106 protein-coding genes, 1 tRNA gene and 1 other RNA gene (2 of these 108 running past the window's edge) are annotated in these 113,314 nt (G+C 63.9%); 54 read left to right on the top strand and 54 right to left on the bottom strand.

The annotated features are described in order from the left end of the window. Positions 1-215: the start of a LysR substrate-binding domain-containing protein gene (locus KK137_RS01390; protein WP_214534221.1), read on the bottom strand. It extends 691 nt beyond the left edge of the window; the window shows 215 of its 906 coding nt (coding positions 1-215); its start codon is at positions 213-215; its stop codon lies off the left edge, out of view. Between the two features lie 84 nt (positions 216-299). On the opposite strand from KK137_RS01390, the gene KK137_RS01385 reads away from it, so the two are divergent. After that, positions 300-1,334 carry an aldo/keto reductase gene (locus KK137_RS01385; RefSeq protein WP_214534220.1) on the top strand — a complete coding sequence of 345 codons (1,035 nt, stop codon included), beginning with the start codon at positions 300-302 and terminating at the stop codon, positions 1,332-1,334. Between the two features lie 13 nt (positions 1,335-1,347). Next, the gene (locus KK137_RS01380; protein WP_214534212.1) at positions 1,348-2,529 is read left to right on the top strand and encodes an MFS transporter; all 1,182 of its coding nucleotides are present in this window, start codon (positions 1,348-1,350) and stop codon (positions 2,527-2,529) included. 46 nt (positions 2,530-2,575) lie between these two features. On the opposite strand, the gene msrB is transcribed toward KK137_RS01380, so the two are convergent. The 3 genes from msrB to KK137_RS01365 all read right to left on the bottom strand — a co-directional run bounded on the left by msrB (position 2,576) and on the right by KK137_RS01365 (position 4,885). Beyond that, positions 2,576-3,061, bottom strand: a complete 486-nt coding sequence (gene msrB / locus KK137_RS01375) for a peptide-methionine (R)-S-oxide reductase MsrB (RefSeq protein ID WP_214534210.1) — start codon at positions 3,059-3,061, stop codon at positions 2,576-2,578. Between the two features lie 22 nt (positions 3,062-3,083). Further along, positions 3,084-3,482, bottom strand: a complete 399-nt coding sequence (locus KK137_RS01370; protein ID WP_338027912.1) for a cupin domain-containing protein — start codon at positions 3,480-3,482, stop codon at positions 3,084-3,086. A 71-nt stretch (positions 3,483-3,553) separates the two neighbouring features. Then, positions 3,554-4,885 (bottom strand): epoxide hydrolase family protein, encoded by a 1,332-nt coding sequence (locus KK137_RS01365; RefSeq protein WP_214534208.1) that lies wholly within the window; start codon positions 4,883-4,885, stop codon positions 3,554-3,556. 428 nt (positions 4,886-5,313) lie between these two features. On the opposite strand from KK137_RS01365, the gene KK137_RS01360 reads away from it, so the two are divergent. The 3 genes from KK137_RS01360 to KK137_RS01350 are packed head-to-tail and all read left to right on the top strand — an operon-like array spanning position 5,314 to position 9,349. Then, positions 5,314-7,458 (top strand): TonB-dependent siderophore receptor, encoded by a 2,145-nt coding sequence (locus tag KK137_RS01360; RefSeq protein WP_214534206.1) that lies wholly within the window; start codon positions 5,314-5,316, stop codon positions 7,456-7,458. Between the two features lie 17 nt (positions 7,459-7,475). Continuing rightward, positions 7,476-8,039: a hypothetical protein gene (locus tag KK137_RS01355; RefSeq protein ID WP_214534199.1), complete on the top strand. Its 564-nt coding sequence runs from the start codon at positions 7,476-7,478 to the stop codon at positions 8,037-8,039. Further along, on the top strand, positions 8,036-9,349 hold the full coding sequence (locus tag KK137_RS01350; RefSeq protein ID WP_214534198.1) for a PepSY-associated TM helix domain-containing protein: 1,314 nt from the start codon (positions 8,036-8,038) through the stop codon (positions 9,347-9,349). The genes KK137_RS01355 and KK137_RS01350 overlap by 4 nt, the downstream gene beginning before the upstream one ends. Here KK137_RS01350 and KK137_RS01345 read toward each other — a convergent pair. From KK137_RS01345 to KK137_RS01320, 6 genes are all read right to left on the bottom strand, one after another. Beyond that, a complete protein-coding gene (locus tag KK137_RS01345; protein ID WP_214534197.1) occupies positions 9,306-10,859 on the bottom strand; it encodes a peptidase in 1,554 nt (517 codons plus the stop codon). The two genes, KK137_RS01350 and KK137_RS01345, sit on opposite strands and share 44 nt — an antisense overlap. Beyond that, positions 10,834-12,771: a TonB-dependent receptor plug domain-containing protein gene (locus KK137_RS01340; RefSeq protein WP_214534196.1), complete on the bottom strand. Its 1,938-nt coding sequence runs from the start codon at positions 12,769-12,771 to the stop codon at positions 10,834-10,836. The genes KK137_RS01345 and KK137_RS01340 overlap by 26 nt, the downstream gene beginning before the upstream one ends. 332 nt (positions 12,772-13,103) lie before the next feature. Further along, a complete protein-coding gene (locus KK137_RS01335) occupies positions 13,104-13,679 on the bottom strand; it encodes a cytochrome c (RefSeq protein ID WP_214534195.1) in 576 nt (191 codons plus the stop codon). 111 nt (positions 13,680-13,790) lie between these two features. Then, a complete protein-coding gene (locus KK137_RS01330; RefSeq protein WP_214534194.1) occupies positions 13,791-14,879 on the bottom strand; it encodes a PepSY-associated TM helix domain-containing protein in 1,089 nt (362 codons plus the stop codon). Next, positions 14,879-17,038 carry a TonB-dependent receptor gene (locus tag KK137_RS01325; RefSeq protein ID WP_214534192.1) on the bottom strand — a complete coding sequence of 720 codons (2,160 nt, stop codon included), beginning with the start codon at positions 17,036-17,038 and terminating at the stop codon, positions 14,879-14,881. The genes KK137_RS01330 and KK137_RS01325 overlap by 1 nt, the downstream gene beginning before the upstream one ends. Positions 17,039-17,100: 62 nt before the next feature. Next, positions 17,101-19,293 (bottom strand): glycoside hydrolase family 3 N-terminal domain-containing protein, encoded by a 2,193-nt coding sequence (locus tag KK137_RS01320; RefSeq protein ID WP_250893540.1) that lies wholly within the window; start codon positions 19,291-19,293, stop codon positions 17,101-17,103. A 391-nt stretch (positions 19,294-19,684) separates the two neighbouring features. On the opposite strand from KK137_RS01320, the gene KK137_RS01315 reads away from it, so the two are divergent. The 8 genes from KK137_RS01315 to KK137_RS01280 all read left to right on the top strand — a co-directional run bounded on the left by KK137_RS01315 (position 19,685) and on the right by KK137_RS01280 (position 29,342). Continuing rightward, positions 19,685-20,101, top strand: coding sequence for a secondary thiamine-phosphate synthase enzyme YjbQ (locus KK137_RS01315; protein WP_214534188.1), 417 nt, complete (start codon positions 19,685-19,687; stop codon positions 20,099-20,101). A gap of 36 nt (positions 20,102-20,137) precedes the next feature. Further along, positions 20,138-20,938: a transglutaminase-like domain-containing protein gene (locus KK137_RS01310; protein WP_214534186.1), complete on the top strand. Its 801-nt coding sequence runs from the start codon at positions 20,138-20,140 to the stop codon at positions 20,936-20,938. A 72-nt stretch (positions 20,939-21,010) separates the two neighbouring features. After that, positions 21,011-22,444 (top strand): glucose-6-phosphate dehydrogenase, encoded by a 1,434-nt coding sequence (gene zwf / locus KK137_RS01305; RefSeq protein WP_214534184.1) that lies wholly within the window; start codon positions 21,011-21,013, stop codon positions 22,442-22,444. After that, entirely contained in the window at positions 22,437-24,251 is a 1,815-nt protein-coding gene (edd, locus tag KK137_RS01300) for a phosphogluconate dehydratase (protein ID WP_214534183.1), read from the top strand. Before zwf ends, edd begins: the two co-directional genes overlap by 8 nt. Further along, on the top strand, positions 24,248-25,219 hold the full coding sequence (gene glk / locus KK137_RS01295) for a glucokinase (RefSeq protein WP_214534181.1): 972 nt from the start codon (positions 24,248-24,250) through the stop codon (positions 25,217-25,219). Before edd ends, glk begins: the two co-directional genes overlap by 4 nt. Next, entirely contained in the window at positions 25,216-25,827 is a 612-nt protein-coding gene (gene eda, locus KK137_RS01290; RefSeq protein WP_214534180.1) for a bifunctional 4-hydroxy-2-oxoglutarate aldolase/2-dehydro-3-deoxy-phosphogluconate aldolase, read from the top strand. The genes glk and eda overlap by 4 nt, the downstream gene beginning before the upstream one ends. Further along, positions 25,824-28,601 (top strand): phosphoenolpyruvate carboxylase, encoded by a 2,778-nt coding sequence (locus tag KK137_RS01285; RefSeq protein ID WP_214534179.1) that lies wholly within the window; start codon positions 25,824-25,826, stop codon positions 28,599-28,601. Before eda ends, KK137_RS01285 begins: the two co-directional genes overlap by 4 nt. A 102-nt stretch (positions 28,602-28,703) precedes the next feature. After that, positions 28,704-29,342, top strand: coding sequence for a L,D-transpeptidase family protein (locus tag KK137_RS01280; protein ID WP_214534178.1), 639 nt, complete (start codon positions 28,704-28,706; stop codon positions 29,340-29,342). Here the strand turns inward: KK137_RS01280 and tilS are convergent. The 5 genes from tilS to KK137_RS01255 all read right to left on the bottom strand — a co-directional run bounded on the left by tilS (position 29,339) and on the right by KK137_RS01255 (position 34,978). Beyond that, positions 29,339-30,319 carry a tRNA lysidine(34) synthetase TilS gene (gene tilS / locus KK137_RS01275; protein WP_214534177.1) on the bottom strand — a complete coding sequence of 327 codons (981 nt, stop codon included), beginning with the start codon at positions 30,317-30,319 and terminating at the stop codon, positions 29,339-29,341. The genes KK137_RS01280 and tilS overlap by 4 nt on opposite strands. Continuing rightward, positions 30,285-31,355 (bottom strand): hypothetical protein, encoded by a 1,071-nt coding sequence (locus KK137_RS01270; RefSeq protein WP_214534176.1) that lies wholly within the window; start codon positions 31,353-31,355, stop codon positions 30,285-30,287. Before KK137_RS01270 ends, tilS begins: the two co-directional genes overlap by 35 nt. 117 nt (positions 31,356-31,472) lie before the next feature. After that, positions 31,473-32,363: a helix-turn-helix domain-containing protein gene (locus tag KK137_RS01265; protein ID WP_214534175.1), complete on the bottom strand. Its 891-nt coding sequence runs from the start codon at positions 32,361-32,363 to the stop codon at positions 31,473-31,475. Positions 32,364-32,455: 92 nt separating this feature from the next. Continuing rightward, positions 32,456-34,726 carry a phosphoenolpyruvate--protein phosphotransferase gene (gene ptsP, locus KK137_RS01260; protein ID WP_214534174.1) on the bottom strand — a complete coding sequence of 757 codons (2,271 nt, stop codon included), beginning with the start codon at positions 34,724-34,726 and terminating at the stop codon, positions 32,456-32,458. Positions 34,727-34,822: 96 nt separating this feature from the next. After that, entirely contained in the window at positions 34,823-34,978 is a 156-nt protein-coding gene (locus KK137_RS01255) for a YdcH family protein (RefSeq protein ID WP_214534172.1), read from the bottom strand. A gap of 184 nt (positions 34,979-35,162) precedes the next feature. Between KK137_RS01255 and KK137_RS01250 the strand changes: the two genes are divergently transcribed. The 6 genes from KK137_RS01250 to nadA all read left to right on the top strand — a co-directional run bounded on the left by KK137_RS01250 (position 35,163) and on the right by nadA (position 39,395). Further along, positions 35,163-35,360, top strand: a complete 198-nt coding sequence (locus tag KK137_RS01250; protein ID WP_214534165.1) for a YdcH family protein — start codon at positions 35,163-35,165, stop codon at positions 35,358-35,360. Between the two features lie 110 nt (positions 35,361-35,470). Then, positions 35,471-35,929 (top strand): DUF1465 family protein, encoded by a 459-nt coding sequence (locus tag KK137_RS01245; protein ID WP_214534164.1) that lies wholly within the window; start codon positions 35,471-35,473, stop codon positions 35,927-35,929. 56 nt (positions 35,930-35,985) lie between these two features. Then, positions 35,986-36,858, top strand: coding sequence for an MBL fold metallo-hydrolase (locus KK137_RS01240; protein ID WP_214534162.1), 873 nt, complete (start codon positions 35,986-35,988; stop codon positions 36,856-36,858). After that, complete coding sequence (locus KK137_RS01235) at positions 36,840-37,532, top strand: DUF4230 domain-containing protein (RefSeq protein ID WP_214534160.1); 693 nt, start codon at positions 36,840-36,842, stop codon at positions 37,530-37,532. The genes KK137_RS01240 and KK137_RS01235 overlap by 19 nt, the downstream gene beginning before the upstream one ends. A gap of 65 nt (positions 37,533-37,597) precedes the next feature. Continuing rightward, on the top strand, positions 37,598-38,362 hold the full coding sequence (locus KK137_RS01230) for a hypothetical protein (RefSeq protein ID WP_250893539.1): 765 nt from the start codon (positions 37,598-37,600) through the stop codon (positions 38,360-38,362). A 46-nt stretch (positions 38,363-38,408) separates the two neighbouring features. Next, positions 38,409-39,395 (top strand): quinolinate synthase NadA, encoded by a 987-nt coding sequence (gene nadA, locus KK137_RS01225; protein ID WP_214534158.1) that lies wholly within the window; start codon positions 38,409-38,411, stop codon positions 39,393-39,395. 59 nt (positions 39,396-39,454) lie between these two features. On the opposite strand, the gene KK137_RS01220 is transcribed toward nadA, so the two are convergent. Beyond that, a complete protein-coding gene (locus tag KK137_RS01220; RefSeq protein ID WP_214534156.1) occupies positions 39,455-40,339 on the bottom strand; it encodes a DMT family transporter in 885 nt (294 codons plus the stop codon). 73 nt (positions 40,340-40,412) lie between these two features. Between KK137_RS01220 and KK137_RS01215 the strand changes: the two genes are divergently transcribed. Next, complete coding sequence (locus KK137_RS01215) at positions 40,413-41,291, top strand: HpcH/HpaI aldolase/citrate lyase family protein (protein ID WP_214534154.1); 879 nt, start codon at positions 40,413-40,415, stop codon at positions 41,289-41,291. A gap of 23 nt (positions 41,292-41,314) precedes the next feature. Here the strand turns inward: KK137_RS01215 and KK137_RS01210 are convergent, their stop codons facing one another. Together KK137_RS01210 and lipB are read right to left on the bottom strand one after the other, a co-directional pair. Next, positions 41,315-41,635 (bottom strand): hypothetical protein, encoded by a 321-nt coding sequence (locus tag KK137_RS01210; protein ID WP_214534152.1) that lies wholly within the window; start codon positions 41,633-41,635, stop codon positions 41,315-41,317. Positions 41,636-41,637: 2 nt separating this feature from the next. After that, positions 41,638-42,300 carry a lipoyl(octanoyl) transferase LipB gene (gene lipB / locus KK137_RS01205; RefSeq protein WP_420829308.1) on the bottom strand — a complete coding sequence of 221 codons (663 nt, stop codon included), beginning with the start codon at positions 42,298-42,300 and terminating at the stop codon, positions 41,638-41,640. A gap of 71 nt (positions 42,301-42,371) precedes the next feature. Here lipB and KK137_RS01200 point away from each other — a divergent pair, with 71 nt between their 5' ends. After that, complete coding sequence (locus KK137_RS01200; protein ID WP_214534148.1) at positions 42,372-43,214, top strand: glycerophosphoryl diester phosphodiesterase membrane domain-containing protein; 843 nt, start codon at positions 42,372-42,374, stop codon at positions 43,212-43,214. 37 nt (positions 43,215-43,251) lie between these two features. Here KK137_RS01200 and KK137_RS01195 read toward each other — a convergent pair whose 3' ends face one another. The 4 genes from KK137_RS01195 to KK137_RS01180 form a co-directional block, all read right to left on the bottom strand. After that, on the bottom strand, positions 43,252-43,878 hold the full coding sequence (locus tag KK137_RS01195; RefSeq protein WP_214534147.1) for a class I SAM-dependent methyltransferase: 627 nt from the start codon (positions 43,876-43,878) through the stop codon (positions 43,252-43,254). 113 nt (positions 43,879-43,991) lie between these two features. Further along, a complete protein-coding gene (locus KK137_RS01190; RefSeq protein WP_214534145.1) occupies positions 43,992-44,336 on the bottom strand; it encodes an arsenate reductase family protein in 345 nt (114 codons plus the stop codon). Positions 44,337-44,352: 16 nt separating this feature from the next. Next, on the bottom strand, positions 44,353-44,889 hold the full coding sequence (locus KK137_RS01185) for a (2Fe-2S)-binding protein (protein WP_214534143.1): 537 nt from the start codon (positions 44,887-44,889) through the stop codon (positions 44,353-44,355). A 48-nt stretch (positions 44,890-44,937) separates the two neighbouring features. Then, entirely contained in the window at positions 44,938-45,693 is a 756-nt protein-coding gene (locus tag KK137_RS01180) for a class II aldolase/adducin family protein (protein ID WP_214534141.1), read from the bottom strand. A gap of 214 nt (positions 45,694-45,907) precedes the next feature. Here KK137_RS01180 and KK137_RS01175 point away from each other — a divergent pair, with 214 nt between their 5' ends. The 6 genes from KK137_RS01175 to KK137_RS01150 all read left to right on the top strand — a co-directional run bounded on the left by KK137_RS01175 (position 45,908) and on the right by KK137_RS01150 (position 50,820). Next, complete coding sequence (locus KK137_RS01175) at positions 45,908-46,453, top strand: VOC family protein (protein WP_214534139.1); 546 nt, start codon at positions 45,908-45,910, stop codon at positions 46,451-46,453. A 91-nt stretch (positions 46,454-46,544) separates the two neighbouring features. Beyond that, a complete protein-coding gene (locus tag KK137_RS01170; RefSeq protein WP_338027908.1) occupies positions 46,545-47,771 on the top strand; it encodes an MFS transporter in 1,227 nt (408 codons plus the stop codon). A gap of 10 nt (positions 47,772-47,781) precedes the next feature. Further along, entirely contained in the window at positions 47,782-48,327 is a 546-nt protein-coding gene (locus KK137_RS01165; protein WP_214534135.1) for a 2,4'-dihydroxyacetophenone dioxygenase family protein, read from the top strand. Between the two features lie 13 nt (positions 48,328-48,340). Further along, positions 48,341-48,880, top strand: a complete 540-nt coding sequence (locus KK137_RS01160; protein WP_214534133.1) for a 2,4'-dihydroxyacetophenone dioxygenase family protein — start codon at positions 48,341-48,343, stop codon at positions 48,878-48,880. Positions 48,881-48,974: 94 nt separating this feature from the next. Beyond that, positions 48,975-49,817 (top strand): SDR family NAD(P)-dependent oxidoreductase, encoded by an 843-nt coding sequence (locus KK137_RS01155; protein WP_214534132.1) that lies wholly within the window; start codon positions 48,975-48,977, stop codon positions 49,815-49,817. A 1-nt stretch (position 49,818) separates the two neighbouring features. After that, positions 49,819-50,820 carry an alcohol dehydrogenase catalytic domain-containing protein gene (locus KK137_RS01150; RefSeq protein ID WP_214534130.1) on the top strand — a complete coding sequence of 334 codons (1,002 nt, stop codon included), beginning with the start codon at positions 49,819-49,821 and terminating at the stop codon, positions 50,818-50,820. Here the strand turns inward: KK137_RS01150 and KK137_RS01145 are convergent, their stop codons facing one another. The 4 genes from KK137_RS01145 to KK137_RS01130 all read right to left on the bottom strand — a co-directional run bounded on the left by KK137_RS01145 (position 50,821) and on the right by KK137_RS01130 (position 54,124). Further along, positions 50,821-51,186 carry a winged helix-turn-helix domain-containing protein gene (locus tag KK137_RS01145; protein WP_214534127.1) on the bottom strand — a complete coding sequence of 122 codons (366 nt, stop codon included), beginning with the start codon at positions 51,184-51,186 and terminating at the stop codon, positions 50,821-50,823. Positions 51,187-51,200: 14 nt separating this feature from the next. Beyond that, positions 51,201-51,995, bottom strand: a complete 795-nt coding sequence (locus tag KK137_RS01140) for a response regulator (protein WP_214534126.1) — start codon at positions 51,993-51,995, stop codon at positions 51,201-51,203. A gap of 444 nt (positions 51,996-52,439) precedes the next feature. Further along, positions 52,440-52,814 (bottom strand): DNA-binding transcriptional response regulator, encoded by a 375-nt coding sequence (locus KK137_RS01135; protein WP_338027907.1) that lies wholly within the window; start codon positions 52,812-52,814, stop codon positions 52,440-52,442. 152 nt (positions 52,815-52,966) lie between these two features. Further along, positions 52,967-54,124, bottom strand: coding sequence for an N-acetyltransferase (locus KK137_RS01130; RefSeq protein ID WP_214534123.1), 1,158 nt, complete (start codon positions 54,122-54,124; stop codon positions 52,967-52,969). Between the two features lie 140 nt (positions 54,125-54,264). Between KK137_RS01130 and KK137_RS01125 the strand changes: the two genes are divergently transcribed. Beyond that, positions 54,265-55,392: a fatty acid desaturase family protein gene (locus tag KK137_RS01125; protein WP_214534122.1), complete on the top strand. Its 1,128-nt coding sequence runs from the start codon at positions 54,265-54,267 to the stop codon at positions 55,390-55,392. Between the two features lie 119 nt (positions 55,393-55,511). Here KK137_RS01125 and KK137_RS01120 read toward each other — a convergent pair whose 3' ends face one another. The 6 genes from KK137_RS01120 to KK137_RS01095 all read right to left on the bottom strand — a co-directional run bounded on the left by KK137_RS01120 (position 55,512) and on the right by KK137_RS01095 (position 61,778). Continuing rightward, positions 55,512-55,772: a hypothetical protein gene (locus tag KK137_RS01120; RefSeq protein WP_214534120.1), complete on the bottom strand. Its 261-nt coding sequence runs from the start codon at positions 55,770-55,772 to the stop codon at positions 55,512-55,514. A 113-nt stretch (positions 55,773-55,885) separates the two neighbouring features. Beyond that, positions 55,886-56,986, bottom strand: a complete 1,101-nt coding sequence (gene lptG / locus KK137_RS01115; protein WP_214534119.1) for an LPS export ABC transporter permease LptG — start codon at positions 56,984-56,986, stop codon at positions 55,886-55,888. Continuing rightward, a complete protein-coding gene (locus tag KK137_RS01110; RefSeq protein WP_214534117.1) occupies positions 56,976-58,226 on the bottom strand; it encodes an LptF/LptG family permease in 1,251 nt (416 codons plus the stop codon). The genes lptG and KK137_RS01110 overlap by 11 nt, the downstream gene beginning before the upstream one ends. A 107-nt stretch (positions 58,227-58,333) precedes the next feature. Next, positions 58,334-58,729: an ATP-dependent Clp protease adapter ClpS gene (gene clpS, locus KK137_RS01105; protein WP_250893537.1), complete on the bottom strand. Its 396-nt coding sequence runs from the start codon at positions 58,727-58,729 to the stop codon at positions 58,334-58,336. Positions 58,730-58,914: 185 nt separating this feature from the next. Further along, positions 58,915-59,718 carry a phasin family protein gene (locus tag KK137_RS01100; protein WP_214534115.1) on the bottom strand — a complete coding sequence of 268 codons (804 nt, stop codon included), beginning with the start codon at positions 59,716-59,718 and terminating at the stop codon, positions 58,915-58,917. Between the two features lie 167 nt (positions 59,719-59,885). Next, positions 59,886-61,778 carry a PHA/PHB synthase family protein gene (locus tag KK137_RS01095; RefSeq protein ID WP_214534113.1) on the bottom strand — a complete coding sequence of 631 codons (1,893 nt, stop codon included), beginning with the start codon at positions 61,776-61,778 and terminating at the stop codon, positions 59,886-59,888. A gap of 177 nt (positions 61,779-61,955) precedes the next feature. Between KK137_RS01095 and KK137_RS01090 the strand changes: the two genes are divergently transcribed. From KK137_RS01090 to KK137_RS01080, 3 genes are all read left to right on the top strand, one after another. Beyond that, the gene (locus KK137_RS01090) at positions 61,956-63,155 is read left to right on the top strand and encodes an LL-diaminopimelate aminotransferase (protein ID WP_214534111.1); all 1,200 of its coding nucleotides are present in this window, start codon (positions 61,956-61,958) and stop codon (positions 63,153-63,155) included. 181 nt (positions 63,156-63,336) lie between these two features. Beyond that, the gene (locus KK137_RS01085) at positions 63,337-64,776 is read left to right on the top strand and encodes an MFS transporter (protein ID WP_214534109.1); all 1,440 of its coding nucleotides are present in this window, start codon (positions 63,337-63,339) and stop codon (positions 64,774-64,776) included. A 1-nt stretch (position 64,777) separates the two neighbouring features. After that, positions 64,778-66,451 carry a dihydroxy-acid dehydratase gene (locus tag KK137_RS01080; protein WP_214534108.1) on the top strand — a complete coding sequence of 558 codons (1,674 nt, stop codon included), beginning with the start codon at positions 64,778-64,780 and terminating at the stop codon, positions 66,449-66,451. A 545-nt stretch (positions 66,452-66,996) separates the two neighbouring features. Here the strand turns inward: KK137_RS01080 and KK137_RS01075 are convergent. From KK137_RS01075 to KK137_RS01055, 5 genes are all read right to left on the bottom strand, one after another. After that, positions 66,997-68,700, bottom strand: coding sequence for an ATP-binding protein (locus tag KK137_RS01075; protein WP_250893536.1), 1,704 nt, complete (start codon positions 68,698-68,700; stop codon positions 66,997-66,999). Positions 68,701-68,775: 75 nt separating this feature from the next. Further along, a complete protein-coding gene (locus KK137_RS01070; protein ID WP_214534106.1) occupies positions 68,776-69,534 on the bottom strand; it encodes a TIGR02186 family protein in 759 nt (252 codons plus the stop codon). Then, a complete protein-coding gene (locus tag KK137_RS01065) occupies positions 69,531-70,442 on the bottom strand; it encodes a sulfite exporter TauE/SafE family protein (protein ID WP_214534104.1) in 912 nt (303 codons plus the stop codon). The genes KK137_RS01070 and KK137_RS01065 overlap by 4 nt, the downstream gene beginning before the upstream one ends. Before the next feature lie 45 nt (positions 70,443-70,487). Then, complete coding sequence (locus KK137_RS01060) at positions 70,488-71,570, bottom strand: hypothetical protein (RefSeq protein ID WP_214534102.1); 1,083 nt, start codon at positions 71,568-71,570, stop codon at positions 70,488-70,490. Then, positions 71,567-72,961, bottom strand: a complete 1,395-nt coding sequence (locus tag KK137_RS01055) for a glycosyl transferase family protein (RefSeq protein ID WP_214534101.1) — start codon at positions 72,959-72,961, stop codon at positions 71,567-71,569. The genes KK137_RS01060 and KK137_RS01055 overlap by 4 nt, the downstream gene beginning before the upstream one ends. A 132-nt stretch (positions 72,962-73,093) precedes the next feature. Between KK137_RS01055 and nhaA the strand changes: the two genes are divergently transcribed. After that, positions 73,094-74,290, top strand: coding sequence for a Na+/H+ antiporter NhaA (gene nhaA / locus KK137_RS01050; RefSeq protein WP_214534100.1), 1,197 nt, complete (start codon positions 73,094-73,096; stop codon positions 74,288-74,290). On the opposite strand, the gene KK137_RS01045 is transcribed toward nhaA, so the two are convergent. Both KK137_RS01045 and KK137_RS01040 read right to left on the bottom strand, forming a co-directional pair. Then, complete coding sequence (locus tag KK137_RS01045; RefSeq protein WP_214534099.1) at positions 74,287-74,601, bottom strand: DUF3297 family protein; 315 nt, start codon at positions 74,599-74,601, stop codon at positions 74,287-74,289. The genes nhaA and KK137_RS01045 overlap by 4 nt on opposite strands. Before the next feature lie 30 nt (positions 74,602-74,631). Next, entirely contained in the window at positions 74,632-74,940 is a 309-nt protein-coding gene (locus KK137_RS01040) for a hypothetical protein (RefSeq protein ID WP_214534097.1), read from the bottom strand. 153 nt (positions 74,941-75,093) lie between these two features. Here KK137_RS01040 and KK137_RS01035 point away from each other — a divergent pair. Next, positions 75,094-75,178: transfer RNA gene (locus tag KK137_RS01035), tRNA-Leu, on the top strand. 57 nt (positions 75,179-75,235) lie between these two features. After that, positions 75,236-76,810: a trigger factor gene (gene tig / locus KK137_RS01030; RefSeq protein WP_214534096.1), complete on the top strand. Its 1,575-nt coding sequence runs from the start codon at positions 75,236-75,238 to the stop codon at positions 76,808-76,810. A 53-nt stretch (positions 76,811-76,863) separates the two neighbouring features. Here the strand turns inward: tig and KK137_RS01025 are convergent, their stop codons facing one another. Beyond that, positions 76,864-78,987: a TonB-dependent receptor plug domain-containing protein gene (locus tag KK137_RS01025; protein ID WP_214534094.1), complete on the bottom strand. Its 2,124-nt coding sequence runs from the start codon at positions 78,985-78,987 to the stop codon at positions 76,864-76,866. Between the two features lie 198 nt (positions 78,988-79,185). On the opposite strand from KK137_RS01025, the gene KK137_RS01020 reads away from it, so the two are divergent. Both KK137_RS01020 and clpX read left to right on the top strand, forming a co-directional pair. Continuing rightward, positions 79,186-79,887, top strand: a complete 702-nt coding sequence (locus KK137_RS01020; protein ID WP_214534092.1) for an ATP-dependent Clp protease proteolytic subunit — start codon at positions 79,186-79,188, stop codon at positions 79,885-79,887. A 195-nt stretch (positions 79,888-80,082) separates the two neighbouring features. Beyond that, positions 80,083-81,351 carry an ATP-dependent Clp protease ATP-binding subunit ClpX gene (gene clpX, locus KK137_RS01015; protein ID WP_214534091.1) on the top strand — a complete coding sequence of 423 codons (1,269 nt, stop codon included), beginning with the start codon at positions 80,083-80,085 and terminating at the stop codon, positions 81,349-81,351. Between the two features lie 66 nt (positions 81,352-81,417). Here clpX and KK137_RS01010 read toward each other — a convergent pair whose 3' ends face one another. The 8 genes from KK137_RS01010 to KK137_RS00975 form a co-directional block, all read right to left on the bottom strand. Beyond that, positions 81,418-81,933: a GFA family protein gene (locus KK137_RS01010; RefSeq protein ID WP_250893535.1), complete on the bottom strand. Its 516-nt coding sequence runs from the start codon at positions 81,931-81,933 to the stop codon at positions 81,418-81,420. After that, on the bottom strand, positions 81,905-82,852 hold the full coding sequence (locus tag KK137_RS01005) for a cation diffusion facilitator family transporter (RefSeq protein WP_214535868.1): 948 nt from the start codon (positions 82,850-82,852) through the stop codon (positions 81,905-81,907). The genes KK137_RS01010 and KK137_RS01005 overlap by 29 nt, the downstream gene beginning before the upstream one ends. 5 nt (positions 82,853-82,857) lie before the next feature. Continuing rightward, the gene (mtgA, locus tag KK137_RS01000; protein WP_214534089.1) at positions 82,858-83,526 is read right to left on the bottom strand and encodes a monofunctional biosynthetic peptidoglycan transglycosylase; all 669 of its coding nucleotides are present in this window, start codon (positions 83,524-83,526) and stop codon (positions 82,858-82,860) included. Between the two features lie 147 nt (positions 83,527-83,673). Further along, positions 83,674-84,108, bottom strand: a complete 435-nt coding sequence (locus KK137_RS00995; protein ID WP_214534087.1) for a hypothetical protein — start codon at positions 84,106-84,108, stop codon at positions 83,674-83,676. A gap of 55 nt (positions 84,109-84,163) precedes the next feature. Next, the gene (locus KK137_RS00990; protein WP_214534085.1) at positions 84,164-84,625 is read right to left on the bottom strand and encodes a hypothetical protein; all 462 of its coding nucleotides are present in this window, start codon (positions 84,623-84,625) and stop codon (positions 84,164-84,166) included. A 116-nt stretch (positions 84,626-84,741) separates the two neighbouring features. Beyond that, positions 84,742-85,500 (bottom strand): hypothetical protein, encoded by a 759-nt coding sequence (locus tag KK137_RS00985; protein WP_214534083.1) that lies wholly within the window; start codon positions 85,498-85,500, stop codon positions 84,742-84,744. Between the two features lie 742 nt (positions 85,501-86,242). Further along, complete coding sequence (locus tag KK137_RS00980) at positions 86,243-86,383, bottom strand: MerR family transcriptional regulator (protein WP_250893534.1); 141 nt, start codon at positions 86,381-86,383, stop codon at positions 86,243-86,245. 145 nt (positions 86,384-86,528) lie between these two features. Beyond that, entirely contained in the window at positions 86,529-87,020 is a 492-nt protein-coding gene (locus KK137_RS00975) for a hypothetical protein (protein ID WP_214534082.1), read from the bottom strand. Between the two features lie 178 nt (positions 87,021-87,198). Here KK137_RS00975 and KK137_RS00970 point away from each other — a divergent pair, with 178 nt between their 5' ends. Next, positions 87,199-87,471, top strand: a complete 273-nt coding sequence (locus KK137_RS00970; RefSeq protein ID WP_214534080.1) for a DUF4242 domain-containing protein — start codon at positions 87,199-87,201, stop codon at positions 87,469-87,471. Between the two features lie 68 nt (positions 87,472-87,539). Here the strand turns inward: KK137_RS00970 and rpoH are convergent, their stop codons facing one another. Both rpoH and KK137_RS00960 read right to left on the bottom strand, forming a co-directional pair. Further along, complete coding sequence (gene rpoH / locus KK137_RS00965) at positions 87,540-88,505, bottom strand: RNA polymerase sigma factor RpoH (protein WP_275950685.1); 966 nt, start codon at positions 88,503-88,505, stop codon at positions 87,540-87,542. 75 nt (positions 88,506-88,580) lie between these two features. After that, on the bottom strand, positions 88,581-89,525 hold the full coding sequence (locus tag KK137_RS00960) for an RluA family pseudouridine synthase (RefSeq protein ID WP_214534076.1): 945 nt from the start codon (positions 89,523-89,525) through the stop codon (positions 88,581-88,583). Positions 89,526-89,540: 15 nt separating this feature from the next. On the opposite strand from KK137_RS00960, the gene KK137_RS00955 reads away from it, so the two are divergent. From KK137_RS00955 to rnpB, 4 genes are all read left to right on the top strand, one after another. Further along, a complete protein-coding gene (locus KK137_RS00955) occupies positions 89,541-89,969 on the top strand; it encodes a M67 family metallopeptidase (RefSeq protein WP_214534074.1) in 429 nt (142 codons plus the stop codon). An 11-nt stretch (positions 89,970-89,980) separates the two neighbouring features. Then, positions 89,981-90,625, top strand: coding sequence for a histidine phosphotransferase family protein (locus KK137_RS00950; RefSeq protein ID WP_214534071.1), 645 nt, complete (start codon positions 89,981-89,983; stop codon positions 90,623-90,625). Positions 90,626-90,641: 16 nt separating this feature from the next. Next, positions 90,642-91,349, top strand: coding sequence for an N-acetylmuramoyl-L-alanine amidase (locus KK137_RS00945; RefSeq protein ID WP_338027901.1), 708 nt, complete (start codon positions 90,642-90,644; stop codon positions 91,347-91,349). A 6-nt stretch (positions 91,350-91,355) separates the two neighbouring features. Further along, an RNA gene (gene rnpB / locus KK137_RS00940) (RNase P RNA component class A) lies at positions 91,356-91,772 on the top strand. Between the two features lie 123 nt (positions 91,773-91,895). On the opposite strand, the gene KK137_RS00935 is transcribed toward rnpB, so the two are convergent. Continuing rightward, a complete protein-coding gene (locus KK137_RS00935) occupies positions 91,896-92,678 on the bottom strand; it encodes a metallophosphoesterase family protein (RefSeq protein ID WP_250893533.1) in 783 nt (260 codons plus the stop codon). 280 nt (positions 92,679-92,958) lie between these two features. Here KK137_RS00935 and KK137_RS00930 point away from each other — a divergent pair, with 280 nt between their 5' ends. Continuing rightward, a complete protein-coding gene (locus KK137_RS00930; protein WP_214534067.1) occupies positions 92,959-93,714 on the top strand; it encodes a TorF family putative porin in 756 nt (251 codons plus the stop codon). 60 nt (positions 93,715-93,774) lie between these two features. On the opposite strand, the gene KK137_RS00925 is transcribed toward KK137_RS00930, so the two are convergent. Continuing rightward, positions 93,775-94,527: an SIMPL domain-containing protein gene (locus tag KK137_RS00925; RefSeq protein WP_214534065.1), complete on the bottom strand. Its 753-nt coding sequence runs from the start codon at positions 94,525-94,527 to the stop codon at positions 93,775-93,777. Positions 94,528-94,621: 94 nt separating this feature from the next. Here KK137_RS00925 and KK137_RS00920 point away from each other — a divergent pair, with 94 nt between their 5' ends. Beyond that, positions 94,622-95,059, top strand: coding sequence for a VOC family protein (locus KK137_RS00920; RefSeq protein WP_214534063.1), 438 nt, complete (start codon positions 94,622-94,624; stop codon positions 95,057-95,059). Between the two features lie 209 nt (positions 95,060-95,268). Further along, positions 95,269-96,660 carry a ribosome biogenesis GTPase Der gene (der, locus tag KK137_RS00915; RefSeq protein WP_214534061.1) on the top strand — a complete coding sequence of 464 codons (1,392 nt, stop codon included), beginning with the start codon at positions 95,269-95,271 and terminating at the stop codon, positions 96,658-96,660. A gap of 73 nt (positions 96,661-96,733) precedes the next feature. Here der and KK137_RS00910 read toward each other — a convergent pair whose 3' ends face one another. Continuing rightward, positions 96,734-98,671, bottom strand: a complete 1,938-nt coding sequence (locus KK137_RS00910; protein ID WP_214534059.1) for a response regulator — start codon at positions 98,669-98,671, stop codon at positions 96,734-96,736. A gap of 50 nt (positions 98,672-98,721) precedes the next feature. Further along, positions 98,722-104,082 carry a HAMP domain-containing protein gene (locus KK137_RS00905; RefSeq protein ID WP_214534057.1) on the bottom strand — a complete coding sequence of 1,787 codons (5,361 nt, stop codon included), beginning with the start codon at positions 104,080-104,082 and terminating at the stop codon, positions 98,722-98,724. A gap of 243 nt (positions 104,083-104,325) precedes the next feature. Between KK137_RS00905 and KK137_RS00900 the strand changes: the two genes are divergently transcribed. The 10 genes from KK137_RS00900 to KK137_RS00855 all read left to right on the top strand — a co-directional run. Continuing rightward, on the top strand, positions 104,326-104,511 hold the full coding sequence (locus KK137_RS00900; protein ID WP_214534051.1) for a hypothetical protein: 186 nt from the start codon (positions 104,326-104,328) through the stop codon (positions 104,509-104,511). Positions 104,512-104,609: 98 nt separating this feature from the next. Beyond that, positions 104,610-104,981, top strand: a complete 372-nt coding sequence (locus KK137_RS16715) for a response regulator (protein WP_214534049.1) — start codon at positions 104,610-104,612, stop codon at positions 104,979-104,981. Next, positions 104,978-105,700, top strand: coding sequence for a Crp/Fnr family transcriptional regulator (locus KK137_RS00890; RefSeq protein WP_214534047.1), 723 nt, complete (start codon positions 104,978-104,980; stop codon positions 105,698-105,700). The genes KK137_RS16715 and KK137_RS00890 overlap by 4 nt, the downstream gene beginning before the upstream one ends. A gap of 123 nt (positions 105,701-105,823) precedes the next feature. Then, entirely contained in the window at positions 105,824-106,462 is a 639-nt protein-coding gene (locus tag KK137_RS00885) for a DUF6644 family protein (protein WP_214534045.1), read from the top strand. Then, positions 106,459-107,292: a DUF6644 family protein gene (locus KK137_RS00880; protein ID WP_214534043.1), complete on the top strand. Its 834-nt coding sequence runs from the start codon at positions 106,459-106,461 to the stop codon at positions 107,290-107,292. Before KK137_RS00885 ends, KK137_RS00880 begins: the two co-directional genes overlap by 4 nt. 179 nt (positions 107,293-107,471) lie before the next feature. Further along, positions 107,472-108,743, top strand: coding sequence for an SMP-30/gluconolactonase/LRE family protein (locus KK137_RS00875; protein ID WP_214534042.1), 1,272 nt, complete (start codon positions 107,472-107,474; stop codon positions 108,741-108,743). A 44-nt stretch (positions 108,744-108,787) separates the two neighbouring features. After that, a complete protein-coding gene (locus tag KK137_RS00870) occupies positions 108,788-111,253 on the top strand; it encodes a TonB-dependent receptor (protein ID WP_214534040.1) in 2,466 nt (821 codons plus the stop codon). 11 nt (positions 111,254-111,264) lie between these two features. Continuing rightward, positions 111,265-111,684, top strand: a complete 420-nt coding sequence (locus KK137_RS00865; RefSeq protein ID WP_214534038.1) for a DUF6152 family protein — start codon at positions 111,265-111,267, stop codon at positions 111,682-111,684. 1 nt (position 111,685) lies between these two features. Further along, a complete protein-coding gene (locus KK137_RS00860) occupies positions 111,686-112,480 on the top strand; it encodes a hypothetical protein (RefSeq protein WP_214534036.1) in 795 nt (264 codons plus the stop codon). After that, a protein-coding gene (locus KK137_RS00855) for a hypothetical protein (RefSeq protein ID WP_214534034.1) crosses the window boundary here: on the top strand, positions 112,480-113,314 show its 5' portion. The gene runs 146 nt beyond the window's last position; only the first 835 of its 981 coding nucleotides appear in the window; its start codon is at positions 112,480-112,482; its stop codon lies off the right edge, out of view. The genes KK137_RS00860 and KK137_RS00855 overlap by 1 nt, the downstream gene beginning before the upstream one ends.

Here is a 113,314-nt window from a genome sequence, read left to right as displayed (position 1 = left end):
GTCAGCCCTTCTGAAGTGAGGGACAGCGCTCTTGTCGAGCGGAGCAACAGGCGAACCCCCAATCGCGCCTCGATCCGATCGATGGCCCGACTGACGGCCGATGGGCTCATCTCGAACAAGCGGCCGGCGCCCGAAAAGCTGCCCTGTTCCACCACGGCCGCGAACAGCGCCAGAGCTCGCGCCCTGTCCGATCCACCTGCCAGCTTTGCATCCATCGCAAAAACCCTTCGCGTTCGGCGTCGCTAGTCTGCCGTCTACGTCGTGTCCATCTATGCACCGAAGTTAGCAAAAGGTGATCTATGGACTATCGTCAACTTGGGGCCTCCGGCCTGCGTGTTCCGGCTTTGAGCTTCGGCACCGGCACTTTCGGTGGCAAGGGACCGCTATTCAGCGCCTGGGGCCAAAGCGACGCGGCAGAGGCTCGGCGCCTGATCGACATCTGCCTGGATGCCGGGGTCACCTTGTTCGACACGGCCGACGTCTATTCGAACGGCGCTTCCGAGGAGGTGCTGGGGCAAGCCATCCGCGGGCGGCGTGATGCAGTGCTGATCTCCACCAAGACCGGCCTGCCGATGGGCGACGGACCGCAGGATTGGGGCGTCTCGCGCGCGCGTCTTTTCCGGGCGGTCGAGGATTCGCTGCGGCGGTTGGGGACGGATTACATCGACCTGTTACAGCTCCATGCTTTCGACGCGTCCACACCCGTCGAGGAACTGATGGGCACGCTCGACCTGCTGATCACCGCGGGGAAGGTCCGCTACGCGGGCGTTTCGAACTACCCTGGCTGGCAATTGATGAAGGCGCAGGCCGCGGCGGAACGCCACGGTTGGCAGCGCCTGGTAGCTCATCAAGTCTACTATTCCTTGATCGGCAGGGCGTACGAGGCAGACCTGATGCCGTTGGCAGCCGATCAGGGAATTGGCGCACTCGTGTGGAGTCCCCTCGGCTGGGGTCGCCTCACGGGGAAGATCGGCCGCGATCGTCCGATTCCGGAAGGCAGCCGGTTGCACGAGACCGAACAGTTCGCGCCGCCGGTCGAGGCTGAGTTGCTCTACCGGGTAGTGGATGCCTTGGAGTGGGTCGCGGCGGAAACCGGCAAGTCCGTGCCCCAGATCGCGATCAACTGGCTGCTTCAGCGCCCCACTGTGTCCTCCGTCATCATCGGCGCTCGCAACGAGGCGCAGCTTCGGCAGAACCTCGGCGCGGTAGGCTGGTCGCTAACGTCTGAGCAGATCACAGCACTCGACGCGGCCAGCGACGTGCTGCCTCCCTATCCCCACACGCCGTACCGCCAACAAGAGGGCTTTGCCCGCCTGAACCCCCCGCTGGTCTGAGAGGAGGGTAAAGATGAAACTCAACTCTGGGCTTATCGCCCTGGCGGTAGGCGCCTTCAGCATCGGGGTGACGGAGTTCGCGCCGATGGGATTACTGCCGGTGATCGCGAACGACCTCGGCGTTTCGATCCCGGCGGCTGGGTTACTGATCAGCGCTTATGCCCTGGGCGTGATGCTCGGTGCGCCGCTCATGACACTCACCACTGGGCGAGTGCCGCGCCGGACACTGCTGATCGGCCTCGCCGCGATATTCACGCTCGGCAATGCTTTGGCGGCCGTATCACACAGTTATGGCCTGCTATTGGCAGCGCGTGTCCTGGCCTCGCTCAACCATGGCGCATTCTTCGGCGTCGGCTCGATCGTAGCGGCAAGCCTGGTCCCGCCTCAGCGCCAGGCGGCAGCCGTCGCCGCGATGTTCATGGGGCTGACGATTGCCAATGTCGTAGGTGTGCCGCTGGCGACCTGGGCCGGCGAGCACCTCGGCTGGCGAGCGTCCTTCTGGGGGATCGCCGCTCTGGGCGTAGTGACCATGGCATCGCTGAGGCTGACCTTGCCGGATCTGCCCGCACCCAAGGGGGCGAACGTCAGGGCAGAGTTGCTCGTACTGACCCGCGGTAAAGTGTTGGGCGCCCTCGCCCTGACCGTCGTGGGTTCGAGTGCCATGTTCACCGTCTTCACATACATCGTGCCGATCCTGCGCGACGAGACCCAGGCTTCGCTGGGGTTCGTGACATCCATGCTCGTCACCTATGGCGTGGGTCTCACGGTCGGCAATTGGTTGGGCGGCAAGTTCGCCGATCGTTCGGTGGATCGTACGCTCATCGTCACGCTGGGATGTCTCTCGGCGATCCTGATAGCCTTTGCGCTACTCATGCCTCAGGCTGGTCCGGCGGCCGTGCTGATCTTTCTGTGGGGAGTGGCGAGCTTCGCCCTGGTGCCACCGTTGCAAGTGCAGGTGATGACCGCCGCCGCAGACGCGCCGACCCTTGCCTCATCGGTCAATATCGGTGCCTTCAATCTCGGCAATGCCCTCGGCGCCGCGCTGGGCGGTGGAGTGATTGCCGCGGGGCTCGGTTATCCCATGGTCGCGCTCGCGGGCGCGATAACCTCAGCGCTGGGACTTGCTGGCGTGCTGATCGCAAGCAGGCGACCATCGGCGCGCCGGAGACAGGAACTCTGCGTGGCGGAAGGCTAGGCCAGGCTCGTCAATCCGCCTTTCGCCCCCGCCTCGCGTGGGACCTCTAGCCGCTCAAGGCTTCACCCTCAGGCGCCCCTCGGCCGAGCTTGTCCGGCAAAGGGTCGCCGTTGGGCGTGAATTCGAGCGATACCGAGTTGATGCAGTAGCGCTCGCCCGTCGGCGGGGGGCCGTCGGGGAAGACATGGCCTTGATGCGAACCGCAACGGGCGCAGACGATCTCGGTGCGAACCATCCCGTAGCTCGTGTCACGGATGTATTCGAGGTGATCCGGATCGTAGGGCTGAGTGAAGCTGGGCCAGCCGGTGCCGCTTTCGAACTTGGTTCCTCCGTGGAACAGGGGCAACCCGCAGAGCCGGCAGGTGTAGACACCCGGACGCTTCTCGGTGAGGAACACGCCGCAGAAGGGCGCTTCGGTCCCATGTTCGAGCAGGACCTCGCGCTCATCCTCTCCAAGGTCGGCGGCGAGGCGGGCGAACTCTTCCTCGGTGGGCGGGGTCAGATCGAACTGAAGTGTCGCGGAATCGGTCATGCACGGGTCCTTGTCATGGGGCTCATTCAGCGAATTCGGTCAGCGGTTTACCCTTCTCTACCACGTAAGTCGCCAGTTCGCTGCCCTGCGTGGTGCCGACGTTCCGCGCCGAATGAATCACCCGCGCAGGTACGTAGAGGACGTCGCCGGCCATCAAAGTCTTGGGCGGCTGCCCTTCGAGTTGGTATTCGAGGATACCTTCGAGCACGTAGATGATTTCCTCGCCCGGATGGCGATGCGCAGGGAAGTTGGCTCCAGGCGCGAAATCGACGCGCGCTTGGATGGTCTCCCAACCCGGTATGCTGAGATCATGACGCTGAAGATCGGTGCGCGTGCTGCCAGGGGGCCGAGGGGCTTGTGCGGCGAGCATCGCCGAGCTTCCGAGGATAAGGGCGATAGCCATGAACGGGATGCGGCGCACGGCAGGTCTCCCTCGTGGATGGTGGAAGTGCGGGCACCGCGACTCCGCGCTGCCCGCACCGTTGGTTGCCCTCAGCGGACCGACCGGAAGCCGGCGCGCATTTCCTCCACCAGATACCCCGGCTGCTCGAACGCTGCGAAGTGCCCGCCCTTTGGCAGCCGGTTGTAGTGGATGAGCTTGGGATAGGCCCGCTCCGCCCAACTCCTGGGAGCCTGGTTGAGCTCGTCGGGGAAGGCACTCACCGCGATCGGCGCCTTGACCCCGATCGGCTCGAAGAAGCGAACATTGTTATGTTCGACGCCAAACCCCGGAGAGGTGCGCGGCAAGGCCTCCCAATAGAGTCTTGCGCCCGAGATGGCCGTATTGGTGAGCCAGGCGATAGTGATGTTGTCGAGAACGTCATCGCGCGACAGCCCTTCCGCCACACCGTCGAACGCGCGGGCAATCATCCGATAGCTCGAAATGTCATGATCGAGGAACCACGCGGCGAGGCCGACGGGGGAGTCGGCGATGCCGTACAGTGTCTGGGGGCGTTGCCCCATCTGCTGCGCGTAGGCGAGGCCATGGGTGAAGAAGAGATCGAGCCGCTCATAGGCCCAACGCTCGTCGTCGGTAAGACCGGCCGGCGGTCCCTCTCCTGCACGCAGCGCATCGAACACCTCCGGCGGTGCCGTCGATGCCATATTGGTGTGAACCGCGATCAGCTCCGGCGGGGCCATCGCACCCAGGGTCTCGGTGATCAGAGCGCCCCAGTCGCCACCCTGCGCCACGAACTGTGTATAGCCGAGCCTTTGCATCAGGGTGAGCCACGCATTCGCGATTCGGGGAGGATTCCAGCCGGCTTCGGTCGGCCTGCCGGAGAATCCATATCCGGGAATCGAGGGGATCACGACGTCGAACGCGTCCGCTTCGGTACCGCCGTGAGCTGTCGGGTCGGTCAGCGGCTCGATGATCTTGAGCTGCTCCACGATCGAGCCCGGCCAGCCGTGGGTCACGATGACAGGGAGCGCATTGGAGTGCTTCGACTTCACGTGGATGAAATGGATGTCGAGCCCGTCGATCGAGGTGATGAAATTGGTCAGCGCGTTGAGCCGCGCCTCGCATTTACGCCAGTCGTAGTCGTTCGCCCAATAGTCGGCGAGTTTCTTCATCGTGGCCAGCTGCACACCTTGGCTGTCGTCTGGAACGGTTTCCCTGTCGGGCCACCGGGTCGCCAGAATGCGGTGCTTTAGGTCAGCGAGGTCTTCGTCGGAAGCGCGGTACTGAAACGGCCGGATTGTCGCGCCGTCCTGGGGATCGACGATCAGCGCTTCGGTGAATCCCGCTGTCTTGGCCGACTGCGCGAGTGGGGTCGCTGGCTTAAGTTCAGTCTCGGGACGAGCCGTAGTTCCAGTTTCAGACATAAACGTCCTCCTGGTCCGGGGCAAAGGCATGAGGCAGCCTGCCGTCGGACGACAAACTATACCGGCCGTCAGGACCGGCGCCGTTGTGAACGGATCGAAATGCGAGCCGGACTTCGTTGCCGAATGATCTCGACTCGGTCGCAATGACAGGCGAGCGGTACAAAGGTTGAAAATGCTCGTCACGATGATTGCGTGACGATGCCCCAACCCTGCGCTGGACTGCGCAGGCCATAGCGGCAGCGGCATTCGCGGGCCTGAATCTTCACGGCAGGCTAAACTCAACGCAACGAGAGCAGGTGCAAGAAAGTCACAGAATTCTCACGCTCGTTATAATCCCTCGATTCCATGATTGCTAATGCGATTAGTTCTCATTAGTGGCGCCTCTCAAGGGGCCTTGCACGAAGCAGGGCTGGGTCAATGAGGTCTCCATGCGTATCGCCCGAGTTCTGCTGCTTTCTGCCACCATGCTGTCCGCCGTTCCGGCATTCGCCCAGGACAGCTCCGCGGCCACCGACGATGGGGACCGCATCCTCGTCACTGCCGACTATCTGCGCAGCGGGTCTTCGACCAAGACCGACACCCCGGCGATCCAGGTGCCGCAGCCGGTCACGATCATCTCGGACGACTTGTTCAACGCCCAGGGCGCCATTTCCGTTAGCGACACACTGAATTACGTCGCCGGGGTTCAGGCCAACCCCTACGGACCTGACAGCCGTGTCGACGGTGCCATCATCCGCGGCGTTAACGCGCTGCAGTTCCGCGACGGCATGCGCGACATCTTCAGCTACTACGCAAGCATCCGCTCGGACCCGTACAACTTCGACAGCGTACAGGTCCTGCGCGGCCCCTCCTCCGTGCTGTTCGGCGCCGGTTCGACGGGCGGCATCATCAACATGAACTCGAAACTCCCGCAGTTCACCGAGTCCGGCGAAGTCCTGCTCCGTTACGGCTCGTTCAACCGCTTCGAGGCAATGGCCGACTACACCGGTCCGATCAGCGACGACGTGGCCTTCCGCGTTGTGGCCCGCGCCCGCGACGCCGACACGCAGACCGACCACGTGCCTGACGACCGCGTGCTGTTTGCGCCCTCGCTCACCTGGGCGCCGGACATGGACACCTCGATCACCTTCCTTGGCATGTATCAGGAGGACGACGGCGGCTCGACCGCGCAGTTTCTGCCCTTGGTCGGGACGATCCTGCCCAACCCGAACGGCCAGCTGCCAAACAACCTGTTCATCGGCAAGCCCGGCTGGGACCGCTACGATGGCCGGCTGCTCGAAGGCACGATCCTCGTAGAGCATCGCGTCTCCGACGCGTTCAAGATCAACTCGCGCGCCCGCTACATCGACAGCGACCTGACCTACTTTACGCACTATCCGGACAGCTATTCGAACCCGGCCAATCCGTTCGTGCAGCTCGATGCCAACGGCGCCCCCGTGTTCGACGTCAACGGCGTGCCTGTGCCCGACCCAGAACAACGTACGATCGGCCTCTATTCCGACGGCAGCGTCGCGCGCATGGAAATTTTCACTTCCGACAACAACGCGCAGTTCAACTTCAACACCGGTGCCCAGGTCGAGCACCTCGTCCTCGCCGGTGTCGACTTCAGCTGGAACCACGTCCGCAAGGTCGGCGGTTACGGTTACGAATACATCGACATCTATGACATCGACTACGACGCCATCTCCGATCACAATGGGGGCCTGCCGCAGCCTTCGGGTCCGGCAGAGGACGTGGAGCAGCAGCAGATCGGCTTCTACCTGCAGGACCAGGTCCGCATGTGGGATCGCGTCTCGCTCGTGCTCGGCGCGCGTTATGACGATGTCTGGAGCACGACCTTCAGCGGGCCGCGGGTGAAGGACAACGCACTCACGTTGCGTGCCGGGATCATCGGTGACGTGATCAAGGGTGTGTCTCCCTTCTTCAGCTACACCGAGAGCTTCGAGCCGATCGCGGGCACTGCCAGCAACGGCGAAGCGTTCATCCCGCAGCGCGGAAAGCAGTTCGAGCTTGGCGTGAAGCTGCAGCCGAACGAAGCCAGCATGATCACGCTGACCGCGTACCACATCAAGGAAACCAACCGCCCGATCTCGGACGACAGCACCGCCGATCCGTTCGACCAGATCCAGGCCGGCGAGATGACCTCGAAGGGGTTCGAATTCGAAGCCTCGACGGTCCTGCCGGGCAATTTCCAGGTGATCGCCAACTATAGCTACAACGACGCCACGCTCGACGGCAGCGACGTTCAGCTCGACGACGTGCCGAAGCACAACGCGTCGCTGTGGCTGTCGCGTCCGTTCAACCTGACCCACGACGCGACGCTGACTTTGGGGGGCGGCGCGCGTTACCAGGGTGCTCACACCTCCTACGGGTTTGCCTTCCCGGACGGGATTCGTACGCCGGACAACCTGCTGTTCGACGCTTACGCCTCGATCGACTGGCTCAAGTGGAGCTTCTCGCTCAACGCCACGAACCTGACGGGCAAGGACTACTACTCCGCCTGTCTGGCACGCGGTGACTGCTTCGTGGGAGCCGCGCGCAACGTGTTCGCGACCGTGGGCTACCACTTCTGATGGGGGGAGCCTCGCCGATGTTGTGGCTTGCAGTCACGCTCGGCGTGGCCGGCGTCGGGGCGCTCCGCTACGCGTGGTCGCTGCCCCGACGCTCTCCCGTCGCAAATGGGACGGGATGGGCCCTGCTGGGGCTCGCAACGATCCTCGCGGCCGTGACCGACGGTGCATGGGGAGTGTCGGTCGCCGCTCTGGGCGCGATGCTCACCGCCTTTGCCATCCTCGCCGTCGCCGGCATTCGCTCGCCTGAAAAGAGCGCCAAGGCCTCGAACCGGCGTGTAGGTATGCTGCCCGAGCAGGGTGAGCCGAAGCGGATCGGCCGGCGTGTCGTCACTTTTCTCCTGCTCATCGTGGCAGGTTTCGCCGTGTCGGTCGGCCTCGGACTCGCCATGCGCGGCCTTGGCAGCTTGCTCGGCTGGAGCGAATCCAACGCCAATGTCCTTGCGCTTTACTCGGTGCCTTTGACTTGGTCGGTATTGGTCACGGCGATGCTGATGCAGCAAACCCGCCGAAGCCAGGTGCTGCTTTTGCTGGCATGCTGCATCCCTGTCCTGCCCGTGCTCGTTAGCGGAGTTGTCCAATGACCGTGGCGCCCGAAACTTCGACCGTTAAGCGTGCGCTCTCCGCACACGCCGCGATTGGCCTTCTCGCCGGGGCGCTGCTTTATCTCGTCAGTCTCAGCGGCACCCTGCTGGTCTTCTATGAAGAATGGCAACGCGTTGAGCAGCCGAGCCCGCCGCAAATGACCGCAATCTCGCCCGAGGCCGTGCAACGCGGGATGGAGGCTATGCTGGCGCGGGAAACCGGCAAGACCCCGACGACCCATTTCTACGTCGACATGCCGCTGCAAGAATTGCCCACGACGCGCGTCATTACCGACACCGAGTCTTTCCACATCGATTCCGCGGGCCGACTTTCCGGTACCGAGGATATCGAATGGTCGAACTTCCTCTACGCCCTGCACTACACGCTCAACATCACCGCCGGTAATGGGCTGATCGGCATCACGCTGGTCGGTATCCTCGGCATGCTGATGCTGGCGCTCGCGATCACCGGCGTAGTAGCCCATCCTAAGATCTTTCGCGATGCCTTCCGTCTCCGCACCCGCCACACGGGGGGCGTCGCGATGGCCGATTGGCACAACCGCCTGAGTGTCTGGACACTCCCGTTCGGAATTGCGCTGTCGCTGACCGGCGCCGTCATCGGGCTCAGCTCGGTCAGCGCCTATGCCGCCGCCGCGCTGTTCTACAAGGGCGATGTCGAAGCCCTCTACGCCACGATCTTTGGCGAGGAAGGCGAACCCAACGAGGCGAAGGCGGCTTTGCCCGATGTCGCCGCCCCGCTGCGCTACATGGCGGCAAACTACCCAGACGTACGCGTGACCTACGTGACCGTTCACGAGCCCGGCACGGCAGGCCAGCAGGTGCAGATCGTCGCCGAGCATCCCCGGCGGCTGATCTTTGGCGAGTATTACATGTTCGACGCCAACGGCAATTTCACTGGCACCGCGGGCCTTTCCGACGGTGAGCTCGGCAGCCAGGCGGCGGCATCGAACTATAGCCTGCATTTCGGAAACTACGGCGGCCTGACGGTCAAGATCATCTATGCCTTGTTCGGTCTGGCGCTGACCGCGGTCGTGGCGACCGGCAGCTACATCTGGCTCGGCAAGCGCCGCCGCCGCGGGATCGTCGAACCGCGCCTTCATGCCGCCTGGAGCGCCGTGGTCTGGGGTTCGCCGCTGATGCTCGCGCTGACGCTGGTAGCCCGCTTCGCCATCGGCCACCAGGCGCCCTTCGCCGCGATCTTCTGGATCGGTCTCGCGATCCTGATCGTCGCCGCGCTGGTCGCGCCTAGTCGGATGCCCCGCGCTTTACGCCTGCAGCCGGCCGCCTGAGCCGGCGAACGCCCATCCACGCACCGAGTACACAGAGCAACGAGACGCCGACCAGCAGCGGCAAGGTGACCACATCCCAGATCGGTCGCGAGCGAAGGACGGGGAAGTCGAGGCGATGCAGGCCGTAGTGTAGCCAGCGGTAAGCACGGCCCGAAGCGTCAACGAAGTTGACCAGTTCCCCGGTGCGCGGATCGAAGTAGAGCCGCGTCGCGTCCGCGTTGGCGTAGATCACCCGATAGGCCGGCAAGACCACGCGCTCTTCCTTGTGGGCGTAATGGTAATTGTCGGGGGTGGTGATCAATTCCGCCGACGCGATCCGGCTGGCGGGCTTGGCGGTCCGCGCCTTGGCTGTGAGTTCGTTATTGTCCAACGGGGCAGGCGCCAGGCCGGGAAGCGAGAACCGCTCACGTGAACCATCCTGGCGCACCAGGATCGCCCATGGTCGACCTCCTTGCACCGACACTTCGGCCGAAACTGCTCCGGTCTGAGGGTTCGCAGCGAGAGCTCGATAGAGCGCCTCGACGTCGCCGGCCTCGAGCGGGCGACCTGCGAGGTTCGGGATTACCTCACCTGGCCCGTCGCTCTCAAACCAGCCCCAGGGATTCATCGAGAACAATCCGCTGGCGACCCAAGTCAGTGTCACCACGCCAAAGACGAGGCCCGTCCAGTGATGCCACAGCGCAATCCCTCGGAACGGAGACCAGCGCTTACCCTTGCGCCACATGATCAAACCGACATAGATGCCAGAGACCGAGAGGAACACGCCCAATGCCGAGGCGTAGACGACGAGGTTGTACCAGAGCGGCTGTATCTCGCGCAGAGCGGTGAAATAGAGCCAGTGCGGCACCGCGCCAATCCAGTTCCAGAAGCGCTCGTGAGCGCTCGTGTCCTGGATGATCTGGCCCGTCAGACCCGAGACGTAGAGCACGGTCCCTCGCTCGTCGGCAAAGCTTGCCTTGTAGAGCGGCTGGTGTTGGCGGAAGCGGCCGTAGACCGTCCATTGGTCGCGGTCGATTTCCTCCACTGTCGGCCGCCCCGACGGAACGAACGCACGGCTCATGTGCTCGGCGGCGATCCTTCCTGCAGTGGCCGCGTCGATCGGCGGTAGCGCGGTCTCGCCCAGGCTGGCCAGCCCTGCGCTTTCCGAGCCCTGCCAGCGGAGCGCGGGATGGCCGTCGACCATCTCAACCGTGGCCGCCTCGATCGCCACACCGCCTGGCAGCACGACATGATCGCAGCAGCCCGATAGGTCGAGCGGCTCCAGCCCGGCGGCCTTCTCCTCGGCCGTCGTGTCGGGAAACGCGACATACATCATGGTTATGCCGCTGATCGCCCAGATCGCCATCAGCAGCGCGAGCACGATGCCGAGCCAGCGGTGCGTGAGGAACATCATGCGCCGCGCCCAGCGTGCCAGTCGCGTGAAGCTGGACATGCGGGGCGCGGCGCGCGGCGCGGGAGAGAGGCCCGCGCCGGGGGCGATGGAGTTAGAGGGAGACGGCGTAAGTGACATGCAGAGTGCGCGGAGTGCCACGGAAGCCCGCAGCGTAAGAGGCGTTGGTCACGTCGTCGCGCACGCGGGTCATCTGCGTGTTGTAGTCAGCGTCAAGCAGGTTCTCCAGCCGCAGGCCGATCCGATGACGCTGATCCCGGTCGATGAAGGCATAGGCCGCCACGTCAACCACCGCGTAGTTGCCGTAGTTCACCCGGCCTACCGCTGCGACATTGGCGAAGATGTCCCCGACGTAATTGACCGAAGCCGTACCGCCGAAGCGGCCGTCATCGGTCTGCGCATTGAAGATCGCCTTGACCAGGTCGCGCGGGATGTTGACCAACTGGAGGTCGTCCCCGGCCGCGGTGGCCTCGGTGTGAGTCCAGTCGAGCGTGCCGCTGAAGTTCTTGTTGATCTGCGCCGTCACGACCGCTTCCCCGCCCCACATGGTCACCTTGTCGGGCGTGTTGATGATGAAGCCGTCGGGATAGGCCGGCAGGTCATAGGTGATTCCGATGAGGTTATCGACCTTGCGATAGAAGCCCATCAGCTCGGCGTTGAGGGTATCGTTGGTGTAGCCGAAGCCGCCCTCGACGTTGAAGCTCTCCTCGCCGACGAGGTCCGGGTTCCCCCGCTCGCAGCACGGATCAATGACGTAGAGCTCGTAGGCGGTGGGCAGGCGGAAAGACGTGCCCACCTGGCCGCGGCCGTAGAAGCCGTCATCGCCGCCGTAACGGCCCGAGACGTTCCACACGGTCGCTTCCTGCCCGTCGCTTGGCATGTTGTGCCGCACGCCCGCAGCGAGACTCAGGTCGCCGGAATCGAACTTCACCTGCGCGAACGGGGCGTGGACGCTCTCGCTCGACGGCGCGATCAGGAAGACGTCGTCGAAGCCGCTGTAGGTCTGGAAGTCGTACCCGCCGACCAGGGTGAACTGGTCGTTGGCGTGGAATTCCCCGAGGACGTTGATGCCCTTGTCGTCGAAGCCCCACTGCTCGCCGTCGTTGATGGTGATGATGTTGCCCGTGAGCGCTCCACCGACCACCTCGGGCCGCAGGTCGAGGTAGGTGGAATCCCAATCGTGCCAGTAGCCCTTGACGTAAACGTCGAACTGTTCGCTTGGCGACCAGTCGATCTTGAGCGAGGCGATGTCCTCGTTCCGCTTGTTCCAGTTGCGGTAGATGTCCTCTGCCTTGGCAAAGTCGAGCCGCCCCTCAATGTGCTGGTAGGAGGTGCTGAGGCGGAAGTTGTCCGACGGCTCGAAGGCGTACTTGCCGCCGATCGAGGCGACCTTGTAACCGCGCTTGCGGTCGAGCGCACTCGGCTGCGTATCTTCGTCGCGGAACGGTTGGAAGCCCTTGGCCTCATCGTAGGAGCCGAAGCCGACAAAGTAGTGATCTCCGATGCCGCCGCGGATGTAGCCGTTGCCGTGATAGCCGTCGTTCGTGTCATAGCCCACTTCGAGGCGCCCGTCCGTCTCCCGGGTGAAGGACTTGGTGACGACGTTGACGATGCCGCCCACCGCCTGAGTACCGTAGTAAAGGCTCTGCCCGCCCTTGAGGACTTCGATGCGCTCGATCATGCCCGCCGGGATCGTGTCGAGCGGCGTAGTCGAGGCGTAAAGCCGATTGTTGATCCGCACGCCGTCGACCAGGAACAGCACTTCGCTCGTCCGCGCGCCGGTCAGCGAGGCCTGGACGTAGTCGAACGCGCCACTCTTCTGGCCGATGTAAAGGCCAGGAACGAGATTGCGCAGCGCGCTTGAGGTGTCGACGTAACCGGCCTTGTCGATCGCCTCGCCTTCGACGATCTCCAGCCGCGAGCCATACTTCTCCAGCGTCTCCGGAGTGGATTCCTCAAGCCTCTGCCCAAGGACCAAAATGGCCTCGGCGTCGTTCTGATCGTTATTGGCAGAGGTTGTGTCCTGCGCCATCGCCGGCGCCGCCACTGCTATCGCCAGCGAGGCTACCCCTGCAAGGTACGAAACTTTTCCCAACATTCTCATGACCCCGACTTTCCCCATCTGTGTCCGTCTTGTTGAGGGCGGACCTATGGAGCGGCGCCAGGGTACGTCAGTTATTTACGGTAAAGCGCCCGTTACAGCGGCGTTACACTGCCAATCCTCCCTGTGAGGTGCAGCCCCATGGGAGGGGGACGGTCCGCGAAGCGGATGGTGGAGGGGCTGGCGTTGCGCCCTAGCCCCTCCCGTCACGCACCCGCGTTGCGCGCCACCTCCCCTTCGCTGCGCGACAGGCAGGATTTAGATCAGGTATGCTGGCCAAGGATCCGGTCGACCTCTTCCTTCTGGTCGGGATACCAGAACTCGAGATGGCAGCTCTCGCACACGCCATCGAGCTGGTCGACAAGCGGGCCGACGGCCGCGGCATCGTGCTTACGAGCACCGGTGGCGATGTCGCCCATGTGGCGGGCGAGCGTGTGAGCCAGGTCGCGCAGCTTTTCCGGGTCTTCATTGATCTTCGCCTGGACTTCGGCGGCCGTGTGGCCCCCGATAAGCCCTTCGTCACCGATCTTTACGCCAGGCTTGGCCACGACCACCGGATCCATCGTCGCGATCTCCAGCGCGGCGTGCTGTACCGCCTCCGCCTTCTCGGCGAGCTGCTCCCAGCTCGCGTCGGTCATCTTTGCAGGATCGATGCCTGCCATGTCGGCGATCGCCGCGTTCGAGACATCCCACAGTTCGTCGGCATTCTTGTCGACCTGATCCTTCATCACTTCATGGAAGGTCAGTTGCACGGGCTGGGCCGGCTTCTCCTCCTCTTGCGACGAACATCCGGCCACGAGCGCCAGGGCCGGCAGCAGCCACAATCCCGTTGTCTTCATATTGCTTGCTCCACGCGAGAATCCCCTACGGATCTCCGGGCGCTATGTGGACCTGCAGGGGCGCGTGGTCAGGTTAATTACCGTTTCGCCGGACGTTACATCCGGTCCGGATCACTCCGCGGGCTCAGCCACGGCCTTTTGGGTCACCGGTCTCGCCAGTGGCTTTGCAGGCTTGGCGAACCAGAAGCTCCAGGTCGCGAGCGTGCCGAGCAGCACCAGCACGAGACCGCCGAACGTGAGCGCGAGCCGCCAAAGCACTCCCCCGACCTTGCCGGCGTGAAGCGGATAGTACTTCTCCGAAATCGCGGAGACCGTGTCGCCGCTCGCCGAATCCTCGACCGAGAGCACCTGCGCCGTCGCCGCGTCGAGGTAGACATAAGTCCGACCGTTCGGCGTCCACTCGAAGTCTTGCCGTAGCCGCAGCGTCACCGGCCTGCCGGGCTCCTTCGGCAGCATCAGCCGCCGGGGTGCGGCATCGGGAAAAGCCGCCTGCGCGTTCGTCATGAGAAGCGGCCAGTCTGTGTCCGGGCCCGGGTCGCCACTCGCCTGAGGCGGCTCAGCTTCCTCTAACGCGGGATTGGCCCAAGGCGAGAGCAAGGCATCCGATAGCGCCGGGAAGATCATGAACGACCCGGTGAGCGAAGCGAGGAGCAGCAAGGGGCTCGCCACCACGCCAATGTCGCGGTGCTGGCGCACGATCGCGCTCTTGGTCATCCGCGCCGGCCAGAGGCGGAATTTGAAGGTCTTGCGCGTGCGCCACCACAGGATCACCCCGGTCAGGGTAAAGGCGAACAGCAACAAGCCGAGGACGCCGGTGATGGATTTCCCGGTGTCGCCCAGGAACAGGTAGTGATGCAGGTCGAACAGCCAGAGCTCTGGCCGGCCCCACAGCGAATCCCACCGGTCAACGACCTGGCCAGCCTGGGTCAGATAGGCCCCGCCACCGTCGGCAAAGACCGCCTGGTGCAGGCCCATCCGTTCGTCGGCGAATGTGATCCGCGTCAACGAGGGATCGACCGCGATGGCCGCCTCCACCGCCCTGCCAATCTCGGCCGGATCAGGGCGGAGCGGATCGTCCGCCCCAGGCAAGGCGATCCACGCTTCCTCCCACACCAGCACCGTACCCGACAGTCCCAAGACCGCGAGCAGCAGACCGGCGATGCCGCCGGTCCACCGGTGCAGGAGCGCGAGGACATTCATCAGAATGCGCCGCGCCAGCTCAGTGTGAAGGTACGGCCACGACCAGCATAGAAGCGGGTGTCGCTGGCCACCTGGACGGTGTCGCTGTCATAGGTGACGAAGAACTTGTCAGTCAGGTTCTGCACCGCCAGCGCGAACTCGCCGAATTCGGTGTCGTAGGCAACATAGGCGTCGATCAGCTCATAGCCTTCGAAGTCGGTCGCAGTGGCGGCGTCGTTGAAGGTGCGCGAGAGGTAGAACCGGGTCTGCAGACGGGCAGAGAACGGACCGCTGCGATAGTCGGCGGCCAAGTTCAACCGGTCGGGCGCGATGTTGGCGCCATCGAGATCGTTGTTGACCAGATCGTCCGCATCGTTGCTGTCGGTCTGACCCTTGAGGTTGGCATAGGCCGCGCTCAACAGCAGGCCCGGGAGCGGCGTCTTCCATGATACGCTGGCTTCAAGTCCCTCGATCTGGATCGGCTGGCGCGAGACGTTGAAGATGCCGTCAGGGTTGGCCACGAGGATCGAGCCGAGCTTGCTCGACGACCAGAAGTAGCTGACCGCCGCCTCGATCGGCCCCTGCTTCACTTCCAGCCCCAGCTCGCGGTTATTTGAAATGACCGGTTCGAGCGCGAGGTAATTGTCGATGTCGACCCCCGGCTCGTCTACCGCGCGCAAGATGCGGCCCACGTCTGCGATGGTGTAGCCTTCCGCGTAGCTGCCATAGGCGCGCACGCCCTGCACCGGCTCCAGGATGACACCGCCGTTGAACAGCACGTCGCTAAAGGACGGGTTGCCACCCGAGACTTGCACCCGCTGGTAGGTCGAAAGGTCTGCAAGGTCGGTCGCGCCGTTGGAAGCCAGCGTCTCGTAATCGTCCACCTTGAGTTCGACGTTTTCCCAACGGCCACCGCCAGCAAAGCGCAGCACGCCGTCGAACAGCGCCAGATTGGCCTGGACGAACGGGGCAAGGCTGCGGAAATCGGTCTGCGGCACCCAAGCACGATCGGTTTGGACGAGGTACTGCTCTGTCCTGTCGAACAGCGCGTCGAAGCCGCCAGTCAGGACCAGATCCTCGAAGCCCGGCACTTCGCGCTCGTAAGTGATTTTCCCGCCAAGCTTGCGCGACTTGTTGGCCGACTGGTCGAACAACTGCCCCGTCGGATCGATCGCCGGATCCTGGAAGGTGCTGGTGACGAGACCGCCGAAAATGTCGCGGGTCCGGCTGTAGAAGGCCTGCACCGAGAAGGTGCCACCGCCGAGGTTGTCGTCGGTCAGCGCGGCCGAGAGCAAGTCGGCGCGGTTGGACGGTGGCTCTCCCTGGATATCTCCGCGCGTGCTGCTGGCGGGGATGCCTTGGGCGCGGCTGCCCGGGACCAGAACGTAGTTGCCGTTGCCCTCAAGCTCAAAATGGTTGGCGACAATTTCGAAGCGGGCGCTGTCGGTCAGCTGGTAGCCGAAGCGGCCGAACAGCGACCAGGAATCGCTGTCCTGTACCTCGCCCTGGGTGCCATCGATGCCGATGTTGTTGCCGTGGCCGTCCTGATAGACCCCGCGGCGTTCGAAGGCGAAACCGCCGGTCGCGTCGACGGCGCCCGAACGATAGCCGGCCAGCGCGGCCACCTTCCCACCCATGGCCGAACCATCGAAGCTGGTCGGGATCGTGCCTTGCAGCAGCGTACGCACGGCCAGTCCGTCATCCTTAGGAGCGCCGACGGTGACTTGATTCACCACACCGCCCGTGGCGCCGATGCCCTGCAGCGCGTTCGAACCGTAGATCACCTCGACCCGGTCGATGAAGAACGGATCGATAGTGTAGCCGTCGCGCGAGCCGTCGCGGACCGGCGTCGACTGCGGGATGCCGTTGATGGCGTAGAGCGGCGAGCGTCCGCGCAGGCTCTCGCCCGAACCGGAGAGCTTTTCGCGCGTCGGCGAGAATGAGGGCGACAGGGCCGAAACCGCATCAACAGTCGAGCCCGAAATCTGCACCTGCTGCTGCAGCGTTTCGGCATCGATCACGTCGATCGTCATCGGCAGCGCGCTCGCGGGAAGTTGCGTGCGAGCGGCGGTTACGATGATGCTGGAACCGGTCTCGACGTCCTGGGCGGTTGACTGGGCAAGCGCGGGGAGCGGCAGGGCGAAACAAGCGACACCGGCCAGACAACGTGTACGAAGCAAGGGACCCTCCTGGAAGATGGAGGGCCGCTAGAGTGATTGCGAATTATTATCAATAGGAAATGCTAGGTCGGGTTGAGATTTCCCCGGATCTGACGATCGGAGCTCAAAACCGGTATCGATGCCGGTGAGGAGGTTCCATGGCTTTGGCCAGTCAGGGTAACTTCTGCATGGCCATGAATAGAATCCGAGGCGCTGCCAACGGACAGTAGGATAAGCCCCGGCTCGATGACCCATCCGCCACTCTGCCCCCAGAACGCGAAGTGCGCCGCGTCGAGCGTGAAGCTCACCATGCGAGTTTCGCCCGGCGCCAACGCCACACGACGGAAACCCCGCAGCTGCTGGATCGGCCGGGACACGGACGCGACAGGATCGCGCATATAGAGCTGCACGACCTCGTCGCCTGCTCGGAGTCCGCTATTGGTCACCGCCACGGACACCGTCACCCTTCCTCCTTCAGCTGGAATGCTGGCGCGGTCCACGGCAACGGGACCATAGTCGAAAGTGGTGTAGCTGAGGCCGTAACCGAACGCGTAAAGCGGCGTGATCGGCAGATCCATGTAGCGCGCCGTATCCTTGGCCAAGTCCGGGTCCGCCGGCCGACCACTCGGCAGGTGGTCGTATGCGAACGGCACTTGCCCGGTTGTCCTTGGGAAGCTGGCGGGCAATCGGCCCGCAGGATTCTCGTCGCCGAACAAAGTACGCACGATCGCCGGTCCGGCCTCATCACCCAGCAGCCAGGTTACGAGGATGGCGTCGGCTTTTTCAGCGACCTCGGGGATTGCCAACGGACGGCCACCCATCAGAACCACGACAACCGGTTTGCCCGTCGAAGCCACAGCCTCGAACAGTTCCTCCTGCGCCCCGGGCAGTTCCAGGCTGGAGCGGCTGCGAGCTTCTCCCGACCAATCGAAATCCTCCCCTAGCGCCATGACGACCACGTCCGAGGCCCGCGCTGCAGAAACGGCCTCGGCAATTCCAGCGGCCTCGCTGCTGCGGCTGTCGGCGCCGCGAACGTAGGTCACGCCGGCATGGACCGCCTCGAGCGCCGCTCGCAGGGTTACCACGTCCTCTTCCACTCCGCGCGCCCGCCACGAACCGAGCTGCGAGCGCGCATCGTCAGCCAAAGCTCCGATCAAGGCGATGCGTCCGGCTCCCTTCGCCAGCGGCAGGACATTGCCCTCGTTCTTGAGAAGCACGATCGACCGCTCGGCGATGCGACGGGCCTCGGCGCGATGCTCGGGGCTGAGCATGACCGCGGCCTCTCGGGCCGCATCGTGGTATTTGTAGGGATCGACGAAAAGGCCCAGGTCGCGCTTCACCTTGAGGATGCGCATCACCGCCTCATCCAGCCGGGCCTTGAGTTCGGGGTCGGCCTCGACTGAGGCGATCAGGTCCTGACCGTAGATATCGCTGACCATATCCATGTCGACGCCCGCCTCCAACGCCAGCCGAGCGGCCGCGGCCCGGTCGCCGGCCACGCCGTGCGCCATGAGCTCCTCGATTGCGTGCCAGTCGGACAGCAACACGCCGTCATAGCCCCACTCGCCTCGCAAGATGCCACGCAACAGCGTGGCGTTGCCGGTGGTCGGTACGCCGCCAAGTGCGTTGAACGCAGTCATGAAGCTCGCCGTCCCGGCCTTTGCGGCCGCTTCGAAGGGCGGGAGGTAGGTCTCGCGCAAGGTCCGTTCGGACAAGTCCGCGCCCGCATAGTCGCGCCCGCCTTCCGCCGCGCCGTAAGCTCCGAAGTGCTTCGTCCCGGCCATGATCGTGTCGGCGGCTGACAAATCGGACCCCTGGAATCCGCGTACTTGAGCGGCCGCCATGGCAGCGCCGAGGAAAGGGTCTTCCCCTGCCCCCTCGACAATACGCCCCCAGCGTGGATCGCGAGCCACGTCGACCATCGGGGCAAAGGTCCAATGCAGTCCCGCCGCGCTCGCTTCCTGCGCGGCAATGCGGGCGTGACTTTCGGCGGCGGAAGGATCCCAGGTCGCGGCCATCGCCAGCGGTACGGGGAAGATCGTGCGATAGCCGTGCACCACATCCATCGCGAACAGCAAGGGGATGCCGAGCCGGCTTTCCTCCACGGCCACACGCTGCAATTCCCGCAGCGGCTCAGCGCCAGCGACGTGGAGATAAGACCCCACTTCCCCTCGCCGCACCTTCTCGAGCTCTTCGGGACCGAGCCGCGAATTAAGCGCCCGCTGCCTGCCGCCCATGCGCTGCACCAGTTGCCCGATCTTCTCGGCAGTCGTCATCCTGGCGAGGAGCGCCTCGAGATCGCTTGCGCTCGCAGTCGCAGCGGAAGGAGATTCGCGCTGTTGAGCCCACAAGGACACGGGGGACACTACAAAAATTGATAACGCTACCAATCGAACCCATCTGGACTTCACGGCACTCTCCCTCCCCGATGCGCCGTTCAAGGCCGTAGCACGATGAACGCTCCGAAGGCCTCCTGACCGGTTGGCGCCAACAAGGCCTGGGGCCGGGCCCATCCCGCCTTGACTGAAAGTGCGCCCGTAACCGCACTCCGGCGCGAGAAACCCATCAGCACCCCCAGTGGCCGACGACCTCGGTCCATCTACCGTTTCGCCGGCAACCGTGCAAACCCGTTCGCCCCCTGTCGCGGGTTCGCTTATAGGGCTTCCCATGGATCAGTCGCTCACCAGTCTTTCGTTCGATACCCACGGCACCGGCCTCTACGAAATCACCGACGAGATAGCCGATTGGCTGAGCCATGCGGGCATCGAGACGGGTCTTCTCACCGTGTTCTGCCAGCATACCAGCGCCGGACTGCTGATCACCGAGAACGCTTCCCCGGCGGTCCATCGCGACGTCGTCCGCTGGCTGTCGAAGTTGGCGCCGGAAGGTGACGGCTACGAACATTCCGACGAAGGGCCAGACGACATGCCCGCCCACCTCAAGGCCCTGCTCACCGGCAACAGCCTGACCGTTCCGGTCGCGCAAGGACGCATGCTGCTCGGTACGTGGCAGGGGATATTCCTCGCCGAACACCGGCGCAGGCCTCATCGCCGCAAGATCGTGGTGCATGTTTCGGGTGAGTAGGCGAAACATCCGGGCACGGCGAGCGTTGCCCTGATCATGCCAATCGAAATCCTGTCTCGTTTTTCCTTCACCGCGAGGCAGCCGGCTGACGTGCTGCTGCAGTTCGCCGCCGCGCAAATTCCGGAGCAGCGGGTACTCGACAGCCGCACCCACCTGAGCCAGGCCCATCACGTGGCCAACATTCCCGCGCAGGACGACATCGGGGAACGCGTCTGGCTTCACTTGAGCGGGCGTTTCGAAGTGTCATACTCCGCCACGGTTGAAGTCAACCGCCTCCTCGCCGACATACCCACCCTAGCCAAGCTGGAGCCGCATGAGCTCCCGGCGGAAGCGGTGCAGTACCTTTTCGACTCCCGCTATTGCCCTGCCGAACGATTCCAACCGTTCGTCGAAGGGGAATTCGGCAACCTCTCCGGCGGCTCGCGGATTTGGGCCATGCACGACTGGATTGCCGAGCATCTCAGCTATTCACCGGGGTCGAGTAATCCCAAGACGACGGCGCTCGACACTTTCGTGGAGCGGCGGGGGATCTGCCGGGATTATACCCACTTGCTGGTTACATTGGCGCGCGCTTCCGCCATTCCCGCGCGCTACTGCAGCGTCTACGCTCCGGGTGTCGAGCCGCCCGATTTCCACGCCGTCGCCGAAGTCTTTCTCGCCGATCCGACGACGCCGGGGGGCGGCGCCTGGCACATCGTGGATGCGACGGGCATGGCCGACCCGGCAAGCGCCGTGAAGATCGGCGTTGGCCGTGACGCGGCTGACGTGAGTTTCATGACGGCCTTCGGGGAGGTAGATTTCGACGATAAAATGGTAGCGGTATCAAAGGTCCCTTGACCTTTCGCCCAATCCATCTGCTATCGCAATGCAGCGAAGGTCTCGCGCATGTTGGGGGAAGGTTGTGAGTCAATGAGGTCCAGGGCCGATACATTATTGCTTTTCGGTGCCACTGGCGACCTGGCCCAGAGGATGCTGCTACCCTCGCTCTGCGCGCTCAACGCTGGCGGGTTGCTTGATCCGAACTTGAAGATCATCGGCACCGCCCGCACCGCGATGGATGACGCGGAGTTCCGCAATTTCGCCCGCGCGGCGCTGGAAAAGTTCCTCCCTGCGGAGCGCCGAGGTCCCATCGCGGAATTTCTCAACCGCCTGCATTACCAGCCGCTCGATGTGACCAATCCGGACAGCTTCACGGAGCTAGCGGCCAAGGTCGGGCCAGAGGGCAAGCGCGTCGCTATTTTCCTGTCGACCGCGCCGAGCCTTTTTGAACCGACGATCCGTGGCCTCGAGGCGGCCGGTCTCGCTGGGGATGGCTCGCGCATTGGCCTGGAGAAGCCGCTCGGCCTCGATCTCGCTTCGAGCCGGGAGATCAACGATGCGGTGGCGAGTGCCTTTCCGGAAAGGCGCATTTTCCGCATCGATCACTACCTGGGCAAGGAAACCGTCCAGAACCTGCTCGCCCTGCGATTCGCCAACATCCTGTTCGAGCCGCTGTGGAACGCCCAGCACATCGAACATGTCCAGATCACTGTCGGGGAGACGGTGGGATTGGAAAAGCGGGCCGACTTCTACGACCAGACCGGCGCGCTGCGAGACATGGTGCAGAACCACATGCTCCAGCTGCTCTCGCTAGTAGCGATGGAGCCGCCGAGCAGCTTCGAGTCCGAAGCCGTGCGCGACGAGAAGGTGAAAGTTCTTCGCGCGCTCCGCCCCGTCGGCCGGGGCGAGAGCGTGACCGGCCAATACCGCGGCGGCGCCGTCGGGGGGCAGATCGTGCCGGGCTATGACGAGGAGCTTGGCCGCGAGAGCGAGACCGAGACCTTCGTCGCCATCAAGGCCCACGTCGACAACTGGCGTTGGAAGGGCGTGCCGTTTTACCTCCGCACCGGCAAGCGCATGCCCAAGCGCGTGACCGAGATCCTGGTCCAGTTCCGCGACGTTCCGCACTCCATCTTCAAAGGCGTGCAGACCAAGCCGAACAAGCTGTTGATCGGTATCCAGCCGGAAGAAAACATCACGCTCTCGCTGATGGCCAAGGTGCCGGGTCTGGACCGCGACGGCATCGCCCTGCGCGAAGTGCCGCTCGATATCGCCATGCCCGACGCCTTCTCAGGCAAGGAGCGCCGCATCGCCTACGAGCGGCTCCTGCTGGACCTGATCGACATGGACCAGACGCTGTTTGTCCGTCGCGACGAAGTGGAGGCGCAGTGGGCCTGGGTCGACAAGATCCGCGAGCTGTGGGGCGAGGAGCGCCTGACGCCCAAGACATACGCCGCGGGGAGCTGGGGTCCCAGTGCAGGTATCGCCCTGGCAGAACGCGATGGGGTGACATGGCATGAGTAACCTCCACCCGACCGTCTCGCGCGTTACCGACCGCATTATCGAGCGTTCGCGCGACAGCCGCCGGCGTTACCTCGAACTGATGGATGCCGAAGGCGAGCGACACGCCGATCGCAATGTCGCCCTCCCCTGCTCCAACCTCGCGCACGGCTTTGCCGCGATGGAGCAAGACAAGGCCTCGATCGCGACGAGGCGAGGCCCCAACATTGGCGTGATCACAGCCTACAACGACACAATCTCCGCGCATCAGCCCTACGGCGCGTATCCGCCGCAGATGAAGGTCTGGGCGCGCGAGGTGGGAGCCACCTGCCAGGTCGCCGGGTCCACACCGGCTATGTGCGATGGCGTGACCCAGGGCACTGACGGCATGGAGCTGTCGCTGTTCAGCCGTGACGTGATCGCCTTGTCGACCACAGTCGGTCTGAGCCACGCGATGTACGACAGCGTCGCGATGCTGGGCATCTGCGACAAGATCGTGCCAGGCCTCCTGATCGGCGGCCTGCGCTTCGGCTGGCTGCCGACGGTGTTCATCCCTTCCGGCCCGATGCCGAGCGGGATCGCCAACAAGGAAAAGCAGCGCGTCCGACAGCTCTATGCCGAGGGTAAGGCGAGCCGCGCGGAACTGCTCGACAGCGAGGCAAAGTCCTATCACTCGCCCGGCACATGCACCTTTTATGGCACGGCCAACTCCAACCAGATGATGATGGAGCTGATGGGCCTGCACATGCCCGGTGCCGCCTTCGTCAATCCCGGCACGCCCCTGCGCCAGGCGCTGACCCGCGCCGCCGTTCATCGGCTCGCGGCGATCACCCGCGATGGCAATGACTACCGCCCGCTCTCGCGCTGCGTCGATGAGAAGGCCGTGGTCAACGCCGCGGTCGGCCTGCTCGCGACGGGCGGCTCGACAAACCACGCGATCCACATTCCCGCCTTCGCCCGCGCGGCGGGAGTCATCATCGACTGGAACGATCTCGACGAACTGAGCCAGGCCGTTCCTCTCCTCGCCCGGGTCTATCCAAACGGCGCGGGCGACGTGAACCACTTCCACGCCGCTGGCGGCATCGGCTTCGTCATCGGCGAGTTGCTCGACGCCGGCCTCGCCCATCGCGACATCGTGACGGTCGGCGGCGATGATCTTGGCGCCTATGCCCAGGAGCCTTGGCTCGACGGAGAGGCCCTCGCCTGGCGCGATGCCGGTCCTTCTGGCGACGAAGAGATGCTCCGCCCCGTGGCAAATCCGTTCATGGCCGATGGGGGCATGCGGCTGGTCGAAGGAAATCTCGGGCGTGCGACGTTCAAGACCAGCGCCGTCGATCCGGACCGGTGGACGATCGAGGCCCCTTGTCGGATCTTCGAGCGGCAGGAGGACGTCGCCCACGCCTTCACCGCCGGAGAACTCGATCGGGACGTCGTGGTCGTGATGCGCTTCCAAGGTCCTCGCGCCAACGGCATGCCCGAGCTGCACAAGCTAACGCCGGTACTCGGCGTCCTGCAGGATCGCGGCTACCGCGTGGCACTTGTCACCGACGGGCGGATGTCGGGAGCGAGCGGCAAAGTGCCCGCGGCGATCCACGTCAGTCCGGAAGCGCTTGGCGGTGGACCGCTGGCCTACTTGAGAGACGGTGACGTGGTTCGCCTGTGTGCCACTCGCGGCGAAGTTTCCACCACCGCTGATTTCACCGGTCGCGAGCCCGCGTCTATGCGCGAGGTCGAGTTGGGAACCGGGCGGGAATTGTACGGCATGTTCCGTGTGGGAGCCGACGAAGCGGAAAAGGGCGGAAGCGCCATGCTTGCCTTGGGGGGTCTGTGAAGGAAATTGTCGCGCTCGACGTGGGCGGCACGCACGCGCGCTTCGCTCTGGCTGCCATCGCCGACGATGGTGCGATCTCGGTTGGTGAACCCGTCACGCTCAAGACCGGAGATTACGCCAGTCTCCAGACGGCGTGGGAGGAATTCGAACGCCGCTGCGGCGCCCCGCTGCCTCGAGCCGCCGCGATCGCCATTGCCGCGCCGATCGTCGGTGACACGATCAGGATGACCAACAATAGCTGGATCTTCCACACCCGCGGTCTTGTCGACCAACTAGGCATCGACGCAGTGACGCTAATCAACGACTTCGGCGCTGTCGCCCATGCCGTGGCGAGCGTTCCCGAAGACCAGCTGGTCCATATTACCGGTCCGGAAGGCCCGTTGCCGGCGGCCGGGACCATTAGCGTGATAGGGCCTGGCACGGGCCTCGGCGTGGCGCACTTCTTCCGCCATTCCGGAGGCTACCACGTGCAGTCGACTGAAGGCGGCCACATGGAGTTCGCCCCGCTCGATTCCATCGACGACCGAATTCTCGCCAAGTTGCGGGCCCAGCATCAGCGCGTTTCTACCGAACGGGTCCATGCCGGCCCCGGCATCATGGAAATCTACCGCTGCCTCGCCGAGCTCGAAGGTCGCGCGCCCGACCTTACCGATAATACCACGGTCTGGCAGAAGGGCATCGCGCGCGAAGACAGCCTGGCCGCGGCCGCGGTCGACCGGTTCTGCTCTTCGCTCGGCAGCGTCGCGGGCGACTACGCCCTGGCCCAGGGGGCGAGCGCCGTCGTCCTCGCCGGTGGTCTCGGGTTGCGGTTGCGCGACTTGCTGCCCACGTCGGGCTTCGGCGAACGCTTCCGCTTCAAGGGCCGGTACACACAGATGATGTCGGGAATTCCCGTGAAGCTTATCATCCACCCCCAGCCGGGCCTTTATGGCGCGGTCGCTGCTTTCATGACGGAGCACCCCCAATGAGTTCGATCGGCCAGATCATGCGGACATCGCCGGTCATTCCGGTGCTGGTGATCGAAGAGGGTACCGACGCACGAGCATTGGCAGAAGCGCTGGTCGCTGGCGGACTAAGGGTGCTCGAAGTAACCTTGCGCACGCCGGCGGGGCTGCAGGCGATCCGCGCCATGCGCGAAGTGCCCGGCGCCATCGTCGGGGCCGGCACGGTTACCAATGTGGGAGAACTCGACAGCGCGCTCGAGGCGGGGTCGGAATTCATCGTCTCGCCCGGCCTCACCGACCGCCTGGCCAGCGCCGCGATCGAACGGCAGGTGCCGTTCCTCCCGGGCATCGCCTCGGCCAGCGACATCATGCGAGGGCTCGATCATGGGCTCGACCATTTCAAGTTCTTCCCCGCCATGGCCGCGGGCGGAACTCCCGCGCTGAAGGCGCTGTCCGCGCCTTTCTCGCAGTGCCGCTTCTGCCCGACCGGCGGCATCACCCTTGAGACCGCGCCCGACTGGTTGGCGATAAGCTCCGTCCTTTGCGTCGGAGGCAGCTGGATCGTGAAACCGGGGGCCAGCTTCGTACAAATCGAGGCGCTGGCCCGGCAAGCGGCGGCGCTGTCTCGATGAAGACCGTCGGTGAACTGGTCGAGCGGATCCAATCGCTCCATCGGCGCACCGAAGAAACACCTCTATTCAATCCTGTCTTCCAGCTTTCGCTGGACTTGTCCCGCCTGCTGGAAAGCGGCGACCTGACTCTCGATGACTGCGACCGCCTGATTGCCGAGCTCGAATGCGATGCGCTGAAAAGCCGCGCCGAGCGGCTGCACCGCCTCATCGCACCGTCCAGCCCCGAAGCCAACGCTGACGAGCTGGCGACGGCGCTCTCCGCCGGAGACTTCACCACCTTCCGCGACCGCTGGGAACGGCCGCAGCTTCACGCCGTGTTCACCGCACACCCCACGTTCTTGCTGAGCCCGGCTCAATCGGCTGCCGTCGCCGAGGCCGCGAGCATCGACGAGCCGGTCGATTCCGCCGTTTGCGCCGTCCCCGCCGCGCGCCCGCCAATCACCCTCGCCTATGAGCACGAGCAGGCGATGCGGGCGATCGCTCACGCCCAGGACGCGCGTGACCGGATCGTCGCTCAATTGCTGACCCATGCCCGCCAGCACTGGCCGGACGAGTGGACAGCCTTCGCTCCGCTGCCATTCCGGTTCGCCAGCTGGGTCGGTTACGACATGGACGGTCGTACCGACATCGGCTGGGCGCAATCGATCGGGTTTCGCCTGGCCGAAAAGGCGGAGCGGCTGGCCCGCTATGTCGTGTCGCTCGACGCAATCGATCCAGCGCACGCCTTGCTCCGTGAGCTGCGCCCTGCAGCGGACTATGCCGCCGACCGCGCACGCGACTTTTCCGCCGACCTTTCCGATCCTGCGGCGCTGTCGGTCGCCGCCAACCGCCTGACGGCGAACGATCCCCGAAAGCTCCTCACTCTCGCGCGTTATATCGAAGCGCTGGAAAGCGAGGCCCGAAGCGCCCAGGACGAGCGAGCCGTCGGTCTCAAGACCCTCGCCGCCGCGATGCGTGCCGACGGGCTCGGTATGGGCTGGATCCATTTCCGGGTGAACGCCAAGCAGCTTCACAACGCGATCCGCCGGCGGCTCGACCCGGACGGGGCGCTCGACCTCTCGAGCAAGAGCGCCGTCGTCCACCTTCGCCGCGTGATCTCCGAAGCCAAGCCGCTGCGGTCCAACTTCGCTGCGCTCGCGATCGAGAGCTCCACCGCGATCCGCCAGTTCCTGGCAATGGCGCAGATCCTCCAGCACGTTGACGCCGACGCCCCGATCCGCATGCTGATTGCGGAGTGCGAAGAGCCAGCCACGCTCCTCGCCGGGCTCTATTTTGCGCGTCTGTTCGGGATTGCGGACAAGGTGGACCTGTCACCCCTGTTCGAAACCGAAACGGCACTCGAACATGGCGGTCGATTTCTCGACTCCCTTCTCGCGGAAGAGGAATACCGAACTTACGCCAGGGAACGCGGACGGGTCTCGATCCAGACCGGCTTTTCGGACGCCGGGCGCTTCGTCGGCCAGATCCCGGCGAGCCTCGCTATCGAACGCCTCCAGGGGCGACTGGCGCAGGCGATGGAGACCAACGGTCTCGGCGACGTCGCAGCGCTTGTATTCAACACCCACGGCGAGAGCATGGGCCGCGGCGCCCACCCGGATTCGTTCGCCGACCGGCTCGACTGGCCCCTCAGTCCTTGGGCTCGCAGGCGGTTCGTCCGCGCCGGTATCCGTCTTGAGCCCGAAGTGAGCTTTCAGGGTGGCGACGGCTATCTGCTCTTCGCCACACCTGAACTGGCGCTCGCGACCCTGACCCGGATCGCGGAGTTACGCCCAGCGGAGACCGACGCGGATGCCGCGCCCGACCCCTTCTATCGCCGCATAGATATCAGCCTCGATTTCTATCGCGCGATCCGCGACCATCAGCATTCGCATCTGGAAAGTCGGACGTATTCGCGCGCCGTCACGGCGTTCGGTCTCGGCCTGCTCAACCCGACCGGAAGCCGCGTCTCGCGCCGCCAGTCGGACCTCTCGGCCGATCGGGAGATGAGCCTGAGGCAAATCCGGGCGATTCCGCATAACGCCATCCTCCAGCAGCTCGGTTATCCGGTAAACGTGATTGCTGGTGTCGGCAGCGCGGCGGACGGCAACTACGAGGAAATCGCCGCCCTCCTCTCCTCGAGCGAACGAGGCATGCAGCTTATCCGCCTGGTTCGCGCCGCCAATGCTCTCGCCAGCGTGAAGACCGTTGCGGCCTTTGGCGAGTTATTCAACTCGGCCTACTGGGCCAGCCGGCCCTATCGCGGAACCGAGAGCCATCTTTCGGAGCCTTGCCAGGCCCTGGCGGAATACCTGATCAAGGACGACCGCGCCGGGGTGTTCCGCCGCCTCGCCTCTCGACTTCGGGTCGACGCGCTCAAGTTGCACCGTCTGCTGGCGATGATGCCGGAAGGCGAGGGACGGTCGCAGAACGAGTCGGTCCGCCGCGCGATCGGTGTCTGCCAGGCCCTGCGCCTCGCCCTGTTCCAGCACATGTTCATCCGCGCGGTGTCCGTCCCGGCCTTCAGCCGCGCCAACGACGTTTCACGTGACGACGTGCTGGAGATGGTCTTCACCTTGCGCATCGACGAAGCGCTCGCACAGTTGCGCCGGGCCTTTCCGACCAGCTTTCCCAAGATCGGAGACTTCGAACTGGCCGAGCCGACGGACTATCCCGAAGGAGCTGACGAAGGCTACGAAGGCCTGCGCAGGGCATTCATCGACCCGATCGACCGCGCCTATGCCCTGTCGCTCCGCATCACCACCGCCATCGCCAACCACTTCGGAGCACACGGCTAGGGCGCGCTTCGGACGTTAACCATTGTCACCCGCGCGTCTCGCAGCGGGACGCTTCGTTTTCAGCGCTAGCCGTTAACCGTAATTGTCGCCAATATGAGGCGCATGAGCGAGGCGCTTAAGTGGATTGGTGGAACGACAGTGGTGGCCGCAGTGCTGCTGGGCTCGGCCATTGTCGCGGGCAATGCGCTCGAGGCGCGGAGCAGCTCCCGGCTCGTCGACGCCCCGAAGCCTACTCAAGTGGCTGCCGTCACTCCCGCGCCCAAGCCGAGCCCGCGCCCCTTTGCGATCAGGCGTGTCCTGCCGATAGACGGCCCCATTAAATACGGCGAGTGGCACTGGAACGAGGAAGGCGCGCCGGCCGACGGGCCGATCGTCATGACGGTCGATCTCGATGCACGCGTCCTCTCGGTGTTCCGCGACGGCTACGAGATCGGCGCCGCTGCGGTCCTCCTAGGTACCGATAAGCATCCTACACCGCTCGGCGTGTTCCCGATCCTGAGCAAGGAACGGCACAACGTGTCCGAGCAATATGGCAATGCGCCAATGCCCTGGACCCTGCGCCTGACGCACGACGGAGTGGCGATCCATGGCGGTTCCACGGTCGAACTCGGATGGGCCAGCCATGGTTGCATCGGCGCCCCGGATCCGTTCGTTTCGCGGTTGTTCGACGTGGCCAGCAAGGGCGACGTGGTGATCATCACTCGCGGCAAAAAGGCCGAAGTGGGGACGCCGCTCGCCTAAACGCGGCGGGGAGGTTCCGGGCGAAAGACCCACTGACCATTCTCGACAGTCACCAGAACCCCAGCAAGGTTACCGCTGCCGCCCGCTTCCAACCGCTCGACCAGCCGCGCGAGATCGCCTCCCCTGGGCTGCCCGCCAATGACGCCGACGGCCCGTGCCGCCACCCGAAGGGCTATCGCGCGCGGCGGGTTGGACGGGAGATAGCGAAGATCATCCGGCGACGCGGAAACACGCTCCACCCACTCTCTGTCGGTCGCCCAGGCCAAGGCCTCTTCAGCATCGGCCAGGTTGCCGGCGGAGCGGGCAAGCGCCGGAACGTCAAGCCAGTCTGCCTCCGCGAGCGCCTTTCGCAGCCGAACACGATCATACCTGTCGTCGAGATTGCTGGGGTCCTGCGCCGCGACAAGACCGGCAGCTTCGACGACGCTTTCGAGCTCGCGGCGGCGGAATTCGAGCAGGAGCCGGATCAGCGGAATCGCGCTGTCTGCGATTGTGCCCACTTCTCGAACGCCCGCAAGCCCCCCTACCCCGCTGCCTCGATTGAGCCGCATCAACAGCGTCTCGGCCTGATCGTCGGCATGGTGGGCGGTGGCAATGGCCGAGAGGCCGCGACGGTCGGCCCAGCCCGCGAGAGCCCGATAACGCGCCTCTCGCGCCGCTGCCTGGATGTTACCGCCCGCAACGGTCACGCGAAGAACCTCGCAGGGGATGTCCCGCTCCGCGCAGACCTGCGCGACCATCGCGCATTCGTCAGCCGCTTCGGCGCGCAGGCCGTGATCGACTGTCGCTACTTCGAAGCGGCCCGGAATCGCAGCCTCGGCCAGCAGCAGCATCGCCAGGCTGTCGGGCCCACCGGAAACCGCCAGACCCAGTCGACCACCGCCCGTCCACAACCGCGCAAGCGAGCGCGAGAAGCGCTCGATCAGCGCTTCCGGGATCGCGTCAGCTGCAGGAGACCTTGTTCTTGGTGCGGTCATATTGCTCTTTCAGCCGACCCGTCGCGAGTGCCGGGTAGCTGTCGCTGAACTCAGCGAGCGCGATGCACGCTCGGTTCTTGTCATTGATCGCGATCATCGATTCGGACAGGAACAGCAGACTGTCGCCCGCCCGCGCCCCTTGCTTGTCGGACTGGTAGTTCTCGAAAAAATGCGTGGCCGCTTCGCGCGGCTGACCATTATCGAGATAGGCGCGGCCAAGCAGGTTGCGGCCAAAGCTGATACGGGCGTGGCGCGGATACTTCTCGACATAAAGCGCCAGCTGCTGCTGCGCTTCGGGGAAGAACCCGGCCTCCCACAGGCGATAGCCGTAGTTGTATTCGTCTTCGCCCGCGTCCGCAGTCGTGGGCTTGGTGATCGCGCGAACCGCAGCCAGGCGTCCTGCGGAAGGACCGTTGCGATTGCCGCTAGCCGCGGGTGCAGGCGTGGGAGTGGCAGTGGGCGTACGCGAGGCGTTGCCGGCCGGCTGGGTGGCAGGCCGCCCGGCCGCCGCAGCGGGCGCTGGAGTGGGGGTAAGCGTGCCGGCGCGCGGCGGCGTGCTGGCCGGAGCCGAAGCGCCCGGACGCGGCCCACTGCCCTGCATGGCAGGAGTGGACGGGGTCAACGACGCCTGTTCGGGCCCAGCCGCCGATTCCTGCACGGCCTTGAGCTGGGCTTCCAGCTGCGCCAGGTGGTTGGCGTTCTCCTCGCTGCGGGCGGTCAGCCGCGCGAGTTGGGCTTCGAGCGAATCGAGCCGCTGCAACACGTCGGTCAAAGCGCTGCCAGAGGGGGCGGTACTGGAACTGGGCCGCGCCTGCTGAGGGGTTGCCGTGTCGACTTCCGGCGCGAAATAACGACCATCGCCGCCAGGAAACACGGCCCGCTGCAGTGCCTTCAGTTCAGACTCGATTTTCCGCAGCCGCGCATCGTCCTGGGCGGCAGCAGGAACCGGCAGCAGCGCCGTCATACTCATGCCTGCCAGCAGCAACGCGGTGATTGTCTTGCGGGTGGCGCCGAAGCGGCTCCTCGTAACTTGCATTTGTTCCCTCTCGTCGCGTCTCATCGCGGTCATGCGGAATGGAAGTCGAACCGCGGGTGAACTGCCTCCGCGATCATTGTGCCAATGCGGGATTCGGTTGTCGAGGCGAACGCCCGGCTAGGCTGTGGGCGACGGCGTCGGCACGGGCGTTGCAACCCCTCCCGCCGGCACGGATGCCGCCCCCGGCGCCGCACCAGGAACAGACCCAGCCTGGGCACGAGCGAGCAGGGCCTCCGCGCTGACCGGAACGTTTTTCATCACCTTGTCATCGTCGGCCAGCTTGGGCACCGCCTTGCCGCCGATCGTTATCGCTAGCGCATCCGGACGTCCGGTCCACAATTGCGGACCCTCGACATCGACCGGCACGGTGTAGGTTTCGCCCTTTGCCATGAGCTTCTGCATCAGCTGCGTATCGGACGCATCCGAGAACCGGACCCAGATCCCATCTTCAAGCGCGGTGAACACCACGGGGCCTGACACCGGTACAACCAGCCTGGGTGTCGTCGCGGCGGCCCGCTGGCTTGCCTCGGCGGCCTCACGCTCGGCCTGCTCCTGATCGACCAGCGAAGGCAATTCGGCAGCGGGGGCAAAGAAGGTTCGCGCCGCGACGAACAGGCCCGCCAGGACCAGTACGACGGCCAGAATCGAAACCCAGGCCAAAGAGCGCGAAGGCACGCGGGCCGGATCTCCCGGCTCGAACGTCGTCGGGCGAGGCCGTTGCCGCGGCTCTTGCGCATCGAGCTCTGCCCGCACCATCTCGACCACGTCTTCTTCATTGAGGCCGACGAGCTTGGCATAGTTGCGGGAGAATCCCACGGCGTAAGTTCGAGCCGGCAGGGCGGCGAAGTCACCGACCTCTATCTTCTCCAGGTGCCGTAACGGAATGCGCGTTTCCGCGGCCACTTCCTTAAGCGTCAGTCCAAGCTTCTCGCGGGCAGCACGCAGTTGCGCGCCAACACCGTCCGTTGCCGGCTGCCCCGCCGCCTCTTCTGGGATTTCCTCTGACATTCCACTCCAGCTCTGCGCTGGTCCTTGCGAACCTGAAAACGACAGAGAGAAGGCCGCGCGCCGCAAGTCAAGCGCGTTAGGCCTTACCCCTCTTATTCAACCTCGATTTCTCGCTCCTCGGCCCATTTTTGTAGCGCATGGCGCATGTCCGGAGGCGGATTGGCGAGCCAGCCGGTCATCGCCTCACCGATCTCATTCATGTCGACCTTGCGGACGAGTTCCTTGATCGGGCCAACGGCGGCCGGAGTGATCGAGAGCCGCTTTATGCCAACGCCAAGCAAGGCCAGCGCTTCCAACCGCCGTCCGCCCATTTCGCCACACACGCCCAGCTGGACGGGATGGCCGATCGTACCAGCCACGACCCGTCGCAGGAAACGCAGGATTGCGGGGCTCACCCAATCGTAGCGCTCCGCCAACTTGGGATTGGCGCGATCCGCGGCGAACAGGAACTGGGTAAGGTCGTTCGTCCCCACGGAGATGAACGAAACGCGCGGTACGAGCACGTCCAACATCTCGGCGAGCGAGGGTACTTCGAGCATCACGCCATAGCGGATCGCCTCGGGCAGGGTCTTGCGGCACTGCCGCAGGAACGCGACCTGGCTTTCGAATACTGCCCGCGCCGCTTCGAATTCCCAAGGCTCCGAAACCATTGGGAACATCACGTTGAGACAACGTCCCGCAGCGGCTTCGATCAAGGACCGCGCCTGAACCTTGAGCAGCCCTTCGCGCTCCAGCGCCAGGCGCAAGGCCCGCCAGCCCATGGCGGGGTTCTCGTCCTCGCGGCTGCTTTCGCTGCGCAAGTAGGGCAAGGATTTGTCCCCGCCGATATCGACTGTGCGAAAGATCACCGGCTTGTCGCCCGCGGCATCGAGAACGTCCCGATAAAGGCGAGTCTGGCGGTCACGCTGCGGCAATGCGGCGGAGACGAGGAACTGGAACTCGGTACGAAACAGCCCGATGCCATCGGCGCCGGTCAGGCTCAGCATCGGAATGTCATCGCGCAGGCCCGCGTTCATCATGACCTCGATGCGGGTGCCGTCGCGAGTGAACGGCTCGACATCGCGCATCGCGGCGTAAGTGGCTTGCTTCTCCCGGTTGCGGACAAAGCGCGCATCGAACGCATCCAGCACCTGCTGTGCCGGACGGATCGTCAGTTGGCTGGCGTCTCCATCGAGCAGCAACAGATCGCCTTCGCGGATCAAGCCGCGAGCATTTCGCACTCGGCCGAGGACCGGAATGCCCATTGCCCGAGCCACGATCACCACGTGCGCGGTGAGCGATCCTTCCTCGAGCACCACACCCTTGAGCCGTCGCTTGTCATATTCAAGCAGTTCGGCCGGGCCCAGGTTCTTGGCGATGAGGATCGAATCCCCGCGCAGGCCGGCGGAAGCCGCGGTGCCAAGCTGGCCGGACACGATCCTGAGCAGCCTGTTCGCCAGGTCTTCCAGGTCGTGCATCCTGTCCTGCAGCAGCGGATCCTGGATTTCGCGCATGCGCATCCGGGTGCGCTGCTGGACGCGCTCGATCGCCGCCTCAGCCGTCAGGCCGGAATCGATCGCCTCGTTGATACGCCGGCTCCAGCCTTCGTCGTAGGCGAACATCTTGTAGGTCTCGAGCACCTGCTCGTGCTCGCCATCGACACCGAACTCGGCCTGGCCCGCCATCTGTTCGATCTGTTCGCGCATCTTGTCGAACGCGAGATAGACGCGCTGGCGTTCGGCCTCGACATCTTCGGCCACGGTCTGCTCGATATTGATCCGCGGTTGGTGGAAGACCGCGTTGGCCACCGCGAGACCCTTTACCAGTTGCAGGCCGGTGAGCACTTCCTGTCCGGAATGGGCGGCCTCGGCGGCAGTCGAGCCTTCTTCGTCGGCAAGGCCGGCGTTGTGGATCAACTCCGCCAGGACCATGGCAACCGTCTGCAGCGCCTCGATCTCGACTTCTTCGTACCGCCGAGGCTCGACATGCTGGACGGTCAGAACCCCGATCGAGCGTTCCCGCCGGACGATCGGCACACCGGCGAAAGAGTGGAATTTTTCTTCGCCGGTTTCCGGCACGTACTGGAACTCGGGGTGCGTGGCCGCTTCGGCAAGGTTCAGCGTCTCGATGTTCTGGGCAATGGTGCCGGTCAGCCCCTCGCCAATGCCGAGACGCGTGACGTGCACCGCGCTCTGGTTGAGGCCCCGCGTCGCGAACAGTTCAAGCATGCCTTCGCGCAACAGGTAGATCGAGCACACCTCGCTATCGAGCGTCTCGCCGATGATCTCGACAACCTGGTTGAGCTTGCCCTGCGCATGGCTGCGCGAAGCCATCACATCGTGAAGCTGATTGAGGATTGAGCGAGCGGCTGCTGTGGCGGACATGCCTAACGGTTAACGCATTGCCGCGAGTTTGAAAATGCGGGCGACGGTCGGGAAAAAGCTGTTTTGCCCGGGTCCGTCACCCGCGCAGCGCCGCCGTCAGCTAAACGACAACTCTTCCTTGACCTTGAGCTTTTGCTTCTTGAGCGTCTGGATCATCGAACTGTCGGGTGAAGGCCGGCTCAACTCTTCGCGTAGCCGGCGGTCCAGCCCTTCGTGTTTCGCTTGAAGGGCTGTGACGTGCGAGGATTCCATTCGCGTTCTCCTTTGCCTTTGGGGAGCAAGCTCCCGACGGGACTAGACCCGGAGCAGCGACTCACTTCTCAGGCGGCGAGCCGCGCGATTGTCATCAAATCATAGAAGTCTTAAGTCTTCAAACCCTGGCTGCGATGAGCCGGTCAAACAACTCGATATTGCGCTTTGAGGGGATAATCCGGTCGTGACCGAAGAGGAGATGCGGAAGCGGCTGGCGGGGCTTCGAATCGAGCACCGCGACCTTGATGCGGCGATTGCCGCGCTGACGGCGGCAAACACCCAGGATCAACTGCAAATCGCGCGGCTGAAAAAGCGCAAGCTGCGGCTAAAGGACCAGATTTCGATCATCGAGGACTTCCTCACCCCTGACATCATCGCCTGATTGGCTGGTGCGCCCGGCGTGCCTTCGCGGGACAGGTGCGGCGAACCGCGGAAAAGCCTGAGCTGGGAACTGGCGCAGCTAACTGATGTTAGAGTAGTATTCGTACGCAAATGGCTGAAACGGTAGATCTCAACCCGGCGATCGTGGAGGCGCTCTATGGCGAGGCCCTGACGCTGGCCGACCGGGCTCGCGACACGTTCGACCTTTCGGGCAGGATCACCACCGTTAGCGAGAACGAGGATCTCGCTCGCGTCGCCTTGTCGTGCGAGGCGCTGCGGACCACGACCAGAATGATGCACGCGATTGCGTGGCTTCTGAACCAGCGCGCGCATTTCGCCGGTGAACTTTCCGCGGCCCAATTGCGGCGCCACGGGCATCTTCCACCTTCGCAGGCAGAGCCCGATGCCGACCAGTTGGCCCTGCTGTCTCCCGAGGTGAACGAACTGATCGAGCGCAGCCGCCGGTTCTACGCCCGTATCCAGCGGCTCGACGATGCGTCGCGGAGCCAGTTCGAAGGACATCCCACCACCGTCCATGATCTTCGCAACCGGCTGGACAAGGCGGTCTAGGCCCTCTGAGGGCTGCGGCTCTCGACTTCGCGGCAGGCTCGCGCCAAGGCGGTACTATGCCGATGCCCCCAAAACCCTGGCCCACGGGACAATGCGAACAGCTCGAACCGTTGGTCCGAAGGGTGCTTGCGCCTAACGGTTCGCCGTTCACCTACACCGGCACCCAGACCTACCTCGTCGGCGACAGCAGTGCCGTCGCGGTGATCGATCCGGGCCCGGATCTGCCCGAACACCTTGCCGCTCTTGAAGCGGCGATCGGTGATGCGACAATAGTGGCTATCTGCTGCACGCATACCCACCGCGACCATTCACCCGCAGCAGCGCCGCTTTCCGCGAGCAGGGACGCCCCCATCATCGGCTGCGAACCACTCGTGCTCGAAAGCGACGAACCGCGGGCCGATGTTCCCTTCGACATCGACTATCGCCCCGACCGCGTTTTGAAGGACGGCGAAAGCCTCTCGGGTCCCGCCTGGACCCTCACCGCCCTCGCCACTCCGGGGCACACCTCCAATCACCTGTGCTTTGCTCTTGAAGAGACCAAAGCGCTGTTTACCGGGGATCACGTCATGGGATGGTCGACCACCGTGGTCGCTCCGCCCGACGGCGACATGGCGGATTACATGGCCAGTCTTGAGCGTCTCTACGGACGGGACGACCGGATCTACTATCCGGCACATGGCCCTGCCGTGACGAGACCGCGGCAGCTGGTGCGGGGGATGATCGGCCATCGGCGTCAGCGCGAACGGCAGATCCTGAGGCTGCTACAACAGGGGTCGAAGGACATAGCGGAACTGGTACCGGCGATGTACAAGGGCGTTGACATGAGATTGTGGCCCGCCGCCGGCCAATCGGTCCGCGCCCACCTGATCGATCTGGAACGGCGAGGCGCTGTTGGACGTTCGGGAGACCGATGGACAATCCCCACTTGATCAAGCGCGAGACTTCGAGCGACCGGATGCAGCACGGGGTGCACCGGGAAAAGCCGCTGGCCCGAGTTCAGGCGGTGCCCTGGCTCCTGTTCATCCTGGCGCTGGCAGGTGCCCTGTGGTTCGCCTGGCTGGCCTATGGGCCGAAGAACCTGGGCGATCCGGTCGCCACCAGCCTGGTCGCGTTTGAGCGGCAGAACCGGTTGACGGTCTTCTCGGCGCAACTGTCCCCCGTCGTGGCGAGCCGCGACAGCCGGTTATTCGGAACGATCCAGAGCCGCCAGGTTGCTGTCATTCCCGCCAGGGTCGACTACACGCTCGACTTGTCCAAGATGGGCCGCGATCGCATGCGCTGGGATGCCGAGACCAAGACGATGGACGTCCAGCTTCCCGCCCTCACGGTCGGTCGACCGAACCTCGACGAAGGGCGCGCGCAATACCTTCGCGAGGGGCTGTGGATCAGTCGCGACGCGCAGGACAACCTTACGCGGCAGAACACCCGCCTCGCCGAACAGCAGGCGATGGAGCAAGCCGCCAACCCGGTGCTGATGGGCTTGGCCCGGTCGGCGGCGAAGGATGCGATCCGCCAGAACCTTACCATCCCGCTCGAGGTCGCGGGCTACGGCGAGGTCACGGTCAACGTCCGCTTTGACGGCGAAGCCCTGCCCGCTCGCTGAAGGTTGCCCCTAACAGTACGCGCTGGTAATCCCACTCCGGGTCGCCGGACGGGGGAGTTCGGTCGATGGCTAGTGTTCCCTATGCACGCGGTGCCGATCAGGGCGAGGCCCGTTTCTTCTTCATCATGGCCTGCCTCATGGTGGCGACGATCCTGTCGGGATTCTCGCTCAATTTCATTCTTGGCCGGTCGAGCCTTTCCTCGCCCCTGATCGTTCACGCCCACGGCGTGGTGATGCTGACTTGGCTCGGTTTCTATCTGACGCAGAACTCGCTGATATTTGCAGGCAATGTGGCCCTGCACCGCCGCGTCGGATGGTTCGCCGCCGCCTGGGTGCCGGTCGTTGTAGTCATGGGCCTGCTGGTGATGCGCCATTCCCTGCAGACGCGTGGCGGCCCGCCGTTCTTCGACCAGAACGAGTTCCTGATCAGCAATCCCCTCCAGATCTTTGGATTCGCCACGTTGACTGCCTGGGCCATCTCGGTTCGCCGTAATACCAGTTGGCACCGCCGGCTGATGTTCTGCGGCATGGCGGTGCTCTGCGGACCCGGTTTCGGACGGCTCCTGCCGATGCCATTGCTGATACCCTATGCCTGGTACGCCTCGATCTTCCTGCCGCTGGCCCTGTTCGTTGGCGCAGGTATGATCGCCGACAAGCGCCGGTATGGCCGAGTGCATCCGGCCTGGCTTTGCGGAATCGCCCTGTCGGTGGGCCTGCAGATCGTCGCCGACCTCATCGCCTATAGCCCTCTCGGTTACTCGCTGACCGAATGGTTCGTTGCCGGTACGCCAGGGGCCGACCGGCCAATGGCAGCGTTCATGACACCCTGAACCCGCTATTGCCGCGACCGGCCAGGGTGCCTATTTCGACCGTACCATGAGCATCCAGACCAAGCTCCCGACTGGCGCCGACTTGCGCGCCGAGATCGAACGCCTCCGCAAGGAGCGCAACGCCGTAATCCTGGCGCACTACTACCAGCGACCGGAGCTGCAGGACCTCGCCGATTTCGTCGGCGACTCGCTTGAGCTGAGCCGCAAGGCAGCGGACACGAACGCCGATGTGATAGCGTTCTGCGGGGTCAAGTTCATGGCCGACACCGCCAAGATCCTCAGCCCCGAAAAGATTGTCGTCCTGCCGGACATGGAAGCCGGGTGCAGCCTGGAAGACTCCTGCCCGCCGGAGAAGTTCAAGGCCTTCCGCGAGGCGCACCCCGATCACATCGCACTGACCTACATCAATTGCTCGACCGAGGTGAAAGCCCTGAGCGACGTGATCGTCACCAGCTCCAGCGCCGAAACGATCATCAGCCAGATTCCCAAGGACCAGAAGATCATCTTCGGGCCCGACAGGCACCTCGGCGGCTATCTCAACCGCAAGTTCGGGCGCGACATGTTGCTGTGGCCGGGGGTCTGCATCGTCCACGAGGCGTTCAGCGAGCGAGAGCTGCTCAAGCTCAAGGAACAGTATCCCGACGCGCCGATCGCCGCGCATCCCGAATGCCCGCCGCACATCATCGACCTTGCCGACTACGTCGGCTCGACCAGCGGCATCCTCAATTACGCCAAGACGATGACGGCCCAGACGCTCATCGTCGCCACCGAGCCCCACATCATCCACCAGATGGAAAAAGCGCTGCCGGAAAAGACCTTCGTCGGCGCGCCGGGCGCGGACGGCAACTGCAACTGCAACATCTGTCCGTACATGGCGCTCAACACCATGGAGAAGCTCTACATCGCCCTGCGCGACCTTCAGCCGCGCATCGAAATCGAGGAGGGCCTGCGCCTGGCGGCGAAGAAGAGCCTCGACCGGATGTTGGAGATGGCCAGCGGGACGATCGGGATGGGCGACCTGGGGCGGGTTTGAGCCTTATCTGACGGCAATCTGGCAACCGCCTCGCCAAGGCGAGCCAGGTCCACTTCGGATTAGTCCTTGGGCTCCGCCACTTTCGCCAGCACCAGCGCCGATCCCACCAGCACCACGCCCACAAAATCGAGCGGAGTCAGCACTTCGCCAAAGCTGACCCATCCCGCAAAGGCCGCGACCACCGGCTGACACAACAGGGCGATGCCGATCACCAGCGGGGAGAAGTGGCGCAGCGAATAGACCAGCAGCCCTTGGCCGATCAGTTGGCTGGAGATGAACAGTCCGATCACGGGCCACCAGTTCGTCGGCAGGACCGGCTCACCCAGTGCCAGCGCAATCGCCAGCAGCACTGGGGCGCTGGCGCAGCACGACCAGGTCAGAAGGCTCCAACTTCCGAGCCCTTTTCGGGCGCTCTGCAGGATCAGAAGGTATCCGGCGTAGAGGATGCCGGCGAGCAAGCAGAACAAGTCCCCCGCTAGCGTTTGCGGAGAGATTTCGAATGAACGGCCCATCAGGATCGCCGCTCCGCCAAGCGCCGCGCCCAGCGCCAGCCACTCGCGCCCCGCGGGCAAGCGGCGCCAGGCGATGAAGCCCCAGACCATCAGGATCAGGCTCCCGGCATTCCCGAACAGCGCCGCGTTGGCGAGGCGAGTGAAGCCGATCCCGATATGCCAGCTGGCAATGTCGAGCCCGAACAGCACGCCTCCACCAAGCACCAGCATCAGGGTCTTGCGCGGAATGCCCAGGAGCGGCTGTTTGTTGAGGCGCGCGAACAGGGCGAGGAAAGGCAAAGCCAGGAATACCCGCCAGAAACCCGCCGAGACCGGCCCGCTATCGGCCAGACGCACGAACCACGGCCCCATCGCCAGCGCCGCGTTACCCAGCAGCAGTGCGGCAAGCGGAAGCCAGGGTGTACGATGGTGGGGGACGACGGTACGTTCCATCGGCGCTCGTCTAGCGCGGCCTGCTGGCTTGGCTATAGATAACGTGCACAGTGGGGATACGGAGGACGCTTCGATGGCGATGCGGTCATGGCTGTTCGTGCCGGGGGACAGCGAAACCAAGCTCGGGAAAGTGGCGGGCTATGGCGCGGACGTCTGCATCGCCGACCTGGAGGACGCGGTCGCACCGCCTGCCAAGCCCATGGCGCGGATGATGGTGCGCACTTGGCTCGAAGCCGGACTGCGCGCCGCGCCCCAGGGATCGGCCCGTTGGGTACGCATCAACCCGCTCGACACGCCCCTCTGGCGCGAGGACCTGGCGGCGATCATGCCCGGGCGGCCTCAGGGTATCATGGTGCCCAAGGCTTCGGGGCCCGAGCAGCTCCAGGCGCTTGCGGCGGAGTTGCAGCAGGCGGAACAGCGCAACGGCAGCCCGCCCGGTTCGACACGAATCCTGCCTCTGGTTAGTGAAACACCTGCGGCGGCGCTCTCGATACCCACCTATGTCGGAGCGCAGTTGCCCCGGCTGGTCGGACTGACATGGGGCGCCGAAGACCTTTCCGCGGCGATCGGCGCCAGCCGCAAGCGCGACGCTCTGGGCAACTGGACCGACACGTTCCGTCATGTGCGAGCCCAAGTCCTGCTCACGGCGCATGCCCGCGGCGTTCTCGCCATCGACACGCTCCACGCCGAGTTCCGCGATCTCGATGGACTGGGCCGGATAGCTGCCGAGTCCTACGCCGATGGGTTTGCCGGAATGCTCGCGATCCATCCAAGCCAGGTAGCGGTGATCAACGCCGCCTTCACGCCCGGCGATGCCGAGATCGCCGAAGCCCGCGCCATCGTGCACGCCTTCAGCGCCAATCCGGGGGCGGGCGCATTACAGCTTGAAGGACGGATGATCGACCAGCCACACCTGGAACAGGCGCGCCGTCTGCTTGAACGGTTAGGGTAAGACTGTAGCGGGCCGTGGCCCGGTCAGTTCGTGGCCACAGGCGCAGGAGTCAGCGGGGCCGGTGTCAGCGTGACTTCCGGCGGTGTCTCCGCCTCACCTTCGGCGGGCTGCGTCTCTTCGCCCGGCGGCGCGGCAGCATCGGTGCCCACCGCCCCGCCCGTCCGTTCCGGCGGCGCGAACGGCGCTTGCGAGCGGACCTGATCGACCGGAAGCATGGCATCGCTGGCCGTGCCTTCGAGCACTTCGCCCGAGGCCGAGCGACTGTCGTCAGCCGGCTTCTTCCCGCCACAGGCCGAGAGCATCGTAACGGCCGCGAGGGCATAGATCAGGCGCTTGTCTGTCATTCTCAGTCCGTTTCGAGTGCCGTCAAGTAATGGGCGCGGGCGCGCAGGGCCCCATCCCATTCCTCGGGCGTAACCGCAAGGCCAAGCCGGGCAAGGCTGGTGACACCGAACTCCGCGATCCCGCAAGGCACGATGCCCGAAAAGTGCGACAGGTCAGGATCGAGGTTCACCGAGAAGCCGTGCATCGTCACCCACTTGCGTACCCGCACGCCGATCGCGCCGATCTTGGCTTCGGAGCCGTCGATGTCGCGCGTCCAGATGCCGATCCGGTCGGGGACAGCCCAGGCCTCCACTCCGAAGTCCGCCAGCGTCGCTATGACCCACTCTTCCAGAGAATGGACAAAGCGCCGCACATCGCGCCCACGCCGGCTCAGGTCGAGCAGGACGTATCCGACCCGCTGCCCCGGGCCGTGATAGGTGTAGCGTCCTCCCCTCCCCGTCGCGACTACCTCGAAGCGGGGATCGAGCAGTTCCCCGGCAGGGGCGCTGGTTCCCGCAGTGTAGACAGGGGGATGCTCGAGCAACCAGACCAGCTCCGGCGCCTCGCCCGCGGCGATCGCGGCGTTGCGCGCTTCCTGTTCGGCCAGCGCCTCTCGATAGGGAATTAGCGCATGGCTGCGACGCCATTCGACGCCTTGATCCAAAAATGATCGCATATCCGGCATTTCACGTAGTTTGCTGGCGCCTCAAAACCGGCTTATCAAGGACAAGTTCGGTTTCGAAAGAGGGAAGAAGCATGAAATTTGACATGGGGCGGGCTTGGAACGACGCGGTGGCGCTATTGCAGGCCAATCGTGACGTAGTGCTCATCGTGGGCGCAGCGTTCTTTTTCCTGCCCTCTCTTGCGCTCATGCTGCTGTCGCCTGACTACGCCGCGCTGGCGAGCGGCGCCGCGGTGGCGCCCCAGCCGACCGACCCGTCCGACGCGTTCGACCTGGCGCTTAAGCAGGCCGGGGAAGTGTTCGACCAGATCAAGTGGTTCCTGCTGGCCTCCGCGATCGTCCAGGGCATCGGGATGTTGGGGCTGCTCGCCCTGCTGACCGACCGGGCGCGGCCCACCGTGGGCGAAGCGCTACTGATCGGGGCCAAGTGCCTGATCCCCTATATCCTCGCGCAAATCCTTCTAAGCCTCGTGGTGGCATTGCTACTGGTGATCCCGGTCCTTGCGGGGACCTCGGGAGGGGCCGCTCTCGCGGTCCTCTTCGGCCTCGGCGCGCTCGTGGCCTTCTGTTACCTCATGACTAAATTCTCACTGGTCGCGCCAGTGATCGCGATTGAGCGTGTGACGAATCCCCTCGTGGCTCTGCAGCGCTCGTGGCGGCTGACCAAAGGCAACAGCGTGCGGCTGTTCGCCTTCTACGTCCTTTTGTTGATCGCCGTGATGGTGATCTCGACTGTGGTCGGCCTGTTCGCCGGCCTGTTTACGGCTCTGGGCGGTCAGACGGTGGGACTGATCGTGAGCGGCCTGGTCAACGCGCTGTTCGGTATGATCGTGACCGTGCTGTTTCTTGCGGTTCTCGCCGGCACTCACAAGCAACTGGCCCGCCCGACGCAGGCCGTAAGCGAAATCTTCGAATAAGCTGGAGTCCCCTCCTCACCCGAGGAGGGGATTTCCCTCAGCCGGCCTTCCAGCCCCAGGCGAGCAGGCAGGGCGGGATGTTCAGCCAGGTAAAGCCGGTGTCCACCTTCTCGAAATGGCGAGCGGTCAGGTCGCGCGCCACGGTGCTGAACTGATATGTTAGGAACGCGCCACCGGTACGAACCACCCGATAAGTCGCGGCCGCGATCGAGGGTCCAACGCCGTCGGGCAGGGTCGAGAAGGGCAAGCCCGACAAGACGTAGTCGGCCTGTTCGTGTCCAAGCGATCGGACGATCTCCTCGACATCCTCGGCCGAGCCAAGCACCGCGTGGAAGCGGCTGTCCCGGATGGTCTTCTTCAGATAGTCGATGAACAAGGGGTTGGTGTCGATCACCAGCAGTTCGCCGCCGCGCGGCAGCCGGTCGAGGACCGGGCGGCAGAACGTGCCTACACCGGGTCCGTATTCGACGAACAGCTTGCACTCGTCCCACTTCACCGGTTCGAGCATCTTGTCGATGGTCGATCTCGACGACGGAATGATCGAGCCAACCATCCGTGGATGTTCGAGGAACCCCTGGAAGAACACGCCCGCCGGCCCCAGCGCCTGCTTAATACGCTGACGGAGCCCGGAGGGACGCTCCTCGGCTAACTCGCTGCCATTCATGAGTAGGAACGCGCCCCTTTCATTGCGCCAAGCGCGGTCATTCGTTGATTGAGCACGCTCATGTGTTCGGGGGACTGGCAAATAAGCCGCCCCAATGCAAGCCGCACCATTACCTAGAGGATCTCTTCCACCCGCTCCGCAGGCCGGCACAACCTCACGCCGTTCTCGGTTTCCACAAGCGGGCGCTCGATCAAGGCGGGCTCCTCCACCATGGCATCGAGCACGGTGTCGTCGTCAGCAGCGGGCAGCCCGCGTTCATCGGCATCCGTACCGCGCCGGCGTATGCCCTCGCCTGGGGCCATGCCCGCATCTCGATAGAGCTGCGCGAGCTTGTCGCGGCTCGGCGGCTGCTTCAAATATTCGACCACGGTAAGATCGAGATCGCCGCTCTCCTGCAACCTCGCCAACACCTTGCGTGAGGTGCCGCAGTTCGGGTTGTGCCAGATTGTCGCCTTCAAAAAACTGCTCCTTAGACTAATCCGCGCGCATGGCGGGCACGGCCGCCGCCGCATCCTTGGCATCTATGCCGGGCGCCGGGGCCGCGCTGATCCGCTCCGCCCGCCGTGTCACCCGCCCCGCCCGCTGTATGGCCCGCACCAGGCGGGGATAGACACCACAGCGGCACAAGTTGGTAATCGCCTGCTTGATCTGGTCTTCCGACGGATCGGCATTGGTCCTGAGCAGCGCCGCAGCGGCCATGACGATGCCAGGCGTGCAGAACCCACACTGGATCGCCTGCTCCGCCACCAGCGCCTGCTGAACAGGATGCGAGCGATCGCGCGACAGGCCCTCGACGGTGACGACCACGCGTCCTTCGCATTCGGCGAGCGTGACGAGACAGCTCCTCAGCGCCTCTCCGTCGATCAGTACCATACACGCGCCGCAGTCGCCCGAACCGCAGCCGTACTTGGTACCGGTCAGGTTTGCAGCATCGCGGAGCGCCCACAGCAGCGGCGTCTGCGGATCCATGTTGAAACGGACTGGACGGTCATTGACGATGAGATCGGTCATGCCCCGCCCACTACTTCGTCACTACGAGGGTAGCGAAACAAGCCATTCTCACTCACGCCAGCTCCGGTCGATGGTGTCGAGTTTGCGGGTCCAGGCTTCGAAGTCTGCCTTGCCAAAGTCCTTGAGTGCGACCTGGTCACGGTCACGCTGGTGCACCGCGACCACCTCCGCCGGGACCCGGATCGGCTTGCCGAGCGCGCAAGTCTTGACCTGGATCTCGCATGCCCGCTGCAGCATGTAGTAGTTGAGGAACATCTCGTAGAGCGTCGCGCCCAGCACCACGGGGCCGTGATTGCGCAGCATCAGCACGCGATTGTCGCCCAGGTTCTCAAGCAGGCGCACGCCTTCTTCGGCGCGGACGGTGATGCCCTCGAAGTCATGATAGCCGACACTGCCTTCGAAAAAGCAGGCGTAAAAATTCGTCGGCGTCAGCCCTTCCTCACTCGAACAGACAGCCATCGTGTCCGGCGTATGGGTATGGACGATGGCGTGCGCCCAATCGATGTTCTTGTGGAAGCAGGCGTGCTGGGTGAAGCCGGCCTTGTTCACCGGGTAGGGGCTGCTGCAGAGCTTGTTACCCTCGGAATCGATCTTCACGAGATTGGAAGCCGTGACCTCCGACCATAACAGGCCGTAGGGATTGATGAGGAACGCCTCTTCGCCTGGCACCCGCACGGTGATGTGATTGTAGATCGACTCGGACCAGCCCATCATGTCGAAGATGCGGTAACAAGCCGCGAGTTCCTGCCGCGCCGTCCATTCCGCTTCGCTGCAATCCGAATTGCGCTTGAGTTGCGTGGCCATGGCTTACTTGCCTTTGATCAATTTGAGGCCTGTCCATACGGCGAAGACCGAGCCCGCCGCCAGCATCACGAAGATCGCAATCAACATCGCGGTAGTCATGGCACTCTCTCCTTGCGCATCCGATCTAGCACGGCGTGATTGACTTTGTCGCGCCGATTGGCGAGCGATGAGGCCGACTGGCGCTCCGATGGTACGAGTGTCCGCGGGAGGAATGATGTCTGGTAAGCTTGGCTACGGCCAACCCATGGGCGGCGTGGCGCAAACGGCGTTCATCGTGCCCGATTTGAAGCAGGCGATCCATCACTGGGTCAGCAACATGCGCGCGGGCCCGTTCTTCGTGCTGCCGAATTTCCTCGTCCCCGGCCAGACGTATCGGGGGGAAGAATCCCGCGCCGATATCACCATTGCCATGGGCTTTGCCGGGCACATGCTGATCGAATTGATCCAACCGCTGGATGACGAACCTTCGGTCTATCGCGAGACGATCGAATTGCGCGGCTTCGGCTTCCACCACCTGGGCATTGCCAGCGCCAACGTCGATGCCGACAGCCTCGAATATCAATCGCGCGGCTACCACGAGGCGTTCCGCGCGTCAGTCCCCACGGGCGGCGAAGTGATCTATCTCGACAATGGGACGGGCGCCCAACTCGGCTTCATCGAGCTGCTGCCGGTGACCCCGGGGATGGACCAGACTTTCACGCGTTTCTGGGAAGCGAGCCTCGGCTGGGATGGGACCGATCCGATCCGCAGCTTCCTCTGATTGAATAAGCCAAAACGATAATATGCCGCACAAAGAGGCGGCCGGGAGAATCGGAATGCAGCCAAGCGCCACCACCCAGACTGGGAACTGGGTGAACAATTCGGCGGGGTATCAGGTCCTGCTGGTATTCCTGCTGAGCCTCAACTTCGGGATCGTGTTCTTCGACCGGCAGGCGCTCAACGTGCTCATGCCCTCGGTGCAGCCCGAGCTGGGCCTGACGCAGACGCAGATCGGCATCATCGCCGGTGGCCTCAGCTTCTCGTGGGCGATCGCGGCCTTCTTCTATGGCCGGCTCTCGGACTCGATCGGCAAACGCAAGATACTGCTGGTCCTGGCGACTCTTGCTTTCTCGTTCTGCTCGTTCCTCACCGGTCTGGCTTCGAGCTTTGCGTTGCTGCTCGGCGCGCGTTTGCTCATGGGCGCGGCCGAAGGCGGCGTCATGCCGATCAGCCATGCCATGGTCGCAAGCGAAGTCGACCCTAAGCGCCGCGGCCTGGCACAAGGTGTGGCGCAGAACATGGGCTCGAACCTGCTCGGCAGCTTCGCGGCTCCGGTCGTGCTGGTCGCCTTTGCCCACGCCTTCGGATGGCGCGAGGCGTTCTTCCTCGCCGGCATCCCGGGCATCATCAGCGCGATCATTATCTGGTTCATGCTCAAGGAGCCCGTGCCGCTGCCCAAGCCGGTGGAGGCCGAAAAGTCGATGACCATCCCCGAGGCGATCAAGGTCCGCAACATGTGGGTTTGTGTCGTGGTCGGCGTGCTGATGGTCGGACACTTCGTGACCACCTGGGCCTTCATGCCGCTATTCCTTGTTCAGGAGAGGGGCTTCGACGAAACCACCGCCAGCTGGCTGATGGGCTCGCTAGGCATCGCCGCGTTCGTCTACAGCTTTGCCGTTTCGGGGCTGTCGGATCTGATCGGTCGCAAACCGGTGATGGTGGTCCTGCCGTTCCTGTCTGTTCTTGGCCCCCTCGGTGCTCTCTACTTCGACGGTCCGGCCTATCTTATGGCCGGGATCTTCGTGGTCGGTTGGGCGGTGAACGGGATATTCCCGATCTTCATGGCGACCATCCCGTCGGAGAGTTTCGACGCGCGTCACCATGCCACCGTGCTCGGTCTGGCGATGGGCTCGTGCGAGATCCTCGGCGGCGTGTTCGGCCCGCCGATTGCCGGTGCGCTTAACGACGCCTTCGGCAATTCGACCTTCCTGTGGATGCTGATGGTGCTCGCGGTGATCAGCGGCTTCGTCGCCATGGCTCTCAAGGAAACCGCGCCTGCGGTTGTGGCACGGCGCGGCCTCGCGCCCGCAGTCGCATAAGGAGGTTCCCGTGCCTGAAACACCAACCACTGAACCCTGGGCCGGTACTCCGCCGGTCCCGCATGCCTTTCGCCCGGGTGCCAAGCCCGAGGCCTATTTCGCCAAGATCGCCGAGGGTGACGAGCGCCTCTGGGTGCCGATCGGGCGGCCGATGGTCGAGGACGTCTATTCCAAGCCGGTCTGGATCAGCCCGACTCTCAACATGTGGGCCGACGTGCTCATGGCCAAGAAGCCGTGCATCGTGAACCGGCACTATCACCCGAAGCCGATCTGGGCCTACACGATCAGCGGCAAGTGGGCCTATCTCGAGCATGAGTGGACCGCGACCGCGGGCGACTTTATCTTCGAGACGCCGGGGGAAAGCCACACACTCGTCTCCTACGCGCACCCTGACCCGATGAAGGTGTTCTTCGTCGTCTCCGGTCCGCTGATGTGGTTGGATGAGCAGGGCAACACTGTCGGTCATTACGACGTGTTCGACTACATGCGGGATGCCCGTGCCCATTACAAAGAGGTCGGCATCGCAGATGACTACCTCGACAGCCTGATCCGCTGAAAGGAACCCTGCCATGGCCACACAGATGAAGGCCCCGCCCTCGACCAAGAAGGCGATTGTCGACGTCCCGTTCAATTACCGCTCACTGGTGGAGAAGTACTCGCCCGGTGGCCGCTATATCGACGCACAGACCGACGACGACAGCCCGTGGGTTCCGTTTGGCGAGACCGCCGCGATCAAGCACCTGGCGTTCGACGTGCGCCGCAACCTGTTCTCGAACATCCTTTGGGTGAAGGGTCCGGGCACGATCGGCACGCACTTTCACCGCGGCACGATCACCATGGTCGTCCTCGAAGGCTCGGTCCGTTACCTCGAGTATGACTGGGTGGCGACGCCGGGCGGTCTTATCCTGGAGGTACCGGGAGAGAGCCATACGCTCGTCACCGAGCACCCTGATGGCGTGAAGCTGTTCGGGTGGATGGAAGGCCCGATCGAGTTCTATGACGAGAACGCGGTGCTTATCGAAACCACCGACGTCTGGTGGATGATGAACCACTACGAAAGCTACTGCAAAGAGAACGGCATCCCGATCAACCCGAAGCTGTATCTCTGACCGTCACCCCCGGCAAAGGCCGGGGACTCGTTGGACCCGGTCCGACTTCACTGGACGCGATCCCGGTCTTCACCGGGATGACGAAGGAAATCGCATGAAGACCCTCGACCAGTTCGACATCAAAGGCCGCTCGGCGCTCGTGACCGGCGCGGCCAGCGGCATCGGCCTCGCCTATGCCGAGTGTATGGCCGAAGCAGGCGCCAAGGTGACGCTGACCGACATCGACGCCGAAGGCGCCGCCCGCGAAGCGCAGCGGCTGGTCAACGAAGGTTACGAGGCGCGCTTCGGTGTCTGTGACGTGTCGAAGCTCGACCAGGTCGCCAAGGTCTTCGACGAGCATGTCCATGCTTACGGAGGGTGCGACATCGCGTTCGCCAACGCCGGGCTCGATGTCGGCAACGGTTTCTGGACGCCCGAGGGCGACCGCAACCCTGACGGCCAGATCGACGTCTACGACCCCGACCGCTGGTACAAATCGATCGGCATCAACCTCAACGGCGTGTTCCACACAGTGCGCGAGGCGTCGCGGGTGATGAAGGCCAACAAGCAGCGCCGCGGCGGCAGCATCGTGATCACCAGCTCCAACGCCGCAGAGGTCAACGAGGCGATCGTCGGCGTGCCCTACATGGCGGCGAAGGCCGGCGTGAAACACTTCATGCGCCATGCCGCTTACGAGCTGGCCGCCTACGGCATCCGCGTGAACGCCATCGCGCCGGGCCCCTTCGTGACCAACATCGGCGATGGCTGGGTGAAGAAGAATCCTGCGGCCAAGGCAGCGTGGGACGAGCTGGTCCCGGTAGGCCGCATGGCCGAAACCTACCAGATCAAGCCGCTCGCCCTGTTGCTGGCGTCCGACGCCGGAAGCTACATGACCGGCGCCCACGTCATGATCGATGGCGGGATGCAACTGGGACCGGTGAAACCGCTGAACGCTTGAGATGAAAGCCGTAACCTTCCAGGCGCTGCACGCGCCGCTCGCCTTCGAGACCCTGCCCGATCCGACCCCCGGCACCGGCCAGGTCGTGGTCAAGGTCGGCCGCTGCGGCATCTGTGGCTCCGACCTGCACATGACCGAGGACGCCGCCTATGGCTGCAAGCACGGTGACGTGCTGGGCCACGAGTTCGCGGGAGAGGTCGTGGCGCTGGGGCGTGATACCGAGGGCCTGAAGACCGGCGACCTCGTCTCGGTCATCCCGTTAGTGAGCTGCGGCCAGTGCGACCATTGCCGCAAGGGCGAGGTCCAGTGGTGCGAGCATTTCGGCCTCCAGGGCGGGGGCTATGCCGAGTTCGCCGTTACTCGCCCGAACCAGTGCGTGAGGCTGCCCACCGACGTGTCGCTGGCGGACGGCGCGATCATCGAGCCGCTGGCCGTAGCGCTCCATGGGGTCAACCTGTCGGGCATGAAGGCCGGCGACAAAGTTCTCGTGCTCGGCGCAGGTCCCATCGGCCTAGCAGTCGCCTTCTGGGCCAAGCGCATGGGCGCGTCGCGGGTCGCGGTGCAGGATATCGCCGAGTTTCAGCGGGACCGCGCGCTCGGCATGGGTGCCGACGTGTTCGTGGTCGATCCGCAAGACCCCATCGGCGGCGCCGAGCGTGAACTTGGCGGCAAGGCGGACGTGGTGTTCGAATGCGTTGGCATCCCCGGCCTGATAAACCAGGCGGTCAGCAAGGTGCGCAATCGCGGCACCATCCTGCTGCTCGGGCTCTGCACTCGGCCCGACACCTTCAACAGCTTCGCCATGCTGTCGAAGGAAGTGCGCCTGGTCACCAGTGCCTTCTTCACCCGTCAGGAATACGAAGCTTCGCTCGATGCGCTGGCCAGCGGCGCGATCGAGCCGCGCCTGTTGGTGACCGACACGATTTCGCTCTCCGATACGCCTGAAATATTCGAAAGTCTCAAGCAGCGCAGCGGTCAGTGCAAGGTGCTGATCGCACCCTGATCAGTCGCGCGTGAGCGGGGCCCGACGGATCGAGGTTTCCAGCGTTTCGAAGCTGGTGCCGGGGACCCCACCCTCCACTTGTTCCGAGAGCGCACGATAGGCCGCAAGAGCGCTTTCGCCCTCCTCCGTCAGCTTCGCGCCCGCCGCCTGCCCGCCACCGGGGTGGGTTTCCACTAGCGGCGAGCGGAAGCAGCGGTTCATCGTGTCGACCAGCAGCCAGGCACGACGATAGCTCATTCCGAGCGCGCGCCCGGCGCCGGAGATCGAACCTTCGCGCGCGATGGCGTCGAGCAAGTCGGCCTTGCCCGGACCCATCGCGATCTCATCGCCGCAGTAGAGCTGAATCTTGAGTTTCAGGCGGGCCATCGCCCGCCTGTCTATCAAGAAAGCGGGCGACTGGAACCGAAGAATAGCGCCTGGCTGATCGCCGCACGAACCGTATCTTCCTGGAACGGCTTGGTGATCAGGTAGGTCGGCTCCGGGCGGTCACCGGTGAGCAGGCGTTCCGGATAAGCGGTGATGAAAATCACCGGCACGCTGTCGATGGCGAGAATGTCGTCCACCGCGTCGAGCCCGGAGGAGCCATCGGCCAACTGAATGTCGGCCAGCACCAGCCCCGGTGTCTTTTCCGAAACGACCTTTTGCGCTTGCCTGCGTGTCGCAGCGGTGCCGCAAATCTCATGGCCGAGCGAGCGCACGAGATCCTCAAGCTGCATAGAGATCAGCGGCTCATCCTCGATGATCAGCACGCTGGTAGTGGTCTCGCGTTCGATTTCCTCGACCGCTTCCTGGACCAGCGTATCGACGTCATCCTCGCCGATTTCCATGATCCGGGCCGCCTCGCCGGGCGAGAAATCCTCGACCGTCGTGAGCAAGAGTGCCTGGCGGTTCACCGGCGTAATGCGGCGGAGCTGATCCTGGGCGGCACTTTCGTGAAGCCCCCGGCCCGAATTGTCGTCCGCCACCTCAAGGTAGGCGCTCGACCAGACTTTGGTGAAAGCGCGATAGAGCGGAACTCGTCCCTCGCGCAGCGACTCGGCCAGGCCATCATCGGCCAGAGCGGCCTCGAGCGTGGCGCGGACGAAAGCATCACCCGTCGACTGCGAGCCCGTAAGCGCGCGAGCGTAACGACGGAGAAACGGAAGATGTGCGGCTACTTCAGCCCCGATCGACATAAGACCCCTTCCCATTAGACTTCGTGGCTAGGAACGTGCGTGGGCGGCACTGGTTCCGCCTTGGCCATCGGTCCATTGGATGCCTCCACAAGGCACTGCGGATACCCCAAGCATGGGCCTGCGGCGAGGTTGAGGCAAGCCACATCAACCCGCGAAAAAATTTTCTGGCGCTGGGAACTACCGGCCTGTCCGCTCATTGAGCAGATGTCACCGCCGAGACCCCCCCTCCCGTCCAAGCGGCTGGTGATACGATCCCGAAAGGCCTCCGCCCCAAACGGCGGAGGCCTTTTTTCTTGGGTCACGCTTCACGCTTTTTCTGTCGGTCAGATCCCTCCCCCTTCGGAGAGTCCGAGGCGCCGTCAGACGCAAGGGGCGACGTTTTTGGAGAACGCGTGTTCACCCTCACCCAACCGAAACGGCTAAGCTGCTCGGGCGGCGAGTGATCTAAGAAATCACATTGCGAAGGCGGTCGAAAAGGCCTTCCTTGTCGCTCGCCAGCACTTCAACCAGGCGTGCAGGGTCATAGGGCTTTTCGAAGATGGGGCCCATCTCGGCGATCTCCGGAGGGATATCCTGGGGCGCTCCGGTCGAGAAGACGATCCGCGGCGGCTTCGGTCCGATTAGGTCGACCAGTTCCGCTATGGCCCAGCCATCGTCGCGGTCAGCCAGGTGGACGTCGAGTACAATGGCCTCGGCCGGACCTTGTTCGAGCGCATCCATGGTCATGGCTATGCTGGGGCAGATGACGACCTCAGTCGCGCCCGCATCGAGCAGCGCAGTCTCGATCGAAAGGGCGAGGATGGAGTCGTCCTCTACCACCAACACTCGACCTAGCCTGAGCTTGGGTACCTTTTTTGACTTTCCGCGGCGCATGTCTGTCCCTGGCGGGTCGACACTGTGCGCCCGCCTCTCTCAACGACGAGGACCGTACCAGGGTTCCACGCCCCGTCGCAGAGATGAGGCTGAAGAGCCTAGAGAGCCTTCGAATAGATGCGATATTCGCGGTTCATTTTGCTGCCGATGGCATCGGCGATGGCGACCATGCCCTGATTGTCTTCCAGGACCCAGCCCACCTCCGCGCGTTTGACGCCATGATTGGCGACGGCATAGCGGCGGATATACTCGATCATCATGAAAGCGAGCTGGCTCGCCATGCGCGAGTTCTGCAGCTTGGTGACCACGCCCATCAGCGGCACGCGGAAACCCTCGCTTTGCGGGTTACGCAGCCACCACAGCAGCTTGGCCCAGTTGAACGGGAACAGCTTGCCGCCCATCGTCTTGAGCTTCGCATTTACGTCGGGAAGCGACAGCATGAAGGCCACGGGCTCGCCGTCGATCTCGGCGATCATGTTGGCCCCTTCGATGATCATCGGCGCGAGCTTCTTGGCCCCATAGACCTTCTCGGTCTCGGTGAAGGGAACGAAGCCCCAGTTCTTCGACCAGGCGTTGTTCAGGATATCGAGGATGATCGCGGTCTCGCGCTGCATCTGCTTCTTGTCGACCGGCCGTACCTTGATGCTGGCGTTCTTTTCACCCAGCGCGACGATGCGGTTGATCAGCGGCGGAAAGCCGTCCTGGACCATCACGTCGTAAGTCAGCAGGCGCTTGGCCACCTGGTATCCGGCGCTTTCGATCCAGCCTTCATACTGCGGCAAGTTGTGGCCCATCATGACCATGGGGGAATGATCGTGGCCGTGCACCAGCAGACCGGGCTCCTCCCAGATCGACAGGCTGATCGGCGCCAGGATGCGGGTCATGCCCTGTTCGCGCAACCATTCCTCCGCGCGAGCGATCAGGGCGTGGGCGACGCCTTCGTCCTCGGCTTCGAACATGCCCCAATTGCCCGTTCCGGGTCCCATTCCCTGTTCGACGGGCTGGGTCAGTGCGAGCTCGTCGTAGTGAGCGGAGATGCGGCCGACGACCTTGCCAGAGCGTCGCGCGAGGAAAAGCTGGACCTTGGCGTGTTCGTGAAACGGGTTCTTGCCGGGTGTCAGCAACTCGACGACTTCGGCGCGCAGCGGCGGCACCCAATGGGGATCGTCGCGATTCAGGCGATAACTGAGATCGATAAAGGCATTGAAGTCGCTCTTGCCCGAAACGGGCGCAATAACTACGTCGGCTGCTGACACGGTTTAGGGGCCTTCATTCAGGGAAGGTTAGCACTGCGTATGGTGTCTATGGCTTGTCAAGCCGGACCCCTGAAGAAAGCCGCACTGCGGCAACTTGCCTGCGCAATTGCCAGGCGGACGCCTGATTTTGGAAAATTTGCATGACTGCCCATGACTCAACGACCGTCCTCGGTGACACTGCATCTCAGGCTTCTGCTCGCGCCAAGACGGCCGGCAAGGCTGACGACATGGCAATGCTGCGCACCGCGGCGGAAGTGACGCGCGACATCGGCACGGCGCGGCCGGATATCTACTGGCCGGACATGTTGATTTCGGCTGCGGTCGGCTATGCCGCGCTGGCCGGCGCGATCCTGATCGACAACGCCGTGCTGGCAATCGCTTCGGGCATTGTCTCCGTACTCGCGCTCTATCGTGCCTTGCTGTTCATCCACGAATTGACTCACATCCACCGGAACGCGCTGCCCGGCTTCAGGCTGGTGTGGAACCTGATAGTCGGGATTCCGCTGCTCACGCCCTCGCTGATGTACGAAAACGTCCATACGCTGCATCACGCGCGCACTCGCTACGGCACGGCGGAGGATCCGGAGTACCTTCCCCTGGCGCTGATGAAGCCCTGGTCGCTGCCGCTGTTCATCCTCGTCGCGCTGTTGGCACCCCTGGCGTTCCTGATCCGCTCGGCGATTTTGGTGCCGTTGGGCGTTGTCATCCCGCCCCTGCGCAAGCTGGTGTGGGAGAAGTTCTCCGCGCTTTCGATCAACCCCGACTTCCGCCGCCGCCCCGCTGAAGGAGAGTTCGCGCGGCAGGTGTTCTGGCAAGAGCTTGGCGCCTCGATCTGGGCCATCGCGCTGATCGCCAGCGTCTTCGCCTTCGGCTGGCGGCCGCTCGCCATCGCACTCGTCGTGCTTTCGGGCGTTGCCGTGCTCAACCAGTTGCGCACCCTGGTGGCGCACTTGTGGGAGAACGAAGGGGAACCGATGAGCGTGACCGCCCAGTACCTCGACTCGGTAAACGTCCCGCCCCCCTCTCCTCTCGCCGTGCTCTGGGCGCCCGTGGGACTTCGCTATCACGCGTTGCACCACCTGCTTCCGAGCTTGCCCTACCATTCGCTGGCCGAGGCCCACCGACGGCTGAACGAGCGGCTTGGCGCGACATCTACCTACGCGGAGGCCAATCATCCGGGTCTGTTCGTGCTGGTAGCTCGTATTGCCCGCAGCACTATGGTCAGGGGCAGCGATCGACGTGCGCCCAAGCGGGCCGAAGCCGCCTGATCACCCCGCACGCCGGCCGCTCCACCCGCAGCCAAAAAAGAAAGGGCGCGCAAGCCAAGCTTGCGCGCCCCTCTTTTCGCGTAAGGCCGGGGTTACCCGCCAGCCTAAGCGAAAGCTAATTACTTAGCAGCAGCGGCCGCGTCAGTAGCAGCAGCAGCAGCGTCGGTCGCGGCAGCAGCAGCGTCGGTCGCGGCAGCAGCGGCGTCGGTCGCCTCAGCAGCGGCAGCGTCAACAGCGGCGGTGTCGGTCGCAACCGGCTCAACAGCGGCAGCGTCGGTCGCTTCGGTGGTGGCTTCTTCGGTCGGGGCCGAGCTGTCGCCGCAAGCCGACAGGGCGAGCAGGGCGGTGGCCGAGAAGGCAGCCAGAGCAATCTTCTTCATCTCAGTTTCTCCTAGAGGGGGACAGGCCCCACAGAAACTCGCAGCGCGCGAGCGGCGCCTCAAATAATGGCAAAAATGTGGCAGTGCAAGCGGCGAGTGAGGCAGGGGCCGCTCTATTCCTCTGTTCGGATCAGCACTGTTTCCCCCAGGAGGAAGAACAGCACGAACGGAGCCCAGGCCGCGAGAAGCGGCGGATAGCCGCCAAAACTGCCCATGGCCAGCGCCGCATTATCGACCACAAAGAAGGCGAACCCAAGCGACATGCCAATTATGGCACGCGCCAGCAGGTGACCCGAACGGGCGAGCCCGAATCCGGCCACGGCACCGAGCAGGGGCATCAAGACTGCCGACAGCGGGCCGGAGAACTTGTGCCACCATTTGCCCCGCAGTTCGGCCGTTCGCCGCCCCGCGCTGTCGAGCGCCTGGATGGAGCGTCTGAGCTCACCGACCGACTCGGCGTCGGGATCGACCTTGCGCAAGGCTATCTGAGTGAGGGTAATGCCCGGTCCGACGATCACGGGTTCCGCAAGGTTTCGGACTTCGGCTGTGGCCACGTCGAACTGGCGCGCGTTCTCCAGCCGCCAACCGGGATCGGCAAACCGGGCGACGGGCGCGCGAAATTGCCGCACGATCATTCCGGAGTCGTCGCGTTCGTAGAACGAGACGCCTTGCATGACGATGTTCTTCCCGGTGCCGCTTATCGTCGAAGCCATCAGGACGTCATTGCCGTCGTTCAGGTAGATGTTCGCCCGCAGCGTCGGATCGTCGGGCACCGGACCATAGTCGTTGGCTTCCCAGGCCGTGAGCGTCGCGCTTGCCCGCGTCACCACCCGCTCGTTGAACCCGAACGAGATTATGGCGATGCCGAGGGCTACGAGGATCAGCGGCGCAAGGATCTGGTGCGCCGAAAGGCCGGCCGCCTTCATGGCGATGACTTCGCTGTTCTGGTTGAAGGTCGCGAGCGTGAGGATCGTCGCCAGTAGGACCGAATAAGGCAGGAACCGAGCGATTAGCTGAGGCACCCGCAGGCCGACGTATTTCAGGACCTCCGCCTGACCGTTGCCCTCATAGGCCAGTATCTTGGCTGTATTGCTGAGCAGGTCGAGCATCATCAGGACCAGCACGAGCATGATCAGCACGGCCAGGATGCGAATGAGGAAGGTCTTGCCGAGATACCAGGTGAGGGTCTTCGACGGGAAAAAGTCAAACTGCACGCGCTGGCTCCTCGCCATGCGCCGCCGCCTGCTCGCGCGCCTCGCGCAAGCGTTCACGCCGTTTCAGCAGGTCGGTAATGCGCCTCACCAGCTTGGCATAGGCCGATTCCAGAGCCCCGATGGCCTGGCCGCCGGGTACAAAGGCGACGCGGTAGTACATCCACCCGATCAGCGCCGCGAACAGCACGAAGGGTCCCCATAGGGCGAGCAAAGGGTTGATCCGGCCCAGCTCGGCCACCGAGGCGCCGTACTGGTTGACCTTGTGATACGCGACGACCAGCACGATCGACACGAACACGCCGAGAGCCGAAGTCGAGCGCTTGGGCGGAATCGCCAGTGCCACCGCCATCAGCGGGAGCATCAGCATCATGATCACTTCGACCAGACGGTAGTTGAAATTGGCCTGACCGCCGGCCCGCTGAACAGAGGTCGACTGATCGCTCCACCCGATGTGCATGAGTTCGGGAAGGAGATATTCACGGTTCTCGTCTCCGCGCGCGCGGAAGCGTTCGATCGCCGGCAAGTCTATCGGCAGGTCGTGCTGGGTGAAGCTGAGCACGCGGGGTGACTTCCCCGGAATGTCCTGCACGATCGTGCCGTCCTCCAACCGGAAGATGATCGTGTTGCGGTTCTCGCGGTTGGCGAGAAAGCGCCCTTCCCGCGCCGAGATCGACAGGACCTGCCCCTTGTCGTCAGCGACGCGCGCGAAGATCCCCATCAACCGGCGCCCGTCGTCGCGGCTTTCCTCTATGCGCAGCGCCACGCGATCTTCGATCGCAGTGAACTCACCCACCTTGATCGCCGCACCGAGAGCGCCCGAACGAAGTTCGAATTCCATCTGCGCGTAGCTGTAGCGAGCCAAAGGCTGCAGGTAGCCGACGATGGCGAAATTGACCGCCATCAGCAGTAGAGTGATCACATAGGGTACGCGCAGCAGCCGGGTGTAGCTCCAACCCACGGCGCGAAGCACGTCGAGTTCGCTCGTCGTGGCGAGCTTGCGGAAGGCGAACAGGATACCGAGCATGAGCCCAAGTGGAATCGCCAGGCCGGCGTATTCGGGAATCAGGTTGACCAGCATCTTGAACACGACCCGCACCGGGCCGCCTTCGCTGGACACGAATTCCATCAGCCGCAGCATCTTCTCGAGCATGAGCAGCGACGCGGCGAGCAGGAACACGCCAATCATCGGCATGAGCACCAGCCGGAATACGTATCGGTCGATCGCGGTGAAGAAGGTCAACCTGGGGGCAATCGCTTTTGAGGCGGAAGTTCGGGCGGCCTATAACCCGGTGTTCGCCTCAGGTCATGTCCGTTATTTTCTCCGGCAGGCGGGCCACCGGTCACAAGCTAGGCCTTTTCCAGCGTACACTGGAGCGGATGCTGGTTCTGTCGGGCGAAATCCATGACCTGCGTCACCTTGGTCTCGGCCACTTCGTAAGGATACACCCCGCATACGCCGACGCCCCGCTGGTGGACGTGGAGCATGACGCGCGTGGCCTGTTCCAGATCCATGCGGAAGAAGCGCTTGAGCACCATCACGACGAATTCCATCGGAGTGTAATCGTCGTTCAACATCAGCACCTTGTACTGGCTGGGCTTCTTCGACTTGGCGCGCGTGCGCGTGGCGACCCCGATTTGCCCGTCCCCATTGCCCCCGAACGGATCGTCGTCCTGGCCAGCGGCACGCACGATTTCGCGCGGGGGCGGCCCTTGAAGGGAGAATGTCTGACGAGTCCGGTGCATAAGGCTGCAATATCGTATCGCGCGCCAACCCTGCAAGATGTGAGGGCAAATTCGCGTCATTGAGGTCCGCGCGGGTATGCGAAGGACCAGGAAGGGCGCCAGAAACGAAACGGACCGGATGACTTGCGTCACCCGGTCCGTCGTCTCGCCGCGGGGAGAGGAGAGCGCGGCGACTAGTTCTTCGCTCAGGCGACCTTGGCGAGCTTTTCGGCAGCCAGGTTCACGCGTCCGGAGAGCGGAGCGAAAGTATCCTTGGAAAGCTTGAGCACTGCTTCGGTGTTCTTCGAGCCAGTCGCGACCAGCGCTTCGAAGTTGCGGCGGAGGATCTTGCTCTGCAGCTGGAACAGCTCAGTCGGGCTCTTGACCGCGGCCAGCTCCTTTACGTCCGCAGTAGCGGTTTCGTAGGCCGACTTGGCTTCCTCGACATAGGACTTGCCGAGGCTCTGGGCTCCGGTGGCGAGGATCTTCGAGCTTTCCACGATCGCCTCGACGTTACCCTTGGTGAACTCGCTCAGCTCGGCGACGGCTTCGCTACTCTTGTCGTAAGCGGCCTGGGCACGAGTCTGAATCTCGCCGAAAGCGTCGGCGAACGGCTTGCTAAAGTCGGTGGTCTTGGCAGTCGCCATGATTTTTTCCTTCAATTCCGTAACTGTTGGTTTCGGGTTGAGAACCTTCACGGGCGCCGGAGCGGCCGCTGCCTTGGCGACGCGCACCGCGCGCTTTGCCGCCTTGGCCTTTGCATCTGCTGTCAGCCGCTTTGGAGCGGTCTTCTTGATCTTTACCGGGACGCTGGCCGGTTTGGCCGGGACCGGTTTCTTCGGGGTAGCGACGACTTTCGCTTCCACCGTCTTGCTTTCGACCGGCTGTGGGGCTGGCTTGGGAGCCGGCTCAACCGGGGCCTTCACCTCTTCGACCGCCTTCGCCTCAGCGGCCGCGGCCGCATAGGCTTCCTCGGCGCTCTTGGCGGCTTCGTCGGGGGAGTCGGCCATTCGTTTTCCTCGCTACGCAAGTGCGGCATTTGATTGCTGCATTGCACAAATAGGTGTCGGCACGAGTAGTGTCAATGGGCTTTTGTGCATTGCACAATGATGACATTTTGGGCGGTTCGGCGGGAGACAACGAGATCCTCCCCCAGCAAGCTCGGAGAGGAATTGCTCTAACGCTGCGTCACGTATCTTCCGGGCGCGTCCTCGATCACCCTGTCGCCCTTCCCCCCAGGCGCGCGCTTGCCCTTAGCCGGGACCTTTGCCTGGCCCTGCTGCTCTAGCCAGTCGAGCCAGTCGGTCCACCAGCTACCGGGATGTTCTGTCGCGCCCTTCACGAACGCGTCGAGAGAGCTCGCGAGGTCGCCAGTCCAATACTGGTACTTTCCGGCCGACGGCGGATTGACCACGCCCGCGATATGTCCGCTCCCTGCCAGCACGAAACGCACCGGGCCGGAGAGATGGCCGAGCATTCGGAAGACGCTCTCCGGCGGAGCAATGTGATCCTCGCGCCCCGCCTGAACGTAAGCGGGCGTTTTGATCAGTCTGAGGTCGATCGGATTCCCATCGGCCTCAAGCGCCCCTGGTTCAACCAGTAGGTTATCGCGATAACAATCGCGCAGGTAGGCCTCGTGCCACTTGGCCGGCAAGTTGGTTACGTCGCCGTTCCAGTAGAGCAAATCGAAGGCGGGATAGTCCTCCCCCAACAGGTAGTGGTTGACCACGTAGTTCCAGATGAGGTCGGTGCCGCGCAGCAGGTTGAAAGTCGCGGCCATATAGCGCCCGTCGAGATAGCCGCCCTGGCTCGCCTGGCGGATCAGATCGAGCTGGGTGTCGTCGACGAAGAGCTTGAGGTCGCCCGCGCGCTCGAAATCGACTTGCGCAGTGAGGAACGTCGCGCTCGCCACTTTGTCCGCCTGCCCGCGCTGGGCGAGGATCGCGAGAGTCGCCGCGAGTGTCGTCCCAGCCACGCAATAGCCGATCGCGTGAACGGAGGGCACATCGAGACGCTCGCGGATTACGTCGATCGCCTCGATCTGCGCGCGGACGTAATCGTCCCAAGTGACGTTCGCGAGGCTTTCGTCGGCGGAGCGCCAGCTGACCATGAACACGGTCAGTCCCCGCTCTACCGCCCATTTGACGAAGCTCTTCTTCGGGTTGAGGTCGAGGATGTAGAAGCGGTTGATCCACGGCGGGAAGATCACCAGCGGCACGGCCAGCACCTCCTCGGTCGCGGGTGAATACTGAATCAACTGAAACAGTTCGGATTCGTGGACGACCTTGCCGGGGGTACAGGCGATATTCTCGCCCAGGCGGAACTGGCTGCCGTCCGTATGGGTCAGCTGGCCGCGCTCCAGGTCGCGGGCGAGGCGCTCCATGCCTTTCGTGAGATTCTGGCCATGGGTCTCGATCGTACGTTCGAGCACGACCGGGTTCATCAGCGGGAAGTTCGACGGGCTCATCGCGTCGAGCACGCTGCGGGTGGCGAAGCGCAGTTGCTCGCGCTCCTGATCCGACAGGCCTTCGACGGCATCGACGGCTTCCAGAACTCGCTCGGCGAGAAGCAGGTAGGTCTGGTGTATCAGCGCGAAGACCGGCTGTTCGCGCCAGGCCTCGTCGGCGAAGCGCTTGTCCGCGCGGGGAAGGTGCGGCTCCGCAGAGGCCTGACCGTCGCTCCGCGGCCCAAGCCCGTACTGGGCCAGCACGTCTTCCCACAACGCCATTCCGTCGAGAAACAGCTTCTCCTGTCGCCGGGGGTCGAGCATCGGCATCTGCTGGTACCAGCCCTGCATCAACCCCATCCATTCGGCGGGATCGACGAACAGCGGCACCGGCATCTCTGCCCCCAGGGCGCTGTTGACCTGCTGTTCGTGAAATTGCAGCCACATAGCCTGCAATTTCTGTGCCGCCTCGCCCCAATCGCGAATCTCGCTGTCCTCCGGCAACGCCCCGGCCGCCTCGGGCAGGAAGGCCTGCATCATCTGCCGGGCCGTCTCCCCCTGGATGCGGAGCATTTCGGTGAACATGTCGCCGGCCGATGGGACGGAATCGTCGGATTGAGCCATGGTGACGGTCATAGGACGCAGACCTTTCGATTGGAAAGGCCCTGACGGACCCTTGGTCAAGAATGCGCGCTGGCCTCGCCATCGCGATTGCGCTGAGTGTCCTATTCCGCCAATATTGCAGCGCCGCGTGCCTGATGGCCGCGGCGTTTCGTCAAAAACCAATGGATAAACGAGGTCATGGAAACCGATTTCTACCGCATCAAGCGACTGCCGCCCTATGTCATCGCCGAAGTCAATGCGATGCGGGCAGCAGCACGCGCAAGCGGCAGGGATATCATCGACCTCGGCATGGGCAACCCCGACCTGCCCCCTCCCCAGCATGTGATCGACAAGCTGTGCGAGGTCGCCCAGAACCCTGACGCGCACGGCTATTCGCAGTCGAAGGGCATCCCCGGACTGCGCAAGGCCCAGGCCAACTATTACCAGCGCCGTTGGGGCGTGGACGTCGATCCCGAAAGCGAAGTGGTCGTCACGCTCGGCTCAAAGGAAGGCCTGGCCTCCCTCGCCACCGCGATCACCGCACCGGGCGACACCGTGCTGGCCCCCAACCCGAGCTACCCGATCCACACCTTCGGCTTCATCATTGCCGGCGCCACGATCCGCTCGGTACCGACCACCCCGGACGAGCGCTATTGGGACGCGCTGGAAAAGGCGATGAGCTTCACGGTCCCTCGGCCGACCGTGCTGATCGTCAACTATCCGTCAAACCCGACGGCCGAAGTGGTCGATCTGGAGTTCTACCAGCGCCTCGTCGACTGGGCGAAGGCGAACAAGGTTTGGGTCCTCTCAGACCTCGCCTATTCGGAGCTCTACTACAACGGCAAGCCGACCCCCTCGATCCTCCAGGCCAAGGGCGCGAAGGACGTTGCGGTGGAGTTCACCAGCCTCTCGAAGACATTCTCGATGGCGGGCTGGCGCATCGGCTTCGCGGTGGGCAACAAGACGCTCATCGCCGCGCTGACGCGGGTGAAGAGCTACATCGACTACGGTGCCTTCACCCCGATCCAGGCCGCCGCCTGCGCCGCCCTCAACGGCCCGCAGGACATCGTCGAAAAGAACCGCGAACTCTACCACAAGCGCCGCGACGTGATGGTCGAGGCGTTCGGCCGCGCGGGATGGGACATTCCCGCCCCGCCCGCCTCGATGTTCGCCTGGGCCCCGCTGCCTCCGGCGCTCAAGGAAATGGGCAGTCTCGAATTCTCGAAGCAGCTCCTGACCCATGCCGACGTCGCCGTGGCGCCGGGCGTGGGCTATGGCGAGGATGGCGAAGGCTTCGTCCGGATCGCCATGGTCGAGAACGAGCAGCGCTTGCGCCAGGCCGCACGCAACGTGAAGCGCTATCTCCAGAGCATGGGCGTCAACAGCTCGGCAGCCTAACTGTACCACGACAAGACCGGGGAGGCAGGACCAGCCTGCCCCTCGGTCGCGCCGTCGTTAACGGAAAAAGGGGCCCTGCAACGGGTTGTGCCGCGGAGTTTTGCTGTTACCCCTCCATAATAGATAGCACGCTACCGATCGGCCGGAGAGTCGCGGGCGGTTACAGAGAGGATGAATTGTGATGGCGGACGGGATTTCCACGAGCGCTTCTCCGGGTCGCGGAAAAACGCTCGATGTGGCCGAGTTTCTCAAGGACCTGCCGTTCACGCGTTTCCACGTCCAGTTGCTGGTCATCTGCTCGCTTGTCACGTTCTTCGACGGGCTCGACTTCTCCCTGATCTCCTTCACCTTGCCCTATCTGCGCGACGAGATGGGGCTCAGCGACCAGATGACCGGCTTTGTCAGCTCGGCGGCCTTCCTCGGGCAGATGATCGGCTCGCTGATGGGCTCCTACATCGCCGACATCATTGGCAGGCGCCAGGTCATCATATGGTGCACGATCCTGAGCGCGATCCTGACTTTCCTGACCGGCTTCGCCAACACTCCCGAAATGCTCATCGTCTTGCGCCTGATTGGCGGGCTCGCGATCGGCGGTCTCCTGGCACCGGCCTGGTCGATCAACATCGAGTCCATGCCCCCGGGCAAGAAGGCGCTGTCGGTGACCATCATCATGCTCGGCTTCTCGGCGGGCGGCGCAGCAGCGGGCCAGGTCACCAACTGGCTGGCCCCGCAATACGGCTGGGAAGGCGTGTTCTTCTTCTGCGGCGCCGCGACCGCCGTGCTCGCCATCGCGTTGCTGTTCACCATGCCGGAATCCGCCCGCTGGATGACCGCAAAGCGCAAGCCCGCGTCCGAAGTGATTCCGGTCCTGAGCCGCTTCGATCCCAGCCTGGCCAATGCCGGCTATACCGAGGTGATCCTGTCGGACGAGCGCGACATCGGCAGCAAGGTTTCGCCCTGGGCCAAGTCGGCCGAACTGTTCCGCGGCACGCTCGCCTTCATCACGCCGCTGATCTGGTTCACCTACTTCTTCTCCTCGTTCGCGATCTATCTCAAGGCGAGCTTCGGCGTGCTGTTCATGGAGCAACTGGGGATCGAGCGAGCGATGGCCGCTAACCTCGCCTCCATCGGCGGGATGATTGGCGCTATCGGCGGCGTGGCCCTGTTGTGGTTCACTGAAAAGCGCGGCCCGGCCTGGATCGCCATTGCCCCGCTCCTCGGCATCCCGCTCGCGCTGTGGATCGGATCCGGCATTCTGATCGGAGGTCCGCTCTTCATCCCGGTCATCCTGGTCGGAAGCGTGATGATCGGCGCCGGTCACGCAGCGGTGATCTCCATCACCAGCATCTATTACCCCAGCGCCGTGCGGGCGACGGGCGGTGGTTGGGCGAGCTTCATGGCGAAGTTCGCGGCGGTCGCGGCACCCATCCTCGGTGGGTACATGTTCCTCGCCGACAAGCAGGCGGTCCTCGACGGGTACCTGTTCACCGCGCTGTGCCTCGCGGGTGTTGTCATTGGGCTGCTGGTGCTGTCGGTCTTCGCCAGGCGTCTGCTCGCGGAGCAGGCCGAAGAAGCTAGCGAAGCACCGGTCGAAGCCGAACCTGCCACGGCCGGAGCCTGAGATGACCCTTCGCAGTCTCGCCGCCAACACGCCGGGCCGCCGTGCCAACTGGAAGGCACTCGGCCTGAGCGCAGAGGACATGGAAAAGCCGAAGATCGCGGTAGTGAACTCCTCCAGCGAACTTGCCATCTGCTATGCCCACCTCGATGGCATCGCGAAGATCGTCAAGGAAGAGATCCGCGCCGCCGGCGGTGTGCCGTTCGAGGTCCGCACGGCGGCCCCCTCGGACTTCATCACCGGCGCGGCGAAGCGGGGCAGCTACATCCTCGCCGGGCGCGACATCATCGCCAATGATATCGAAGTCCAGGTCGAAGCCGCCCTGCTCGACGGGATGATCTGTCTGACGAGCTGCGACAAGACGCCACCGGGCCACCTGATGGCGGCAGCCCGGCTCAATATTCCGACGATCCTCGTCATCGGCGGCTATCAACCCTCGGGCGAGATCGACGGTGAACCGGTGGACGTCGAAGACGTCTGGTCGGGATCGGTCGGCGAACGATTCGGAGCCAAGCCCAAGTTCCCGGTTCGCGACATGGCCGAGAACGCCATCATGGGGCCCGGCGTCTGCGCCGGGATGGCGACGGCCAACACGATGCATTGCGTGGTCGAAGCGCTCGGTATGTGCTTGCCCGGTCATGCCCCCGTGCGCGGCAACAGCCCCAAGATGCAGGCGAACGCGCGCGAGGCCGCTAGGCGGATTGTGGAGATGGTCCACGAAGACCTGAAGCCGCGCCAGATCCTCACCGAAGGCGCCTTCCGCAATGCCATCGCCACGGTTCTGGCAGTGTCGGGCTCGATCAACGCCATCAAGCATCTCCAGGCGACGGCGGTCGAGGCCGAAACCGATATCGACATATTCGCCCTGTGGGAGGAAATGGCCGACGTTCCGGTACTTTCCGCCGTGCGGCCGACGGGTGACATCCGGATCGAGCGGTTCGAAGATGCGGGCGGCGCCCGCGCCACCCTCAAGCGCCTGGAAAGCCGGATCGAGACCTCGGCACTCACCTGCACGGGCAAGACCCTGGCCGAGAACCTGGCGGGCTACCAAATCCCCGGACCGGACGTGATCCGGCCCCTGACCGACCCGGTCGGCCCCGGTCCGGCCATCGCCATCCTCAAGGGCAGCTTCGCTGAAACCGCCGTTGTCCGCCTGGGCATCCGCGACGGCTCGCGTCCCGAAGAGTTCCGGGGACCTGCTCGCGTATTCGAGGACGTCTTCGCCTGCATGGACGCGATCGCGGACGGCGTGATCCAGCCCGGAGACGTGGTCGTGTCACGCAATCAGGGCCTTAAGGGCGGCCCTGCCATGGGCGGTTCGGCCAGCCTGGTGCTATTTGCGCTCGATGCAGCGGGGCTCGCGAAAACCACGGCCTTCGTGACCGATGGCCAGCTATCCGGCTTGTGTCTCAAGGGTCTGACCGTGGCCGAAGTGGCGCCCGAGGCGGCGACGGGTGGGCCTATCGGCAAGGTCCAGGACGGCGATGTAATCGCGATCAGCGTCGCCCGGCGCTCGATCGAGATCGAGGTTTCGGCCGAGGAGTTGGCCGCCCGCGCATGGCCCGGCTACGTAAACGCCGCTACCGGATACCTCAGCAACTTTCGCGAGGCGGTGCGGCCCATGTCGACGGGCGGAGTGCTGCTGCCCACGAAGGACCGGTCGATCCCACGGGCTTGACATTTATAACCATATCGGTTATATGCTCCGCCGTCAGAATGCCACTGACACCAGCGACGGGTGCGGGAGCGGTTAGCGCTTCGCTTCTCTCTCCCGCGCAAGGCCGGCGCCCTTCCGACATCGTCAGAGGGTGTCCGCAGGATACGGGGATGACAACCGCTGGCGGGACCTGCGAGCCCTAACCGCCAGCGCCCCCTATCCGACAGGGCCGAGTAGCGAGGTTTGCCGCAGCCCTCGCCGCCGTTCGCACTCCATGCTCGCGCAAGGCAATCCTGTGACGCCCAGGACGCGCCGGCCTTCGCCCGTCCGCGACTTTGGTCTTCCCGGCGTTAGGCCCGCACTCGCCCGCGGGTGGTTGGCTGTGCCTGCTCCCCTCCCGCAAGCGGGAGGGGGATACCATCCAGATCCTCCCCGAGCTCGCTCGGGGAGGGGGACCGCCGACGCAGTCGGGGGTGGAGGGGCTCTCGCGCTGTTCCGCTTGCCCCTCCGTCACGCGCCTCCGGCGCGCCACCTCCCCGAGACGAGCTCGGGGAGGATTTAGAAGACTATCGCCCCTGGGCGCGCCAGCGCTGGACTGTGCGGACGACGCGCTCTTCCTCGCCGCCGTTCTCGCGCCACAGCTCCGTGAAGCTCGGGTCTTCCGAGGCTGGTCGTTTCGATTCCTCCAGGTTGTCGAAGGATACGCGGATCGGAATCGCTACGCCCTCGCCGCATATGATGCACTCGCGGTTGCGCAACGCGGGGATGGAATCGAGAAAGCCGCGCGCACCTTCGGGCATCGCGGCTTTCACGAAAGCCTGGTCCCGATCGTTGTTCAATCGCATCGACAGGATCGTGCCGCATTGTGACAGCACACCTTCGGCAAGGTCGGACGGGCGCTGCGTAATGAGGCCGAGGCTGATGCCGTACTTGCGACCCTCCTTGGCGATACGGCTGAGAATGCGGCCGACAGAAGAGCCGTCGGCATTGCGCTCGTTCGGAACGTAGCGGTGGGCTTCCTCGCAGACGAGAAGGATAGGCCGGGTCTTCTCTTCGCGGCCCCATATGGCGAAGTCGAATACCATGCGGCTGAGCACCGCGACCACGGTCGAGGTGATGTCAGACGGTACGCCCGACACGTCGATGATCGAGATCGGCTTGCCCTGCCCCGGCATGCGGAAGATGCGGCCGATAAAATCCGCCATGGTGTCGCCGACAAGCATGCCGGAGAACATGAACTGGTAGCGCGGATCGCCCTTGATCTCCTCGATCTTGGTCTTGATTCGCATGAAGGGCGCGCTCGACGTAGCCTTGTCGAGCTTGCCGGCCTCATCCTGAATGATGTTCGTCAGGTCGCTGAGCAGATAGGGTATCGGCGAATCGACTGTGATCTTGCCGAGCGTTTCGGCGAGGCGGTTTTTGCTTCGCGCCTTGAGCAAGGCCTTGGCCAGGATGTCCGCGTCTTCCTGGAATTCGCTGCCACTGGTGGTCAGGAAGACCTCGCAGTGCTCTTCGAAATTCATCAACCAGTACGGCATCTGCAGGTTGCCGACGTCGTAGATGACGCCGGTATTACGGAAGGCCGCCGCATACTCCCCGTGCGGGTCGATCATGACGACGTGCCCCTGCGGAGCGCTTTCGCAGATCCGATGCAAAATGAGGGCCGCGGTTGTCGATTTGCCGGTGCCGGTCGAGCCCAGCAGTGCGAAGTGCTTGCCGAGCATCGCATCGACGTAAAGGCCGGCGCGGATATCGGTGGTCGGATAGACGGTGCCGATCTGGATCGAGCTACGGCCATCCGAAGCATATATCTGGCGCAAGTCCTCGGTCGTCGCGGGAAAAACCAGCGCGCCCGGTGTCGGGTAACGCGTTACACCGCGACGGAAGCTGTGGATGCGGCCGGTCAGTTTTTCCTCGCTGCCTTCGCCCATGAAATCGATGTTCGCGAGGATACTGTCGCCGTCGCGGCGGCGATCCTGCCGCTGGTTGCGGACACTGGCGAGCAGCCAGCCGTCCTTGGTCTTGATCTTGACCTGGCTTCCCACTTGTCCCGCCAGCGCGATCGAGGGATCGGCATCGTCCATGCATTCATTGAGGCGTTCGATGTCGATCGCGATCTGGGAGCCTGAACCCGCGATCTCGATCACAACACCGATAGGCTGGGTGGCATTCTCCGCGGCCACGTCCCGCGTCGCCCTTGGCGCCACAGGCACGGCGCCTGGCTCATCGGCCGGGTTGAATGTATTGAATTGCTTCGGCATCTCGCTCATGCGGCGCGTCCGTCTAACCCCAAGTCCCGCCGGATTAAGCAACTTGAGTTAATATCGCGTCAAAGGGCCGTGAGTTCAGACCAGCGCGAATACCCGGCCGGCGAGCCACCCCATGAAAAGCGACAGAAGCACCGCAAACAGCCCGTAAAGAACCGAGGACTGGTCGGCCTGATCGGCCACGAAGCGTTCAAAACCGTGCTTTGTGACTTCCACTTCGGCGATGGCCGAATCGATCACCCGTCCGTCTGCGATGGCAAAGGTTTCCGCGGTGTATCGGCCGGTTATGACGTTAGACGGCAGGGCAATTCGGGCTTGATAGAGGACGCCGTCGCGGACCGTCACGCCCTTGGGGTCTTCCTTGTACAACCCTTCGCGCCGCCGCAGATCGACCAGACCTTCGGTGAAGCGCGTCTGCTCATCGGGGTCGATCGCCCCGGTCGGTGAAAGCTGCAGGAAATCGAGTCCCAGCTCGTAGATCGCGGCGGTCCGCTCATCGACGATCTGGTCGATGGGCCGGGAACTCGCCACGGCGAAAAACGACGGCGCCGATCGGAACGCCGTGCTGTCGGCATTCATCCAGATGCCAAATCGCTTCCCCTTTTCGCGGAGGAGGATCGGTTGCGTCGGCCCCTTGAGGACGACCACGATGTCGTAAGGCTGACTCGCCCGGCGGCCGTCGGCATCCAGAATGGCGCCGAACAGCAAAAGGTTGGTGCCGGTGAAGCCCTGCCGAACGCGCACTTCGTGTTGCGAGACGTCAGGGACCAGGATCGGCGCTCGCTGACCCGTGAGCGCGAGGAAGGCCAAGACGGCCAGGAGCGCGCGACCAGTCATAGCGGCAACACCGTAAAGACCTCGTCAGGCCGCACCCCGAGGCCGAACGCCATGCGAAGGGCGACGGCCAGCACGAGCACCGCCAGCAGCAAGCGCAAGATTTCCGGTTTCGCCAGCTGCGCAATGCGCGAGCCGAGTTGCGCACCGGTTACCGAACCGAACAGAAGCAGCCCGGCCAGAACAATGTCGACCGCCTTGGTGGTCAAGGCATGCATCATGGTCGCGGCCATGGTCACGAACAGGATCTGAAACAGGGAAGTACCGACCACGACACTCGCGCTCATGCCGAGGATGTAGAGCATGGCCGGGACGAGAATGAACCCACCGCCAACGCCCATTAGCATGGTCAGGATGCCGACCACGACACCCATGAGCAAAGGCGCCAGGGGTGAGATGTAGAGGCCCGAGCGATAGAACCGCCAGCGCATCGGCAGGGCAGCAACGAGAGGGTGATGACGGCGCTTCGCTGCGCGCGGACGGGCACCCCGGCTCTGCCGCAGCGCTTCCAGGCTCTCCCGCCCCATGAGGCCACCGATCATGCCAAGCATCAGAACATAGAGGATGTTGATGACGACATCGATCTGGCCGAGCGATTCTAGAAAGCGGAACAGCAGGGCTCCGATGGTTGCGCCAATCACCCCGCCGGCAACGCCCACCGCTCCGATCTGGTAATCCACCCCGCCCCGGCGCGTGTGCGCGAAAACGCCAGAGACGCTTGCCCCTGTCACCTGGCTCGCGGACGAGGCGGCCGCCACTGTCGGCGGCACGCCGTAGAAGATGAGTAAAGGCGTGGTCAGGAACCCGCCACCCACGCCGAATATGCCCGAAAGGATGCCCGTTCCGGCTCCCAGCAAGACAATGACCAGTCCGTTGACCGCCAGGTTCGCGATGGGCAGGTACACGTCCATGCCGCCACCTAACCCATGGGGGCGACGGAATGAAGGTTGGCCGCCCTAGAATCCGGCGGATAGCGTCAGGGCCGGCCCACTTTTCGGTTCCGCCTTCCCGGAAACACGAAAACGGTAATCGACGGAAAGTCTTGCCTGGGTCTGTCCGAGGCGAAAGGCGTGGCTGGCCGTCGGGCCGAAATCGAGACGAGCGGCGCCCTTCTGCTTTCCGCCCCATGCGCCAACGCCCGCGGTGAAGACCGCCTCATCGCGACCTCGCAGCGACCGCTGGATCCTGACCTGGCCATCGACGAAGCCGGTTGCGCCCTCTCCACCAACGTAACCCCCCTGGAGATAGACTTCGCCTCGGCCCTTCAATGGCAGCTCGACTGGAGGAATTTCCGTGACCGCGTACGCAGCCGGTCTGAACCGGGTGTGCCGATCGGTTTCTCCGACGCGCGCCTCCAGGGCAACTCTCACGGGAACCCGAGGGAGGACCCGTGCGGAGAGTCCCGCCGCAAGCTCCTGCCCGTGCGGTGCGATCAGCGCGGCGTTCGCGCGGATGTGCGCCTGCGGATTCCCCCATTCCGCAGACCCAAAACGATATCGCAGGAGGGCACCCGCCTGGCTGCGGCCATAGCTGGGCAGGCCCGCAGGTACCGGAGCGATTGTATCATGGCGCAACAGCAGCCAGCCATCACCCGACCAGCCGGCGGGACCTGCTGGCCGCAGCGCGGCCGGATAGGGGGCTGCCGCGGGTATCTCTGGGGGAGGCGTAAGTTCCCTTTCTATAGCGGGGCGGCCGGCCTTGGACGAGGCGAGCGGCATCGGAATGACTCGTTCGATCAATCGGGCGGGCGACAGCGCCGAGAAGGTTCCCCGAACGGTTCCGGTCTGGTCACCTTGACCCGAGATCGACTCGCCCCCCATCTCATCCCGTGCCGCTGCAGGTGGCGCGACGCTCGCAAGTTGCTGACCGCTGGGTTTGACGGCGTACGTTGGGGGAGAAGCCGCAGAAGTCAGGCCAATTCCGATGACCAGCGTGTCGGGCGGCAACTGCAGGATGGTCGCGCGAATCCCAAGCCATCCGACAAACAAGGCGCCAAGCACCATGGCGGGCTGTCCCCGCCGCCCCGTCTCGCAGTTCATCCGACTCGAACCGCTTGCAGCGCACCCGAAACCGGATGGTCATCGTGATCCGTCTTCTCCCACGCGGACACGGCACCCCTGAGCCATTCGGCATAAGCGCTGACCGCGCGCCTCGCTGCCATGATCGCGATGATGTTGCTCAAGGGTATTCGCAGTATCCCTCGTAACCCTTCGGCCCACCCGTATTCGCGCGCAGTGAAGGCAAATCGCATCGTCACCCGCCAGGCCAGACCGACGAAGTTGGCGGCGAGCAAAGCGGTGATCAGCACCGTCGGCCTGGGTGGCGGCGCGAGATCGAGCAGCCTGCCGGTCCAGAGCATCCCAGCCACTACCAGCAGGGCGTATCCCGCAAAGAGGACCAGAGCCGAGAGCGGACCACGACGGTCACGGGCGCGCATCCACCATTCACCGGGCCCACTGCTCCACCCAAGCCGATCCCAGCCCTGCAAGGCGATGCCGTGCAACCACCGCGCCTTCTGCATGACCGCCCTGTCGATCCGCGCCGGAAAGTACGCTCTCGTCGCCACCAAGCGTCCATCCTCTCCCCGGACCCGCATGAATTGCGATCGTCCTCCGGCCGCCTTGATTGTCATGCCCAGCTCGTAGTCTTCCGTCAGGGAATCGACGGGAAAGGGGCCGGTCCCATGGCCAGTCGCATCGATCCGGGCCAGCATCGACCGGGCAAAGCCGCAGCCAACCCCCGCTCCCGGCAGGGCAGCGCCAATGGCCTCCCGCACGACCATGGCCTTGCCATGCGCTTCGGCGAATTCATCGCAGTAATGGTTGCCGACCCAGCGACCCGGCCGGGGTTCCGGCAGGACGGGAAGCTGGACAAACTCGACGTCGTCCACTGCACGATCCATCAGGATCAGGGCGGCAGGATCGACCATGTCCTCCGCGTCCTGGAGCAGGATCAGGCGAAAGCGTGTTCCGCTGCGGCGCTCATCGGTTTCGAGCGCGGCGTAGAGGCGATTGAGACAATCGGCCTTTGTCGTCGGACCGATCTCGTCCCGGACAACCAAGCGAAGTCTCGGATCCCCGCCAGCGCCCCGCAAGACGGCTTCGATAGTCGGGAGGTCGTTGGCATAGCAGCCGACGTAGACACGCAGTCCTTTCTGCGGCCAGGCGGCCAAGGCGTGGGCGATCGTAAATCCGATGACGCTCGCTTCATTCCATGCCGGAATGAACAACGCGGCCGGTCCCATCAGCTCCTGGTTGCAGAGTTCGTGCCGCTCGATCCTGCGGCTTTTGGCGCGGCCGGTTAGCCGCAACCAAGCCCAGCTGAAATCGACTACCAACTCATCCAGGCTGCCGACCAGCAGGAACACGCCGGCAAAGAGCAGCAGTTCGTATTCGACGAGTGCGAGCCACTCGAGTGTCCAATGAGTCACGGGCCGCCCCTCCAAACGGTCCCAAAACCCTCTTGCTTTCCTCCCCCTCGGTTCTCAGATTTAACTTACTGGAAAATAAAGGCAATCGAGGAATTCCTTGTTTGTCACCCCCGCTTGGTGAAGGAGGGTCTGATGGCAAAATCACCGCCCCTCAGCGCCGCCGTGCGACCGTTCAAGGCGCTGTTCGATAGCGACGCTTTTGCGGGAATTCTGCTGATAGCCGTGGCTGCGGCGGCGATTGTTCTCGCGAACTCGCCGCTGGCCGGAGGTTACGACACCTTCTTCCATGCGGAGCTTGCCTGGACGCCCATTGCCAAGCTCGACACTCTGCATCTGTGGATCAACGACGGACTGATGGCGGTGTTCTTCTTCGTCGTCGGGCTGGAGGTGAAGCGGGAGATGCTTGTAGGCAATCTCGCGGACGCGCGCTCGCGCCGGCTGCCGATATGGGCCGCCGCCACCGGCATGGCGGTGCCTGCGCTGATCTATCTGTGGATTGCGGGCGGAGACCCTCAACTCGTCCGTGGCTGGGCGATCCCCGCTGCGACGGACATTGCCTTCGCCATGGGGGTGATCGGCCTGCTCGCCAACCGCGTGCCCCCATCGCTGCGGTTGTTCCTGCTGACAGTCGCCATCGTGGACGACATCGGCTCTATCGCCATCATCGCGCTCTTCTATTCCAGCGGGATCAAGATGGCCTGGCTGCTGGCCGCGATGTTCGTGGTGGCGGTCATGATCGCCCTCAATCGCTACGGCAGCCCACGCGCGTCGCCGCTCGTCGTTTGCTCCCTGCTCCTGTGGTACTGCGTCCTGCACTCGGGCGTCCACGCGACGATCGCCGGGGTCGTCGCCGCGCTGATCATCCCGATGCGCTCGCGCGACGGCCATAGCATGCTCGAAACCATGGAGCATGCGCTGGTCGGCTGGAATGCGCACCTGGTGGTGCCACTGTTCGGCTTCGCCAATGCCGGAGTTCCGCTGTTCCAGCTGGGCTTCCATGCCCTTCTCGAGCCCTTGCCACTCGCTGTTGGCGCAGGCTTGGTGATCGGCAAGCAACTGGGCATCTTCGGCAGTGTCTTTGCCGCCGAGAAGGTCGGGTTTGCCCCCCGTCCTCGCGGAGCCACCTGGACTCAGGTCTGGGGCCTCAGCGCGCTATGCGGCATAGGCTTCACGATGAGCCTGTTCATCGGGGCCCTGGCCTTTCCCCAGTCGCCGCTCCTCATCCAGGAGGCCAAGCTCGGCGTGCTGGCCGGCTCACTGGTCTCGGCGCTGTTCGGATATGCGGTGCTGCGCCTCGCTCGGGCGCAGCAGCCGGATCCGGAGAGTTAGTCCTTCTTCGCCACCGGCGGATTGTCCCCGAGGTCCTGGTACCAGGCTTCCACCGGGCCGGTGAGCTTGATCGTCAGCGGACGGCCCTTGCGGTCGACGGACTTGCCGGCCTGGACCCGCACCCAACTTTCGGAGATGCAGTACTCCTCGATATTGGTGCGCTCGACGCCCTTGAAACGGATGCCCACGCCGCGCATCAGCTTGTCGCTGTCGAAGTGGGGGCTCGAGGGATGGATCGCCAGATGATCGGGCGGCACGTCCGATGCGGACGTCGTTTCGGCCGGGGCCTGCGGTGTGGTCTCTTCGGTCATCCCGCGCGCTTAGCGCCACAGCGGGGAAAATCAATCCGGCGGCGTTTCAGGGGGAGCCTGGTCCGGCTGCGGAGGACTTTCGAGGGGTGAGCTGTCGGGATGCACTGAATCCCCCTGGTCGGGCGCAACTTCGTCAGGCGAACCTTCGGGGACGCCGTTGTCGTCGTTTCCAGGCCCGACTTCGTCCGGTTGCTCACCAGGGTAATCGCGGTCTCCTCCATCAGACCGACCTTGGTTGAAGTGCGCCGGCTTGGAGCCCGGAGCGCTTCCGTCCTCGTTGTCGTTGGCGAGCGTCGTCGCGGGATTGGGGTCGATTTCCGGGTAATCAGGGCGGTCCATCAGCGGGATCCTTTCGTCGACGGTGGAACGCCCCGCGGCCCCTCGCCGTTCCATCTCGGCGTTCGGGCTGCCGTGCCGCTTGCCCTTTCCAGCGCGCCCTACTAAGGGCGCTGCTTCATTTCGCAGGTGGGAGCCTGCAAAGTTCGTCGGGCCGCGGGCGTGGCGGAACTGGTAGACGCGCTGGATTTAGGTTCCAGTATCGCAAGATGTGGGGGTTCGAGTCCCTTCGCCCGCACCAGTTCCGGCGCTGGGGCACCGGATTGGATGTAGCGCCAAGTGTTTGGAAGGCTTTGGAATGCAGATCGTCGAAACGACCAATGAAGGTCTCAAGCGCGCCTACACGGTGAAGATCCCGGCGAAGGAAATCGCCGCGCGGATCGAAGCCGAAGTGAAGAAGGTCGCCCCGCAGGTCCGCATGCCCGGCTTCCGCCCGGGCAAGGTGCCGGCCAACCTGATCAAGAAGATGCACGGCGCCGCTCTGCATTCGGACGCGTTCAACGCCAGCGTCCGCGAATCGATCGACGCCCTGATGCGCGAAAAGCAGCTCCGCCCGGCGCTGCAGCCGAAGGTCGACCTCGATGAAGGCTACGAAGAAGGCAAGGATGCAGAGCTCAAGGTCGAGCTCGAAGTCCTGCCCGAGATCGAAGCGCCCTCGATCGACGGTCTCTCGCTCGAGCGCCTGGTCGTCCCCGTGTCGGACGAAGCGCTCGACGAAGCGCTCGGCCGTCTGGCCGAGAACCAGAAGACCTACAAGGATGCCCCGAAGACCAAGAAGTCGGCCGAAGGCGACCAGCTGATCATCGATTTCGTCGGCCGTGTCGACGGTGTCGAGTTCGAAGGCGGCAAGGCCGAAGGCGCGCCGCTGGTGATCGGTTCGGGACGCTTCATCCCGGGCTTCGAAGAACAGCTCGGCGGTCTCAAGGCTGGCGACACCAAGACCATCGAAGTCACGTTCCCCGAGGACTATCCGGCTGCCGAGCTCAAGGGCAAGAAGGCCGAGTTCGACGTGACCGTGCAGAAGCTCCAGGTCGAAGGCGAATCCAAGATCGACGAGGATTTTGCCAAGTCCCTCGGCCTCGACAGCCTCGACAAGCTCAAGGAGCTGATGAAGGTCCAGCTCGAGCAGGAAACGGCTGGTCTTACCCGCACCCAGATGAAGCGTCAGCTGCTCGACAAGCTCGCGGCCGAGCACGATTTCGAAGTGCCGCCGACCATGGTCGAGGCCGAGTTCGGCCAGATCTGGCAGCAGCTCCAGGCTGAGGTTGCTCGCGAAGACAACCCGGCGGAAGGCCTCAAGGAAATCGAAGCCGACAAGGAAGATTACCGCCGCATTGCCGAGCGTCGCGTGCGCCTGGGCCTGCTGTTGTCGGAAATCGGCCAGGCCAACGGTGTCCAGGTCACCGCGCAAGAAATGGGCATGCTGATCCAGCAGGCTGCGCAGCAGTATCGTCCGGAAGACCGCGAGCGGTTCGTCGAGTACGTTCGGGGCGACGCGATGGCGCAGGCCCAGCTCCGCGCCCCGCTCTACGAGGACAAGGTCGTCGACTTCCTGTTCGACAAGGCTGAAGTGAGCGAGCGCCAGGTGACTCGCGAGGAACTCGAAGCCGCGATCGAGGCCGAAGACACCACACCGGCCCCGGCTCCGAAGAAGGCCGCCGGCAAGAAGGCCCCGGCCAAGAAGGCCGAAGCCAAGGCTGACGAGAAGCCGGCCAAGGAAGAAAAGGCGCCTGCCAAGAAGGCTCCGGCGGCGAAGGCCGAACCTAAGGCTGCTGCTGAAAAGGCCCCCGCCAAGAAGGCTGCCCCGAAGGCTGAGGCTGAAAAAGCTCCTGCCAAGAAGCCGGCCGCCAAGAAGGCCCCGGCCAAGAAGTAAGCGCTTTGATCATACCCGGCCGTCCCGTCCAGGCGGGACGGCCGAGAGTACGATCAGAAGCTGCCCTTTACCTGCAACCGGAAGATCGGCTGCACACTGAGATCATGGTGTTCGGTAAAGAGGATCGGCGACCGATCGCGATACCCCCCCCAAACTGTACGGTGGAACAGCCCTCGACCGTCGGTCACATTGAAGACCTGTAGGTTGACGGTCATTCCGAACACGTCCTTGTTCTCGACGAACGCGAAAGTGTAGATCGGCCCCTCGTAGTCCTTTCCGGTCTCGAACAGGCGGATGTACGGCTGCACGTGCGTCCAGTTGAAACCGCCCCCGAAGGCCCAATCGCTGGCCGGCATGTCGTACCGCAGGCTTATCTCGCCGCTGAAGTCGGTGTTGCCGCTGAAGGGCCGCTTCTCAAAGGTCAGCGGGTCTTCGAGCTGTGACGTCTCGTAGGTCGAATTGAAATCGATCTTCGCGCCCTTCCAGCCGATCGGATCAAGGTTGATGGTCGCGGTCGCGGCAATTCCATAGAGCCGGGCCTTGTCGATATTTCCACTGGATTCGAGGCCGTTTCCGATCGGAATGATTTCGATCAGATCCTCATACCATCGGCCATAGAGGCGGATGTTGGCCGAGCCCCACCTCTTGAGGTTCTTCTTGACCTCCAGGTCCAGTTCCCAGCTTTGCGGCGGCACCAGTTCGGCGTTGCCGGCATTGGCATTGTCCTGGTCCAGGAAGACGCGCGCGAGGAAGTCGCTGAACGAAAGCTGCCCCACAACGCGGGCCAGCTTGAGCGAAAGATCCAATCCGTCCTCGGGCGTCCAGGCTAGATTGGCCGAACCCTTGGGCCGCCAGAACGTCCGGACCAGCCCGCCGGGGCCGGTCTGAGCCAGCTTCGAGTACTCGCCGCCCAGACCGATCTGCAGGGTCAGACCCTTGGCGAGCGTGCGGTTGTGGGTGAGGATCGATTCGTAACGGTCTTCCGTCACCCCGCCCGATCCCCCCGGGAATGGCAGTTCGACAAAATCCCCTTCCGTACTCAGTTCATAGAGCTGGGCGGTCTGGTCGAGGCGGTTGAAGGCGGCTTCTCCATCAAGCTGCCAGGACCCGCCGAGCATGTCCCAGCGATATTCTCCACGACCGATGATTTCACCGGACTGGCTTTGAAGGGCGAAGCGATTCCCGGTCGGCGGACTGTCATCCTCGATCGTGAGGATGGAATCCTGTTCCAGCTTGTTCTCGCTGTAGCGGTCCAGGCCTATCAGCTTCAGCCTGCCCGGTCCGAGGGCGAAATCGACATCGCCGCCGAGTTCGTAACCCCAGCCGCGATTGCTGTTGTCGAAGTCTCGGAACGACTCGATGCCAACCAGAGGATGGCGCAGCTCGTCGTTCGAAAAGTCGGTATAGGTGCGGTTGTAGTTGGCGTTGAAGTTGGCGACCATGGTGCCCGGGCCATCCCACTTCACGCTCCCGGAGAGTTTGGGATACTCGCCGATGAACCTGATGCGGACATCGCGATTTTCGATCACGTTCATGTCCGCATCGGTGATGTAGCCTGGCCCGACGGCCGCCCCGCGGCCGTTGTTGTGTGTGGCCGCTACGTTCCATTCCAGGCGCGGTGTCGAACCGCTCAGCGAGACTTCTCCGGCCACGAAACCGGGCTCGGCATATTTGGGCCGAGCGGTGGCTCTATATTCGAAGCGACCGCTGAGCCCGCCGCCGTGCGTGAAAATGTTGGCCACCTGGCCGGACAGGCCCGGGATACCGAGGGCCGATCCGTCGACGATCTCGATACGATCGACGCGGTTGGCCGGGATGCGTTGGAGTTGGTCGAACAGGCTTTCGGACTTGCTCGCCAATCGCTCGCCATTGACGAGCACGTTGTCACGGGTTTGCCCGAGACCGCGCCCCTGTTGCTCGGATACGATGGCGAAGCCAGGCACCTGGTTGAGCATGTCGAGAGCGCTGCGTGGGGCAAATCGTGCGAAATCGGCCGCCAGGAAGACTTGCGCCCGCGCTGCGTCCCCGGCGGGGACTTCGGCGGCCACCACCGGATCTTCGGTTGCCGGCTCCTCGACCGGCACCGGCGCGGGATTGTCGCCGCTATCCTGCCCCCAAGCGGAAACAGGTAACGCCAATAGCGCCACGACTGCGGTGGAATACCCCAACCCTCTCATCCAGCCCCTCGACTACAGTTGTAATTATTGGAGGTGCCTTACTCCCTCAACACGGTAACTGCGGCCGGTATCGACGGAGTGTCAATCCTGTCCGACGAACAGCTCCCCCGTCTCAGAAGCGGGGATCGTCAACGAACGGCCTTGAACTAGTGCCGGGGAGACGCGACATAGGCCCTGTTTCAAGACGAGAGGACTTTCATGATCGACGTGTTCGGCGGCAGCGGCGGGACCTACGGGGCCCAGGGCAAGTTCCATGTGGACCCGACGACTGGGGCGCTCGTGCCCGTGGTTGTCGAAAGCACCAGCCGCGGTGAGCGTAGCTTCGATATCTTCAGCCGCCTTTTGCGTGAGCGAATCGTGTTCGTGACCGGCGAGGTCGAGGACAACATGGCCTCGCTGATCGTGGCGCAATTGCTTTTCCTCGAGAGCGAGAATTCGCAGGATATCTCGATGTACATCAACTCGCCTGGCGGCGTGGTCACTGCAGGCATGGCGATCCACGACACCATGCAGTACATCAAGCCAAAGGTCCGCACCGTGTGCGTGGGCCAGGCGGCTTCGATGGGCAGCTTCCTGCTAGCGGCCGGTGAGCCGGGCATGCGCGTGGCACTGCCCAACGCGCGCATCATGGTCCACCAGCCCAGCGGCGGCGCGCGCGGCATGGCCTCGGACATCGAGATCCAGGCGCGGGAAATCCTGCGTATCCGCCGGCGGATGAACGATCTCTACGTCAAGTATACCGGCCAGAGCCTGACCGACATCGAGAAGGCCCTGGATCGCGACACCTTCCTCGAAGCCGAGGAAGCGCTGAAGTTCGGCATCGTCGACAAGGTGTTCGCGCACCGGCCGAAGGATGAAGAAACCGGTGTCGAAAGTGGTACGGGAGGTGCTCCGGAATAGTCCGGGCACCGTCCGGGAGCGCGCACCAAAGTGCTCCCGGCTCGTAGTAATTTGGCAACCTTGCCCCTTCAGGCTAGAGCAATTCGGGGCAATTAAGGTTGACGGAATTGATATTGCGTCCTTCGGAGCTACATTCCGAAGGCGATTCCCTGACGCCCCCCTGGTGGGGCAACGTCCGGGCCAATGGACGAGAGCATGACCAAACTTAGCGGATCCGACAGCAAGAGCACCCTCTACTGCAGCTTTTGCGGCAAGTCCCAGCACGAGGTTCGCAAGCTTATTGCGGGCCCGACCGTGTTCATCTGCGATGAATGCGTCGAGCTGTGCAACGACATCATCCGCGAAGAGACCAAGGGTGGTATAGCCGGCAAGAAGGACGGCGGCGTCCCCACGCCGCAGGACATCTGCAACACGCTCAACGATTATGTGATCGGCCAGGACCGCGCCAAGCGCGTGCTCTCGGTGGCGGTGCACAACCACTACAAGCGCCTCAAGCACAGCGGCAAGGCGGGCGATGTCGAGCTGGCGAAATCCAACATCCTGCTCGTCGGCCCGACGGGCAGCGGCAAGACGCTGCTCGCTCAGACGCTGGCCCGCACGTTCGACGTGCCCTTCACGATGGCCGACGCGACGACGCTGACCGAAGCCGGCTACGTCGGTGAAGACGTCGAAAACATCATCCTCAAGCTGCTTCAGGCCAGCGACTACAATGTCGAAAAGGCTCAGCACGGCATCGTCTACATCGACGAGATAGACAAGATCACTCGCAAGGCGGAGAACCCGTCCATCACCCGCGACGTGTCGGGCGAAGGCGTGCAGCAAGCCCTGCTCAAGCTGATGGAAGGCACCACAGCCTCGGTGCCACCGCAGGGCGGCCGCAAGCATCCGCAGCAGGAATTCCTGCAGGTGGACACGACGAACATCCTGTTCATCTGCGGCGGTGCGTTCGCGGGCCTCGAAAAGATTATCGGCGATCGCTTGCAGAAGCGCTCGATCGGCTTCGGCGCTCATATTGCCGATCCGCAGCAGGCCCGCGTGGGCGAAATGCTGCAGAAGTGTGAGCCGGAAGATCTGCTCAAGTTCGGCCTGATTCCTGAATTCGTCGGCCGTCTTCCGGTCATCGCCACGCTGCACGACCTCGACGTCCCGGCGCTGGTGGAGATCCTCAAGGAGCCGAAGAACGCGCTGGTCAAGCAGTACCACAAGCTGTTCGAGCTTGAGGATGTGGACCTGACCTTCACCGACGACGCGCTCGAAGCGATCGCCAAGAAGGCGATCAAGCGCAAGACCGGCGCCCGCGGCCTGCGGTCGATCGTCGAGGCGATCCTGCTCGACACCATGTTCGACTTGCCGAGTATGGACGATGTGGTCGAAGTCGTCGTCGACAAGGACGTGGTCGAAGGCCGCAAGGAACCGGTTCGCGTGGTCTCCAGCGAAGGCAAGAAGAAGGAAGCGGCGGCCTAACGGCGGCCGCTCCCGCCAATTTCCTAACTGTTCGGTATTGGTGGCGAAGGCGTCCGCACGGGCGGCTTAGCCTTCGCCTGCCTTCCGGCGCTCGATCAGCTTCTCGAGGCGCGCGACACGCTCTGGGGGTAGCACCTCGAACTGGTTGTAGACCGTCTCGAACGCCGGGATGCCCTCCGGCAGCGCGACCCAGGGCATCCTGCTTTCGGTAAAAATCACCGCATCGGGCCGAAAAGCGCCGGGATCGTCCAAAGTGCCGACCCGCACGCCCGCGCCCAGTCTGCCCAGGCGAGGGTAGATGCTCCACAGCGCCGCCCCGCACTTTGCGCAGCGCTGGATCACGTGCTGGCCGCCGCTCCCTGCCGTCACCGCATGATCCTTGAGCTCGCCTTGCAGCAGTGTGACCCGCTCGGCTTCGAAGAAGGCGTTGACCACCGAAGTCGACCCGGTCTGCTGTTGGCACAGCCGGCAGTGGCAGTTGTTGACGAAGACCGGATCGCCTTCGACCTGATAGCGCACCTCGCCGCAGCCGCAGCCGCCCTCGCGCATCGTCTCACCCATGACCGTGTCCTCCCGAGCCATGCGCTTCGTGCAGGCTGCAATCGTGTTCGTGCCCCGTCTCCACCTGCACGGTGGCGTGGCCGATGTGGAAGCGGTGGTCGAGCTCGTGCGCGACGTCGTGCAGGAAGCCGTCTCCCGGTTGGCCGGCGGGCACGACGATGTGCGCGGTGAGCGCGGTCTCGGTGGTGCTCATGGGCCAGATGTGCAGATCGTGGACCGCAGCCACGCCGGGCAGCCCATCGAGGTAAGCCCGCACTTCGGCCTCGTCGATCGAGTCCGGTACCCCCAGCAATCCCATCTTCACGCTGTCCTTGAGCAGGCCCCAGGTGCCGCCGGCGATCACCGCGACGATGATCAAGCTGGTCACCGGATCCACCCAGTAAGCGCCGGTCAGCAGGATCACGACGCCCGCGACCACCACGCCGACCGAGACCAGCGCGTCCGCCGCCATGTGCAGGTAAGCCCCGCGAATGTTGATGTCGTGCTTGCGTCCCCTGGCGAACATCAGCGCGGTGGCGCCGTTGACGAGGATGCCGACACCGGCGACCGCGATCATCGTCCAACCCTGCACGGGTGCGGGATCGAAAAGCCGGTTCACCGTCTCGAACAGGATCGCCCCGACCGCTACCAGGAGCAATCCCGCATTGGCGAGCGCGGCCAGGATCGAGCTGGATTTATAACCGTATGTGAAGCGCCCGTTCGCCGGCAGCCCGCTCATATACGCAGCGCCCCACGCGATCAGCAGGCTGAGCACGTCCGACAGGTTGTGCCCGGCGTCCGCCACCAGCGCCATCGATCCCGACCACAGACCAAACCCCGCCTCGACCAGCACGAAGGCCGAGTTGAGCAGGATGCCCACGGCAAAGGCGCGGCCAAAGCCGGCAGGAGCCTGATCATGCCCGTGCGCATGTCCGTGGCTATGTGAATGTCCGGCGCCCATCGTGCTCAATCGTAGACGCAGGCGTCGAGGGCGTCACGCCGGACCGAACCGACGCGCGCCTGGATGGTGTTGCCGTAGCGGCGCGTGAAGCCGCTGGGGCTGACCACCGCGCGCTCCTTGGGCAAGGGCAGCGCGGCCGCCATGCGCGCCGCCTCCGCTTTGCTCAGCCGCGCGGCCGAGTGGTCGTAGTAGCGCTGGGCCCCGGCCTCGACCCCGTAAGTGCCGATGCCGGTTTCCGCGACATTGAGGTAGACCTCCATGATCCGCCGCTTGCCCCAGATCTGCTCGATCAGCAGCGTGAACCATGCCTCCAGCCCCTTGCGGAAATAACCGCCGCCTTGCCACAGGAACACGTTCTTGGCGGTCTGCTGGCTGATCGTGGAGCCACCCCTGATGCGCCCACCCTTGGCGTTGCGCTCGATCGCCTTCTCGATCGCCTCGCGGTCGAACCCGTCATGCTGGCAGAACTTGCCGTCCTCCGCCGCGATGACGGCGGCGACCATGTTGCGGTCGATGCGGCTGAGCGGGGTCCAGTCCTTGGTGATTCCGTTCTGGTCCATCAGCATGGTCGCGGTGACGGGTACCGGCAGGAACCGGAACAGGATGACGAGCAGGAAGCTGAGGCCGACAAACCAGATGAGGGCCCAGACAAGGAAGCGCAGGACACGGACCATGGCGCTCACCTAACCGCGCGGCGCGCCCTGCGCAATTCGGCAACTGCGCAAGCCCCCAATCCTCAGGATCCGCGACACCCTGCCTGTGTAACCTTTGCGCGCACACATTTCGGGGCTTTCAAAAGTGTCAACTTGCCCCCCAAAGCGTCAACCGAGCGTCCCGGGATAGCGCCCCACGACCATCCTCTCGAGCCGGGAGTTCAGGCGCAAAAGCGCGGAATTGTCAGGTGTCTGGGTCCATCCGACATAGCGCCCGCCATGCATGCGCGGCCGGATCAGGCCTTCATAGGCCAGGAACGCCAGGTCCCCGACTGTAACCTTCCGAACAGGCAATCCGAGCGCCGCATCCCACGCCGCAGCGAAGCTCTCCGCGCCCGGCATCTGGCGCAGCTTGTAAGCACTCTTGCGGCTCATGCCGACGCGCTCGCAAGCAGCGAGCACGGTGCCGGTTTCGGCCAGCAAGCCCAGGAAGGCGGCCTGTTTACCGCGCGTCCATCCGTCACGACGGCCACGCACCGGCACGGGATAGAAAGCAGGCACGCGACGGCGTGCGGGACGAGCGGGAGGTCTGGCTTGCGTCATCGAACAGCATAAGCCCGATTTTGGAACCTGTAGGAAAGCGTTTTCTTGCAAGCCCTTAGCGAACCCACCTGACGAACCGCACCACCGCTTCTTCGGCGATGACCATGACAGTCACAACGACCATGAGCGGGACCAGCCCGTCCATCGCACCTTCGAAGCGCACCTTGTCTCCGAAGACCAGATCGATGGCCTCGAGGATCACGAACTTGGACAGGACCAGCACCAACCACGCCGTGAAGACCCGCAAGACCTTCATCAGGGCGCCGCGCCTGGCGCTGAAGAACACTCCCAACTGATAGACGAGGGCGTTGGTCCCTTTCAGGAAAGCCTGCAGCAGGACAGCCGCGAGCAGCGACCAGCTGAACGAGGCGACGTGGACCTGGGCCCAGAACTCGTTGAACAAGTTCAGCACCACTAGATCGATGAGAACTGCGCAGAGGTAATGGACGATCAGCCGCTGGCGGTCAGTCGGAGGGTCCTGGGCGCTTGGCAGGAAACCATGGATCTTGCCTTGCATGGGGACCCCTTCCGCGAAGTCGGCCGAGCCTGCGCTTGGGCCGAGCCGACGTCAACGGACGTTGGCGAGGTTGGGACTAGCGGACAGTCGGCAAACGACCCTTTCCGGCCACGCGGCTAGCGGTAATGGACCAGCCCCAGAATTACCGCGGCGACACGCTCGAAATAGGGCGAGGCGACCACCGCTTCGTGCAGCGCGCCTTCGGCGACTATCCAACCCGCGCCGAGCAGCGACAAGGCGCCAATGCGACCGGTCGTGCGCCGTTCTTGCAGGAGGATCGCCGCCGCCATCGACCACAGCGTCAGGTAAAGCCAGAACGTCGGCACCGGATCGTCCAGCCCCAGCACATTGGCCCAGAAGCGGTTCACGCCGGGCGGGATGACCGGCAGCATGGCGAAGAGGATCATCCGGCGATGAACGTCTGGCCTCGTCCGGTTGCCGATCGCCAAGGCGAACATCAGGGCAAAGCCCAGGAAGGCGAGCAGCCCGAGGTAGAGCCCGTCGGTCCCGGCCGGTCTCCCAGCGGCATGACCGCGGCCCGAGGCGATCAGCTGCATCAGCAGGCCGATGAGGATGGTCGCGGTCCCTTGTGCGATGCCCCAGATGCCGAGCGCGCGGTGCAGCTTCGCATTGCCGGAGCACACCAGCGCCGACTGTACCAATAACAGCAGCATCCAGGCGACGAACACCATGCCGTGCAGATGCACTATCGGCGGCGCCGGCGGAAAATTGCCCTGGAGAGCGGGCAGGAAGGAGTGGAGCCCGAAGCCCGCGAAAACGAACAGGCACATCGCCAGCGTCATCCAGAAATAGAACGACGGCCGGAATCGGCTACCAACAGGCGTCAAAGTCGCGGCGGCGACGGATGCGGTCATGACCCTCCCCCAGTGCTCGCAGAATGACGCCCGCCTTCACGGACCGCAAGTCAGTTCCGAAGGTAGCAAGAACGGCCTCAGTGGCCGCGGTGATGGCGGCGCTGGCGCCGGCCAACCCAAAAATGATGCACCGCGTACGGTGCGGGCAGGTGCCACATTACGCAAGAGACCGCTTACGACCCATTGCGGACGTTCGAGTCTTAGCTACTCTCGCCTGACATGCGGAAATAGGAGCAGAGCGTGGCGGAGACACCCAGCATCGGCGCATTTGCAATCGTTCCCTGCAATCACTTGGAGTCCGCTGTCGCCTTCTGGGAGCGATTGGGCTTCGCTCGCACAGGCGGCGCCGACAACTACCCGATCATGACTGGGTGGGGCTGCGAAGTGCACCTTACCCAAGCGGGCGCCGACCCGTGGAGCGTCCCAGCGCACAACCCATTTGGCGTGTTTATACGGACGCCGCAGGTGGACGCCATTGCGGCCCGTGCGGACGATCTGATTATCCGGCCGGGCGGAGTGCTGCGACACAGAGAGTGGGGCCTCTATGAGGTCGGGATCGCGGGGCCCGATAGCCTCCTCGTTCGAGTTGGTTGGCCTTCGCACTTGGTGGGATCGGCGTAGTCCGCTTTCCCATGTCGGCCATCCCGAGGCGCAAAAGTCCATGTCGGCTCGCGCTCCAAAGCGGCCCGCATGCTTTCGACCCATCGCGGACATTGCGAGCCGGGCAACCATCGGGACTTGGTTAGGTCCTTCCATTTCGCGTTGTGCGCTTCGTTGTCGAAGTCAGCGGCGTCACTAGACCCCGCCCCTCGTAAAACCGCAGCGCGCGCGGCGTGAGTCCCGTCAGACGGGCGACTTCGGCGATGTCGAGCGAATCAGGCATGACGGCGTTATGCCAGCTGACGTAACGTCAGGCTCAAGCGGGAATTGAAGCGGGCATATTCATTGTGGCGACCATATCGCCTTGCCAGGACGTCCGACCCTGCGTGCGCTTTCGACCCATGTCGGTCGATCCGCCCTGAAAATCGTCAGGTCTGGGCTTTGACGTGATCTTCGAGTTTCCCCGTGACCGGGCGCACCGTCGAGACATTGCCGTTGGCGGCCTTCGTTTGCATCGTGCCGCCGGGTTGTCGCGGCCCGTCGGTAAAGCAATTCTCTTGCTCCTGGCCCTCGACGAGGAAGCAGGTTTTACCATCCTTCATGAAGATCGATCCGCCCGTGGCCTTACCGTCGGCAGCCACGCGCGAGAATGTCATGCCGGGATGAATCTCGATATAGTCGACTTCGCCGCCGGACCGCGTGATCTGGTAAGTACCCGGGGCGACGGCTTCAAAGCCCGGAGCGTCGCCTTCGAGAACGCTGGAGTTATCGGCCACTTCACCGGTTGCGGTGGCATCGACCTTGGCGGATTCCGCGTCGGCCTTGTTTAAACCGGTATCGGTCGAGTCGGTACGGGTCGGTTCGGTATTGTTGCAGGCCGAGAGCGCAAGCAGCGCGGCGAAGGCGATTGTCTTCCTCACATCAGGTCTCCCAGCGTCATTCACCAATGATAACCCTGAGCGGGAGGCGCAGTTCCGAGGCAGGCAGTTCAACCCATCTGCGCGGCAAACGCGGCCGTGGTGCCGGGCGGCCAAATCCACCTCGACGGCGATCCGCGCATGAGGCAAATTGCGGCATCCGCCGAAAGGGGATCAAACCATGCCGCAATTCGTGATCGAGCGGGAAATGCCGGGGGTGGGAAGCGCTTCGCCGAACGACCTCAAGGCCGCCTCGCAAACCAGTTGCAACGTGCTCAAGGAACTCGGGCCCGAAATCCAGTGGGTGCACAGCTACGTCACTGACGACAAGATCTACTGCATCTACCGCGCGCCCAGCGCAGAACTGATCCGCGAACACGCGGAGCGGGGCGGCTTCCCGGCCGACTCGATCAGCCAGGTGCGGACGGTGATCGACCCGACGACGGCGGAATAAAAAAATCCTCCCCAAGACGCTGAAGTCGAGGGGAGGATTAACCGTCGCTCAGTGCGACGGCGGGGGGTTCAGGCGGCCGCCAGCAGCTTTTCGCCGGCGATGCGCTGCATCGCCTTCTGAAGCTTCTCGAACGCGCGCACTTCGATCTGGCGAATGCGTTCGCGGCTGACGTCGTAGACCTGGCTCAATTCCTCAAGCGTCTGCGGATTGTCCGTCAGGCGCCGTTCGGTGAGAATGTGCTGCTCGCGCTCGTTGAGGCTTTCCATCGCCTCTGTGAGCATCTCGTGCCGCACCATCGCTTCTTCGGCGTCGGCGACGGTTTCGTCCTGCAATGGACGATCGTCGGTCAACCAGTCCTGCCACTGACCGGCGCCTTCCTCGTCCCCGCGCAGGCTGACGTTGAGCGACGCGTCGCCGCCCATCATCATCCGCCGGTTCATGTTGATCACTTCCTGCTCGGCCACGCCGAGATCGGTGGCGATCTTGGCGACATCGTCAGGATGAAGATCGCTGTCCTCGTAAGCTTCGAGGTTCTTCTTCATCCGGCGAAGGTTGAAGAACAGCTTCTTCTGGGCCGCGGTGGTGCCCATCTTCACGAGGCTCCAGGTGCGCAGGATGTATTCCTGGATCGAGGCCTTGATCCACCACATCGCGTAAGTGGCCAAGCGGAAGCCCCGATCGGGCTCGAACTTCTTGACGCCCTGCATCAGGCCAACGTTGCCCTCGGATATGAGGTCGCTGACAGGCAGGCCGTAACCGCGATAGCCCATGGCGATCTTGGCCACGAGTCGCAGGTGGCTCGTCACCAGTTGCGCTGCCGCTTCAGGATCCTGGTGTTCCGAATAGCGCTTGGCGAGCATGTATTCCTGCTCGGCCGTAAGCACGGGGAACTTCTTGATTTCCGCCAGGTAACGGTTGAGGCTCTGCTCACCGCCAAGCGCCGGGACGCTCGCTGACCGGGTGGTTCTTTTCTCGCTCACGTATTCCCTAGACCTTTCTCGTCGGCCGACTGTTCGCGAACCCCTGATGGGCATCCGCCGGGGAGCGGCCACGTACTTATCCCCCCTATAAACGAAAAAACTGGCGCAATGGCTCGCTTTTCATCGATTTCAATGACCGGTTTCGTCGATAAGTTCCTTCATGTCGGGTGGCAGATCGCTGGTGAAGCGCAGCCTGTCCGATGTTACGGGATGGACAAACCCGAGCACCGCCGCGTGCAGCGCCTGCCGCTTGAAGCCGAGTTGCTGGAGCACCGGCCGGACCTTGGAATTGGCTCGCCCATAAAGAGGATCCCCCAATAGCGCATGGCCGATTGACGCAAGGTGAACCCGAACCTGGTGGGTCCGACCGGTTTCGAGCCGGCATTCGATGAGGGCGCAACCGTCCATCTTCCGAAGTGTCTTATAATGCGTAACCGCGTGTTTTCCTCGCGAGGAATCCTTGGGCAGCACAGCCATTTTCTTGCGGTTCGCGTCCGACCTGCCGATCCGCTCGTCGACACGGCCGGATGGCGGGCTCGGATGGCCGTTGCAGACCGCGAGATAGGCGCGTTCGAGCGAATGGTCGGCGAACTGTCGGGCCAGCCCCTCGTGCGCCACGTCGGACTTGGCGACCACGAGCAGGCCCGAGGTATCCTTATCGATCCGATGCACGATGCCAGGGCGCGCCACGCCACCGATTCCGGAAAGCTGTCCCGCGCAGTGATGCAGCAGCGCGTTGACCAGAGTTCCGTCAGCGTTGCCGGCCGCCGGGTGGACGACCATGCCGGCCGGCTTGTCGACCACGATCAGGTGCTCATCCTCGTAGACGACGACGAGCGGAATCTCCTGCGCCGCAGCCGCGGCTTCGACCGGAGGTGGAAGCTCGATCGAGAACGCAGAGGCCGGAGCGCTCTTTGCTGACGGCTGGGAGGCCCGTGCACCGGCCACCGTGACCTTGCCTTCGGCCATCAGCGCCTTGACCCGTTCGCGCGACAGACCGCTGGCTTCGGCCAGCGCCTTGTCCAGCCGCTGTCCGCCCTCGAGGACGCCGGTTATGACTCTACCCTCCCCCATGATATGAAGATGGGAATGGCAGATTGGAGCGCAAGGGATACGGCATCGACGGGACTGCGAATTAGCAAGTCCGCGCTCGAAGCCATGAAAGCGCAGGCCTCGCGAGCCACGCCGGAGGAATGCTGCGGCCTCCTGTTTGGCGACGGCTCGGAAGTCGAAACGGCCGTACCGACGGCCAATGTCGCGACAGACCGCCTGCGCTTCTTCGAGATTGACCCCCAGGCGCTGGTGGACGCCTATCGAGCGGAGCGTTCGGGCGGGCCGCGCTTGTGCGGCTATTTCCACTCCCATCCCAACGGAACGGCAGTGCCATCGCCGACCGATCGTGCGCTCGCCAGCGCTGACGGGAAGGTCTGGGCCATCGTGGCCGGAGAAGAGGTGACCTTCTGGCGCGACCTCCCGTCCGGATTCATGCGGCTTTCCTATACGGTTAATGATCGCTAAGTCGCGTGGCGATGACTTCTTCAACCGACCTTGCGGCCCTGCTTTGCTCAAGGCTGTGCCACGACCTGCTCAGCCCGGTAGGGGCGCTCAGTAACGGGCTCGAACTTCTCGCTGACGAGAAGGACCCCGAGATGCGCAAGCGCTGCTTCGAACTGCTCGAACAGAGCGCCAAGATCAGCGCGGACAAGCTCAAGTTCTTCCGCCTTGCCTACGGCGCCGCCGGCGGCTTCGGGGAGGCCGTGCCGACGGAAGAGCCCCGCAGCCTGATCAGCGGCCTGGTGTCGGGCAATGAGCGTCTGCAGCTCGATTGGGCCGTCACCGACCTGACCTTGCCCAAGCCTGCAGTGAAGATCCTGCTCAACCTCTCGGCCATTGCGATAGACGCGCTTGTGCGCGGCGGCACGCTGGCCATTGGGGCCGAACAGCGCGAAGGCTCGACAGAGATCGCGGTTCGCGCGACCGGCCCGCGCGTCGCCTTCGACGCGAGCATCGGCAAGGCGCTCGACGGATCATTGCCCGAAAGCGAACTGTCCGGGCGGACCGCACCGGCTCACATGATCCGCCTGCTTGCAGAAGAGCGCGGCGGCGGGGTGCAATATGCCCTGAGTGGAGAGGCCCTGGTGATGGGCGCAGTGCTCCCCGGCAGCCTGGCCTGACCCTGGGCCCGGCCTGGTGAAGGACGAGCTTGTTCACCGCGATCAGCTCTCCCCCAACTGGGAAGAGCGGGCGCTCCCGGTATCGATGGTGGTGCTCCACTATACCGAGATGGAGTCTGCCGAAGCGTCCATCGCCCGTCTGACCGATCCCGAAGCCAAGGTCAGCGCGCATTACCTGATCGGGGAAGACGGAGAGGTCGTCCGCCTGGTGCCGGAGACTAAGCGCGCCTGGCATGCGGGCGCGAGCTATTGGCGCGGTATTCGCGACGTCAATTCGGCAAGCATCGGCATCGAGCTCCAGCATCCGGGCCACGCCCTGGGATACCGCGAGTTCGCCGAGGAACAGATCGAAGCGCTCGTACCGCTGCTCCACCGCATCGTGCGGGAATACAACATTCCCCGGGCCAACGTGGTCGCCCACTCCGACGTTGCTCCGGCGCGCAAAACCGATCCGGGCGAACTGTTCCCGTGGGACAGGCTGGCCGAATATCATTTGTGCCTGCCCCGCCCGGAAAAGCTCGAGCTAGGGGATCCCTTTCCCAACGACGGTTCGTTCTACCTCGCGCTCGAACGCTTCGGTTACGACATCACCGAGGGCCGCAAAACCGTCGAGGCGTTCCAGCGGCGCTGGCGGCCCGAGCGGATCGACGGGGAGATCGACGGAGAGGTCCGGGCAATCCTTTTCCAACTGCTCTTGGATCGCGACCGCGGATTGTCTAGGTAGGCCCCGCCAGGAGGCCGGGCAGCCGCGTCGAAGCGCAAGTTTCGCCGAGGAAAGTCCGGGCTCCACGAAACAAGGGTGGCGGGTAACGCCCGCCGGGCAAGGGGCTTCGGCCCCAAGTCCAGGGAAAGTGCCACAGAGAGTATACCGCCGATGGCCTCTAAAGGGCACAGGCAAGGGTGAAAGGGTGCGGCAAGAGCGCACCGGGCGACCGGTAACGGAAGCCGCATGGCAAACCCCACCCGGAGCAAGACCGCATAGGGGTCTCGAGCCGCAAGGCAGGGGAGTTTCGCCCCGAGAGACCCGGGTTGGTTGCTAGAGTGGCGGAGCAATCCGTCGCCGAGATGAATGGCTGCCACCGCGTGGCCGGTCCCTTCGGGGATACCGCGCGCGGGACAGAACCCGGCTTACAGGCCTCCTGGCGTTTCCCTTTGCCCCCCTCCCTTTGGAAGAAGGTTGGGTGAGGGTGAGTAAGAGCGATCTGAAGGACCTTCATGGTCCTGTGCGCCTGACGGCACTCCCCCTTTCCCAAGGGGCAATCCTGCTAAATCAGGCAGCGAGCGCGGTGGTAGAAATCGATCCCGCCTCGGTTTGCACCGCCTCGATGTAACGGCGCGCAGTCCCCTCGAGCACCAGCGCGGTCAGGCGGCCGCTCATGAACGCGCCAGTATCGATGCCGATACGGTTGCCGCAATCCTCGGGCGCTTCCGAGATCGTATGCCCATGGACGACCACTGCCCCATGCGAGTCGGTGTGGGACAGGAAGGGCTCGCGGATCCAGCGCAGGTCCTTGGTCCTTTGCTCGCCAATCGGCACGCGCGGGTCGATCCCCGCGTGGACGAACAGGTAATCGCCGATCGCGATCATGTCCTCGAAGCTCTTAAGGTAAGCGATGTCATCCGCTGGGACCGCTGCCGCCATGAGCGCCTGGGCTTCTTCGAGGCTAGCGGGCCAGAATTGCTCTTTATCGACGCCGAAGCTGAGCACAGTTTCCCGTCCACCATGCCGCAGGAAGTGCCGAAACGTCTCTACGTCCCTGAAGCTGCGCAGGAACATCTCTTCGTGATTGCCTTGAAGGATGCGCACCTTGCGCTTCGCCTGCCAGGCGCGGGCCAGGGCAATGACGCCTGCGCTGTCCGGACCGCGATCGACCAGGTCGCCAAGGAGGATGACAGTCGTGTCAGCCGGACCTGACGCGGCATCGTCCGCTTCGATGGCCGCGACCAAGGCTTCGAACAGATCCAGCCGGCCGTGAATGTCGCCCACAGCATAGACACGCTCGCCAGCGGGGATCGCCGCCGCGAGACGGCCTTCACCGGTGCGCTCTAGCATTCGTCGGATAGCTTGGAACATCGTGTTCGCTCAAAAACCTTGTTGGCGTCAGACACAACCCTGTTGCGCAAATCCAACCTGTCCGCAGGCTGAATGTGACGAAAAAACCACACAGGGATGCGGATAGCTATGAACCATGCGCAATTCCCTTGTGCGGTGCAACACGTCGGGGCAGGATTATTGCGCATTCACGGAAACGCTTCGCAACAAAAGAAAGCGGCCGGAATGTGCAGGTGGGACGAGGCAACAGTTATTCACCCAAGCAATAAGGGAACTGCCCATGCTTACGTCCGTCCGCAGCCTCACGGCTGCCACTCTCCTTGTTGGTACCGCGCTGGCCGCCACCCCGGCCCTTGCGCAGGATGCCGAGGAGAAAGCGAGCCCCATCACCGTTACCGGCAGCACCACTCTGGTGACCGATTACCGCTTCCGCGGCGTCGGCCTGTCGGGCGGTGACATCGCGATCCAGGGTGGCCTCACCCTGAACACCACCCCCGGCTTCTACGTCGGCACCTGGGCTTCCTCGCTTGAGGACAGCCCGGTTTACGGCGAAGTCGAACTCGACATCTTCGGCGGCTGGACCGGTGAAGTCACCGATGGCCTCGCGGCTGACGTCGGCGTCACGTACTACGCCTATCCCTCCAAGGACGCGGGCGCTGGTCCGTCGGACGTGTGGGAATTCTACGGCAAGCTTAAGCCGACTCTCGGCCCGGTCGGGCTGACCTTCGGCCTGTACTACTCGCCGGACCAGGATTCGCTCGGCGGCGGCGACAATCTCTATCTGTCGGCTGACGCAGGTGTCGGCATTCCGCAAACGCCGATCTCGTTCTCGGCGCACGTGGGATACACCGACGGTTTCCTGACCTTGACCGATAACGGCAAGGCTTGGGACTGGTCGGTTGGCGCTTCGGCGACCGTTCTCGGCGGCCTCAGCCTCGGCCTGAGCTACGTCGGTGTCGAAGGTTCGAAGATCAACGGCTCCATCGACGGCGTTACCGACGACACGGTCGTCGCCTCGCTGGGCTACGCTTTCTAAAGGCACACGACGGAATCGTCACGAGGAGGCCCGCGCCGGCAACGGCGCGGGCCTTTTCATTTAGCGCAGGTAGAAGTCGATCGTGGTGACCACGCGCACCCGCTTGTAAGGCGTGTCGGCCACGCCCCAGCCCCCACCATCGCCGTCGCGCCCGGTGATCTCGAAATAGCCTTGCGTGGCTTGTTTGATGCCGCCAACTCCGGTTGCGCTGTCCTTGGCAAACTGTTCCGCGGCCGATCGCGCATCCTTCGTCGCCGCGGCGACCATTTCCGGCTTGATGTCATTGAGCTTGGTGAAGGTGTAGGCCATGCCCGAGCCCTCCTCCAACAGCACGCCGCGACGAACCAGGTCGAACTGCCGCCGGACGGCTCGTTGGGCCCGGGCGATGTCGGTCGTGCGCAAGGTCATCCGCTGACGGACGGTGAAACGGGTCACGCCATCCTGCGTATAGCTCGAGACATTGACGCCGGTGGGCTGGAGGGCGTCATCGGGAAAGCCGAGCTCCTTGAAGAACGCCACGATCGCCGCCGTATCGCGGTCGACGCTGGCCTGGGCCGACGCCATGTCCTCGGCAGTGGCCGAATAGGCGATCGTCCAAGTTGCCAGGTCGGCCATCACGTCCCGTTCGGCCAGACCGCGGACAGTGACCGATCGATCGGCTTCTCGGGCCCGAGTGAGACCGTCACCCAGCAGGTATCCGCCAACGATCAGGCCTACGGCGAGGATGCCTGAGGCACCGAGGGCGACCTTCGTGAAAGGGGTATGCCAGAAACCGGTGGCGGATGGGGGTACCACTTGGCTATCGTCGGACATGAACGGTGCTCCCTGAACGGACTGCAACCCGGGTTGCTTGTGCTCTTGCGGCGATGAACCGTGCTTTAACTTAGACGAATGGAGTTTGTTCCCGATGACCAAGTACCTCCACAGCATGATCCGCGTCAGCGATCCCGACGCAACGGTCGGCTTCTTCAAGCTGCTCGGACTCGAGGAAACCCGCCGGATGGAGAGCGAGAAGGGCCGCTTCACGCTGATCTTCCTCGCGGGTCCGGGCCAGAAAGATGTCGCCGAGGTGGAGCTGACCTATAACTGGCCGCCCGAAGACGGCAGTCCGGCAGAAGAATACAGCGGCGGACGCAATTTCGGTCACCTCGCTTATCGCGTCGACAACATCTACGACACCTGCCAGCGACTCATGGACGCCGGCGTCACGATCAACCGTCCCCCGCGGGATGGACACATGGCTTTCGTCAAGACGCCCGACGGCATCTCTATCGAACTGCTGCAGGACGGCCATCTGGAGCCGCAGGAGCCCTGGGCGAGCATGGAGAACACAGGCAGCTGGTAAGCCGAAATCCTCCCTGTCGCGCAGCGATGGGGAGGTGGCAGTCACCGCATTCGGCCGAGGGAGGGACCCGTCGCGCTTGCGGCGGTTGGCTTCGCCGGGCCCTCTACCCTCCTCTTCGCGGATGGTTCCGTTCCCCAATGGCTCCGCCGGAGGGAGGATTTATTCCCGTTTCGCTTGCCAAGCGGCGCCCGGTTCGTCACCTGCACCTCATGGCAAAGGCCCCCCTCCCCCAGGTCGTGATCATTGGCCGGCCCAATGTCGGCAAGTCGACGCTGTTTAACCGGCTGGTCGGCAAGAAGCTGGCGCTGGTCGACGACCAGCCCGGCGTCACGCGCGATCGCCGTTTTGGCGAGGCGGGATTGCTCGGCCTCGAGTTCCAGGCGGTAGATACCGCCGGTTGGGAGGACGAGGAGCCGGACAGCCTCCCCGGCCGCATGCGCGCGCAAACCGAAGTCTCGCTCAAGGGTGCCGACGCCGCGCTGTTCGTTATTGACGCCCGCGCCGGCTTGACCCCGCTCGACGAAGAGATCGGCCGCTGGTTGCGGGAGCAGGAAGTACCGGTCGTCCTCATTGCCAACAAGGCCGAAGGCAACGCTGGGGAATCGGGCATCCTCGAATGCTATTCGCTAGGCCTGGGCCAGCCGGTTCCCGTCTCAGCCGAACACGGCGAAGGGATCGCCGATCTGTACGAAGCCCTGGTACCGCTGATCGCCGACAAGCAGCCGGTCGAAGACGAGTTCGAAGAAGACGAGGAAGGAGAGCCCGATCCCGACGCTCCGCTTCACCTCGCCATCGTCGGACGGCCGAATGCGGGCAAGTCGACGTTGATCAATCGCCTGCTCGGGGAGGACAGGCTGCTGACGGGCCCCGAAGCCGGCATCACTCGCGACTCGATCGCGGTCGACTGGCAATGGACCGACCCGCGCGACGGCAAGGTCCGCCCGATCAAGTTGGTCGACACTGCGGGAATGCGAAAGAAGGCCAAGGTCGACGACAAGCTGGAAAAGCTCGCCGTGGCCGACGCCCGACGCGCGGTCGATTTTGCCGAAGTCGTCGTGCTCCTGCTCGACGCCACGCGCGGTCTAGAAGTGCAGGACCTCAAGATCGCCAACCTGGTGCTCGAGGAAGGCCGCGCGCTGATGTTGGCGATCAACAAGTGGGACGTGGCAGAGAACGCCAGCAGCCTGTTCAACGGCGTGCGCTCCGCACTCGACGAAGGACTGGCGCAGCTCAAAGGCGTGCCGCTGCTGGCCGTCTCGGCCATGACCGGCAAGGGCCTAGACCAGATGCTCGGCGCCGCGTTCGATTTGCGTGAACAGTGGAGCCGGCGCGTCCCAACCGCCGCGCTCAACCGCTGGTTCGACCATGCGATGGATAGCAATCCGCCGCCTGCCCCAGGTGGCCGGCGAATCAAGCTCCGTTACATCACCCAGATCAAGACTCGCCCGCCGAGCTTCGTGGTGTTCGGCACCCGCCTGGATGATCTTCCGGCGAGCTACGAGCGCTATCTGGTCAATTCGATCCGCAAGGAGCTGGGTTTCGGCGCGGTACCCGTACGACTGACGATGCGCAGCCCGAAGAATCCGTTCTCGAAGGACTGATCGGATCACGTCGACACAGGTGGTCTCACCGCAGTTCTGAGGCGCAATATCGGCGCGAGCGCCGATACCGAGGTCAGGCTGCCGTCAGAAGCCGCTTCAGCTCGCCCATGTCGATGGGCTTGTGAATCACCGGTATCTGCGGGTCGCAGGATGCGAGCTTGCCCTTGGGATTGCCGGTCATGATCGCACCCCGCATCTGCGGCCAGCGGCCACGGACGGCCATGATCAGGCTCAAGCCATCCATTCCCGGCATGGAGAAATCGGTCAGCAGGAACTCGGCGGCCCCTTCATTCTGTAGCAAGGCCAGCGCGCGCTCGGCATTTTCGGCTTCCGACACGTTGAGTCCAAGATCGCGCAACTGCTCCGACACGACCATGCGCACTCCGTCGTCGTCGTCCACCACCAGCACCGAACCCACGAGATTCGTCCGCTCGTCACCCGTCGTTGCCGCGGCCGCGTTGCGCGCGTCGGATTTCGTCGCGGGAAAGGTCATCTGGACTTGCGTGCCAGTGCCCGTCTCGCTGACGATGCGGAACAATCCACCCGACTGTTCGACAAAGCCCGCGACCATCGACAGGCCAAGACCGGTGCCCTTGCCCGGCCCCTTGGTAGTGAAGAAGGGTTCGGTGACCCGTTCGATCAGTTCCGCGGGGATCCCGACTCCCTGATCGCACACGCTGATCCTGAGCCAATGGGGCGCCCCGTCTCGCGCCCGAAGTCCGTCCGGCCGTGCGACTTCCTCGATCTCGACGCTGATCTTGCCCCCATTCGTCATGGCATCGCGCGCGTTGATCAATAGGTTGACGAGGGCGAGCTCAAGTTGGCCCTCGTCGGCAAAGATTCGGAGTCCATTGGGATTTACCTCCCATTCGACGGACAGCGTTTCGCCGATCGCGTGGTCCACGAGACCGGAAACGATATCGCACAATTTCGCCGGTTCGATCGCAACAGGCGACAGTTCCTGCTTGCGCGCGAAGGCCATGAGACGGCGGACCAGTTCGACGCCATTCTCCGCCGCATGGCGCATGTGTTCGAAGATCCGCTGTTCGCGGATACCCAGCTCGACCCGGCCCTCGATCAGGCGCAGCCCACCGAGAACGGCGGCCAGCAGGTTGTTGAAATCGTGCGCGACCCCGCCGGTCAGCTGGCCGAGCGCTTCGGTCTTGCGCAACTGGACGAGCTGCTGCTCCAGTTCGCGTTGGGCGCTGACGTCGATCAGCGTGCCGACCCACACGCCGTCGTCGCCACCGGGTCTGACACGCTGGTCGATGACATGGATCACCGACCCGTCGCTGCGGGACCAACGGTACTGGGAGACGGACGTCCCCGTTTCCGGCTCTGCAGGGTCACCGTTCACAATGCGGTCTTCCCAGCGCAGCTCTCCGGAAAGCAGCGAGTCGGCATCAGCGCCGGCGAACTTGGCGATATCGCCGCCCACAAAGCGACGCAGGGGCCTGCCATCCTCATCTACGCTGGCTTCGTACACCGCCAGCGGCAGGGCCTCGAGGATCAGGGCCTGTTGCAACCTCGTCTGCTGCAGCTCCCGTTCGTAGACCAGCCGTTCGGCCTCTGCCCGGAGCGTAGCTTCACGCAACTCCTGCTCCGCCAACGCACGCGTCGCGACTTGCTGGCGGAGCTGGAACAGGTCGACGAACACCGCGACCTTCGACTTGAGTACGATGGGATCGACCGGCTTGAAGACGTAATCGACCGCGCCCATCGCGTAGCCGCGCATCAGGTGCTCGGTCTCCTTGTTGACTGCCGACAGGAAGATGATCGGAATCCGTGCCGTCTGTGCTCGCTTTCGGATCAGCGACGCGGTCTCGTACCCGTCCATCTCGGGCATGAACACGTCGAGAAGGATGACGGCGAAATCGCCCTTCAACAGCTCTCGTAAAGCGAGCCGTCCGGAGGTCGCGGTGATTACGTCGGCAATCGGTTCGAGGACCTCGGACAGAGCGAGCAGGTTGCGCTCGTCATCATCCACCAGCAGAATACGGGCGCGCGGCATAGCCTCCGGAGCGGGCGCGCCGGCGCGCTTCAGATTTGAACCCGCTTTTTTCACGCAACGTCCTCGACGACGATAGGAGAGGGCGTAGCGGTGCCGACCTCCGCCCGCCCGATCCAGACCCGCAGGAGGGCAAGCAGGAGGTCGATGTCGACCGGCTTTGAAATATAGTCCGACGCGCCGGCATCGAGACACTTCTGCCTGTCGCCTTTCATCGCCTTGGCGGTTACCGAGATCAGCGGAATGCCCGCCAGTGCGGGGTTGGTCCGTATGCGCCGCATGGTCTCGTAACCGTCCATTTCCGGCATCATGATGTCGATCAACGCGACATCGATATCGGGGTTGGCTTCGAGCAGGGCGATGCCTTCCTGGCCGCGCTCCGCGTGCAGCACTTCCGCGCCCTGAGCTTCGAGCACGCTCGCCAGCGAGTAGATGTTGCGGATGTCATCGTCGACGATGAGCAGCCGCTTGCCTGCAAGGGCCGTCCCCTCCGGCGGAGCCAGCGTTTCCTCTCGTTGGCGCTTTGTGCTTTTGCTCCGGCGGCGCTTCGGGCCGGACTCGAACGACTGGGCAATAGCGCCGAAGAGCGCGACCAGTTCTTCGCGATCGGCGGGCTTCTGGATCACCGTTGCTGCCCCCAACTTGAGCGCGTGCGACGCCTGGTCCGCACCTGAGATGACATGGACCGGAATGTCGCTCGAGTCCGGGTCGTGCCGCAGCAGGTCGAGCAACACGAAGCCGTCGATATCGCTGAGGCCGAGATCGAGCGTGATCGCGCTCGGCCGCATCTTGCGCACCATCGCGAGAGTCCCCGATCCCGCCGTGGAGACGACCGCCTTGAGCGGTCCCTCATGGACGATATCAAGCAGCACGCGAGCGAACGTCGGATCATCCTCGACGATCAGGACGAAGGGCTGACCCTGCAGCTCATCCCGGTCGTCGGCAATCGTGTCGCGCGCGGCAGGGGAGGTTTCGTCGTCGGCGGCGCCAGTTGTCGGCAAGGCCAGTGCCGGCGCGATCCCGGGCGACCTCAACGGGACATAGAGCGTAAACGTCGATCCCTTGCCAACTGTCGAACGGACGTGAATTTCACCGCCCAGGAGGCTGGCAATCTCGCGGCTGATCGAAAGCCCCAGGCCCGTACCGCCGTACTTGCGGCTGGTGGTACCGTCGGCTTGCTGGAAGGCTTCGAAGATCAGCTTCTGCTTGTCTTCGGGAATACCGATGCCGGTATCGCTGACCGCGATCTCGATCGCCTCTTCGACATCGCCGAGGATCGGATGAGACCTGTTCCACCCCTCGCGAGCCTTGCGCACCGACAGGGTGACCCGGCCGTTCGAAGTGAACTTGAAAGCGTTCGAGAGCATGTTGAGTGCGATCTGCTGCAGCCGCTGCTCGTCGGTCCGGATCGTCGCCGGGAGGTCCTCGGCAAAGTCGACCTCGAACTCCAGCTGCTTCTCTGAGGCAAGCTGCCGAAACGTCCGTTCGAGGTGCTGGCGCAGGCGAGCGAGCGACATGTCGCCGATCTCGATCGCGACGGTGCCGGACTCCACCTTCGACAAGTCGAGGATGTCGTTGATCAGAGTGAGCAGGTCGGTGCCGGCCGAATGGATCGTCCGGGCGAACTCGGTCTGCTTCTCGTTCAGATTGCCCTGCTGATTGTCGGCCAGCATCTTCGAGAGGATCAGCAGCGAGTTGAGCGGAGTGCGCAGTTCGTGGCTCATGTTGGCCAGGAACTCCGACTTGTACTTCGAGGTCAGGGCCAGCTGCTCGGCCTTCTCCTCGACGGCGCGGCGGGCCATTTCGATCTCGAAGTTCTTGGCTTCTACCTGGCGCTTCTCGTTCTCGAGGAGCTGGGCCTTTTCCTGCAGTTCCTCGTTCGTGGCGTGGAGTTCTTCCTGCTTGCGGGTCAGCTCGGTTTGCCGCGATTGCAGCTCCTGCGTCAGGAGCTGCGATTCCTTGAGCAGCTCTTCCGTGCGCATGGTTGCCGCGATCGTGTTGAGCACGATGCCGACCGTCTCCATGAGCTGGTTGAGGAAGGTGTGGTGGGTCTCGTTGAATTCCTCGAACGAGGCGAGTTCGATGACGGCCTTGACCTCGTCCTCGAACAGCGCCGGCAGGATATTGATGTTCGCCGGAGCAGCGGCGCCAAGGCCCGAGCCGATCTTGATGAAGTCCCCTGGGACCTTGTTGAGCCGCATCGGCCGCTTGTCGGCCGCCGCCTGTCCGATCAGGCCCTCGCGCAGTTCGAACGACTTCTTGAGCTCGTCGCGGCGGTCGGCCCCGTAGGTGGCGACCAGGTCCAGCGTGGGACCATCTTCGTTCTCGTTGGCCACGTAGAACACGCCGTACTGGGCGTTAACCAGCGGGGCGAGCTCGCTCATGATCAGGCTGGAAATCGTGGTCAGGTCGCGCTCGCCTTGCAGCATGCGGCTGAAGCGCGCGAGGTTGGTCTTGAGCCAGTCCTGCTCGGCGTTCTTCAAGGTCTGGTCCTTGAGGTTGCCGATCATCTCGTTGATGTTGTCCTTGAGCGCGGCCATCTCGCCCGAAGCCTCGACCGAGATCGAGCGCGTGAGGTCGCCCTTGGTCACCGCGGTGGCGACGTCGGCGATCGAGCGCACCTGATTGGTCAGGTTCGCCGCGAGCTGGTTCACGTTGTCGGTGAGATCGCGCCACAGGCCGGCGGCGCCCGGAACGCGCGCCTGGCCGCCAAGCCGGCCTTCGACGCCCACTTCGCGTGCCATGTTGGTGACCTGATCGCCGAAGGTCGAAAGCGTCTCGATCATGCCGTTGATGGTTTCGGCCAGCGCCGCGATCTCGCCCTTCGCGTCGAAGGTCAGCTTGCGCTTGAGGTTGCCCTGGGCAACCGCGGTCACGACGTCGGCGATGCCGCGCACCTGGTTGGTCAGGTTGGTCGCCATGAAGTTCACGTTATCCGTGAGGTCCTTCCAGGTGCCGCCGACCCCCGGCACTTGCGCCTGACCGCCGAGCTTGCCTTCCGAGCCCACCTCGCGCGCCACGCGAGTCACTTCCGAAGCGAACGAGTTCAGCTGGTCCACCATGGTGTTGATGGTGTTCTTGAGCTCGAGAATTTCGCCCTTCACGTCGACGGTGATCTTCTTAGACAAGTCGCCCTTGGCCACCGCCGTCGTCACTTCGGCGATGTTGCGCACCTGGCCGGTCAGGTTGTCCGCCATCAGGTTCACGTTGTCGGTCAGGTCGGCCCAGGTCCCGGCGACGCCGCGCACGTGCGCCTGCCCGCCCAGCTTGCCCTCGGTGCCGACCTCGCGCGCCACGCGAGTCACTTCGGAGGCGAACGAGTTGAGCTGATCCACCATGGTGTTGATGGTGTTCTTGAGCTCGAGAATTTCACCCTTCACGTCGACGGTGATCTTCTTCGACAAGTCACCGAGCGCCACCGCCGTCGTCACTTCGGCGATGTTGCGCACCTGACCTGTGAGGTTGGCCGCCATGGCGTTCACGTTGTCCGTGAGATCCTTCCAGGTCCCGCCGACGCCGGGCACCTGTGCCTGCCCGCCGAGCTTCCCCTCGGTGCCGACCTCGCGCGCCACGCGGGTCACTTCTGAAGCAAACGAATTCAACTGGTCCACCATGGTGTTGATGGTGTTCTTCAGTTCGAGAATCTCGCCCTTCACGTCGACGGTGATCTTCTTGGAGAGGTCACCCAGTGCCACCGCGGTCGTCACCTCGGCGATGTTGCGCACCTGGCCGGTGAGGTTGCCCGCCATGGCGTTCACATTGTCCGTGAGGTCCTTCCAGGTCCCGCCGACGCCTTCCACTTGCGCCTGACCGCCTAGCCGTCCTTCGGTACCGACCTCGCGCGCCACACGGGTCACTTCGGAAGCGAACGAGTTGAGCTGGTCCACCATCGTGTTGATAGTGATCTTGAGCTCGAGGATTTCGCCCTTCACGTCGACCGTGATCTTCTTCGACAAGTCGCCGCGCGCCACGGCGGTGGTCACCTCGGCGATGTTGCGGACCTGGCCGGTCAGGTTGCCCGCCATGGCGTTCACGTTGTCCGTCAGGTCCTTCCAGGTCCCGCCGACGCCTTCGACTTGCGCCTGCCCGCCCAGCCGGCCTTCGGTGCCGACCTCACGCGCCACACGCGTCACTTCCGAAGCGAACGAATTGAGCTGGTCCACCATGGTATTGATGGTGTCCTTGAGCTCAAGGATTTCGCCCCGCACCTCGACGGTGATCTTCTTGGACAAGTCACCCCGCGCCACGGCGGTGGTAACCTCGGCGATGTTGCGCACCTGGCCGGTCAGGTTCGCCGCCATCGAGTTGACGTTCTCTGTCAGGTCGGCCCAGGTCCCGGCAACCCCCGGCACTCTGGCCTGGCCGCCCAGGTTGCCCTCGGTGCCGACCTCACGCGCGACGCGGGTCACTTCCGAGGCGAAGCCGTTGAGCTGGTCCACCATGGTGTTGATGGTGTTCTTGAGCTCGAGAATCTCACCCTTTACGTCGACGGTGATCTTCTTGGACAAGTCGCCGCTCGCCACCGCCGTCGTCACCTCGGCGATGTTGCGGACCTGACCGGTCAGGTTTGCCGCCATCGAGTTGACGTTCTCTGTCAGGTCGGCCCAGGTCCCGGCAACCCCCGGCACTCGGGCCTGGCCGCCCAGCTTGCCCTCGGTACCCACTTCGCGCGCCACGCGGGTCACTTCGGAAGCGAAGCCGTTCAACTGATCCACCATGGTGTTGATGGTGTTCTTGAGCTCGAGAATTTCTCCCTTCACGTCGACGGTGATCTTCTTGGACAAGTCGCCGCTCGCCACCGCCGTCGTCACCTCGGCGATGTTACGCACCTGACCGGTCAGGTTCGCCGCCATCAGGTTGACGTTGTCGGTCAGGTCCTTCCAGGTACCGGCGACACCGCGCACCCTTGCCTGCCCGCCGAGCTTGCCCTCGGTACCCACCTCACGCGCCACGCGTGTCACCTCGGAGGTGAAGTTGGCCAACTGGTCGACCATGGTGTTCACGACCTTGCCGATGCGCAGGAACTCGCCCTTGAGCGGCCGCCCGTCGACCTCCGTCGCCATGGTCTGCGAAAGGTCGCCCTTCGCCACGCCGCCGATCACACGGGCCACTTCGATCGTCGGCTGCGCCATGTCGTCGATCAGCTCGTTGATGGAGCGGAGCTTGGTCTCCCAGCCGCCGGTCGCACCGTGAACCTTGGCGCGCTGGCCGATCTTGCCTTCTTTGCCCACGATCCGCGATACGCGTTCGAACTCGCCGGTCATCTGCTGGGTGAGCGACACGACCTCGTTGAACAGTGTGGCGATCTCTATGTCGGGATCGCCCTCTTCCTCAGGGAGTCGGACAGAAAAATCGCCGCGTCTAAAGCGGCGAAGAGCGACGATGAGTTCACGCCGGTTGCGCGAGAATTCCATAGGCTGAGTTTGCTTATTCACGTGCCCCCCGCGAGAATGCCGGATGCGCGAAACACGCCCCCAACGGCGACAAAACGGGAATCCCACTTCGAGTTCCCGGACGCGATGCGAAAGATCGTCGACTTTGATTTAAGTTAGAACGGTTTTGCGAAGTACTTTGCGCAACCGTGCCGCCTAACATGCGGATTAAAGTGGATTATCCGCCAATTCGTAGCTGGATTCCCGCGGTCAAGACTTGTCCGGATGCCGATCGAACACACCACGAAGGCCGCTTTCGAAATTCGCCAGACTCTTAACATGCATCATGGCGGAGGCTGCCAACTCAATATTATCTGGCGGAACAAGGGGTTCTGGCAGTGCCGTTTCGACCGCGTGATGGATCTGACGTGGAATGATCAAGCAAGCACCGCCCTGCCATTGGCTGGTTGAAAAACGGCTCGACTTCGGCGGTGGCGGAGGTCGGTCCCGGATCTCCTTGCTGTTGGATCGAGAGGGGAGCTTGGAAAAGTGCTCGGGGAGGACAAGCAGTGGCGGATAAACTCTCGGGCAAACGCATCCTTGTGGTCGAGGATGAGTACTTTATCGCAGCCGATTTGTGCCAAGTCCTTGAAGACGAAGGGGCTGAGGTGATCGGCCCGACGGGCAACGTCTCCCAAGGACTTAATCTGGCGAGCCTGAAGCTCGATGCCGCCCTGCTCGACGTGAACCTGGAAGGCATGAATTCCTACCCGATCGCGGACCTTTTGACCGAGCGAGCCGTTCCGTACGTGTTCCTGACCGGCTATGATGGCTGGTCGCTGCCTGAAGGCTACCAGGCCGTGCCACACCTCGCGAAACCGTTTCGCATGGACGCCGTTGTGCTCGCCTTGGGCATGTTGCTCGACGAGTCCCAAGGGTGACAGTCTTGTTAGGTACCCCGCAGAACGGTGCGCGGGCCCCCGTGAGGCGGCTTGACGCGCTTTGGCGGCTCGATGACCAGGCCGCTGCTGCCCTTGAGAGCAGCATTTCGACCTCGATTCTGGAGCCTCCGGGTCGGGAGTTGGTCAAGGAAGGTCAAAAGATTGCCAAGGCGATGCTGGTCGTCAGCGGGCTTGCCGCCCGCTACCGCCTCCTCGCCGACGGGCGTCGCCAGTTGATCAGCTTTGTCCTCCCCGGCGACCTGTTCGGGATTTGCCATCATCCGGAACCGCTTGCGGTTTCGGGTCTGATGTCACTCACATCTCTGGGAATCTGCGCGGCTCCCTCGGCAGATATCTCGGAGACCTTGCAGCATGCCTATCGGGTCAGCAACGCGCTGGAGGAGGCCTATCTTCTCGCGCAGATCACCCGCCTCGGCCGAATGAGCGCGCGAGAGCGTTTGCTGGATCTTGTGCTGGAGATCGAGGAGCGCCTGGCGCTCGCCGGACTCGCCCAAAACGGCCGGTTCCAGTTGCCCGTTACCCAGGAAACGCTTTCCGACGCCCTTGGCCTCACCCCGGTCCATCTCAATAGGACAATTCAGGTGGTTCGCCGCGAAGACGACCTTCAATGGCGCGCGGGATGGATCACGATCAAGGATCCGGCGTTGCTGGCACGCAAGGTCGGCCGGGTTCCGACCAGGGTCACAGCGGCCCGCTAAGCCCACCCGCCAAAGCACCAACCATGCGAAGGATATGACGAACCCTTCGTTCAGCGAACCCTGGTGACCGATTAGTCGTACCCGATCCCGAGCCCTACGGCTCGCTCACGGCGGCGCTTTTCCATGTCATTACACCTGTCCGAAGCCATGGCGTACCTCCAGTACCAGCTTGGTGCCGAGGTCGACTCCGCGGGACGTGCGGTGGCCGATACGTCTTGGAGCACCCAGTTGCAGAGTTCGGAGCATCTGTGGATGCTGCTCGAAGGCGCGCACGTCCTCACCTTGATGTTATTCGCCGGAACGATCCTGTTCGTCGACATGCGCCTTCTAGGGCTGGTCCTGCGCAAGGTTCCCGTTTCGGCCGTTGCCGATACCGTGCTGCCCTACACTGTCGCGGGCTTCGCGATCATGGTTCTGACCGGCTCCGCGTTGTTCTTCGCCAATCCGCTGGAGTACTATCACAATCCAGTTTTTCGCGTGAAAGCGGTGTTCCTTGTCGCCGCCGCGCTCAACATCTTCATCTTCCACTGGCGCGTCCAGGCGGACCGGGAGAAATGGGACGCCAGGGACCGCCCGCCGACGGCGGCCAGGGTGTCGGCCGGTATTTCGATCGTGCTGTGGATCGCCGTGATCGTCACGGGGCGTTACGCCGCCTATGACTGGTTCAGGTGCGGCCAGACCACAGGCGTTATCGCAGAGCTCGCCCAGTGCACCGAGTTCGAGACCACGCTGGTCCATGCCGAGCAGGAGCTCGCGGTATGAGCTTCAGCTTTCACCACCTCACGCCTGGATTTTCGGACGCCGTCCTCAGCTTATCGCGAACCCCGCTTATCAAGCAGATCAACGAGACCATCTGGATTTTCGCGGCGGTCGAGACACTGCACCTGCTCTCGCTTGCGGTCCTTGGCGGCGCCGTCTTTGCGCTCAATCTGCGGCTGCTCGGCGTGGCCCTGCAGAGGGTCCCGGCCCGCGAGGTGGAGCGCGCCACCCGGCCCTGGTTGTGGGGCGGCATCGTCGGCACGATCCTTACCGGAATCGTCATGGCCGTTGCGACCGCAGGTGGCCTGCTCGCCAGCGCGGCGTTCTTCGTGAAAATGGTCGCGCTCGTCGCGGCGATCCTGTTTAGCCTCGCCGTTTCACAGCTGGTTCGCCAGGAACCGACCGAGCGCCGCGGTCGGGCCACGGCGCTCGCCGTCGCGGCTCTGGTGTTGTGGGCAGGAGCGCTCCTGCTGTTCGCCTCGACCAGCGGCATTCGGGCCGGAGCCCTGCTTGTGGCCTTTGCCGGATTTGGACTGTTCGCAGCCTTCGCCCGACACTACCGCCGGGTCTATCTGGTCGCGGTCGCGGCGATCGTGGGCGGCGGGCTGGTGCTGGCCGAGCTTTGGCCGGCCGCGCGCCACGATTTGGCGGTCGCTCAGTCGGTCTACTTTGCCACCGTTGGCGCGGCGTTAGCTGTCGCCCTGGGAGTAGCTTTGGCCGAGGCCCGGTCCCGCGGCGAACCCGCCGCCGGCCTTCACAGGCTGCCGGCCTTCGCCTCGACCCTCGCCTGGATCTCTGTCGCCGCGGCGGGCCGCTGGATTGGATTCAGCTAAGACGCGAGCCTATATGCCGATTTGGCATATTAACATGCCAATGCATTCGTTCCCGCACCCCTAGAAGCAAAATATATCCCTCGCACCAAGTTGATGAGGGTATGATGCGTAACACAGAAAAGTCATTTCGCCACAAAGCGTTCCTTAGAGCAACTCGCACATCATTTGCGCTTTTGGCGATGGGCGTCAGCTCGACGGCGCTTTTTACGCATCCAGCGCTTTCCCAATCGTCAGCACAAGCGGGACCTGCGCAGGCTGAGAACGTGCTCAACCGGCAGCAAGTGGACCAGTTGCTCGCCGCGCCCGACAAGGTGACCTTCATCGACCTGCGCCGGGCGGATGAAATCGCCGCCATCGGTAGCCTCCCAGTCTATCTCAACATCCAGGTCTCGGAACTCGACCGTTTCCTGCCCTACATCCCGCGCGACCGGAGCGTAGTCACGATCTCCAATCACGCCGGACGGGCCAAGCGCGCGGCGACCTACCTTCGTTCTCAGGGCTACTCGGTCACCGGCGTCGTCGGAGTTGAAAACTACGCCGCAGAGGGCGGCACTCTCTACGGCAAGCTGTTCACCACTCCGGCCATCGACGGTGTCGTGGCCGCCGGCACCCGGGTCGAGGTGATCCGCGAAGGGTTCGACGGCACCGAAGGGCCGGTCGCGCTAACCGATGGCTCGATCATCTTCACGGAGAACCGGGCCGACCGCATCGTCCGCATTGCTCCGGACAACTCGGTGTCAACTTATCTCGAAAAGACCGGCGGTGCGAACTCGCTCGCGGTCGGCGCCAAAGGCGAATTGCTCGCCGTTCAGACCACCACTCCTGGTGTCGCGCAGTTGCAGCCGGCGAGCAACGTCCTTGCGGCTGCTTATTCGGGCAAGCCGTTCAACCGTCCCAACGACCTTGCGCTAGCCCGCACGGGGAACATCTACTTCTCGGACCCGGGTGCGCCGCCGGCGGCGGGAACCCCCGCTCCCCGAGTCCCGGCCAAGACGGGGCTTTACTGGCTCAACCCGCGCGGACAGGTGAGGCTCGTCACCGATGACATCCCGCGCCCGAACGGCGTTGCCCTGAGCCCGGATGAGAAGACCCTCTACGTCGCCAATACCTGGGGTGAAAACCTGATCGCCTTCAGCGTCCAGCCGGACGGCAGCCTGGCCGGACGGCACGACTTCGCCCGGCTCGCCGGTTTCCGGAACGCGCCCGAAGGTCCCACCAGCGGAGCGGACGGGGTCGCCGTAGACGCATCGGGTCGGGTCTATGTCGCCTCCAGCGCTGGTGTCGAAGTATTCTCGCCAGAGGGAACGCCGCTAGGCGTCATCGCGCTGCCGAAACAGCCGCAGAACCTGGCCTTCGGAGGGGCAGACCGCTCGCAGCTCTACGTGGTCGGCCGTGGCTCGGTCTACCGCATCAAGACGCTGACCAAGGGCGTCGACCGGCCCGGCAAATAGCCCCCGGTCCTCCCTCTCATCCCGCCCGGAAAGACAATAAGATCATGAAAAACAACAATCATCCGTCGGGCGCGTCGCGCCGACCCCGTGCCCGCGCGTCGTGGCTGGCGAGCGCCGCCGCGCTAGCCGCCATCCTCCCGCAGGCCGCCCTCGCCGCGGAGGAAACCACCGCGGCAACGAACACCGAAGCGCCCGCCACAACAGTTAGCGAAGCACCGCAGGGCGATATCATCATCGTCACCGCGCGGAACCGCGAGGAATCGCTCGTCGACGTGCCGATTCCGATCTCGGTCATCAGCGCCGCGACGCTCGAACAGCAGCATGTCTTCACCGTCGCCGACATTACCCAGCGCGCGCCGGGCCTGACTGCGACCACACCGAACGCGCGCCGTACTGGCGTGTCACTGCGCGGGATCGGCAAGACCAGCGGCAACGACAACATGGAGGCCGCCGTCGGCGTGATCGTCGACGACGTGTTCCTCGATCACGTGGGCATGACGTACCAGGACTTCACCGACCTTGCACAGGTCGAGATCCTGCGCGGCCCGCAAGGTACGCTGCTGGGCAAGAACACCTCGCTGGGCGTGATCAAGTACACCAGCAAGCTGCCGTCATTCACCCCCGAAGGCACGCTTGAGGTCGAAGGCGGGCTCGACCGTAACACCTTCAAGGCCCGAGGTTCTTTCTCCGATGCGCTGATCGAAGACTTGCTCGCCTTCCGCGCATCGTTCTTCTACGACAACCAGGACGGCGACATCCTCAACGTCAATCCCGCGGTCGGCGGCCGGTGGCACGAACAGAACCGCTGGGGCGGACGCTTCCAGCTGTTGCTCGAGCCGAGCGACAACTTCTCGCTCAGGCTCAATGTCGACGGCGCGGAGACCGACGAGCGCAGCAACACCAAGCCGTTCATGGTCGATCCGACGACGCTGAACGACGGCTCGGTCCGCACGACCACCTATTCGACCCGCCTCGCCCGCAGCTACTTCCAGCCCTACACTCCGATCATCGGATCGTGGGATACGATCGACATCGACGAAGCGCTCCCGCTGGTCACCCGTAACTACGGCGGATCGCTGATCGCGACCTGGGACGTCGGCGAAGTCGAGATCAAGTCGATCACGGCCGGCCGCTGGTTCCACTTCGACGCGACCAACGACCAGGAGCAGACCCGCTTCCCGATCGCGCGCAGCGGCTCACTGGTGAACACCGAACAGTTCTCGCAGGAGTTCCGCTTCACCGGCGATATCACCGACACGATCGATTACCAGGCGGGTCTCTACCTGATGCGGATCGAGACCGACACGAACGGCCGCAGCCGCTTCGGTCGGGATGCCGGGGCGTTCTTCGCCACCAACGCGCAGTACAACGCGCTGAACAATCCGGCCGGTTGGCTGCTGCTGCAGGAGGCGCTCGATAATACCCAGAGCATCAGCAACCAGCATCCGATCTCCAACAGCCAGGCGGTGTTCGCCCAGGCGAACTGGGAAATCACAGACCGGGCGAGCCTCACCGCCGGCCTTCGTTACACCCGCGAGCAGAAGACCAGCACAACCACGAAGACCATCGGCACCGAGGACGGATCGCCCCTGGTTTCGACCGGCGATCCCATCGCCGACGCGATCCGGGCGGCGCAGCTGCAGACGCCCTTCGAGACGATAATCGGCGAACCCATCGACGACGGCGCCTTCGCGTGGCTGATCAATCCCAGCTACAAGATCACCGAAGACGTGCTGTTCTACGCGTCGGCCAGCGGCGGCGGCAAATCCGGGGCGGTCGCGTTCGACAACAACGGTACCCGCCGTAACGTCGCTCCCGAAAAGACGACGGATTTCGAACTCGGCGTGAAGGGCCAGTTCTTCGACAACGTGTTGTGGCTCAGCGCCAACCTCTATTACACCAAGGTTCGCGACTATCAGGCTGTCACCAGCATAGCGGATACCAACTCCTCGACCGGGTTCAGCTCGGTCCTCGGCAACATTCCCGGAATCCGCGCCCAGGGCATCGAGATCGATGGTACGCTAACGCCGTTCGACGGTCTGACGATCAACTTCGGCGGGGCCTATAACGACGCGGTCTATACGGACTGGGCCAACGCCACCTGCCCGCGGGCCTTCCCCTCGAGCATCCCGACGTGCGACAACACCGGCAAGCAGATCGTCGGCGCGCCTAAGTGGGTCGGCATCATCGGCTTCAACTTCGAACGAGAAGTCGGCTCCTCGGGCGTGTCGTTCTACGCCTATGCCAACGACACCTACCGCTCGAAGCACAACCTCGAGCAGTTGCTGTCGCCCTATGGCTGGCAGGACTCCTATCATCTGACCGACGCCGGCATCGGCATCATCACCGAGATCGCGGGCGCTCGTACCCAGATCGGCATCGCAGCCAAGAACCTGTTCGACGTCCAGTACACGACCAGCATCAACGACTTCAGCAACAACGCACCGGTTGGCTACGACGGCATCGGCCCCAGCCGCACGATCAACGCTGTTGTCCGAGCGACCTTCTAAGGAGCACCCCTATGAAAACGCGTTTGCACTTATCCCTCGTGGGCTTTGCATTGGCTGCGGTCGGCGCCGGGTATTCGATACCCAGCCTGGCCCACCACGCCTTCGCGGCCGAGTTCGATTCTTCCAAGCCGCTTGTGGTCGAAGGCACCGTCACCAGGGCCCGGTTCGTCAATCCGCATAGCTGGATCTACCTCGACGTGAAGAACCGTGACGGTTCGGTCACCAACTGGGGCTTTGAGTTCGGCACGCCCAGCTCGCTCAAGGCCAGCGGCCTGAGCCGGGCGGACGTGGCTTTCGGCACCAAGATCAAGCTAGCGGGCTTCCGCGCCAAGAACGGTGGGGCCTTCGGCTATGCCGGGGCGATTGCCCTTCCCGACGGCCGCAAGATCAAGACCGGCGGCGCGCCTGATGCTCCCACTCCGGCGTTCTGACATGCTGGAGGTTCTCAAGCGCAGTAGCCGTGGGCTGCTGGCTGCGGCCGCAATGGCGGCCGTCACGCTGACGGCCGGCCCGATCCAGGCGCAGGATCCGGTCGCTATACCTCGGCTCGCCAGTGGCAAGCCCGACTTCTCGGGCATCTGGCAGACGCTCAGCGAGGCCGACTACGACCTCGAGCCCCACTCGGGACGGCGCGATGCGCCGCCTGGGCCGGGCGTCGTGGAAGGCGGGGCGATCCCGTACCTTCCGGGTGCTTTGGAGCAGCGGTCGCGCAACTTCGAGACACGTGCCGAGGACGATCCCCGGCTCAAGTGCTGGGTCCTGGGAGTGCCGCGGGGGGTCTACTACCCGGCGCCGTTCCAGATCTTCCAGCGCGACAATGACGTGACCCTGGTCCACCAATTCGGAAACCAGGTCCGCACGATCGCCACCAACGGATCGGACCACCCGGAGGAAAAGCAGCAGGAGTTCTGGCTCGGCGATTCCCGTGGGCACTGGGAAGGCGACACGCTTGTTGTCGACGTGGCCGACTTCAACCCCGAGACCTGGCTCGACCGCGCGGGCAACTACCACAGCGAGGAGCTGCATGTGGTCGAGCGCTGGCGCTTCGTCGACCCCGACACGATTGCCTATTCGGCAACGCTCGACGACCCGAAGGTCTACAGCAAGCCCTGGACGATCGACGTCCTGCTGCACCGCCGGCGCGACGCCAACTTCCAGCTCATCGAGGATTACTGCTTCACGCTCCAGTACGAGCAGTACTACCCGCACCATAAGGACGGACAATAATGGCTCGTCGGATCTTGACCGCCGCGCTCCTGCTGACGGTCGGCGCGCTGCCCCAAATCGCTCTCGCCCAGCAGACCCCCGCCCCGGCTCCCCAGCCGACCGCGCCGGGGATTCGCTGGAGCAAGGAAGTCATTCCGATCGCCTCTGGCGAGTGGACCGGACCAAGGCTGGCTGACGGGCAGCCGGACGTGCAGGGGTTCTGGTCGAACACGATCTCGAACCACAGCAATTTCACCGACCCGCAGGCGGGACCTCCCGGAGAGCCCTCCGGCACGGCAAAGCTGCCGCGCGATCAGCGGGCGCCCAGCCGCGTGTCGGATCCTGCGGACGGCGAGATCCCCTACCGTCCCGAAGCCCGGGCGCTGCAGGCGGATTTCGCACACAACTTTCCCAACCCGACCGAGCCGCAATACATCGAGCCCCTCGCCCGCTGTGCTCCGGCTGGCGTCCCCAAATCGTTCATGTGGCACGGTTATGAGCTCCGGCAGTATCCGGGCTACGTCGTGCTGCTGTTCGATTCCGGCAACCGGATCATCCGCCTTGAAGACGGCGCCCCTCTCTCCGACAAGATCAAGCTGTGGAATGGGGACTCCCGCGGCCACTGGGAAGGCAACACCCTGGTCGTCAGTGTGCGCAACAACAACGGCAAGGCGCTGTTCGGACGCTACGGCGACTTCATGAGCGAGAACGGCACGGTCGAGGAACGCTATATCTTCGATGCCGACGGCAAGCGCTTCAACTACGTCGCGACGTTCACCGATCCCACGGTCTACACCCGTCCCTGGACGGCAACCATCCCCGCCCGCCGCTACACCGACGCGGACGAGCCCGATG

It is taken from the genome of Croceibacterium selenioxidans, from assembly GCF_018599195.1.
GTDB classification, from domain to species: Bacteria; Pseudomonadota; Alphaproteobacteria; order Sphingomonadales; family Sphingomonadaceae; genus Croceibacterium_A; species Croceibacterium_A selenioxidans.
This window is presented reverse-complemented; position numbering and strand designations above follow the sequence as displayed.

What these genes read in the sequence shown, in the direction of transcription:
- KK137_RS01385 (WP_214534220.1), top strand. Translation starts at nt 300, where the DNA reads ATGGACTATCGTCAACTTGGGGCCTCCGGCCTGCGTGTTCCGGCTTTG.
- KK137_RS01380 (WP_214534212.1), top strand. Translation starts at nt 1,348, where the DNA reads ATGAAACTCAACTCTGGGCTTATCGCCCTGGCGGTAGGCGCCTTCAGC.
- msrB (WP_214534210.1), bottom strand. Translation starts at nt 3,061, where the DNA reads ATGACCGATTCCGCGACACTTCAGTTCGATCTGACCCCGCCCACCGAG.
- KK137_RS01365 (WP_214534208.1), bottom strand. Translation starts at nt 4,885, where the DNA reads ATGTCTGAAACTGGAACTACGGCTCGTCCCGAGACTGAACTTAAGCCA.
- KK137_RS01360 (WP_214534206.1), top strand. Translation starts at nt 5,314, where the DNA reads ATGCGTATCGCCCGAGTTCTGCTGCTTTCTGCCACCATGCTGTCCGCC.
- KK137_RS01355 (WP_214534199.1), top strand. Translation starts at nt 7,476, where the DNA reads ATGTTGTGGCTTGCAGTCACGCTCGGCGTGGCCGGCGTCGGGGCGCTC.
- KK137_RS01350 (WP_214534198.1), top strand. Translation starts at nt 8,036, where the DNA reads ATGACCGTGGCGCCCGAAACTTCGACCGTTAAGCGTGCGCTCTCCGCA.
- KK137_RS01345 (WP_214534197.1), bottom strand. Translation starts at nt 10,859, where the DNA reads ATGTCACTTACGCCGTCTCCCTCTAACTCCATCGCCCCCGGCGCGGGC.
- KK137_RS01340 (WP_214534196.1), bottom strand. Translation starts at nt 12,771, where the DNA reads ATGGCGCAGGACACAACCTCTGCCAATAACGATCAGAACGACGCCGAG.
- KK137_RS01335 (WP_214534195.1), bottom strand. Translation starts at nt 13,679, where the DNA reads ATGAAGACAACGGGATTGTGGCTGCTGCCGGCCCTGGCGCTCGTGGCC.
- KK137_RS01330 (WP_214534194.1), bottom strand. Translation starts at nt 14,879, where the DNA reads ATGAATGTCCTCGCGCTCCTGCACCGGTGGACCGGCGGCATCGCCGGT.
- KK137_RS01320 (WP_250893540.1), bottom strand. Translation starts at nt 19,293, where the DNA reads ATGACGACTGCCGAGAAGATCGGGCAACTGGTGCAGCGCATGGGCGGC.
- KK137_RS01315 (WP_214534188.1), top strand. Translation starts at nt 19,685, where the DNA reads ATGGATCAGTCGCTCACCAGTCTTTCGTTCGATACCCACGGCACCGGC.
- KK137_RS01310 (WP_214534186.1), top strand. Translation starts at nt 20,138, where the DNA reads ATGCCAATCGAAATCCTGTCTCGTTTTTCCTTCACCGCGAGGCAGCCG.
- zwf (WP_214534184.1), top strand. Translation starts at nt 21,011, where the DNA reads ATGAGGTCCAGGGCCGATACATTATTGCTTTTCGGTGCCACTGGCGAC.
- edd (WP_214534183.1), top strand. Translation starts at nt 22,437, where the DNA reads ATGAGTAACCTCCACCCGACCGTCTCGCGCGTTACCGACCGCATTATC.
- eda (WP_214534180.1), top strand. Translation starts at nt 25,216, where the DNA reads ATGAGTTCGATCGGCCAGATCATGCGGACATCGCCGGTCATTCCGGTG.
- KK137_RS01285 (WP_214534179.1), top strand. Translation starts at nt 25,824, where the DNA reads ATGAAGACCGTCGGTGAACTGGTCGAGCGGATCCAATCGCTCCATCGG.
- KK137_RS01280 (WP_214534178.1), top strand. Translation starts at nt 28,704, where the DNA reads ATGAGCGAGGCGCTTAAGTGGATTGGTGGAACGACAGTGGTGGCCGCA.
- tilS (WP_214534177.1), bottom strand. Translation starts at nt 30,319, where the DNA reads ATGACCGCACCAAGAACAAGGTCTCCTGCAGCTGACGCGATCCCGGAA.
- KK137_RS01270 (WP_214534176.1), bottom strand. Translation starts at nt 31,355, where the DNA reads ATGCAAGTTACGAGGAGCCGCTTCGGCGCCACCCGCAAGACAATCACC.
- KK137_RS01265 (WP_214534175.1), bottom strand. Translation starts at nt 32,363, where the DNA reads ATGTCAGAGGAAATCCCAGAAGAGGCGGCGGGGCAGCCGGCAACGGAC.
- ptsP (WP_214534174.1), bottom strand. Translation starts at nt 34,726, where the DNA reads ATGTCCGCCACAGCAGCCGCTCGCTCAATCCTCAATCAGCTTCACGAT.
- KK137_RS01255 (WP_214534172.1), bottom strand. Translation starts at nt 34,978, where the DNA reads ATGGAATCCTCGCACGTCACAGCCCTTCAAGCGAAACACGAAGGGCTG.
- KK137_RS01245 (WP_214534164.1), top strand. Translation starts at nt 35,471, where the DNA reads ATGGCTGAAACGGTAGATCTCAACCCGGCGATCGTGGAGGCGCTCTAT.
- KK137_RS01240 (WP_214534162.1), top strand. Translation starts at nt 35,986, where the DNA reads ATGCCGATGCCCCCAAAACCCTGGCCCACGGGACAATGCGAACAGCTC.
- KK137_RS01235 (WP_214534160.1), top strand. Translation starts at nt 36,840, where the DNA reads ATGGACAATCCCCACTTGATCAAGCGCGAGACTTCGAGCGACCGGATG.
- KK137_RS01230 (WP_250893539.1), top strand. Translation starts at nt 37,598, where the DNA reads ATGGCTAGTGTTCCCTATGCACGCGGTGCCGATCAGGGCGAGGCCCGT.
- nadA (WP_214534158.1), top strand. Translation starts at nt 38,409, where the DNA reads ATGAGCATCCAGACCAAGCTCCCGACTGGCGCCGACTTGCGCGCCGAG.
- KK137_RS01220 (WP_214534156.1), bottom strand. Translation starts at nt 40,339, where the DNA reads ATGGAACGTACCGTCGTCCCCCACCATCGTACACCCTGGCTTCCGCTT.
- KK137_RS01215 (WP_214534154.1), top strand. Translation starts at nt 40,413, where the DNA reads ATGGCGATGCGGTCATGGCTGTTCGTGCCGGGGGACAGCGAAACCAAG.
- KK137_RS01210 (WP_214534152.1), bottom strand. Translation starts at nt 41,635, where the DNA reads ATGACAGACAAGCGCCTGATCTATGCCCTCGCGGCCGTTACGATGCTC.
- lipB (WP_420829308.1), bottom strand. Translation starts at nt 42,300, where the DNA reads ATGCCGGATATGCGATCATTTTTGGATCAAGGCGTCGAATGGCGTCGC.
- KK137_RS01200 (WP_214534148.1), top strand. Translation starts at nt 42,372, where the DNA reads ATGAAATTTGACATGGGGCGGGCTTGGAACGACGCGGTGGCGCTATTG.
- KK137_RS01195 (WP_214534147.1), bottom strand. Translation starts at nt 43,878, where the DNA reads ATGAATGGCAGCGAGTTAGCCGAGGAGCGTCCCTCCGGGCTCCGTCAG.
- KK137_RS01185 (WP_214534143.1), bottom strand. Translation starts at nt 44,889, where the DNA reads ATGACCGATCTCATCGTCAATGACCGTCCAGTCCGTTTCAACATGGAT.
- KK137_RS01180 (WP_214534141.1), bottom strand. Translation starts at nt 45,693, where the DNA reads ATGGCCACGCAACTCAAGCGCAATTCGGATTGCAGCGAAGCGGAATGG.
- KK137_RS01175 (WP_214534139.1), top strand. Translation starts at nt 45,908, where the DNA reads ATGTCTGGTAAGCTTGGCTACGGCCAACCCATGGGCGGCGTGGCGCAA.
- KK137_RS01160 (WP_214534133.1), top strand. Translation starts at nt 48,341, where the DNA reads ATGGCCACACAGATGAAGGCCCCGCCCTCGACCAAGAAGGCGATTGTC.
- KK137_RS01155 (WP_214534132.1), top strand. Translation starts at nt 48,975, where the DNA reads ATGAAGACCCTCGACCAGTTCGACATCAAAGGCCGCTCGGCGCTCGTG.
- KK137_RS01150 (WP_214534130.1), top strand. Translation starts at nt 49,819, where the DNA reads ATGAAAGCCGTAACCTTCCAGGCGCTGCACGCGCCGCTCGCCTTCGAG.
- KK137_RS01145 (WP_214534127.1), bottom strand. Translation starts at nt 51,186, where the DNA reads ATGGCCCGCCTGAAACTCAAGATTCAGCTCTACTGCGGCGATGAGATC.
- KK137_RS01140 (WP_214534126.1), bottom strand. Translation starts at nt 51,995, where the DNA reads ATGTCGATCGGGGCTGAAGTAGCCGCACATCTTCCGTTTCTCCGTCGT.
- KK137_RS01125 (WP_214534122.1), top strand. Translation starts at nt 54,265, where the DNA reads ATGACTGCCCATGACTCAACGACCGTCCTCGGTGACACTGCATCTCAG.
- KK137_RS01120 (WP_214534120.1), bottom strand. Translation starts at nt 55,772, where the DNA reads ATGAAGAAGATTGCTCTGGCTGCCTTCTCGGCCACCGCCCTGCTCGCC.
- clpS (WP_250893537.1), bottom strand. Translation starts at nt 58,729, where the DNA reads ATGCACCGGACTCGTCAGACATTCTCCCTTCAAGGGCCGCCCCCGCGC.
- KK137_RS01100 (WP_214534115.1), bottom strand. Translation starts at nt 59,718, where the DNA reads ATGGCCGACTCCCCCGACGAAGCCGCCAAGAGCGCCGAGGAAGCCTAT.
- KK137_RS01095 (WP_214534113.1), bottom strand. Translation starts at nt 61,778, where the DNA reads ATGGCTCAATCCGACGATTCCGTCCCATCGGCCGGCGACATGTTCACC.
- KK137_RS01090 (WP_214534111.1), top strand. Translation starts at nt 61,956, where the DNA reads ATGGAAACCGATTTCTACCGCATCAAGCGACTGCCGCCCTATGTCATC.
- KK137_RS01085 (WP_214534109.1), top strand. Translation starts at nt 63,337, where the DNA reads ATGGCGGACGGGATTTCCACGAGCGCTTCTCCGGGTCGCGGAAAAACG.
- KK137_RS01080 (WP_214534108.1), top strand. Translation starts at nt 64,778, where the DNA reads ATGACCCTTCGCAGTCTCGCCGCCAACACGCCGGGCCGCCGTGCCAAC.
- KK137_RS01075 (WP_250893536.1), bottom strand. Translation starts at nt 68,700, where the DNA reads ATGAGCGAGATGCCGAAGCAATTCAATACATTCAACCCGGCCGATGAG.
- KK137_RS01070 (WP_214534106.1), bottom strand. Translation starts at nt 69,534, where the DNA reads ATGACTGGTCGCGCGCTCCTGGCCGTCTTGGCCTTCCTCGCGCTCACG.
- KK137_RS01065 (WP_214534104.1), bottom strand. Translation starts at nt 70,442, where the DNA reads ATGGACGTGTACCTGCCCATCGCGAACCTGGCGGTCAACGGACTGGTC.
- KK137_RS01060 (WP_214534102.1), bottom strand. Translation starts at nt 71,570, where the DNA reads ATGAACTGCGAGACGGGGCGGCGGGGACAGCCCGCCATGGTGCTTGGC.
- nhaA (WP_214534100.1), top strand. Translation starts at nt 73,094, where the DNA reads ATGGCAAAATCACCGCCCCTCAGCGCCGCCGTGCGACCGTTCAAGGCG.
- KK137_RS01045 (WP_214534099.1), bottom strand. Translation starts at nt 74,601, where the DNA reads ATGACCGAAGAGACCACACCGCAGGCCCCGGCCGAAACGACGTCCGCA.
- KK137_RS01040 (WP_214534097.1), bottom strand. Translation starts at nt 74,940, where the DNA reads ATGGACCGCCCTGATTACCCGGAAATCGACCCCAATCCCGCGACGACG.
- tig (WP_214534096.1), top strand. Translation starts at nt 75,236, where the DNA reads ATGCAGATCGTCGAAACGACCAATGAAGGTCTCAAGCGCGCCTACACG.
- KK137_RS01025 (WP_214534094.1), bottom strand. Translation starts at nt 78,987, where the DNA reads ATGAGAGGGTTGGGGTATTCCACCGCAGTCGTGGCGCTATTGGCGTTA.
- KK137_RS01020 (WP_214534092.1), top strand. Translation starts at nt 79,186, where the DNA reads ATGATCGACGTGTTCGGCGGCAGCGGCGGGACCTACGGGGCCCAGGGC.
- clpX (WP_214534091.1), top strand. Translation starts at nt 80,083, where the DNA reads ATGACCAAACTTAGCGGATCCGACAGCAAGAGCACCCTCTACTGCAGC.
- KK137_RS01010 (WP_250893535.1), bottom strand. Translation starts at nt 81,933, where the DNA reads ATGGCTCGGGAGGACACGGTCATGGGTGAGACGATGCGCGAGGGCGGC.
- KK137_RS01005 (WP_214535868.1), bottom strand. Translation starts at nt 82,852, where the DNA reads ATGGGCGCCGGACATTCACATAGCCACGGACATGCGCACGGGCATGAT.
- mtgA (WP_214534089.1), bottom strand. Translation starts at nt 83,526, where the DNA reads ATGGTCCGTGTCCTGCGCTTCCTTGTCTGGGCCCTCATCTGGTTTGTC.
- KK137_RS00995 (WP_214534087.1), bottom strand. Translation starts at nt 84,108, where the DNA reads ATGACGCAAGCCAGACCTCCCGCTCGTCCCGCACGCCGTCGCGTGCCT.
- KK137_RS00990 (WP_214534085.1), bottom strand. Translation starts at nt 84,625, where the DNA reads ATGCAAGGCAAGATCCATGGTTTCCTGCCAAGCGCCCAGGACCCTCCG.
- KK137_RS00985 (WP_214534083.1), bottom strand. Translation starts at nt 85,500, where the DNA reads ATGACCGCATCCGTCGCCGCCGCGACTTTGACGCCTGTTGGTAGCCGA.
- KK137_RS00980 (WP_250893534.1), bottom strand. Translation starts at nt 86,383, where the DNA reads ATGCCTGATTCGCTCGACATCGCCGAAGTCGCCCGTCTGACGGGACTC.
- KK137_RS00970 (WP_214534080.1), top strand. Translation starts at nt 87,199, where the DNA reads ATGCCGCAATTCGTGATCGAGCGGGAAATGCCGGGGGTGGGAAGCGCT.
- rpoH (WP_275950685.1), bottom strand. Translation starts at nt 88,505, where the DNA reads ATGCCCATCAGGGGTTCGCGAACAGTCGGCCGACGAGAAAGGTCTAGG.
- KK137_RS00960 (WP_214534076.1), bottom strand. Translation starts at nt 89,525, where the DNA reads ATGGGGGAGGGTAGAGTCATAACCGGCGTCCTCGAGGGCGGACAGCGG.
- KK137_RS00955 (WP_214534074.1), top strand. Translation starts at nt 89,541, where the DNA reads ATGGCAGATTGGAGCGCAAGGGATACGGCATCGACGGGACTGCGAATT.
- KK137_RS00950 (WP_214534071.1), top strand. Translation starts at nt 89,981, where the DNA reads ATGACTTCTTCAACCGACCTTGCGGCCCTGCTTTGCTCAAGGCTGTGC.
- KK137_RS00935 (WP_250893533.1), bottom strand. Translation starts at nt 92,678, where the DNA reads ATGCTAGAGCGCACCGGTGAAGGCCGTCTCGCGGCGGCGATCCCCGCT.
- KK137_RS00930 (WP_214534067.1), top strand. Translation starts at nt 92,959, where the DNA reads ATGCTTACGTCCGTCCGCAGCCTCACGGCTGCCACTCTCCTTGTTGGT.
- KK137_RS00925 (WP_214534065.1), bottom strand. Translation starts at nt 94,527, where the DNA reads ATGTCCGACGATAGCCAAGTGGTACCCCCATCCGCCACCGGTTTCTGG.
- KK137_RS00920 (WP_214534063.1), top strand. Translation starts at nt 94,622, where the DNA reads ATGACCAAGTACCTCCACAGCATGATCCGCGTCAGCGATCCCGACGCA.
- der (WP_214534061.1), top strand. Translation starts at nt 95,269, where the DNA reads ATGGCAAAGGCCCCCCTCCCCCAGGTCGTGATCATTGGCCGGCCCAAT.
- KK137_RS00910 (WP_214534059.1), bottom strand. Translation starts at nt 98,671, where the DNA reads ATGCCGCGCGCCCGTATTCTGCTGGTGGATGATGACGAGCGCAACCTG.
- KK137_RS00905 (WP_214534057.1), bottom strand. Translation starts at nt 104,082, where the DNA reads ATGGAATTCTCGCGCAACCGGCGTGAACTCATCGTCGCTCTTCGCCGC.
- KK137_RS00900 (WP_214534051.1), top strand. Translation starts at nt 104,326, where the DNA reads ATGCCGATCGAACACACCACGAAGGCCGCTTTCGAAATTCGCCAGACT.
- KK137_RS00885 (WP_214534045.1), top strand. Translation starts at nt 105,824, where the DNA reads ATGTCATTACACCTGTCCGAAGCCATGGCGTACCTCCAGTACCAGCTT.
- KK137_RS00880 (WP_214534043.1), top strand. Translation starts at nt 106,459, where the DNA reads ATGAGCTTCAGCTTTCACCACCTCACGCCTGGATTTTCGGACGCCGTC.
- KK137_RS00875 (WP_214534042.1), top strand. Translation starts at nt 107,472, where the DNA reads ATGGGCGTCAGCTCGACGGCGCTTTTTACGCATCCAGCGCTTTCCCAA.
- KK137_RS00870 (WP_214534040.1), top strand. Translation starts at nt 108,788, where the DNA reads ATGAAAAACAACAATCATCCGTCGGGCGCGTCGCGCCGACCCCGTGCC.
- KK137_RS00865 (WP_214534038.1), top strand. Translation starts at nt 111,265, where the DNA reads ATGAAAACGCGTTTGCACTTATCCCTCGTGGGCTTTGCATTGGCTGCG.
- KK137_RS00860 (WP_214534036.1), top strand. Translation starts at nt 111,686, where the DNA reads ATGCTGGAGGTTCTCAAGCGCAGTAGCCGTGGGCTGCTGGCTGCGGCC.